This is a genomic window from Amycolatopsis rifamycinica, assembly GCF_000695625.1.
Taxonomy (GTDB): Bacteria; Actinomycetota; Actinomycetes; order Mycobacteriales; family Pseudonocardiaceae; genus Amycolatopsis; species Amycolatopsis rifamycinica.
Map to the genome: position 1 here is coordinate 170683 of NZ_JMQI01000047.1, position 111536 is coordinate 282218.

The window sequence follows — 111536 nt, forward strand, 5'->3', positions numbered from 1 at the left end:
GCGTGGTGGCTCCTGCGCTGGGCGGGCCACGACGAGGTGGCGGTCCTCGACGGCGGTTACGCGGCGTGGACGGCCGAGGGCCACCCGGTGAGCACGGAGGAGACGCACCCGGAGCCGGGCGACATCACGGTCCGCCCGGGAGGCATGCCGGTGCTCGACGCGGACGAGGCGGCCGCCCTGGCCCGCGACGGCCTGCTCCTCGACGCCCGCGCGACCCCGCGCTACGCGGGCGAGACGGAGCCGGTGGACCCCCGGGCAGGCCACATCCCGGGAGCGGTGAACGCCCCGTTCGCGGCCCACACCGGCGCCGACGGCCGCTGGCGAGCCCCGGCCGAGTTGGCGGAGAGGTTCGCGAGCCTGGGCCTGCGCCCGGGCGAGCCGGTGGGCGCGTACTGCGGCTCGGGCGTGACGGCGAGCTCGGTGGTCCTGGCCCTGGAGCTGGCGGGCCACCCGGGAGCGGGCCTGTACGCGGGCTCGTGGTCCCACTGGTCCCGAGACCCGAACCGCCCCGCGGCGACCGGCACCCTCCCGGGCTGAGCCGAGCCGGCCGGGGAGAGATGGCCGGGGAGAGATGGCCCGGCCGCGCCGAGCCACGGTCACGCCGACCAGCTGAGCCGCCTGGGCTTGGGCGAGCCCGGCGATGCCACCCAGCCGAGCCGGTCCGCGCCCGCTCCACCGGCTGCCTGCGCCTCGGCGCCACGCGCGCTGGGCCACGCCCGCCCCAGCTATGCCGGCCACACCCGACCGGGCGGGGGCACGGCTCGCGCGGCCGGGTCAGCCCGCGCCCCGGGTGGGGCGCCTCGCTCGGCTGAGCCAGTCCCGCGCCCCGGGTGTGGAGCGGCTCGCTCGGCCGGGCTACCCCGCGCCCCGGCGCGGGGCACCGCGCTCGGCCGGACCAGCCCGCACCCCCGGCGAGGCACCCGGCGCCCCGCCGGGCCGAGCCGTATCCCCGGCCCCGCACCCACCCGAGCCACTTTCGACTCCACGCGTCCGGCCGATCGGCACTAGAGTCGGACGGTATGTCGCCGGCCGTTGTTTGGGACCGTGCCCTGCTGGGCTATGACCTGGGTGCGGATCACCCCTTCAATCCCGTCCGGCTGGAACTCACCGTCCGGCTGGCCACCGAGCTCGGCGTGCTCCGGGACGTCGAACTGCTCGTCCCGACCGGGGCCGGGGACGAAGAACTCCTCCGGGTCCACGCCCCCGAATACCTCGCCGCCGTGCGGGATGCGCCGCTGGTCGGGTGGGATGTCGGGCACGGGCTCGGGACCGCCGACAACCCCGTCTTCTCCGACATGCACGACGCCTCCGCCCTCGTCGTCGGATCCACCTTGCTCGCCGCGCGGAAGGTCGCCGAGGGCGAGGCGAAACGGGCCGTCAACATCGCCGGGGGGCTGCACCACGCCATGCGCGACCAGGCCGCCGGCTTCTGCGTCTACAACGACTGCGCCGTCGCCATCTCGTGGCTGCTCGACCACGGCTTCGACCGCATCGCCTACATCGACACCGACGTCCACCACGGCGACGGCGTGCAGGCGGCCTTCTACGACGACCCGCGCGTCCTCACCATCTCGATGCACCAGCACCCCTTCACGCTCTGGCCCGGCACCGGCTACTCCGCCGAGACCGGCCGCGGGAAGGCCGACGGCACCTCCGTGAACGTCCCGCTGCCGCCGCGCACGCGGGATCCCGGGTGGCTGCGGGCCTTCCACGCCGTCGTCCCGTCCCTGCTCGCCGATTTCGAGCCGCAGCTGCTGTTCACCCAGTGCGGTGTCGACTCGCACGAAGAAGACCCGCTGGCCGACCTGTCGCTGTCGGTCGACGGGCACCGCACCATCTACGCCACCCTGCGCGACCTCGCCGAGACCTACGCCGGCGGGAAGTGGATCGCCGTCGGTGGTGGGGGCTACCAGCTGATCCGGGTCGTTCCCCGCTCCTGGACGCACCTGATCGCCACCGTCCTCGACCGGGACGTCGACCCGGCGACGCCGCTGCCGGCCGGCTGGATCTCGACCGTGAGCCGGGCCGCGCCGCACGCCGAGCTCCCGCAGACCATGACCGACGACCGCGACACGGAGTTCAAGCCGTGGGGCGACGGCGAGGACGACCCGGTGGACATCGCCGTCCGGGACACGCGCCGCGCCGTCTTCCCGCTGCACGGCCTCGACCCGGACGACCCCAGGGACTGACCATGGCCGGACGGGACCCCTTCGACTACCCCCGCGACTGGGAGGCCGACGTCGTGCTGTCCGACGGCGGCACCGTCCACCTGCGCCCGATCGTGCCCACCGACGCCGACGGCCTGGTGGCCTTCCACGCGAAGCTCTCCGAGCGCACCCGCTACTTCCGCTACTTCGGCGCCTACCCGCGGATCCCGGAACGGGACCTCAAGCGCTTCTCCACGGTCGACCACCACGACCGGGTCGCGTTCGCCGCCTTCCTGGGCGACGACATCGTGGCCGTCGGCCGGTACGAACGGCTCGACCACGGGCCGTCGGCCGAGGTCGCCTTCGTCGTCAGCGACGCCCACCAGGGCCGCGGGCTCGGCTCGATCCTGCTGGAGCACCTCGCCGCGGCCGCGTCCGAATGCGGGCTGCGCCGGTTCGTCGCCGAGGTGCTCGCCGAGAACTCCGCCATGGTGCGCGTCTTCCGCGACGCCGGCTACCAGGTCAGCCGCGAGATCGAGGAAGGCGTGCTGCACCTGGAGTTCGACATCGACCCGACCGAGGAGTCCCTCGCCGTCGCGCGCTCGCGGGAGCAGGCGGCCGAGGCGCGCAGCGTGCACAACCTGCTGCACCCGTCCTCGGTCGCGGTGATCGGCGCCTCCGCCGAGCCGGGCAAGGTCGGCCACGTCGCCTTCGTGAACCTCCTGGCCGCCGCGTTCACCGGCACCGTCTACCCGGTCAACCCGGAGCACCGGGCCATCCGGGGCGTCCGCGCGTACCCGTCGGTGCTGGACATCCCGGACCCGGTCGACCTGGCCGTCGTCGCGGTGCCCGCCGAGGCCGTCGAGTCCGTTTTGGACGCTTGCCTGGCCAAGGGCGTCAAAACCCTGCTGATCCTCTCCAGCGGGTTCGCCGAAGCCGGCCCGCACGGCCTGCACGCCGAGCTGCGGCTGGTCGGGGAGGCGCGGGCGCACGGCATGCGCGTGGTCGGCCCGAACGCCCTCGGCGTGCTGAACACCGCGCCCGGGATCCGCCTGAACGCCACCCTCGCGCCGCGGCTGCCCGGCCGCGGGCGCACCGGCTTCTTCTGCCAGTCCGGCGCGCTCGGCACCGCGATCCTCGCCGACGCCGAGGCACGCGGCCTCGGCCTGTCGACGTTCGTCTCGGCCGGCAACCGCGCGGACGTCTCGGGCAACGACCTGCTCCAGTACTGGGAAACCGACCCGGACACCGACCTGGTGCTGCTGTACCTTGAGTCCTTCGGCAACCCGCGCAAGTTCGCGCGGCTGGCCCGCCGCCTCGCCCGCACGAAGCCCGTGGTCGCGGTCAAGTCCGGGCGGCACGCGGTCCGCCCGCAGCTGGCGGCGACGTCGACGGAGATCGACGAGGCCAGCGTCCAGGCGCTGTTCGAGCACGCCGGGGTCGTCCGGGTGGAGTCGCTGGCGCAGCTGTTCGACACCGCGCTCGTGTTCGCCCACCAGCCGCTGCCCGCCGGGCCGCGGGTGGCCATCGTCGGCAACTCCAGCGCGATCGGGCTGCTGGCCGCCGACACCGCGCGGATGCAGGGCCTGCGGCTGGCCTCGGACCCGGTGGACGTCGGCCCGCAGGCCGGGCCGGAGGAGTTCGCCAAGGCGGTCCGCGAGGCCCTCACCTCGCCGGACACCGACGCGCTCGTCGTCGTGTTCGCGCCGCCGATCGCCATCCCCGGCACCGCGTACGCCCGCGCTCTGCGGGAGACCGTGGTCGAACTGGGGCAGCGCAAGCCGATCGTCTCGACGTTCCTCGCCGCCGAAGGGGTCCCGGACGAACTGGCCGTGCTGTCCGGCGACGGCGTGCCGACGCGGGGCTCGATCCCGTCGTACCCGAGCCCCGAACGCGCGGTGAACGCGCTGGCCCGGGTCGTCCGGTACGCGGCGTGGCGGCAACGCCCGCAGGGCACGCTGGTGCGGCCCGCGGGCATCCACACCGAGCAGGCGCAGGGCATCGTGCGCGAGTTCCTCGAAGCCGACAGCGGCAAGACGACCTTGCTCTCGGACGCCGAAGTCGTGCGGCTGCTGGACTGCTACGGCATCGACGTCGTCCCCTTCCGCATCGTGTCCACTGTGGACGCGGCTGTCGCGGCGGCGGCCGAGCTGGGCTACCCGGTGACGCTCAAGGCGGTCGACGAGCGGCTGCGCGGACGGCCCGACCTGGCCGGCGTCCGCCTCGACCTGGCCTCCGAGGACTCGGTGCGCCGGGCTTACGAGACGTTGCGCGAGGTCTCCGGCGACGACGAGGTGTACGTCCAGCGGATGGCGCCCAAGGGCCTGTCGTGCGTGATCGGGCTGCAGGACGACCCGTCGTTCGGCACGCTCGTCTCCTTCGGGCTGTCCGGGCTGGTCAGCACGCTGCTCGGCGACCGCGCCTACCGGGCGGTGCCGCTCACCGACGTCGACGCCGCGACCCTGCTGCGCGAGCCGCGGACGTCGCCGCTGCTCACCGGCTACCGCGGCGACGAGCCCGCCGACCTCGCCGCGCTGCAGGACATGGTGCTGCGCGTGGCCGCGCTGGCCGAGGACAACCCGGAGGTGCGGTCGCTGGTGCTGGACCCGATCCTGGCCTCGCCGGACGGCGCCTTCGTCGCCAACGCCCGCCTGGTGCTGGGCGCCCCGCCGTCCCGGCCCGACACCGGCCCGCGCCGGCTGCGGGCGATCAACCCCCAGGACTGAGCATGCCGTCGCTGACCGGGCTGCTGACCCGGCACACCGGTGACCTGCCGGGCGCGGTGGCCCTGGTCGCCCGCGGCGAGCAGGTCGAAGCCGCGGTCGCCGGCTCGGCCGACGCCGAGGGCAGGGTGCCGATGGCGCGGGACTCGCTGTTCCGCATCGGGTCGCTCACCAAGCCGATCACCGCCGCGGCCGTCCTGCTGCTCGTCGACGACGGCGCACTCGCCCTGGCCGACCCGGTCGCGCGGTGGCTCCCGGAACTGGCGTCGCCGGTGGTCGTCCGGACGCCTTCGGGGCCGGTCGACGACGTCGTGCCGGCCGTCCGCCCGATCACGGTCGCCGACCTGCTCACCTTCCGCTGCGGGTACGGCCTCGCCGCCGACATGACGCTGCCCGCGGCCGACCTGCTGCGGCAGGTGCTGGGCCGCCCGGCGGCGTCGCCGCGGGCGCCGGCGCCCGACGAGTGGCTGGCGGCGCTGGCGCAGGTGCCGCTGCTGCACCAGCCGGGAGAAGCGTGGCTCTACGACACCGCCTCGGACCTCCAGGGCGTGCTGATCGCGCGGGTCGCCGGCCGTCCGCTGCCGGAATTCCTGGCGGAGCGGCTGTTCGAGCCGCTCGGCATGGCCGACACCGGGTTCACCGTGCCGACCGCGGCGCTCGGCCGGTTCACCAGCGCCTACCGCCACGGCGAGGAGGGGCTGCGGCTGATCGACTCGCCGGAGGGCCGGTGGAGCGCCTCGCCGCCGTTCCCGTCCGGAGCCGGCGGGCTGGTCTCGACGGCCGACGACCTGCTGGCGTTCGCCCGGTTCCTGCGCGACGAGGGCACGGCGGGCGGCCACCGCCTGCTGACGCCGGAGTCGGTCCACCGGATGACGACCGATCACCTGACGCCGGCCCAGCGCGAGGCGGCCCGGCCGTTCCTGCACGGCCAGGGCTGGGGATACGGCGGATCGGTGGACGTCGACGCGAAGCAACCCTGGGAGGTCCCGGGCCGCTACGGCTGGACCGGCGGGGGAACGGTCCTGCACCTGGTCCCGGCGACGGGCACGATCTCCGTCCTGCTCACCCAGGTCGAGCCGACCAGCCCCGAGCCCACCCCGCTGATGAAGGAGTTCTGGACCTACGCGGCGGGCGGCGCCGGCGGACCTGGGTAATCCCGAGTGGCCGAGGTCGGGCCCGCGAGGAGGTCGCCGAGGGTGAGGAGCTGGGGAGTCGCGGAGCCGAGCTCGAACTCCAGGCGCTTCGCCGCCGTGAAGTAGCGGTGCACCACGTGGTCGACGTCGATGCCGACGCCGCCGTGGACGTGCACGGCCGTGTGGGCCACCCGGTGGCCCGCCTCCGCCGCCCAGAACTTCGCCGTCGCCACGGCTTCGGCAGCCGAGGCGGCCGGGACGGCGGGGTCGGCGGTCAGCTGCCAGGCCGCCTGGAGCGTCGTCAGGCGGACCGCTTCGACGTCGAGGTAAGCGTCCGCCAGGCGCTGGCGGACCGCCTGGAACCCGCCGATCACGTGGTCGAACTGCTTCCGCTCGGCCGCGTACGCCGCGGTCAGCTCCAGCGCCCGCTCGACCACGCCGAGCTGCTGCGCGCACACCCCGACCGTCCCGCGCAGGCGCAGCCACTCGCCGATGTCGCCCAGCGGTACCCCCGGCACTTCGGACAGCGAAAGCAGCGCGGCGTCCGCGTGGTCGGTCGCCTGCTGCGGCCGCACCGACACCCCCGCCGCGGCCGCGTCCACCAGGAACACCTCGCCGGACGCCGCCACCAGGAACCCGTGGGCGAACGCGCCGAACGGCACCGCGGTCCGAGCCCCGGAGACGCGGCCGTCCGAAGCGGTGAACCCGGACAGCGCCACCGCCAGCACGCGCTCGCCGCGCAGGACCGGCAGCACCCAGCGCTCGACGAGCTCCGGCGTGCCGAACTCCGCCAGCGCCGACGCCGCCATCGTGATCGACGACAGGTACGGGACCGCCGCCACCGCGCGGCCGATCTCGGTCAGCACCGCGCACTGCTCCAGCAGGCCGTACCCGCCGCCGCCGAGCGACGACGGCAGGGCCGCGTCCAGCACGCCCGCCTGGCCGAGCGCCGTCCACGAGACCGTGTCGAAGCCGCCGGTGCCGTGCGGGTCGTGGGTGGCCTTGTCGGCCAGCAGCCGCCGGGTCAGCGCGGCGAGGTCGGCCGACGCTTCGGAAGGGGTGAAGTCCATCTTTTCTCCTGACTGAGTGCTCCTAGCGCGTGACGGGCAGGCCGAGTGCGGTCGCGGCGATCATGTCCCGCTGGATCTCGTTGGTGCCGCCGCCGAAGGTGAGGATCAGCGCCGACCGGTGCAGGCGCTCGATCCGCCCGGCCAGCAGCGCGCCCGGCGAGCCTTCGCGGACGACGGCGGCCGCGCCGAGCACCTCCATCAGCAGCCGGTAGGCCTCGATCGCGAACTCCGTGCCGAACACCTTCGTCGCCGACGCCTCCGCCGGGCCGAGCTCGCTGGCCGCGGCCGCCCAGGCGATCCGCCAGTTCCGCAGCTTCAGGTACTCCGCGCCCGCGTGCACCCGCGCCAGGTTCAGCCGCACCCATTCGTGCTCGGTGGCGCCGGTCTCCTTCGCCCACGCCAGCACGTCGGCGAGGGCCTTGCGGATCGGCGCCGACGACGTCAGCGCGACGCGCTCGTGGTTGAGCTGGTTGGTGATCAGCGGCCAGCCCGCGTTCTCCTCCGCGACGCGCGCCGACACCGGCACGCGCACGCCGTCGTAATAAGTCGCGCTCGTCCCGGCGCCGGCGACCGTGTGCACCTTGGTCCAGGAAAAACCGGGAGACGACGTCGGCACGATGAGGATCGACAGCCCGCGGTGCTTCTTCGCGTCCGGGTCGGTCCGGACCGCGAGCCAGACGTAGTCGGCGTACTCGATCAGGCTGGTCCACATCTTCTGGCCGGTGACGACGTACTCGTCGCCGTCGCGTTCGGCGCGCGTCCGCAGTGACGCCAGGTCGGTGCCGGCCTCCGGCTCGGAGTAGCCGATCGAGAAGTGCAGCTCGCCGGCGGCGATCTTCGGCAGGTAGAACGCCTTCTGCTCTTCGGTGCCGTAGCGCATGATCGTCGGGCCGACGGTGTTCACCGTCAGGAACGGGACCGGCACCCCGGCGACCGCCGCTTCGTCGGTGAAGACGAGCTGGTCGAGCATCGACCGGTCCTGCCCGCCGTACTCCTTCGGCCAGCCCAGCGCGAGCCAGCCGTCCTTGCCCAGCTGCCGCACGATCTCCTTGTACGCCAGGCCATCGCCGTATTCGCCGCCGCCCGAGCGGAGGCCCGCGCGCCGCTCCGGCGTCATCAGCTCGGCGAAGTACTCCCGAAGCTCCGCGGCCAGCGCGCGCTGCTGGAGCGTGTAATCGATCCGCACCCGTCACCTCCACCCGGTCCGGCTCGTTGTGGTGCCGTACCGGCTCCCGGCGTTACAGTAGAACCTGTTCTAGTTGTACCAGGGCTCGAGTGGCGGAGGAAGCATGGAGATCGGCGTCGACCGGCTGCTGTGCGAGGCGAACGCGGTGTGCGTGGGGCTCGCCCCGGACGTCTTCGACCTCGACGACGAGGAAGAACTGGTGATCCAGCCGGGCCCGGTGCCGGACGATGAGGTAGAACGCGTTACCAGCGCGATCAAAGGATGCCCGAAGAATGCCCTGTTCATCACGGGTTAGCACCGTTTACTCAGGGGCTTGCCTTGAACGAGAACAAATTCTAATGTAGGCGCCACATCCAGGACTCGACGAGGAGGTCCGCGGTGAGCTTGACCGGCAGGACAGCGATCGTAACCGGCGCCGCCGCGGGGCTGGGCCGGGCCGAAGCGCTCGCGCTCGCCGCCCAGGGTGCCACCGTCGTCGTCAACGACATCGGCGAGCCGAAGGACGTCGTGGCCGAGATCGAAGCGGCCGGCGGCAAGGCCGTCGCGGTCGCCGGCGACGTCGGCGACCGCGCCACGGCCGACGCGCTCACCGAGGCCGCGCTCGACCTCGGCGGGCTCGACATCGTGGTCAACAACGCGGGCGTGCTGCGCGACAAGATGCTGTTCTCGATGTCCGACGACGACTGGGACACCGTGCTGCGCGTGCACCTGCGCGGCCACTTCCTGTTGTCCCGCAACGCCGCGAAGCACTGGCGCGACCAATCCAAAACGGACGGCGCGCCGGTGTACGGGCGGCTGGTCAACACCGCGTCCGAGGCGTTCCTCATCGGCTCGCCGGGCCAGCCCAACTACGCCGCGGCGAAGGCGGGCATCACCGCGCTCACCATGTCGGCCGCCCGGAGCCTGGCCAAGTACGGCGTCCGCGCCAACGCGATCTGCCCTCGCGCGCGGACGGCGATGACCGAGGGCGTGTTCGGCGCCGCCCCTGCCGAAGGCGCCGATCCGCTCTCGGTCGAGCACGTCGCCCCCTTCGTCGCCTACCTCGCCTCCCCGGCGGCCGAGCACGTCAACGGCCAGGTGTTCGTCGTGCACGGCGGCACGGTCGCGCTGGTCGAGCCGCCGAGGATCGAGCAGCGCTGGAAGCTCGACGAGCTCGAGACGTCCTTCACCACCTTCTTCGCCGACCGCGACCCCGGCCGGATGTTCGCCGCCACCGAGATCCTGGGAGAGTCATGAGGCTGGACGGGAAGATCGCCCTGATCACCGGCGCCGCGCGCGGGCAGGGCGAGGCCGCCGCGCGCGCGTTCGTCGCCGAAGGCGCGAAGGTGGTGATCGCCGACATCCTCGACGACGAGGGCAAGCAGCTGGCCGCCGACCTCGGCGAGCAAGCCGTCTACCAGCACCTCGACGTCGGCGACGAGGACGGCTGGGCGGCCGCGGTCGAGCGCGCGACCACCGAGTTCGGCCACCCGAACGTGCTGGTCAACAACGCGGGCATCCTGCACTTCTCGGAGCTCGGGCAGACGACGCTGGCCGATTACGAGCGCGTGATCCGGGTGAACCAGATCGGGGCGTTTCTCGGCATGCGCTCGGTCGTTGAACCGATGACCGCCGCCGGCGGTGGCTCCATCGTCAACGTGTCCTCTGTGGAGGGTCTGGCCGGGATGCCCTACCTCGTCGCCTACACCGCGAGCAAGTTCGCGATCCGCGGCATGACCAAGGTCGCGGCGATGGAACTGGGCCGCAAGCACATCCGCGTCAACTCGGTGCACCCCGGCGCGATCGACACCAAGATGGTCGAGACGGCGGCGGGCGGGCAGAAAGTCGACATGTCGTACGTCGGGAAGAAGGTCGCCCTGAAGCGGGTGGGGCAACCCGAGGACATCGCCAAGCTGGTGTTGTTCCTGGCCAGCGACGAGAGCGCGTACTGCACGGGTGCGGAGTTCGTGGCGGACGGCGGCGCCACGGCGACGCACGCCCTCAACTTCTGACGGAGAACTGCCGAAGGATTCAGTGAACACCGCTAACGAAAAGCGGTCACCGGGTGTGGAGAAGACTCGGAGGGCGACGGCGAGCTACGGGGAGGTGTGGTGAGCGGAGGCACGGGCACGCTCCCGGGAACCGCGGCCCTGACCCAGGTCGGGCGCCTGGCGACGCTGTCCTGGGAAGTCCTGCGCGCGATCTTCAAGCGCCCCTTCCAGGCCCGCGAGTGGATCCAGCAGTGCTGGTTCTTCGCCAGCGTGACCATCCTCCCGACCGCGCTGGTCGCCATCCCGTTCGGCGCGGTCATCGCCCTGCAGCTCGGCTCGCTCACCGCCCAGATCGGCGCCCAGTCGTTCACCGGCGCGGCCAGCGCCCTGGCCATCGTGCAGCAGGCCAGCCCGCTGATCACCGCGCTGCTGGTCGCGGGCGCCGGCGGCAGCGCGGTCTGCGCCGACATCGGCGCGCGCAAGATCCGCGAAGAGATCGACGCCATGGAGGTCCTCGGCGTCAACCCGATCCAGCGCCTGATCGTGCCCCGGGTACTCGCCGCGATGGTCGTTTCGGTGCTGTTGAACGGCTTGGTCAGCGTGGTCGGCGTGCTGGGCGGCTACTTCTTCAACGTCGTGCTCCAAGGCGGCACGCCCGGCGCCTACCTGGCCAGCTTCAACGCCCTCGCGCAGGTGCCGGACCTGTGGGTCAGCGAGATCAAGGCGCTGCTCTACGGCTTCGTCGCCGGGGTGGTCGCCGCCTTCCGCGGGCTGAACCCGGCTGGCGGGCCGAAGGGCGTCGGCGACGCCGTCAACCAGGCCGTCGTCATCACGTTCCTGCTGCTGTTCCTGATCAACGTCGTGCTCACCGCGATCTACCTGCGGATCGTCCCGCCGAAGGCGATGTGATGACCGCCGAACCCGTGGACGCCGACCGGACGCTCGAGTACCTCGCGCGCCCGGGGCAGAGCCTGGAGGGGCTCGGCAAGCAGCTGGCGTTCGCCGCGAAAGCGCTCGCCTGGTCGCCGCGCACGATCCGCCGCTACAGCCGGGAAACCCTGCGGCTGCTCACCGAGGTCTGCTTCGGCACCGGCGGGCTCGCCGTCATCGGCGGCACGCTCGGCGTGATGATCGGGATGACGCTGTTCACCGGCCTCATCGTCGGCCTGCAGGGCTATTCGGCGTTGAACCAGCTCGGCACGGCCGCGCTCACCGGGTTCATCTCCGCCTACTTCAACACCCGCGAGGTCGCGCCCCTGTCGGCCGGGCTCGCGCTGAGCGCGACCGTCGGCTGCGGCTTCACCGCCCAGCTCGGCGCGATGCGCATCTCCGAGGAGATCGACGCGCTCGAAGTCATGGGCGTGCCGAGCATGCCGTACCTGGTGACGACCCGGGTGCTCGCCGGCGTCGCCGCGGTGATCCCGCTGTACGCGGTCGGCCTGCTGTCGAGCTACCTCGCGTCCCGGCAGATCACCATCTGGCTCTACGGGCAGTCCGCGGGCACCTACGACCACTACTTCACGCTGTTCCTGCCCCCCGGCGACGTCCTCTGGTCGTTCGGGAAGGTGATCGTGTTCAGCGCGCTCGTGATCCTGTCCCACTGCTACTACGGCTTCCACGCCAGCGGCGGCCCGGCCGGCGTCGGCGTCGCCGTGGGCCGCGCGGTGCGGACGTCGATCGTGCTGATCTCGGTGCTGGACTTCTTCTTGTCCCTGGCGATCTGGGGCGCGAACACCACGGTGAGGATCTCGGGATGAGGCGCGAGCTCTGGCAGCGGCTCCGGTACCAGGTGCTGGGGCTCGTCTTCCTGCTCGTCGCCGCCCTGTTCATCGCGCTCACCCTCGCCGTCTACCACAAGGCGTTCACGCCGGTGACCCTCGTGAAGCTGGAGACCGACCGCGTCGGCAGCCAGCTGCGGACCGGCGGCGACGTCAAGGTCCGCGGCATGCTCGTCGGCGAAGTCCGGTCGGTGCTGGCCAAGGGCGACCACGCCGAGCTGGAGCTGGCCCTCGACCCGGACAAGACGCACGTCATCCCGAAGAACGTCGCCGCGCGGCTGCTGCCGAAAACCCTGTTCGGCGAGCGGTACGTCGCCCTGCAGCTGCCGGAGCGCAAGGATCGGCCGATCGAAGCGGGTGACGTCATCCCGCAGGACCGCAGCAGCGCGGCGATCGAACTGCAGAAAGTCCTCGACGACGTGATGCCGCTGCTGCAGGCCGTCCAGCCGGAGAAGCTGTCGAGCACCCTCACCGCGGTGGCGACCGCGCTCGACGGACGCGGCAAGCAGCTCGGGGAGACCCTGGCCGGGCTGTCGGACTACCTCGGCAAGCTCAACCCGTCGCTGCCGGACGTCAAGGCCGACATCACCGGCCTCTCGAACGTCGCGGACACCTACGACAAGGCGGCGCCGGACCTGCTGCAGGCGCTGTCGGACCTGACGACGACGAGCCGGACGATCGTCGACCAGCGCGCGCACCTGGCCGACCTCTACGCCACCGTCACCGCGGCTTCGGTGGACCTCACGAGTTTCCTGCGGGTCAACAAGGACAACCTGATCCGGCTCACCACGGCGATCCAGCCGACGCTGGACGTGCTCGCGAAGTACGCGCCCGAGTACCCGTGCCTGCTGCGGCAGCTCGCCGAGTCCGTGCCGCGGGCGGAGCTGGCGTTCGGCAAGGGCACCGCGCACCCCGAGGTCAGCCGGGTCACCATCGAGTTCGCCGCCAGCCGCGGCAAGTACCTCCCCGGCGTCGACGAGCCCCAGTACGAAGACAAGCGCGGGCCGCGCTGCTACCCGACGGTCCCGAAGCCCGGCGTGTGGCCGCAGTACCCGCCGGACGGCGCCATCCGGGACGGCTCCAGCAAGCCCCCGCCGCCGAAGTACCCGCCCGAAGAGCTGCCCGCCGGGGGTGGCGCCGTGGGCGGGGACGGCACGATCGTCGGCTCGGCCTACGAGAACGACCTGATCGGCCTGCTCGCGTCGCCCGCGCTCGGCACCTCGCCCGGGAACGTGCCCGGCTGGGCGGGCCTGCTCGTCGGGCCGCTCTACCGCGGGGCGGAGGTGGAGCTCAAATGAGGAGTATCGCCGGATCCCTGCTCAAGCTCGGGGTGTTCGCCGTCGTCACGGTGCTGCTCACCGGGATTCTCGCGGCCACCATCGCGAACACCAACTTCGGCGTGACATCCGGGTACCTGGCGAAGTTCACCGACGCGTCCGGGCTCAAGGAAGGTGACGACGTCCGCATCGCCGGCGTCAAGGTGGGCCAGGTCGACACGATCGACGTGGTCGAGGGGGAGCGGAACCTCGCCGAGGTCCGGTTCGACGTCGAGCACACCTACCGGCTGCCGGAGACGGTGACCGCGACGATCAAGTACCGCAACCTCGTCGGGCAGCGCTACCTCGCGCTCGGCACCGACGTCCCCGGTGACAAGGCACTGCCCGAGGGCGGCACCATCCCGCCGGAGCGCACGAAACCCGCGCTGAACCTCACCGTGCTGTTCAACGGCTTCAAGCCGCTGTTCAAGGCGCTGAGCCCGCAGGACGTCAACCAGCTCTCGGCCGAGATCATCAGCGTCTTCCAGGGCGAGGGCGGCACGATCACCAGCCTGCTGCGGCACACCGCCTCGCTGACGTCGGCGATCGCGAGCAAGGACCAGGTGATCGGCCAGGTCATCGCCAACCTCAACACCGTCCTCGGCACGGTCAACGCCCACGGCGCCCAGCTCGGCGACCTCGTCGAGCAGACCCAGAAGCTCGTCAGCGGCCTGGCCGAGCAGCGCAGGCCGATCGGCGACGCGGTCAGCGCGCTCGGCGACCTCGCGGTGTCGACCACCGGGCTCCTGGCCGACGCGCGCCCGGTGCTCAAGGACGACGTCGCCCGGCTCGGCGTGCTGTCGCAGAACCTCGGCGACTCCGGCGAGCTGCTCAACCACCTGCTCGAGGTGCTGCCGGGCAACCTGCAAAAGTTCACCCGGACCCTGAGCTACGGCAGCTGGTTCAACTACTACCTGTGCGGGATCACCGGCACCATCGGCATTTCCTCGCTCGACATCACCCTGCCGATCATCCCGATCCCCGGCACGCAGCGCGCGGAGAGGTGTGGTCCGTGAAGCCGCTGAAGGAACGCAACCAGGCCGCGGTGGGCGCGGTCGCGCTCGTGCTGATCGTGCTCGTCACGGCCACGACGTACTTCTCCGACCAGCTCCCGTTCTTCGGCAACGGCACGACATACTCGGCGTACTTCGGCGAGTCCGCCGGGCTGGCGCCGGACAACGAGGTCGAGGTCGCCGGCGTCAAGGTCGGCACGGTGTCGTCGGTGAAGCTGGCGGGCAAGCAGGTCCTGGTGAAGTTCCGGGTCAAGGGCGTCCGGGTCGGCGACGCGACGACGGCGTCCATCGAGATCAAGACGCTGCTGGGGGAGAAGTACCTCGCGCTCGACCCGAAGGGCGGCGGCGCGCAGGAACCGGATTCGACCATCCCGCAGGCCCGCACGCGCACGCCGTTCCAGCTGCAGGACGCCTTCGAGCAGCTGTCGACGACGGTCGGCGACATCGACACGAACCAGCTCGCGGCCAGCTTCAACGCGCTCTCGAACAGCCTCAAGGACAGCCCGCAGTACCTGAAGGACACTCTGAACGGCCTGTCGTCGCTGGCCCGCACGGTGTCGTCCCGTGACGCGGACCTGCACACGCTGCTGGCCAACACCAGCCAGGTCTCGAAGACGCTGTCCGATCGCAACGCCCAGCTGCAGCGCGTGATCAGCGACGGCAACCTGCTGCTCACCGAGCTGCAGAACCGGAAACAGGCGATCAACGCGCTGCTCACCGGCACCCAGCAGCTTTCGGCGCAGCTGACCGGGCTCGTCCAGGACAACCGCGACCAGCTGAAGCCGACACTGGAGAAGCTCGGGAAGGTGACCGACATCCTGCAGCGCAACCAGGGCAACCTCGACAAGAGCCTGCAGCTGATGGCGCCGTTCGCGCGGGTCGGCGCCAACGCCACCGGCAACGGCCGCTGGTTCGAGGGCTACCTGTGCGGGCTGCTGCCGCCGACGATCACCGTGGGCGGGCTGCACATCAACCCCGAAGGCTGCACCCCGCCGATCGCGGCGCCGAACCAGGGGGTGGGTGGCCGATGACGATCCACACCGCCCGCGGCCGCAGCCTGGTGACGTGGCTGGCGTTCGCGTGCATCCTCGCGCTGATCGTCACCGCGGGCCTGTACCTGGTGTTCCGGTCTTCGAACGGCACCAAGCTGTCCGCGTACTTCGGCAAGACCGTCGGGCTGTACGCCGGTTCGTCGGTGCGGGTGCTCGGCGTGCCGGTCGGCGAGGTCACCGACGTCACGCCCGAGGGTGACGCGGTCCGCGTGGACATGCGGGTCGACGACGTGCCGCTGCCGGCCGACGTCGGCGCGGTCGTCGTCGCGCCGAGCCTGGTCAGCGACCGGTACGTCCAGCTGACCCCGGCCTACGACAGCGGCCCGGTGCTCGCCTCGGGGACGGTTCTCGCGAAGAACCGCACGGCGACTCCGGTCGAGCTGGACGACCTGTACTCGAGCCTCGACAAGCTGTCGACGGCGCTGGGCCCGAACGGCGCCAACTCCGACGGCGCGCTGTCCGGCGTCCTCGACACCGCGGCGAACACGCTGAAGGGCAACGGCGCTTCGCTGAACTCGACCGTCGGACAGCTGGCCGAGCTCGCCAAAACCCTCGACGGCTCGAAGGACGACCTGTTCTCGACCGTGCAGAACTTGAACTCCTTCACCGGCGCCCTGGCCCAGAGCGACCAGCAGCTCAACGAGTTCTACGGGCGCGTCGCCGACGTCAGCCGGTTCCTCGCCGCGGACTCCGACGACGTCGGGACCGCGCTGCAGTCCCTGGGCGGAGCGCTCGGGGACGTCCAGCAGTTCGTCAACGACAACAAGGCGGTGCTGGAGTCCAACGTGGACAAGCTGGCGTCGTTGTCGAAGGTCCTCGTCGACCAGCGCGCCGCGCTCGCCGAGGTGCTCGACATCGCGCCGACCGGCGCCACGAACTTCATCAACTCCTACGACGCCGCGTCGGGCACCATCGCCGTCCGCGACAACCTCAACGAACTGACCAACCCGCCGATCCTCACCGTGTGCCGCCTGATCAGCTCGTTCACCCCGAAGGAAGTCCCGGACACCCTCGGCGGCATCTGCAAGCAGCTGGCCCCCATCCTGGACGGCGCGCTGAAGCTGCCGACCATCCCGCAGGTGCTCAACTCCCTGCAGAACGGCACGCTGCCGCCGTTGCCGCTCCCGCTCGTCGACGTGATGGAACAGCTGTCGGGCGGTGCGAAGTGAAGGGACGCAGGCGGATCGCCGGCGCGCTGGCCGGGGTGCTCGTGCTGGCCGGGTGCAGCGACGGCGGGTTCAACGGCCTCTACGGCACGCCGCTGCCGGGCGGCGCCGACGTCGGCGACCACCCGTACCACGTCACCGCGCTGTTCACCGACGTGCTCGACCTGGTGCCGCAGTCCAGCGTCAAGGTGAACGACGTCGCCGTCGGACGGGTCGACAAGATCACCCTGACCCCGGACACGCGGTCGGCGCTGGTCGTGATGACCGTCAACGGCGACATCGCGCTGCCCGCGAACGCCCGTGCCGAGCTGAAGCAGTCTTCGCTCCTGGGGGAGAAGTTCGTCGAGCTGGGCGTGCCCACCGCCGAACCCGCGTCGGGGAAGCTCGCCGACGGCGGGCAGATCCCGCTCGGGCGCACCAACCGCAACCCCGAGGTCGAGGAGGTGCTCGGCGCGCTGTCGCTGCTGCTCAACGGCGGCGGCGTCGAGCAGATCCAGAAGATCAGCCACGAGCTCAACGACGCGCTGTCGGGCAACGAACCCGAAATCCGCGCGCTGCTGTCCCGGGTGGACGAACTGGCCACCCAGCTCGACGGGCACAAGGCCGAAATCCTCCGCGCGATCGACGGGCTCGCGAAGCTGTCGCACACCTTGACGGGCCAAACGCAGAACCTGACCACCGCGCTCGGCGACCTCGCTCCGGGCCTGAAGGTCGTCACCGACCAGCGCGACCAGCTGGTGGGCATGCTGAACGCGCTCAACACCCTGTCCGGGGTCGCGGTGGAGACCGTGACGAAGAGCCGCGACCAGCTCGTCGCGAACCTCAAAGCCCTGCAGCCGACGCTGACGAAGCTCGGCGAGGCCGGCCAGAACCTGCCGAACGCGTTGCAGATCCTGCTGACCTACCCGTTCCCGGACTACGCGGGCAACGTGATCAAGGGCGACTACGCGAACGTCGAGGCGAACGTCAACCTCGACCTGGACGTGCTGATCTCGAACTTCACGAACTCGTCGCAGCCGCCGATCGCGCTGCCTTCCGGGCCGTCTGCCGCCGCCGCGCCGCCCCTGCCGCTGCCCGACCTGGGTTCGGTTCCGCCGGCGGCCGGTCCCGGCCTGCTGGGCGGGCTGCTCGGCCTGATCGGGAGCGGCCGGTGACCCGCAAGATCCGGATCCAGCTGTTCGCGTTCGTGGTCATCGCGGTGGTTTCGGTCGTCTACGCCGGCGGTCGGTACGCCGGGCTGGACCGGCTGTTCGGCAACCGCGGTTACGTCGTCACCGCGCAGCTGACCGACTCCGGCGGCATCTTCGTCAACTCCGAAGTCGCCTACCGCGGGGTGACGGTCGGGCGGGTGACGTCGATGACGCTGACCGAGCACGGCGTCGACGTCGCCCTCGACATCGACGCGGGCGCGCCCGACATCCCGGCCGACGCGCACGCGCAGGTGGCGAACCGGTCGGCGGTGGGGGAGCAGTTCGTGGATCTCCTCCCCCAGCACAACGGCGGCCCGTTCCTGAAGGACGGCTCGGTGATCACGGCGGACCGGACGTCGCTGCCGCCTTCGCCGGACACCGTGCTCTCGCACCTGGACGACCTCGTGGCGAGCGTGCACCCGGAGTCGCTGCGGACGGTCGTCGACGAGACGTACAACGCGTTCGCGGGGGCGGGACCGGAACTGCAGCAGCTGCTGGACAGCACGGGATCGCTGACGGCGGTGGCCGCGCAGTACGTGCCGCAGACGCAGGGGCTGCTGGCCAACTCGCGGATCGTCCTCGGCACCCAGGACCGGCAGGCGGCGAACATCACGGACTTCGCGGCCGGCCTTCGCACGATCGCCGGCCGGCTCAAGAAGTCCGACCCGGACCTGCGGCGGGTGATCGCGGAGGCGCCGCGGCTGAGCCGGCAGATCAGCGACGTGCTGGCCGCGTCCGGCACCGACCTGGGCGTGCTGTTCGCCAATCTGCTGACCACGGCGCAGATCACGACGTCCCGGAAGGACTCGATCGAGGAGCTGCTGGTCGCGTACCCGATCATTTCGGCGTTCTCCCCGTCGACGTCCCCGGACGGCACGGGACACCTGGGCGTGGTGTTCAACTTCTTCGACCCGGCTTCGTGCACGAAGGGCTACGAGGGGACGAAGCAGCGTCCGGCGAACGATGAGACCGAGGCCCCGGTGAACATGAACGCCTACTGCGCCGAGCCGCCGGGCAGCCCGACCGGGGTGCGCGGGGCGCAGAACGCGCCCTACGCGGGGAAGCCGCCCGCGATCCCGGCGGTACCTCAGCAGCAAGCCGCCTCTTCTTCGCCCGCGCAGCTGCCGGGGATGCTGAGCTTGCTCACGGGGCCGTCCGCGGGTGGTCTCGGCCGGCTGCTGGGTGCGCCGTGACGCAGCGGTTGCTGGTCGTGCTGGCCGTGCTCTCCGTGCTGGCGGCCGCGTTCTCGGGCTGGTCCTGGTGGCGCGCGGCATCGGATGATGCCTCGGCTCGCGGCCGTTCGCGTGATGCGGTGCTCGCCGCGGCGGGCCCTTCTCTGGTCACGCTGAACACGATCGACTACCGCACGGCGGCGGCGGACGTCGACCGCTGGATCGCGGCGACGACGGGCCAGTACGGAAAGGACCTGTCGGGCGACCGCCAGCTCCAGATCGACCGAGCGGTGACGGCACGCACGGTGTCCACGGCATCCCTGGTCCAGGCGGCGGTGACGGAGATTTCCCCGGACTCGGCGCGTTTGCTGGCGGTCTTGGATGTCCGGGTCTCGACGGGTGGTGCCCCCGCCGCTCCTCGGATGAGCCGGTTGACCGTGGACGTGTCCCGGTCCCCATCCGGCTGGAAGATCAGCGGCGTCCAGGCGGCGGGCTCATGACCCGGGTGCTGGTCCTGGTGGTGGCGCTCGCCCTGGGCTGCACGGCGTGGTTCGGCATCGAAGCAGCATCGCTGTCCCCGGGCGACAACCGGGCGCTCGTCGACCTCTCGGCGACGTCGGACGTTTCCTCTTCGGTGAGCGACGCGGTCAAGGCGGTGTTCTCGTACGACTACGCGAACTTGCCCCGCACCGAGCGGGCGGCCGCGGAGGTCCTGACCGGAGATGCGGTCCGGCAGTACCAGGCCCAGTTCGCCGCGGCCCGCACGCGGGCGTCGGCGGAGAAGCTGACCCGGACGACCACGGTCCGGGCGATCGGGGTCCGGTCGTTGCGGGGGGACTCCGCGGATCTGCTCCTGTTCCTGGACCAGCAGACGGTGGCTCAGGGCGGGGGAGTACCGGCGTCATCGGTGGCCCAGCTGGCCGTGACCGCCAAGCGGGTGGACGGGCGTTGGAAGCTGGCGTCGTTGACGGCGCTTTGATCATGCTAGCCGGTTGCGTCCGTTTCCAAGCGGAGCTCTTCACGGGCCAGGCTCAGAAACAGTTCGCGGTACTCGGCGATTTTCTTGAGAACTTCCTTCGGCGTCGAAGGGACAACTCGTTCTCTGGTGCTGGGGTCTTCGGTGTCGAGCCCGTACATCGCCGCAGGCAGCATCGGACACTCTGCTCTAACCGTCCCACACCGCCGCGCCCTGGCGGAGAACCTCCACATCGGACCGCCCGGCGACCGGCCACAGCTCCACCACGTACCGGTAGTGCTCCCCGTACTCGTGCTCGTTCCACGTCACCGACGGCGCCGCGGCCGGCACGTACGAAACCCGTGCCCGGTACAACCCCGGTAGTACCGAGAAAAACTTTTCCTGCGACGGGTAGTCCGCCGGTCCGGAAATCACCAGGCGCCCGCTCGGAACCGGAAGATCCGCCTCCACCACGTGTTCGGCGGAAGAATCCACGGGAGGCGGCGAAGGCAGCAGCTCCACCGAAGATTCGACCACGTCGGACCGCGCCGTCGCGATCGCGATGCCGCCAGGCTCGGCCCCGATCCGGTGAAACTCCACGGCCACCGGTGTCCAGCCGCTGCCGTCCAGCCGGGAGGCCGAATCCCGGATCGAGAACTGCCGCTGGTCGGCGTGGACTACGAGGTGCACACGAACCACCCTAGCCAGGACCCGCCCCGAAATGGTATCGACGGCGGGTTTAGCGTTGACGGCATGACCACAGCTTCCGTCGACGTCGACACGGCCCGCAGCGACTACGCGGCCCTGGTCGGCCGAGGCCTCTCCCTGGACATCACCCGCGGCAAGCCGTCCCCCGAGCAGCTCGATCTCTCCAACGGGCTGCTCTCGCTCCCCGGCGACGGCACCTTCAAGGCCGAGGACGGCACCGACGTCCGCAACTACGGCGGCCTCAACGGCCTGCCCGAGCTGCGCCGCATCTTCGCCCCCGCGCTGCAGGTGCCCGCCGGGCAGCTGCTCGCCGCCGGGAACTCGAGCCTCGAGCTGATGCACGACGCCGTCGTCCAGGCGCTGCTGAGCAAGCTGCCCGGCGCCGAGCGCCGGTGGGCCGACGAGCCGCAGGTGAAGTTCCTCGCCCCCGTGCCGGGCTACGACCGCCACTTCGCGCTCACCGAGCGCTTCGGCATCGAGCTCGTCGGAGTCGCGATGACCGACGAGGGCCCCGACATGGACGTCGTCGAGACGCTGGTCGCGGAGGACCCGAGCGTCAAGGGCATCTGGTGCGTGCCCAAGTACAGCAACCCCACCGGTGTCACGTTCAGTGACGACGTCGTCAAGCGGCTCGCCACCATGCGCACCGCGGCGGGCGACTTCCGGATCTTCTGGGACAACGCCTACGCCGTGCACCACCTCACCGACGACGAACCGGAGCTGGCCGACCTCCTCGCGCTGGCGACCGAGGCGGGCAACGCCGACCGCGTCTTCGTCTTCGGCTCGACCTCGAAGATCACCCTCGCCGGCGCCGGCGTCGGCTTCTTCGGCGCGTCCGAGGCCAACCTCGCCTGGTGGACCGGCAACACCGGCAAGCGCACCATCGGCCCGGACAAGGTCAACCAGCTGCGGCACGCCCACTTCCTCAAGGACGAGGCCGGCGTCCGCGCCCACATGCGCAAGCACGCCGCGATCATCGGCCCGAAGTTCGCCGCCGTCGACCGCATCCTCACCGAGGAGCTGGCCGACCTGGCGTCCTGGACCAAGCCCACCGGCGGGTACTTCATCACGCTGACCGTCCCGCAGGGCACCGCGAAGGAGGTCGTGCGGCTGGCGAAGGAAGCCGGTGTCGCGCTGACCCCCGCCGGGGCGACCCACCCGCACGGGAACGACCCGGCCGACGCCGTCATCCGGATCGCGCCGACCTTCCCGAAGCTCGAAGAGGTCGAGGAAGCCGTCCGCGCGCTCGCCGTGTGCGTCCGGCTCGCCGTCGCCCAGCGAGGCTGACCAGGGCAAACGCAAGTCGATCAAAATTTTTCCCGGTTTGACCGAGCCGGGGGGCGCCCCGGTACGTATGACCGGTGGGTGAGGTGGACGAACTCGTCACGAGAGGACGTCCCCCGGTGTTCGGAAAACGCTACACAGAGCAGCTGATCGAGCGCAGCGCGGAGAACGCGACCGACCGCCGCCGCTTCCTCAAGGCTGCGGGAGCGGCGGGGCTCGGCGTCGCGGGTGCCGGTGCGCTCGGCACGGCGCTGTCGCTGGGCCTCGGCTCGGCCGGTGCCACGTCGCAGTACGGGCAGCAGGGAGGTGACGCGGCGAAGGAGGCGGCGAGCGACGCCGCCGTGCTGAACTTCGCGCTCAACCTCGAGTACCTCGAGGCGAACCTGTACTCGTTCGCCGCCTACGGTTACGGGCTGAACGAGAAGTACGTCAACGGCGTCGGCAACCTGGGCAAGGTCTCCGGCGGGCACGGCGTCAAGTTCAAGAGCGAGCACACGAAGCAGATCGTCCAGGAGATCGCCGGCGACGAGGTCGCCCACGTCACCTTCCTGCGCAAGGCGCTGGACAAGGCGGCCGTGGCGCAGCCGGAGATCGACTTCCAGTACAGCTTCACCGCGGCCATGCAGGCCGCGGGGGTGATCAAGCAGGGCCAGACCTTCGACCCGTTCGGCAGCGAGAACAACTTCCTGCTCGCCGCCTACCTGTTCGAAGACGTCGGCGTGTCCGCCTACAAGGGCGCGGCGCCGCTGGTGAACAACAAGACGTTCCTCGACGCGGCGGCGGGCATCCTCGCGGTCGAGGCCTACCACGCGGGCATCATCCGCTCGGCGCTGTTCGAGCGCGGCCTGGGGGACATCACCAACAAGATGTCCGACGCCCGCGACAGCCTCGACGGCAAGGCCGACGACGACGAAGGCGTCATCAAGGACGGCAAGGCGAACCTCGTCCCGACCGACGCCAACGGCATCGCGTTCGGCCGCTCCGCCGAGCGCGTGCTCAACATCGCCTACCTGAACCCGGACAAGGTGTCTTCGGGTGGCTTCTACCCGCGCGGCCTCAACGGCGACATCGCCACCAGCGGTGCGAAGGAGAAGTAGGCACCGCGTGCCGCCGCCACGGTAACGTCACCGGCGGCGGCACGCGGAGTCGACGGGGGGCGCGAAGTGCGGGTACTGGTCGCGGGTGGCGGGATCTCGGGCACGGTCACGGCGATGGCGCTGAAGCTGGCCGGGCACGAACCCGTCGTGTACGAGGCGTATCCCGCCGGGGGCGACGACTCCGGCGCGTTCCTCACGATCATGCACAACGGCATGGACGCCCTGCGCGCGATCGGTGCGGACCGGCCGGTGATCGACAGTTCCTTCGCCGCCTACGGGGTCGAACTCGTCGCCCCGACGGGGGAAACCGCCGGGCGGCGCGAGTTCGACACCGAAGGCCTCGACAGCCCGCGCACGCTGACCCGCGCGACGCTCTACCGCGTCCTGCAGGACGAGGCCGCGCGCCGCGGTGTCCCGCTGGAGCGCGGCAAACGGCTGGTGGGCGCGAAGCCCGGTCCGGGCGGCGTCACGGCGGAGTTCGCCGACGGCACGACCGCGACCGGCGACGTCCTCGTCGGCGCGGACGGCCTCCGCTCGGTCGTCCGGCGGCTGATCGACCCGGCGGCCGACGAGCCGCGTTACACCGGGCTGACCGTCGTGTACGGCTACACGCGGGCGGGCGGCCTGCCCGCCGCGCCGGGGATCTACCGGATGATCCGCGGCAGCCGGGCGGCCTTCGGGTTCACCACGGATCCCGGCGGCGCCACCTTCTGGTTCGCCCGCGTGCCGGACGCCGAGCGGTCCCGCGAGGAGATCGCCGCGGTCACCCCGGCGGGCTGGCGCGAGTTCGCGTACGCGGCGTTCGACGGCGATCCGCTGCCCTGCGCGGACATCATCGCGGCCACCGGCGACGAGGTCTTCGGCGGCCACTCCTACGACGTCCCCGAGACGCGGGTGTGGTCGACGCCCGAGATGGTCCTCACCGGCGATGCCGCCCACGCCGCGTCCCCGGCCGCGGGCCAAGGCGCGTCGATGGCCCTGGAAGACAGCGTCGTGCTGGCGCAGTGCCTGCGCGACCTGCCGGACCCCGCGTCGGCTTTCGCGACGTACGAAGGACTTCGCCGCGAGCGCGTGGAGAAGCTGGTCGCGGCGAGCGCGGGCGGGGACGTGGGCGAGAAGCCGGGCTGGCTGTACGCGCACCACATCGACTGGAACGCGAAGATCCCATGGACTGGGTAGCGGAGTTCTACTCGACGACCGGCGGGTGGTGGGGCCGGGCCGAAGCCGAGATCACCGAGCGGGACCACCGCCGCCTGCGGCTGCTGCACGAGCACGCCGGGGAACGCCCGCTGCGCGTCCTGGAACTCGGATCGGGCTACGGAACGACGGCCGCGGTCATGGCGCGGGCCGGCCACGCGGTCACCGCCGTCGAAGTCAGCGACCGGGTGGAGTTCGCCGGCCGGTTCACCCGGGACGTCGAACCCGGAGCCCTCACCGTCGTGCGAGCGGACTTCTACGAAGTCGACCTGCCCCGGGACTTCGATGTCGTCTGCTATTGGAACGGCTTCGGCGTCGGCTGCGACGCCGACCAGCGCCGGCTCCTGACGCGGATCGCCGGCGAGTGGCTCCGGCCGGGCGGGACCGCGTTGATCGACGTCTTCAACCCCTTCGTCTGGGCGCGCTGGGACGGCGACGAGGAACACCGGCTCCCGGATCCGGCGGCCGGCTACGACCACGAACTGCGGGAGCGGATCCGCTTCGACCCGGTCACGTGCACCGCGATCGACACGTGGTGGCCGGTGGCGGACCCCGAGCGCGCGATCAGCCAGGTGCTCCGCTGCTACTCGCCGGCCGACCTGGCCCTGCTGCTCACCGGAACCGGGCTGGCGCTGGCGAAAATCCACGTCGGCGAGCACGCGTTCGCGCCGGCCGCCCGGCCCGGCCCGCGCGACCTGCTCCACGACCACCACGAGTACCTGGCGGTCTGCCGCTCGTCCTGAGGGCCGAGGCGGGTTCCGGCCCCGCCCCGGCCCTCACGACCGGGCGCCGCAGGAGTCGCGGACCACCAGCTTCGTCGGCAGCAGCACCGGTTCCGGGGCCGCCGCGTTCTCGAGCATCGCCAGCAGCGCGCCGGCCGCCGCCGTGCCGAAGCCCGGTTTGTCCTGGGCCACCGTCGTCAACGCCGGGTCCACCAGGGACGCCACCTCGATGTCGTCGAACCCGACCACGGCCAGGTCCGCTGGCACCTTCAGCCCGGCCGCGCGGGCCGCCAGCAGCGCGCCGACCGCCATCTCGTCGCTGGCCGCGAACACCGCCGTCGGCGGGTCCTTGCGGGCCAGGAGCCGCCGCATGCCGACGAACCCGCTCTCGCGGTAGAAGTCGCCGCCGATGACGAGATCCTCCGCCACCGGCAGCCCGGCTTCGGCCAGCCCGCGCCGGTACCCCTCGGTGCGGGCGGCCGCCGGCGCGTTGCCGCGGGGACCGGTGATCGTCGCGATCCGGCGGTGGCCGAGGGCGGCCAGGTGCCGGACGGCTTCCGCGGCGCCCCCGGCGTTGTCCGACGTCACGTGCGTCGCCCGCGGCCCGGACAGGGCGACGTCCAGCGCGACGCACGGCAAGCCGGACTGGGCGAACGCGGTGAACGCGTCGGCGTCCGTCCCGCTGTCGATGAGGACCAGTCCGGCCAGGTGGTGCCGGCGGGTCATGCTCACGTAGCCGATCGGGTCGGCCAGCGACACGCCAGGGTGACGATCGCGGGCGTCGTCGCTCGTGGCGAGCATCAGCAGGTGGTAGCCGTGCGAGCTCAACGCGGATTTGAGGCCCAGCAACAGGTCCTGCAGGAACGGGTGCCGCCAGCCGGGCCGCCGGTGGTCGGTGTCCCAGACCAGCCCGACCATCGCCGACTGCTGCCGCGACAGCGCGCGCGCCGACTCGTTCGGCGAGAAGTCGAGGTCCCGCGCCACGCGTTCGACGCGTTCGCGGGTCGTCGCGCTGACCGTGGCCGGGCGGTTGAACACGCGCGACACGGTGGCGACCGAAACTCCGCAGAGCTGCGCGACCTCGCGGGCCGTGACCATGGTGACCTCCGATGCTGCTTTTCGGGGGTTCCGGGTGGCGGAGCCCCCCGGCCCGAGGCGAAGCCTCGGAGGTTGTTGTAACCGGTTACATCTGTAGCACACCACCTCAGACTGCGTAAACGCCGAGGTGCGTTATTGTTTCGTTACTTGACGGGAGCCGGGTGGGAGCGCTCTCATGGGACCCGCGTTTTCCGACCGGCCCGTAGAACAACGGAGATCTCATGCGCCCGAAAACGAGGAACCGCCGCGTCCGCCTGCTCGCCGGGGTGGGCGCCACCCTGGTGGCGCTCACCGCGCTGAGCGCCTGCGGGGACAGCGGCGCCGCCGGCGGCAAGGTCAAGCTGAGCCTCGGCCTGTTCGGCAACTTCGGCTACGCCGACCTGATCAAGGAGTACCAGGCGGCGCACCCGGACATCGAGATCACCGAGCGGACCGCCAGCTACTCCGACCACCACAAGAACCTCGCCGCGCACCTGGCCACCGGCGCCGGCGCCGCGGACATCGAGGCCATCGACACCGGCTACGTCGCCCAGTTCAAGGCGTCGCCGGACAAGTTCGTCGACCTCAACACCGCCGGCGGCGACAAGCTCAAGGACCGCTGGCTGGGCTGGAAGTGGGCCGCGTCGCTGGGCAAGGGCGGGCAGCAGATCGGTTACGGCACCGACGTCGGCGGCCTGGCCATCTGCTACCGCCGCGACATGTTCAAGACCGCCGGGCTGCCCGAGGACCGCGACGCCGTCTCCGCGCTCTGGCCGACCTGGCAGGCGTTCTTCGAGACGGGCAAGCGCTTCCAGGAGAAGGCGCCGAACGGCGTCAAGTTCATGGACGGCGGCCCGACCGTGCTCAACGCGATCGTCGGCCAGGCGCCGCAGGGCTACTACGACCAGAACGACCAGATCATCGTGGGCAGCAACCCGGCGCTGCGCCAGGGCTGGGACCTCGTGGTCGACGCGGTCAAGGCGAACCTCAGCGCCGGCCTGCTCTACAGCACGCCGCAGTGGAACACCGGCTTCACCCAGGGGCAGTTCGCCACCGTCACCTGCCCGGCGTGGATGATGACCAAGATCAAGGACCAGGCGCCGGACACCGCGGGCAAGTGGGACGTCGCGAGCGTGCCCGGCGGGGGCGGCAACTGGGGCGGCTCGTACCTGACCGTGCCCAAGCAGGGCAAGCACACCAAGGAAGCCGCCGAGCTCGCCGCGTGGCTGACCGCGCCCGAGCAGCAGGCGAAGGTGTTCACCAGCAAGGGCCTGCTGCCGTCGGCGCCGTCGCTCTACGCCGACCCGAAGATCACCGGCTACACGAACCCGTTCTTCAACAACGCGCCCGTGGGCAAGGTGTTCACCGACGCGGCGAAGAAGCTGAACCCGCAGTACCAGGGCCCCAAGGCCGGCGACGTCCAGACCGAGTTCGGCAACGCGATGCAGCGCGTCGAGCAGGGCAAGCAGGACGGCGCGGCGGCGTGGGAGCAGCTGGTCGGTGACGTCTCGAAGATCAAGTGATGGCGGTCAAAACGCTGACCTTCGCCGAGCGGCGGCAGAAGTGGGACGTCAAGCTGTCGCCGTTCGGCTTCATCAGCCCCTACTTCCTCATCTTCGGCGTCTTCGGGCTGTTCCCGCTGCTGTACACGGCGTTCGTGTCGCTGCAGAAGCGGAACCTCATCGACGCCGAGGGTGCGCAGTTCATCGGGTTCGGCAACTACGAGCAGCTGCTGTTCCACGACCCGTACTTCTGGAACGCGATGGGGAACACGGTCAGCCTGTGGCTGCTGACCACGATCCCGCAGATCCTCTTCGCGCTCGGCATCGCGCACCTGCTCAACCGGCGGCTGCGCGGGCGGATGTTCTTCCGGATGGGGATGATCCTGCCGAACATCACCTCGGTGGCGGCGGTGACGATCATCTTCGCCCAGCTGTTCGGCCGGGACTTCGGCCTGGTCAACTGGGTGCTGAGCTGGTTCGGCGCCGGGCAGGTCGACTGGCAGGCCGGCACGGCCAGCTCGCACACCGCCATCGCGGCGATGGTGGTGTGGCGCTGGACCGGCTACCACGCCCTGATCTTCCTGGCGTCGATGCAGGCGATCCCGTCGAGCATGTACGAGGCCGCCACCCTCGACGGCGCCAAGGGGTGGCAGCAGTTCTGGCGGATCACCGTCCCGCTGCTGCGGCCGCAGATCATCTTCTCCACGGTGATCGCGACGACCGGGAACATGCGGCTGCTGGCCGAGCCGCTGCTGTTCAACCCGGGCACGGCGGCCGCGACCGGCGGTTCGGACCGGCAGTTCCAGACCGCCGCGCTGTACCTCTACGAACAGGGTTTCGCCAAGTACGACTTCGGCTACAGCTCGGCGATCGCGCTGATCCTGGCCGTGGCCACGATGCTCGTCGCGGGCCTGTCGTACCTGGTGACCCGGCGGATCTCGACGGACTGAGGAGCGGACATGACCACCGTGCTGACCCCGGCGGCGCCCGCGCCGCCGTCCGCTTCGCCGGGCCGGATCCGGCGCGCGGCGAAACGCGTCGCGAGCCCGTGGACCTACGCCGCGCTGATCGCGATCCTGGCCGGTTCGGCGTTCCCGGTGTACTGGTCGTTCGTCGTCTCCTCGCAGACGACGGAGGCGGTCGGGAGCGTGCCGCCGGTCCTGGTGCCGGGCGGGCACCTGTTCGAGAACATCGCCCGCGTCTTCGACGAGACGGACTTCGCGCTGGCGCTGGGCAACTCGCTCATCGTCGCGGGCACGATCACCGTCTCGGTGGTGCTGTTCTCGACGCTGGCCGGGTTCGCCTTCGCCAAGCTGCGGTTCCGCGGGCGGACGGCGCTGCTGCTGGTCGTGGTCGCCACCCAGGCGATCCCGACCGAGCTGGGCGTCGTCCCGCTGTACATGATGATGGCCGACTTCGGGTGGGCCGGGCAGCTGCAGGCGGTGATCGTGCCCGGCCTGGTCACCGCGTTCGGCGTGTTCTTCATGCGCCAGTACTTCGAGCGGGCGCTGCCGCTGGAGCTGCTGGAAGCCGGGCGGATGGACGGCTGCGGTTCGCTGCGGCTGTTCTGGCACGTGGCGCTGCCGGCGGCCCGCCCGGCCGCGGCGGTGCTCGGGCTGTTCACCTTCATGCAGGCCTGGAACGACTTCTTCTGGCCGCTGGTGGTGCTCGTGCCGGAGAACCCGACCGTCCAGACCGCACTGTCCACACTGGCCAGTGGCTACACCACCGACTACACGCTCGTGCTCACCGCCGCCACCATCGGCACCGTCCCCGTCCTGATCGTGTTCCTGCTGTTCGGCCGCCAGATCGTCGGCGGCATCATGCAGGGCGCGCTCAAGGGCTGACCCATCCGGAGTTCACCGTGACTTCCAGTTTCCCGCCCGCCTTCCGCTGGGGCGTGGCCACCTCGGCGTTCCAGATCGAGGGCGCCACCACGGCCGACGGCCGCGGACCGTCCATCTGGGACATTTTCGCGGCGGTCCCCGGCGCGGTGGCCGGCGGCCACACCGGCGAACCGGCGGCCGACCACTACCACCGCTGGGCCGCCGACCTCGACCTGCTCACCGAACTGGGGGTCGACTCCTACCGGTTTTCGGTGTCCTGGCCGCGGATCCAGCCGTCCGGGCGCGGCCCCGCCGAACGCCGGGGGCTCGGGTTCTACCGGCGGCTCGTGGACGGGCTGCGGGAGCGGGGGATCGAGCCGTTCCTGACGCTCTACCACTGGGACCTCCCCCAGGCCCTGGAAGACGAGGGCGGCTGGCGCTCCCGCGACACGGCGTACCGGTTCGCCGAGTACGCCGCGCTGGTGCACGAGGAACTCGGCGACGTCGTCGACTTCTGGACGACGCTCAACGAGCCGTACCCGTGCGCGGTCGCGGGCTACGGCGAAGGCCGCCACGCGCCGGGGGCCAGGGAGGGACACGGCGCGCTGGCGGCCGCCCACCACCTGCTGCTCGGCCACGGCCTCGCGGTCCGGGCGATGTGCGAGCGGGCCGCGCTGCCGCACCAGTTCGGCATCGTCCTCAACCAGTCACCGGCGGTCCCGGTGACGTCCTCGGCCGCGGACGCGGCGGCGGCCGCCCGCCAGGACACGCTGCTGCGCCGCCAGTTCACCGACCCGCTGTTCGGCGGCCGCTACGCCCCGGGCCTGCCGGCGATGTTCGACGGCGTCTCGGACTTCTCGTTCCGCCGGGACGACGACCTGGAGATCATCGGGGCACCGCTGGACTACCTGGGCGTGAACTACTACTACCGCCTGCACGTGGCGGACGCCCCGCACCGCGAGCCGGACCCGGCCCTGCGCACGGTGGCGGACATCGGCGTGGACACCACGCGCCTGCCGGACGTCCCGCGGACCGGGATGGGCTGGCCGGTCGAGCCGGAGGGCCTGACGGAAGCCCTGGTGGGCCTGCACAACAGGTACCCGGGACTGCCGCCGGTGTACGTCACGGAGAACGGGTGCGTGTACGCCGACCGCAGTGATTTCGCGGACTACGAGCGCATCAGCTTCTTGAACGAGCACATCGAGGCAGCCCGCGCGGCCGCCACGGCGGGGGTCGACCTGCGCGGCTACTTCTGCTGGTCGTTGCTGGACAACTTCGAGTGGGCGCACGGGTACAAGCACCGGTTCGGCCTGGTCCACGTCGACTACGAGACGCAGGAGCGCACGCCGAGGTCGAGTTACCGCTGGTACCGCGACTTCATCGCCGCCCAGCGCACCCCCTGAGAAAGTCGGTGGATCGCCGCGGCCGGGCCGCTCTACGGTGACGCCATGAGCGATCACCCGGACGCCCCGGTCGAGGCCTTCGAACCGCCCTACTACGTGGCCGTCTTCACCACGGTGCGCACCGGCGAGCAGGGCGGCTACCCCGAGACCGCCGCCCGGATGGAGGAGCTGGTCAAGCAGGTCCCCGGGTACCTGGGCATGGACCACGCCCAGACGCCCGGCGGGCTCGGCATCACCGTCGGGTACTTCCGCGACGCCGAAGCGCTCGCGCAGTGGCGAAGCAATGCCGAGCACCGCGGCGCCCAGCAGCGGGGCCGGGCCCAGTGGTACGAGAGCTACACGCTGCACGTGGCGAAGGTGGAGCGCAGCACCGGCTTCACCCGGCCCTGAACCCCTCGCTACTTCTTGTACAGGCCTTCGATGTCGTCGGCGTAGTTCTTCGAGACCACGTTGCGCTTGAGCTTCAAGCTCGGCGTGATCTCGCCGCCGGCCTCGGTGAAGTCGTTGGCCAGGACCGTGAACTTCTTGATCGCCTCGGCCTTGGACACCGACTTGTTCGCCTCGTCGACCGCGGCCTGGATCTCCGCGAGCAGGTCGGCGTCCGAAGCGAGGTCCGCCACCGTGGCCGAAGCGGGCTTGCCGTGCTGGGACTTCCAGGACGGGAAGTACTCCTCGTCCACCGTCACCAGCGCCGCGATGAACGGCCGCTGGTCGCCGACCACCATCGCCTGGCTGACCAGCGGGGACGCCTTGATCGTGTCCTCGAGGCCGGACGGGGCGACGTTCTTGCCGCCCGCCGTCACGATGATCTCCTTCTTGCGGCCGGTGATCTTCAGGAACCCGTCCGGATCGAGCTCGCCGAGGTCGCCGGTGTGGAACCAGCCGTCGGTGAGCGCTTCCTTCGTCGCCTGCGGGTTGTTGTAGTACGCCCGGAACACGACGTCGCCCTTGAGCAGCACTTCACCGTCGTCGGCGATGCGGACCGACGTGCCGTTGACCGGCTTGCCGACCGTGCCGACGCGGAACGCCGTCTGCGTGTTGACGTTCGCCGCCGCCGAGGTTTCGGTGAGGCCGTAGCCCTCGAACACCGGGACGCCGATGCCGCGGAAGAAGTGCGCCAGCCGCGCGCCCAGCGGGGCACCGCCGGAGACGGCCGCGACGCAGCGGCCGCCGAGGGCCGCGCGCAGCTTGCCGTAGACGAGCTTGTCGAACGCCAGGTGCTTCAGCTTCAGCCCGAGCCCGGCGCCGCCGTGGTCCTGCGCCTCGCTGTAGGCGACCGCGGTGGCCTCGGCGGCGTCGAAGATCTTGCCCTTGCCCTCGCTGTGGGCCTTCTGCTTCGCCGAGTTGTAGACCTTCTCGAACACGCGGGGCACGGCGACGACGAACGTCGGCCGGAACGTGCCCAGGTCGGCGACCAGGTTCTTGACGTCCGGGGTGTGCCCGAGGGTGACGCGGGCGGTCAGCGCGGTGACGGCGATCGCGCGGGCCAGCACGTGGGCCAGCGGCAGGAACACCAGCAGCGAGTTGCCCTGCTCCATCAGCTGCGGGAACGCCTCGATGTCGGCGCGGATCTCCGCCAGCAGGTTGCGGTGGGTCAGCTCGACGCCCTTGGGGCGGCCGGTGGTGCCCGAGGTGTAGACGATCGTGGCGAGCTCGTCCGCGGTCACCTCGCGGCGCCGGTCGTGAAGCTCGTCGTCGGACAGCGAGGCGCCCAGCGCGGACAGCTCTTCGACGGCGGGGGAGTCACCTTCGATCTGCCAGATGCTGTCCAGGTCGGTGAGCCGGTCCCGGACCTCTTCGACCGTCGCGGCGTGGGCGTTCGTCTCGACGAACACGCCCTTCGCGGCCGAGTCGGACAGGATCCAGTGCACCTGTTCGGGGGAGGACGTGTCGTAGATCGGGACGGTCACCGCGCCGGCCGCCCAGATCGCGAAGTCGATCAGCGTCCACTCGTAGCGGGTCTTCGACATGATCGCGACGCGGTCGCCGCGGCCGATCCCGGCCTGGGCCATCCCCTTCGCCACGGCCAGCACCTCGGCCGCGAACTCCTTGGCGGTGACGTCGAGCCAGCTGCCCTCGACCTGGCGGCGGAAGCTCACCACGTCGGAGAACCGCTCGGCGTTCGCCCAGACGACGTCGGACATGTTCTCGTCGTCGGCCACCGGCTTCCCGGCGGGAGCGCTGTATTCGCGCACGTGGACCTCCGTGTTCAACGCGTGCGGCGGGCGACACCGCTGTTACCCGCCAGTCAACTTAGCGTGGTGAGCACCTTAAGACCATGCTGATCGACGCCGCGAGGCGAGGCCGTGACATTCTTCGCACGTGAACGCGCCACCCTCACTCGACATCGTCGACGAGACGTTCCTCGCCGTTCCGCCCGCCACCGTGGCCGCGGTCTTCGCCGAGCCGGCCTCCTGGCGGCGCTACTGGCCCGACCTGGTCCTCGAGGTCTACACCGACCGGGGGGACAAGGGCCTGCGCTGGACCGTGACGGGTGCGCTCGTCGGTACGATGGAGGTCTGGCTCGAGCCGGTGCTCGACGGCACCCTGCTGCACTACTTCCTGCGGGCGACGCCCGCCGACGCGGCCGGGGCGCCCCGGGAACTGGCGCCGCGCGAGCTGCGCCGGGAGTTCGACCGGCGGGCCCGCGCGGCCAAGGCGATCGCGCTCGGGCTCAAGGAGATCCTGGAGGACGGGCGCGAGCCCGGAGTGCCTCCGCGCCGCGAGAACGAGAACTAGGGGAGCAGGGTGCGGGTACACGTCGTCTCGGACGTGCACGGCAACGCGGACGCGTTGAAGCGGGCGGGCGACGGGGCGGACGCCCTGGTCGTGCTCGGCGACCTGATCGACTTCGTCGACTACCACGACCACGAGAAGGGCATCATGGGTGCCCTGTTCGGCGCGGAGAAGGTGGCGGGGTTCGCCCGCCTGCGCCGCGAGGGCACCCGTGACGAAACCGTTGCCTACTCACGGGAGCTCTGGGCGAGCCTCGACGACCCGGCCGCCGCGGTCGACGAGGCCATCCGCGCCCAGTACGCGACGCTGTTCGCGGCGATGACCGCGCCCACCTACGCCACCCCCGGCAACGTCGACACCCCGGCGCTGTGGCCGGAGTTCACCGGCGAGGGCGTCCGGGTGCTCGACGGCGAGGTCGCCGAGATCGGCGGCCTGCGGTTCGGCTTCGTCGGCGGCGCGCTGCTGCCCGACGGCGTCGTCCCGCGGCCCCGCAAGGGCGCGGCCTGGCGGCCCTACCTGCGGGATCGCGAAGACTACGAGCGCGGCGTGGCCGAGCTCACCGAGGTGGACGTCCTCTGCACGCACGCCCCGCCCGCGCTGCCGGAGCTCACCTACGACGTCGTCGCCCGCCGCAGCGAGATCGGCTCGGCGGCGCTGCTGGAGCTCATCCGGGAGCAACGGCCGCGCTGGTCGGTGTTCGGGCACGTGCACCAGCCCCTGGCGGCGCGCGCCCGGGTCGGCCTGACCGAGTGCCGCAACGTGGGTCACTTCAAGGAGACCGGGCAGCCCTACGTGCTGCGCTGGTGACCAACCGCGGCGGCTACGCTTCGACCATGGCCGAGCAGTCCACACAGTCCATCGAGGTCGACGCCGAGCCCAGCCGGGTGATGGCCGTGATCGCCGACTTCCCCGCGTACCCGGAATGGGCCAAGGCCGTCCGGCAGACCGAGGTCCTCGACACCGACGCCGAAGGCCGGGCGAAGCAGGTCAAGCTGACCCTCGACGCGGGCCCGATCAAGGACGTCTACACCCTCGAGTACGACTGGGACTCAGACGGCCTCGGCGTGAGCTGGCACCTGGTCAAAGGCCAGATGCAGAAGGCGCAGAACGGCCGCTACGCGCTGGCCGACCTCGGCGGCCGGACGCGCGTCACCTACACGCTGTCGGTCGAGCTGGCGCTGCCGATGATCGGCCTGCTGCGCCGCAAGGCCGAGAAGATGGTCATGGACACCGCGCTGAAGGAGCTCAAGAAGCGGGCCGAGGGCTAGCGTGCGGATCCTGCTGTGCACCGGCAAGGGGGGTGTCGGGAAGACCACGCTGGCCGCGGCCACCGGCGCCGCCCTCGCCGCCCGCGGCAGGAAGACCCTCGTCGTGTCCACGGATCCGGCGCACTCGCTCGGTGACGCCTTCGCCCGTCCCCTCGGCACCGAACCGTCCGAAGTGGACGCCCTCCTGTCGGCCGTGCAGGTCGATTCGCGCACCCTGGTGGACGCCGGCTGGGAGCGGCTGCGCGGCGAACTGCGGGCCGTGCTGGCCGGCGCGGGGCTCGACACGCTGGACGCCGAAGAACTGACCGTGCTGCCCGGCGTCGACGAACTGCTCGCCCTCACCGAGGTCCGCCGGCTGGCCGAGGACGGGCCGTGGGAGACCGTCGTCGTCGACTGCGGGCCGACGGCCGAGACGCTGCGGCTGCTCGCCCTGCCCGAGGCCGTCTCCGGCTACCTGACCCGCGTGTTCGGGCCGCGCGGCCGCGTCACGGACTCGGTGCGCCGCCTCGGCGCCCACCTCGACGGCCTGCGCGCCCTGCTCACCGACCCGGCGGTGACGACGGTCCGGCTGGTCCTGACCCCGGAGCGGGTGGTCGTCGCCGAAGCGCGGCGCACGCTCAGCTCCCTGGCCCTGCGCGGCATCGCCGTCGACGGCCTGATCGCCAACCGGCTGATGCCCGCGCCCGGCCTCTGGCGCGGGGGCGCCGCCTCCTGGCTGCGCACCCGCCGGACGCAGCAGGACGCCGTGCTCGCCGAGCTCGCCGCGGCCGGCATCGCGCCGGTCGCCCGGGTGGAACACCGGGCCGTCGAGCCGGTCGGGCTGCCCGCGCTGCTGGAAATCGCCGCCGAGCTCTACCGCGGCGAAGACCCGTTGGCCGGCAACGGGACGCCCGTCACACCGCTGCTGCGCGTGCGGCTGGCCGACGGCGGGTACACCCTGCGCGTCGCGATCCCGCTCGCGCGGGACGCCGAAGTCGACCTCGCCCGTGTCGACGACGACCTGGCGATCACCGTGGACGGCTTCCGCAGGCTCATCGCCCTGCCGGAGCCGCTGCGGCCGTGCCGGATCACCGGGGCGGAATCCGACGCCGACGGCCTGGTCGTGCACCTGGCCGGGAACCGGGGACGCGGGTGAGCGAAGAGCAACACGGGCCGCGCCTGGCGGAGGAGATCCGCCTGCTCGCCGAGATGGTCGCGGACAAGGCGGCGCCCTGGCTCGAGGGGGTGCTCGCGGCCGGGCACGGCAGCGTCTTTTCGGGGGTTCCGGGTGCCGAGGCCCCCGGTGGTTACGGGACCCCTGACGAGGCGAAACCGGACGGCTCGGCGTGCGGCTGGTGTCCGCTGTGTGCGATCGTCGCGGTGGTGCGCGGGGAACGGCCCGAGCTGGTCGCGCGGCTGGCCGAGCAGCTGGCGCAGCTGGTCGCCCTGCTGCGCGCGGTGCTCGCCGACCGGTGGGAGCCCGAGGAGGGCGTGCACATGCCCGGGTTCCGGCCCGCGCCGCGACCCGCCGCGGACGCCACGGCGTCCACCAGGGTGCAGCACATCGCGGTCCGCCGGCGCGACGAGTGGGAGAGCTGAGTGCGGACGATAGGGGTGGACGTCGGCGGGACGAGCATCCGGGCCGGCGTGGTGGACGAACGCGGCTCGCTGCTCGACACGGCGCGCGTCGCGACGCCGACCGAGGAAGGCGCCCTCGAAGACGCCATCGCCGGTGTCGTCGAGGACCTGCGCAACCGCCACGACGTGGCGGGCGTCGGCCTGGCGGTGGCCGGCTTCGTGGCGCGCGACCGCCGGTCGGTGATGTTCGCCCCGCACCTGGCGTGGCGCGGCGCCCCGGTCGCGGACCGGATCGAGAAGCGCGTCGGCCTGCCGGTGCTGCTGGAGCACGACGTCAATTCGGCCATCGTGGGCGAGCACCGCTTCGGCGCGGCCCGCGGCGCCCAGGTGGCGGCCCTGGTGGCGCTGGGCACGGGCATCGGCGCGGGCCTCCTGCTCGACGGGAAGCTCTACCGGGGCGCGTACGGCGTGGCGCCGGAGCTGGGCCACCTGACGGTGGTCCGCGGCGGCCGCCCCTGCCCGTGCGGCAAGTACGGCTGCTGGGAGCGCTACTGCAGCGGAACGGCACTGGCGGCGACGGCGGTGGAGCTGCTCGCCCGGCACCCGGGCCGCTCGACGGTGCTGGCCCCGCAGGTCGCGGGCGACCCGGGCTCGGTGACGGGCCGCCGCGTGGCCGGAGCGGCCCGCGACGGCGACCCGATCGCCCAGCTGGCGATGGCGGAGCTGGCGAAGTGGCTCGGCGAGGGCCTGGCGCTGGTGGCGGACGTGTTCGACCCGGAGATCATCGTGATCGGCGGCGGAGTTTCGGAGTCGGCGCCGCTGTTCCTGGACGAAGCCCGAGAGCACTACGCGGGCGCGATCACGGGCGCCCGGCACCGGCCCCTGGCCCGGATCAGGACGGCCCACCTGGGCGACGACACGGCGATCGTCGGTGCGGCGGCCCTGGCCCTGGAAGCGGCCAAGACCCCGGTCTGACCCCGGCGGAGGTCTTGAGTGACTCGTTCAGGACCTCCGGAGACCGGAAGGAGTCACTCAAGACCTTTCGGCGTGTCGGCTGGCGGGCTCTGGCCGGGAGCCGGACTTTCCGGCGTGCCGGCTGGCGGGCTCTGGCTGGGAGCCGGACTTTCCGGCGTGCCGACTCGCAGGCTCCGGTTGGAAGCCGATCTGACCGCCTGTGGATGGCATCGGACGGTGGACGTCCGCTCGCCCGGAACTGTCGGTGCCTCCCGGTAGCGTGGAAACCGGGGGCGGGCCCGCGAGGGTGTTCGGCCATCCACCCGCGGGTACCTCACCCCCATGGGGATCGCGATCGGGCTCGCCGGCGTGCTGCTGGTGGCCGCGGCGGCGGTGCTGCGCCGGAAGGCGCGCCACCGGTGGGTGGCCGTGGCTGCTTCTTTCGCCGTGATGGCGGGCTGGGCACTGGCGGCCCAGTTCCTGCTCAAGCCCCTCGTCCCCGGTCCGGTCCTCGCCGTGATCATCCTCGGCGGCCTCACCCTGGGCATCCTCTTGGCCGCGTTCCTCGGTGGCCGCCGGGGTGCTACGCCGCCTCCCGGGGCCAGTACTTCCGCAAGCTCGCCGCGGCGACCCGGTCGAGCGCCCGGTCCGGGATGACGCGGGCCAGCCGGGTCAGCAGGCCCGCGTCCCGGCCGATCGGGTAGCGCGTGCGCGGGCGGCGCGCGGTGGCCGCCTCGGCGATGACGGCCGCGGCCTTGTCCGCGGCCAGACCGGCCCGGGTGAACGCCAGCGAGTGGGCGACGACGGCTTCGACGAGCCCGCCGTAGCGGCGCCGGTGTTCGGAGCTCATCTTCCCGGCGAGGTCGTGGGCGGTGGCGGCGCCGCGTTCGCCCATCTCGGTCCGCACCGCGCCGGGCTCGACCACGACGACCTGCACCCCGTGCGGGGCGAGTTCGCGGCGGAGCGCGTCGCTGACCGCTTCGAGCGCGAACTTCGTCCCCGCGTAAGGACCGTAGGTGGCCATCGCGACCTTCCCGCCGACCGAGCTGATGTTCACGATCCGGCCGCGGCTGCGGTGCAGCGACGGCAGCAGCGCCTGCGTGACGGCGACGTGCCCGAAGAGGTTGACCTCGAACAGGTTCCGCCATTCGGCCAGCGGCAGCGCCTCGACCGGGGCGTTGACCGAGACGCCGGCGTTGTTGACGAGGGCGCGCAACGGGCGTTCGTCCGCGCCGACCCGGTCGGCGAGGGCGCGGACGTGCTCGGGCCGCGTGATGTCGAGGAGCACCGGTTCGACGCCGCCGGCGCGGATCGCGTCCGCGTCGCGCTCCCGGCGGACGCCGGCGAGGACGTGGTGGCCGCGGGCGGCGAGCGCCCGCGCGGTCGCGGCGCCCATGCCGGTCGAGGCACCCGTGACGACCATGAGCGAGGTTTGATGTGACGCTGTCATATGAACCACTATGGGCAACTCGTGTGACACTGTCAACTATGCTCGGCGGCATGGTGACGCGAGCGGAAGCGGCGGCGGCGACCCGGGACGCGCTCGTGCGCGCGGCGTCCGAGCTGCTCGACGAAGGCGGTCCCGACGCGGTGACGCTGCGCGCCGTGGGCGCCCGGGCCGGGGTCTCGCGCGGCGCGCCCTACGGGCACTTCGAAGACAAAGCCCACCTGCTGACCCGGCTGGCGATCGACGCGTGGAACGCGGTCACGGACGAGGTCGAACAGCTGCGGGGGGAGCCGGCCGAACGGCTCGAACGGGCCCTGCTCACCCTCATCGAGGTCGGCCGGCGCTCCCCGCACCGGTACGCGCTGATGTTCGCCACCCCGGCCGACGACCCGGCCGCCGCCGTGGCCGCGAGCCGCTTGGAGAACCAGTTCCTCGCCATGGTCGCCGACGTGGTCGGAGAGCCCGACGCCCGCCGCTACGGCGCCCTGCTGATGGCGAGCGCGCACGGCATCGCCGGGCTGGAGCTCAGCGGCCACCTGGCGCGGGAGAAGTGGGGCGTCGACGGCGACCAGCTCGTGCGCACGCTGGTCGACGGCATCGTTCCCGGAACCAGCGGTCCCCGGCCGGCGTGTGACACGCTGGACGGGTGAGTCCCCCGTCCGCGAGCGTCTTCGTCCGCTGTTCCGGCGGGCACCTGCACTGGGGCCGCTACGGCGCCGCCGGGTTGCTGCTCGTCGACCCCGCCCGCGGCGTCCTGCTGCAGCGCCGGGCCTGGTGGGTGCACCACGGCCGCACCTGGGCCTTGCCCGGCGGCGCGATCGAGGCCGGCGAAACCGCCGTCACCGCGGCCGCCCGTGAAGCGTTCGAAGAGACCTCCGTGCCCGCCGAAGCCTTCCGGACCGTCTCCGCCTCCGTGGTCGACCACGGGGAATGGAGCTACACCACCGTGCTCGCCCTCGCCGAAGGCGCCGAGGCGCGGGTCGCCAACACCGAAAGTGCGGAGGTGCGCTGGGTGGATCCCGACGACGTCCCCGGTTACCCCCTCCACCGCGACTTCGCCGCCGCGTGGCCGGACCTGCGCGACCGCGTCGGCCGCGAACTCGTCCTGGTCGTCGACGCGGCCAACGTCGTCGGCTCGCGGCCCGACGGCTGGTGGCGCGACCGGCACGGCGCCGCCGAGCGCCTCCGCGACCAGCTCGGCAAGCTCGCCGAGGCCGGCCTGCCGGACCCGGACGACGCCGCCGTGTCCTGGTGGCCGCGGATCGTCCTGGTCGTCGAAGGCCAGGCCAAGCACGTCACCGGCGCACCCGGCGTGGAAGTCGTCGCCGCCGAGACCGACGGCGACTCGAAGATCGTCGAGGTCGTCGCACAGCAGCAGCGGGCCAAGGTCCTCGTCGCGACGGCCGACCGCGAGCTGAAACGGCGGGTCGAAGCGCTCGGCGCGTCGATCCTCGGCCCCGGCACGCTCCGCCGGCAGCTCGACAAGCTCTAGTCCTTCCGGATCCCGTCGCGCATTTCCGCCACGAGCGACGCCATCACGGCCTTCAGGCTGCCCTTGTGCTGCTCGGCGACCGCGCGCTGCCGCCGGTAGCTGGGCCCGTACCGCAGGATCGTCTCGACGTCGCGCAGCTCGGCCACGCAGTCCAGCCGCCGCGCCACCGGCTCCAGGCGGTCCAGCAGGTCGGCCACGTCGTCGGTGACCAGCCGCTCGCGCCCGGCCGCGTCCAGGATGACGATCGCGTCCGTGCCGTAGCGGGCCGCGCGCCACTTGTTCTCCTGGACGTGCCACGGCGGCAGGGTGGGGAGGATCTCGCCGTCTTCGAGGCGCTCGGCGAAGTCGTCCACCAGGCACTGCGTCAGGGCCGCGATCGCGCCGACCTCCTCCAGCGTCGGCAGGCCGTCGCAGACGCGCATCTCGATCGTGCCGAGCTTCGGCGACGGCCGGATGTCCCAGCGGATCTCCGAGAAGCTGTCGATCACGCCGGTGGTGAACATGTCTTCGACGTAGTTCTCCAGCTCCGCCCACTTCCGGAACTGGAACGGCAGCCCGGCCGTCGGCAGCTGCTGGAACATCAGCGCCCGGTTCGACGCGTACCCGGTGTCCTCGGCGCCCCAGTACGGCGAAGACGCCGACAGCGCCTGCAGGTGCGGCGCGTAGTTGAGCAGCGCGTCCAGGATCGGCAGCACCTTTTCGCGGTGGTCGACCCCGACGTGGATGTGGACGCCGTAGATCAGCATCTGCCGTCCCCACCACTGGGTCCGGTCGATCAGCTTGGCGTAGCGCTCCTTGTCGGTGACCTTCTGCTGGTACCAGTTGGAGAACGGGTGCGTCCCCGCCGAGAACATCTCGACGCCGAGCGGGTCGGCGACGCCGTGCACGACGTCGAGCGAGTCGTTCAGGTCCGCCTTGACCTCGGCGATCGTGTCGCAGACGCCGGTGATGATCTCGATCGTGTTGAGCAGCAGCTCCTGCTTGATCTTCGGGTGCTCGGCCTGCCCGTCGGGCCGGACGGCCTCGAGGATCTGCTCGGCCACCGAGGACAGCTCGCCGCTGCGCCGGTCCACCAGGCCGAGCTCCCATTCCGCGCCGACGGTCGATCGCCGCGAAGGACTGAACTCGATGTGCATCGCGTCCGCGTCAGACCTGGGCGCCGTTGCTGGGGTCCGCGCCGGGCGGCGGGCCCTGGCGCACGCGGAGCAGCAGCAGCGCGATCGCCGTCGCGAGCGCGAGGATGCCCAGCGGCGTCGCCACGGTCGGGCCGACGCCGATCACGCCGGGCAGGATCAGCAGGAACAGCCCGGCCAGGAACAGCAGCAGGATGAGGAACGCCCCCATCTTCGGCCGGGGCAGCGGCGGCGGCTCCGGCGGGACGTAGTGCTCGTCGTCGCCGGCCGGGTCGTCGGAGAAGATCGTGGTGTCCCACGACGTGCCCCCCGACCGCCAGCCGGGCTCCGGCGGGGCCTCCACGGCCGGCGGCTCGGCGGGCCGCTCCGGCGTCTTGCGCTCGGTACCCGGGGCCCCGGGCGGGTCGGTCGTGTCCGCGGTGTCCGGCTCGGGGAGCCCGAACCCGCCGGCCCGCAGGTCGGCGACGATCTCGGCGAACGTCGCGTCGACGTCCTCCGGCCCGTCCTTCCCCCGGCTCATGCGGTCTCCTCGGGCTGGGCGGCGTGCGCCTTCGCGAACTCGACGCTGCGGGTGAAGATCACTTCGGCGTCGTTGTCCTGCGTCGCCACGTGGTAGCTGTTCTCCAGCACGACCTCCGTGACGTCGGTGCTCGAGACGCCCTTCAGCACCAGCTGCGAGTTCACCGGCTCGACGACGTGGTCGACCGACGAGTGCAGCAGCAGCACCGGCTGGGTCACCTTCGCCAGGTCGGCGCGCACGACCGCCCACAGCTTCGCCAGGCTCGCGGCGGCGCGCACGGGCGTGCGCGGGTAGGCCAGCTCCGTCTCGCCCGCCTTCTTGATGTCGTTCGCGATCGCCGGCACCGACGGCACGATCCGGCCCAGCACCGGCAGCAGCCGCGTGTCCCACTTCAGCCGCGTCACCGACGGGTTGACCAGGACGATCCCGGCGATCCGGTCGCCGAACTCCTCGGCCAGGCGCAGGGTGAGGGTGCCGCCCATCGACAGGCCGCCGACGAAGACGTTCTTGCACGTCGCGAGCAGGGCGAGCAGCGCCTCGCGGACGGCGCCGTACCAGTCCTCCCACGTCGTGCGGTTGAGGTCCGGCCAGCGGGTGCCGTGGCCCGGCAGCAGCGGGCAGCGCACGGTGAACCCGGCCGCGGCCAGGTGGTCACCCCAGGCCCGCATGCTCGCCGGGGTGCCGGTGAACCCGTGGCAGAGCAGGAACCCGGTCTCGGCCGAACCGGTGTGGCCGAACGGTTCCGCGCCGGCGAGCACGCCCATGCGATCGCCTTCCGTGAGAGCGGGGCAGTCCTTCCATGCTCTCACGCCCGGCGGACGTTGTGGGGGTCCGCCCGGGCCCCGAATTCGCTGTGAGATCGATCGCTGCCGGAGCGGTAACCGGGTGGTCGGCGTTGTGCGGCGGCCGTCGGGGTTCGTAGGCTGTTCGTCTCGGGTGGACAGGGGCTGCGGCTGCGATGGAGGACTGAGGCACCGGTGCTGTACTGGCTCATGAAGTGGGTGTTCCTCGGACCGCTGCTCAAGGCGCTCTGGCCGACCAAGGTCGTCGGCGCGGAGAACATCCCCGAGACGGGTGGCGCGATCCTGGCCGGCAACCACCTGGCCGTCGCGGACTCGTTCTTCATGCCGCTGCGGGTCAAGCGCAAGGTGACCTTCCCGGCCAAGTCCGAGTACTTCACCGAGCCCGGCTTCAAGGGCACGCTCAAGAAGTGGTTCTTCACCGGCGTCGGCCAGTTCCCGATCGACCGTTCCGGCGGCAACGCCGCCCAGGCCGCCCTCGACACGGCGACCCGCCTGGTCCGCGAGGGGCACCTGCTGGGTATCTACCCGGAGGGCACCCGCTCCCCGGACGGGCGCCTGTACAAGGGCAAGACGGGCGTGGCTCGCATCGCCCTGGAGTCGGGCGGCGTGGTGATCCCGGTCGCGATGGTCGGCACGGACAAGGTCAACCCGATCGGCTCGAAGATGTGGTGGCCGCGCCGCCTCGAGGTCCGCTTCGGCAAGCCCCTGGACTTCTCGCGCTACGAGGGTCTGTCGGGTGACCGCTTCATCGAGCGGTCGATCACCGACGAGATCATGTACGCCTTGATGGAGCTGTCGGGCCAGGAGTACGTCGACATCTACGCGGCGAAGGCGAAGGAGCTGCTGGCGGCGGAGGCGGCCGGGGTCAAGCCCACGGTGCCCGCCCAGCCGTCCGCCCGCGACGCGGCCCGGGTGCCCGACTCCAAGGTCGGCTGACCCACTACTGTTCACCAGTGCGTTTTTTCTACGACACCGAGTTCATCGAAGACGGCGTGACGATCGATTTGGTGTCGATCGGGGTGGTGGACGAGCAGGGCCGCGAGTTCTACGCGGTCTCGACGGAGTTCGACCCCGCGAAGGCGGGACCGTGGGTCCGCGACAACGTCCTGGACAAGCTGCCCTCCCCGGCCGACCGGGCGTGGCGCAGCCGGGAAAAGATCCGCAACGACCTGCTGGAGTTCTTCGGCAAGCCCCCGGGCGGCATCGAGCTGTGGGCCTGGTTCGCGGCGTACGACCACGTGGCGCTGGCCCAGCTGTGGGGCCCGATGCCGGCACTGCCCCGGCAGCTGCCCCGCTTCACGCGTGACCTGCGCCAGCGGTGGGAGGACGCGGGAAAGCCAAAGCTCCCGGCGGCGCCGACCGACCAGCACGACGCTCTCGCCGACGCGAAGCACAATCTGGCTCGGTGGGAAGTGATCGAGAACTACTTCCCGCGCCGCTGACCCGCCGACCCGCCGGGCCGCCGGCCGCGGGGCACCCCCCGGTTTCCCCGTTACCGGCAGCGCCGAGGGCCTCCGGGACTTCGCCGAGGTGATCCGGGCATTCCTCCGGCGCGGCCGGTCGCGGGCGTGCGGGCCCCCGACCGGCCGCCGTGCAAGCCGCGGGTCAGCGGCGCGCCCGCACCGCCGAGGCGAGCTCGTCCAGCAGCGGTGCCGTGTCGTCCCAGGCCAGGCACGCGTCCGTGATCGACTGCCCGTAGGTCAGCTCCGCGGCGTGTCCCAGCGAAAGGTCCTGCCGCCCACCGGCCAGGAAGCTCTCCATCATCAGCCCCGAGATGCCGCGCTCGCCCGATGCGAGGCGCGCCGCCAGCTCGGACACCACCGCGCCCTGGCGCACGTGGTCCTTGCCGCTGTTGCCGTGCGAGGCGTCGATGATCACCCGCTCCGGCAACCCCGCCTTCGCCAGCCGCGCCAGTGTGTCGGCGACCGTGCCGGCGTCGTAGTTCGGGCCGCCGTTGTGGCCGCGCAGGATCACGTGGCAGTCCGGGTTGCCCGACGTCGTCAGCAGGGCCGCGAGGCCGTCCGTGTTGATGCCCGGGAACACGTGGCTCGCCGCCGCCGCGCGGGTGGCGTCGATCGCCACCTGGACGTCGCCCTCGGTCGAGTTCTTGATGCCCACCGGCATCGACAGCGCGCTGCACAGCTGGCGGTGGACCTGGCTCGCCGCCGTGCGCGCGCCGATCGAGCCCCACGTGACGATGTCGGAGATGAACTGCGGCGTGATCGGGTCGAGGAACTCGCACCCGACCGGCAGGCCCAGCCCGGAGACGTCGAGCAGCAGCTTGCGCGCCATCCGCAGGCCCTTGTTGACGGCGAACGTGCCGTCGAGGTCCGGGTCGTTGATCAGGCCCTTCCAGCCCAGCGTGGTGCGCGGCTTCTCGAAGTACACGCGCATCACGACGTGCAGGTCTTCGCGCAGCTCCTCGGCCTTCGCGGCCAGGCGGCGGGCGTAGTCGAGGGCCGCTTCCGGGTCGTGCACCGAGCACGGGCCGACGACGACGAGCAGCCGGTCGTCGCGGCCTTCGAGGATGTCGACCGTTTCGGCGCGGCCGTGGCGGACCACCTTCGCGACGGCGGCGTCGACCGGATGGTCTTCGCGCAGCAGTGCGGGCGAAATGAGCGGACTGATCGACGTGGTGCGCGCGGCGTCGAGGTCACCGATGGTGGCCGGCCCGGCGGAGAGCGTCATGGCGGGGGTGTTCCTTCCTGGTGGACACCGACCCGCGGGGGACTCGCCGAGCCGGTTGTGAGATCCGGCTCGGGGTGGGAGTCAGCGCAGGTTCACGCCGCCGTGCCCACCCGGGGCCGGCTTCGTAAACCAGAAATAGCGCTGCATGGGCGTCAACGTAGCACAGCGTCACCCGGACCGATCCGGCAGGTGGTAGGGGCTGCACCGATCAAGACGTGAGCCGCTACGCTGACGACTGACGAAATGTGACTGTCATCTCCCGAGAACAGACGGAGGCTTCTCATGCGTGTCGGTGTGCTGACCGGCGGCGGCGACTGCCCGGGGCTCAACGCGGTGATCCGCGCGGTGGTGCGCAAGGGCATCGAGGTGCACGGCTGGGACTTCGTGGGCTTCCGCAACGGCTGGAACGGCCCGCTGACCGGCGACAGCCGCCCGCTGGGCCTGAACGACGTCGAGGACATCCTCACCCGCGGCGGCACCATCCTGCGGTCCTCGCGCACCAACCCGTACAAGGTCGAGGGCGGCGTCGACAAGATCAAGCAGGTCCTCGCCGACCAGGGCGTCGACGCGCTGATCGCGATCGGCGGCGAGGACACCCTCGGCGTCGCGAAGCGGCTGACCGACGACGGCGTCGGCGTCGTGGGTGTACCCAAGACGATCGACAACGACCTCGGCGCGACCGACTACACCTTCGGCTTCGACACCGCGGTCTCCATCGCGACCGAGGCGATCGACCGGCTGCACACCACGGCCGAGTCGCACCACCGGGCGCTGGTCGTGGAGGTCATGGGCCGCCACGCCGGCTGGATCGCGCTGCACTCCGGCCTGGCCGGCGGCGCGAGCGTCATCCTGGTGCCGGAGAAGCACTTCAACGTCGACCAGGTCGTCTCCTGGGTCGAGCGCCGCTTCGAGAAGGAGTACGCGCCGATCATCGTCGTCGCCGAGGGCGCGCTGCCCGAGGGCGGCGAGGAGAAGCTGCTCACCGGCGAGAAGGACGCCTTCGGGCACGTCCGCCTCGGCGGCATCGGCACCTGGCTGGCCGACGAGATCGCCCACCGCACCGGCAAGGAGTCCCGCGCGGTCGTGCTGGGCCACGTCCAGCGCGGCGGCACCCCGACGGCCTACGACCGCGTCCTCGCGACCCGCTTCGGCCTCAACGCGGTCGACGCGGTCGCGGACGGCGACTTCGGCGTGATGGTCGCCCTCAAGGGCACGGACATCGTCCGCGTGAAGCTGTCCGAGGCGACGGCCGAGCTGAAGACCGTCCCGGTCGAGCGCTACCAGGAAGCCGAAGTCTTCTTCGGCTGAGCCTGCCGTCGAAGGGCCGCTCCGGGATTCCCCGGGGCGGCCCTTCGCGCGTTCAGGGGACGCTGCCGCACGGGCACCCTAGATGCGGGCCAGCCGGTCCAGGACCCCGACGGCGGCGGCGATGTCCCCGGTGAGCGGCCGGTCGTCGAGGCCGGGGTCCAGCACGGCCGAGGCGGCGTCGAACGCCTCCCGCACCGGCAGCTCCACCAGATCCGCCTCCCGCATCCGCAGCGCCCGGACCGCCGCCACCAGCTCGCACGCCAGCACCTGCTGGTACGCCGAACACGCCGCCGTGGCCGCGCGGGCCGCCTGGGTCGAGAAGCTCGCGTGGTCCTCGATGCCGCGCGAGACCACCGCCGTGCCGAGGGTCGCCGGAAGGGCCGCCTGACGCAGCTCCGTCAGCGCGTCGTGCGCCACGTACTCCAGGATCATCACGCCGGAGCTGCCCGGCGGCCCCGCCGCCAGGAACGGCCGCAGCCCGGTGAACTCCGGCTCCACCAGGTCGCCGAGGCGCGCCACCGACAGCTCGGCCACCTGGTGCACGGTCGCCCGCGCCTGGTCCAGCGCCGTCGACACGTACGCCGTGTGGAAGTGCGCGTGGTGGTAGGCGTCGTTGTGCACCGTGGAGATCATCGGGTTCTCCGTGCTCGCGTTGATCTCGACGGCGAGCACGTCCCGCAGGTAGTGGACCGCGTCCAGCGCCGGGCCCTGGACCTGCGGGAACGCCCGCAGCCCGAACGGGTCCTGGATCCGGCGTCCCGGCTTCGGGGTCTGGTGCATGCCCAGCAGCCGCCGCATCTCGGCCGCGCAGGCGACCTGGCCCGCGTGCGGACGCGCTTCGTGCACCGGCGTCGCGTACGCCTCGGGGTTGCCGTCGAGCGCGACATACGTCAGTGCCGCGACGGCGTGGCTCGCGCGGGTCAGCGTGTTCAGCCGCATCGCGGCAAGGGTCGCTTCGGCGAGCGTCGCCGCGTTGCTGCTCATGAACGCCAGCGCGTCGCCGGCCCGCACCGGCACCGGCGGGACGTGCCCGGTGACCCACGGCCGTTCGCCGGTGAGCGCCAGCGCCGCCTCGGCCAGTGGGGCCAGGTCGCCGGTGCCGATCGCGCCGAGCCGGTGCACCCGCGGCCGCGCGCCGGTGCGCACGGCTTCGGCCAGCGCGCCGATCAGCTCGGGGCTGAGCCCGGACCGGCCGGTGAGGAGCTGGTTGAGCCGGATCAGCAGCATGGCGCGGACCTGGCCGGGCGGCATCTCGTCGCCGCTGCCGCCCGCGTGGCTGCGCAGCAGCCGCAGGCCGTGCTCCACGGAGCTCTCGACCGGGTCGTCCTTGTTGGCGCCGACGCCGGTGGTCCGGCCGTAGACCACCCGGCGCGTGCTCAGTTCCCCGGCCAGCTTCCACGCGTGCTCGGCCGCCCGCAGCGCGGCGATCGAGACGTCGATCTCCAGCGGTCCCTCGGTGCGTGCCGCGGCGACGACGTCCGCGCACCTGAGGGTCCGGCCGTCCACCCGGATCAACGGCAGCCTCCTTCCGGCCGCCCTCACTATGCGGCTAAGGCGACGACGGCTGCCAGGGCGGTACCGGCCAATCCCACCGCGGGACCGGTTCGTGGAGGTTCGGCTCGGCGCCGGGCGCGGAGAAGATCACGGCCAGGCGGCTGCCCCACTCGAGGTAGCCGGCGAACGCCGCCCGGAACTCCGGGTCGGCGGGCAGGCCGGCCTCGTCGGCCGCGTCGAGCAGCAGGGACACCCACCGGCGGCGCTGCCGCTCGGTGATCCCGCGGCCGAGGTGGCGGCCGATCATGTGCGCGTGCCCGCCGTGGCTCGCGGAGTACCCGGCCGGCCCGCCGAACACCTCGCCCAGCCAGACGGCGACGTGCTCGGCGTGGTGCGGGTCCATGTCGCGGAAGACAGGTTCGAGCAGCGGGTCTTCGAGGACGTGGCCGTAGAAGATCGTCAGCAGCTCGACGAGGGCCTCGTGGCCACCGGCCCAGTCGTAGAGCGTGGGGGCGGGCGGGGGTTCTGGCACGATCACCGGATCAGGCAACCAGTGGTGCCCCGGCCGGGCAACCACGTACTTTCCGGTGCGTAGGGGGAGCGGGATGAAGCGGTACCACTGCGCGACGGAGCTGGCGGTCGACCTCATCGGCGGCAAGTGGAAACCGGTGATCCTGGCCCACCTCAAGGAGGGCGCCCACCGCTACGGCGAGCTGCGGCGCCGGATGCCGGGGGTGAGCGAGAAGATGCTGACCCAGCAGCTGCGCGAGCTGGCCGCGGACGGCATCGTCCGCCGCGAGGAGTTCGACGGCCGGGTCCCGCACGTCGAGTACCACCTGACGGCGGTGGGGGAGGAGCTGCGCCCGGCGCTGACGGCGCTGTACGAGTGGGGTGAGCGCCGGGCGGCGGAGCGGGGGATCGCGTTCGGCTGAGGGCTCAGGTTTCGTCCAGGCGGCGCTCCAGCGCGTCGAGCCGGTCCGACCAGAAGCGGCGGTAGGGCGCCAGCCAGGCGTCGACCTCGGCCAGGGGCTCCGGGCGCAGCGCGTAGCACCGCCGCTGCGCCGCGACGCGCACCGTCACCAGCCCGGCTTCGCGCAGCACCCGCAGGTGCTTGGACACCGCGGGCTGGCTCAGCTCCAGCTGCTCGACCAGCTCGCCGACCGAGCGCTCACCGTCGCGCAGCAGGTCGAGGATGGTCCGGCGCCGCGGCTCGGCGAGGACGTCGAAAGTCTGCATCACCCGTGAAATGTGCTCCGCCGGGCATATTCCTGTCAAGGAATGTGGACCTCCCATGGTCTGAACCATTGACCTAGTGGTCTAGTCCACTTACGGTGAGTGTGGTCCCCACCACTCCGGCACCGTGTCCGTGAGAAATTCCCGGAAGGGAGAACGCATGTCCCGTCTGCGCAGGAAGAGCTTCTCGGCCCTGCTGGCCGTGGCGGCCGCCGCGGGTCTCGTCGCGGGCGGCGCCACCGCCCCGGTGGCGGCCGCCGCGACCGACGCCTCCGTCGGCAAGGTGGTCGGCTACTTCACCGAATGGGGGGTCTACGACCGCAACTACCACGTCAAGAACATCGAGACGTCGGGCTCGGCGGCCAAGCTCACCCACATCAACTACGCCTTCGGCAACGTGACGAACGGCGGCTGCGCGATCGGCGACGCCTACGCCGACTACCAGAAGACCTACGACGCCGCGGGCAGCGTCGACGGCGTCGCCGACACGTGGGACCAACCCCTCGCCGGCAGCTTCAACCAGCTCAAGAAGCTCAAGGCCAAGCACCCCGGCCTGAAGGTCCTCTGGTCCTTCGGCGGCTGGACCTGGTCGGGCGGCTTCGCGCAGGCCGCGCAGAACCCGGCCGCGTTCGCGAACTCCTGCTACAACCTGGTCAACGACCCGCGCTGGGCGGGTGTCTTCGACGGCATCGACATCGACTGGGAGTACCCCAACGCCTGCGGCCTGTCGTGCGACACCAGCGGCGCGACGGCGTTCAAGAACATCCTCCAGGCCTTGCGTGCCAAGTTCGGCTCGAAGCTGGTCACCGCGGCGATCACCGCCGACGGCACGAGCGGCGGCAAGATCGACGCGGCCGACTACGGCGGCGCCGCGCAGTACGTCGACTGGTACAACGTGATGACCTACGACTACTTCGGCGCCTGGGCGGCGCAGGGTCCGACGGCTCCGCACTCGCCGTTGACGTCCTACTCGGGCATCCCGACCGCGGGCTTCTACTCCGACGCGGCCGTCCAGAAGCTCAAGAGCAAGGGCGTCCCGGCGGCGAAGCTGTTGCTGGGCATCGGCTTCTACGGCCGCGGCTGGACCGGCGTCACGCAGAGCGCCCCGGGCGGCACCGCGACCGGCCCGGCGCCCGGCAAGTACGAGCAGGGCATCGAGGACTACAAGGTCCTCAAGAGCACCTGCCCGGCCACCGGCACGGTCGCCGGCACCGCGTACGCCAAGTGCGGCGGCAACTGGTGGAGCTACGACACCCCGGCGACCATCGCCGGCAAGATCTCCTACGCCAGGACCCAGGGCCTGGGCGGCGCGATGTTCTGGGAGCTCTCGGGGGACACCGCGAACGGCGAGCTGATCACCGCCGTCGCGAAGTAGCGCGCACGGGGGCACCGGCGGAAGTCGTCGGTGCCCCCGTTTACTGTCGCGGGCGTGAAGTTCACCGGATTCGGCGAGTACGCCGTCGACTTCTTCGACGGCCTGGTGGAGGACAACTCCAAGCCCTACTGGGACGACCACGTCGAGACGTACAAGTCCGACGTCCGGGCCCCGATGGAAGCGCTGCTGGCCGAGCTGGCGCCCGAGTTCTCGGACGGCTTCGGCGAGCCCAAGGTGTTCCGCCCGTACCGGGACGTCCGGTTCGCCAAGGACAAGACGCCGTACAAGACCCACTGCGGCGGGGTGATCGAGCAGGGCCGCGGCGGCGGCGCCTACTACGTCGAGGTCGGGCCGGCCGGCCTGCGCGTCGGCGGCGGGTGCTTCCACCTGGCGTCCGACCAGATCGCGCGGTTCCGCCAGGCCGTCGACACCGAGCTGCACGGCGAAGCGCTGCGGAAGATCCTCGCGAAGCTGGAGCGGGCGGGCTGGGAGGTCCGGGGCGACCGGCTGAAGTCGAAGCCGCGCGGGTTCGACGCCGATCACCCCCGGCTGGAGCTGCTGCGCTACCGGTCGGTGTACGCGGTCCGGGGGTGGGAGCCGGATGACGTCCTGCACGAGCGGGGGGCGCTCGATCGGGTGAAAAAGGCCTGGCGGCAGGTACGCGAGTTCAACGAGTGGGCCCGCGACCGGGTCGGCCCCAGCGCACAACCACGCCGCTGACCAGGGCGGGTTCTGAACACTTTCTTGAACATTCGGGATCGGTACAGACGTACGAGCGAAGAGGGTCTACGCTATGTGGACGTGAGCCGACGCGCGAAGATCGTTTGTACCCTGGGCCCCGCCACCGCGACCCCGGAAAAGATGCGGGCCCTGGTGGATGCCGGCATGGACGTGGCCAGAATGAACTTCAGCCACGGCAGCCACAGCGACCACAAGCAGGTCTACGACCTGATCCGGGGCGCCGCCGCCGACAGCGGCCGCGCGGTGGGCATCCTCGCCGACCTGCAGGGCCCGAAGATCCGCCTGGGCACGTTCGCCGGCGGCCCGGTCGAGTGGCACACCGGCGATGTCGTCCGGATCACCGTCGAGGACGTCGCCGGCACCCACGACCGGGTCTCGACCACCTACAAGGGCCTGGCGAGGGACGCCAAGCCCGGCGACCGCCTGCTCGTCGACGACGGTAAGGTCGGCCTGGTGGTCAAGGGCGTCGAAGGCCAGGACGTGGTCTGCGAGGTCACCGAAGGCGGCCCGGTCAGCAACAACAAGGGCGTCTCGCTGCCCGGCATGGACGTCTCCGTGCCGGCGCTGTCCGAGAAGGACATCGAGGACCTCGAGTTCGCGCTCGAGCTGGGCGTCGACTTCATCGCCCTGTCCTTCGTCCGCTCGCCGGCCGACATCGACCTGGTCCACCAGGTGATGGACCGCGTCGGCAAGGGCCGGCTGCCGGTGGTCGCCAAGATCGAGAAGCCCGAAGCCGTCTACAACCTCGAAGCCATCGTGCTGGCCTTCGACGCGGTGATGGTCGCCCGCGGTGACCTCGGCGTCGAGCTGCCGCTGGAGCAGGTCCCGCTGGTGCAGAAGCGCGCCATCCAGATCTGCCGCGAGAACGCGAAGCCGGTCATCGTCGCCACGCAGATGCTTGAGTCGATGATCAACAACTCCCGGCCCACCCGCGCCGAGGCCTCCGACGTCGCCAACGCGGTGCTCGACGGCGCCGACGCGCTGATGCTGTCCGGCGAGACCTCGGTCGGCCGATACGCGATCGAGGTCGTGGAAACGATGGGCCGCATCATCGAGGCGGTCGAGACCGACTCGCCGATCGTGCCGCCGCTGTCGCACGTCCCGCGCACGAAGCGCGGCGTCATCAGCTACGCCGCCCGCGACATCGGCGAGCGGCTGAACGCGAAGGCCCTGGTCGCTTTCACGCAGTCCGGTGACACCGTGCGCCGCCTCGCGCGGCTGCACACCCGGCTGCCGCTGCTGGCGTTCACGCCCGAGGAGTGCGTGCGCAGCCAGCTGTCGATGACCTGGGGCACCAACACCCACATCGTCCCGCAGGTCAACTCCACCGACCAGATGATCCAGCAGGTCGACCACGCGATGCTGGAGATGGGCAAGTACCAGAAGGGCGACCTGGTCGTCATCGTGGCCGGTTCCCCGCCGGGCACCGTCGGGTCGACCAACCTGATCCGCGTGCACCGCCTCGGTGAAGACGACCACGCATAAGGGACGCGTCACCCGTTCAGCACATAAGGTCTGGCCATGACTGAATTGGCCAGGACGGCCGCCACCGAACTGGAGATCCCGGGTGGCGGCCAGCCGGTGCTCGACCGCTTGGTCGCGCTGCTCGACCTCGAGAAGATCGAAGAGAACATCTTCCGCGGCGTCTCGCCCGCCCACTCGCCGGTGCGCGTGTTCGGCGGTCAGGTCGCCGGCCAGGCGCTGGTCGCGGCCGGCCGCACGGTGCCCGAGGAACGCCGGGTCCACTCGCTGCACGCGTACTTCATCCGCGGCGGCGACCCCAGCGTGCCGATCGTCTACGAGGTCGACCGGATCCGCGACGGCCGGTCGTTCACCACCCGCCGGGTCGTGGCGATCCAGCACGGCAAGGCGATCTTCTCGCTCTCGGCGTCCTTCCAGACGGACGAACCGGGCATCGAACACGCCGAAGCCATGCCCGAGGGCGTCCCGGCGCCGGAGACGCTGCCGACGCTGATGGAGCGCGCCGAGGGCTACGCGATCGGCGCGCACGCCCGGCCGCGGCCGATCGACCTGCGGTACGTCAACGAGCCGCCGTGGGTGACCCGGCAGACCGGCGAGCGGCCCGCGCGCAACCAGGTGTGGATGCGCGCCGACGGGAAACTGCCCGACCAGCAGCTGCTGCACGTCTGCGTGCTGACCTACGCCTCGGACATGACCCTGCTGGACTCGGTGCTCGCGCGCCACGGCGTCTACTGGGACACCGACAAGGTGCTCGGGGCCAGCCTCGACCACGCGCTGTGGTTCCACCGGCCGTTCCGCGCGGACGAGTGGTTCCTCTACGACAGCGCCTCGCCGACGGCGTCCGGCGCCCGCGGCCTGGCCACCGGCCGGTTCTTCGCCCAGGACGGCACGCTGATCGCGACGGTCGTCCAAGAAGGACTCCTGCGCGTCCTGTGAAGTTCGCCGGGAAATCACCCTCACGGGCGACTAATAGCTCGAATATCCGACGCCGCAAAAGGGCATTCGGGCCGGGTGAGGGGGCCGGGACCGATCGGGGGACGGCCCCGGACCCCTCCGTCGGATGACCGCGCGGCATTTCGCCCGATCATCGTCTACCCTGCTCAGAGGCCGGTCGTAGCCACGGCTGGCCGACGGTCAGGCGCCCGACGCAGTGCAGGGTGCGAGGATACAAGAGCATTCTGCAAATTGCAGATCCGGCGCCGGAATCGACTCGTGTTATTGCGTCACCGACTCCGCGCCCGGATGGTTGGATACAGGAGCACTCGACATCCGGAGGTGCCGCGATGGCAAGGGGACAGAGCCCCACGGTTCGCCGCCGGAGGCTGGCGGGCGAGCTGCGCCGGCTTCGCGAGGCCGCCGACCTCACCATCGACGAGGTGGGCGAGAAGCTCGAGTGCTCGGCCTCGAAGATCAGCCGCATCGAGACCGGCCACGTCGGCGTCACCCCGCGTGACGCCCGGGACATGCTGGCCCTCTACGGCATCACCGGCGACGAGCAGGAGGCGCTCGTCCAGCTGGCCAGGGAGGCCCGCAAGCGCGGCTGGTGGCACGCGTACAACGAGGTGTTCACCGGCACCTTCGTCGGGCTCGAAGCCGACGCCAGCTCGCTGTGCGCGTTCCAGGCGCTGCTGGTGCCCGGGCTGCTGCAGACCGAGCGGTACGCCCGCGCGGTGATCCGCGCGCTGCGGCCGGACGCCGAGGACGCCGAGATCCGCCGCCGCGTCGCCGCCCGGATGGCCCGCCAGGAACTGCTGTCCGAGACCCCGCCACCGGAGTACTGGGCGGTGATGGACGAAGCCGTGCTGCGCCGCGTGGTCGACGGCCCCGAGGTGATGGCCGAGCAGCTCTACCGGATGGTCACCGTCGCCGAGAAGCCGAACGTGACCATCCAGGTCGTGCCGTTCGGCGCCGGCGCCCACCCCGGCATGGAAGGCCCCTTCCTGATCATGGGCTTCCCCGAGCAGGCCGACCCGGACGTCGTCTACGTCGACGACAGCACGTCCAGCGGCCTCTACCTGGAAGAACCCACAGACGTGCGGCGCTACGGGCTGATGTTCGACCATCTGCGCGCGGCCGCACTGAAACCGGACGACTCGGTGGACCTGATCGCCGAGGCGGCCGGTCGGTTCGCCGAACAGGCGGCCGTACCGGGTCCGGTGCACCATCCGGAACCGAGGAAACAGTAAGGAGTGGGACCCATGGAAGCAGAACTCTCCGGGGCGCGGTGGCGCAAGAGCAGCCACAGCGGCGGCGGCAACGACTGCGTCGAGGTCGCGTTCGTCGGCGGTGGGGCCGCGGTGCGCGACTCGAAGGACCCCGAGGGGGGTGCGTTCCGCCTGCCCGCGTCGGGTTGGCAGGGGCTGCTGGCCGCGGTGCGGACCGGCGGCCCGGCGCGCGGCTGAGTCGCTTGGAGAAGACCCCTTACCCCCGCTGAGCTGGGCTCGGTCGGGAGTAAGGGGTCTTTTCGCGCCCAGCCCTACGTGATCACCCGATGCCCGTGGCGTGCCCTCAGGACGAACCTGGGTGTCACCAACCGCCAAGGACAGGGGAACACGATGCACAGCGATCTGATGCTCGACGCGGTCCGCGCCGAAGCGGCCTACCGGGCCGAGGAACTGCGGAAGGCCGGGCGCAGCGCCTGGGCCGCCCGCGCCCGCCGCGCCGTCCGCCACGTGCGGGCCGCGCGCACCGACGTCGACGTACCGAAGCAGGAGCGCCGGGAGGCCACGCGGGAGACCGCGGGCGCCGGCAAGACCGCCCGGTAAGGGGCGGGTGATGGTGTCGATGGCGATAAGCGGTCGGAAACCGTCGGTGACATCTGGGGCTTCGCCCCAGGTCGGGGGCTTCGCCACCCGAACCCCTGAAAAAATGTCGGTGACATCTGGGGCTTCGCCCCAGGTCGGGGGCTTCGCCACCCGAACCCCTGAAAAAATGTCGGTGGGGTGAGCCACAATGCTCCTCGTGCCCCGACTCGGCTCCGGAATCCCGCTCGTCGCCCGTACCCACGAGATGCGGCGGCTCCGCGCCGCCTTCGCCAGGGCCGAACGTGGCGAAGCCGGCGCGGTGCTGCTCTCGGGGGACGCCGGGGTGGGGAAGACCCGGCTGCTGACCGCGCTCGGCGAGCACGTCGCGGCGTGCGGTGGGCTGGTGCTCACCGGCCGCTGCATCGACGTCCGCGAGGGCGGTCTTCCTTATCTTCCGTTCGCCGAGGCGCTCGCCCCGCTGGGCAGCGCGACGGACCCGGAGGTCGCCGCCGCGGTGCGGGCCCGGCCCGCGCTCGGGCGGCTGCTGCCGCAGGGCCCGGGCTTCGAGGAGCCCCGGGCGGCCGAACACCCGCCGATGACCTCCAACGACCGGGAAACCATGGTGCGTCCCCGGCCGGAGCAGGACCTCGGTCAGCTGCAGTTGTTCGACGCGGTACTGGGGGTGCTGACCGAGATCGCGCAGGCGCGCCCGGTGGTGATCCTCCTGGAGGATCTCCACTGGGCCGACGCCTCGACCCGCAACCTGCTGTCCTTCCTGCTCACCCGGCTGCGGGCGCAGCGGCTGCTGGTCGTGGGCAGCTACCGCGAGGAGGACGTGCACCGGCGGCACCCGCTGCGCGGCGTCCTGGCGGAGCTGGTCCGGCTCGCCACCGTCGAGCGCGTCGACCTGCACCCCTTCGGCGCGGTCGACGCCCGCAAGTTCGTCGAGGCGCTGGCCGACGAGCCGCTGCCGGCCGACGTCGTGGCCGACATCGTCAGCCGTTCCGAGGGCAACCCGTTCTTCGCCGAGGAGCTGCTCGCCACCAAGACCGAGTGCAACGACCTGCCCGCCGGGCTGGCCGAGGTGCTGCTGTCCCGGCTCGAGCGGCTCTCGCCGGACGCCCGCCGGGTCGCGCGGGTGATTTCGGTGGCCAACGAGCCGGTCATGCACGCCGCCCTCGCCGAAGTCTCCGGGCTGGGGGAGCTGGAACTCGACGAGGCGCTGCGCGAAGCCGTCCAGCACCACGTGCTGGTGGTGCTTTCGGACGGCTCGTACACGTTCCGGCACGCGTTGCTGCAGGAAGCGGTGTACGGCGACCTGCTGCCGGGGGAGCGGTCACGCACGCACGCGGCGTACGCGGCGCGGATCAGGGCGCGGCCCCAGGGCCGCGGGCACGACGCGAAGCTGGCCTACCACTCGATGCAGAGCAGCGACCTCGTCACCGCGCTGCCGGCGTTGCTGCGCGCGATGGACGAGGCCGAGAAGCTCGGCGCGCCCGGGTCGGCGCTGCAGCACGTCGAGCAGGCGCTGTCCATCTGGGACGCCGTCCCGGCGGCGGACCGGCCCGACGGGTTCGACGAGCTGAAGCTGCTGTACGAAGCGTCGTACTTCGCCGGGACGTCCGGCGAGCCCGAGCGGGCCGCGGCCTTCGCCCGCTCCGCCACCCAGGCGCTGACCCCGGACATCCCGAACGACCGGGCCGCGAAGGTGTGGCGGCGGCTGGCGGACGCCCTGCTCGCGCTGGAAGGCACCTTGGACGAGGCGGTCGCCGCCATCGACCGGGCGTGGGACCTGGTGAAGGACACCGAGCCCAGCTCGGCGCGGGCGTGGGTGCTGGCCAGCCGGGCCGGCTTCCTGCGGGTCCTCGACCAGCCCGAGGCGGCGCTCGACAGCGCGCTCACCGCGGTCGCCGACGCGCAGGCGGTCGGCGCGGCGGGGGCGGAGGCCTCGGCGCTGGTCACCCTGGGCACGCTGGCCGACTCACGCGGCGACGCCGCCGAGGCCCGGGAGCGGCTGCGGCAGGCCCAGCGCAAGGCGCGGGACGTGGGCGCGTACAACACCGAGATCCGCGCGACCTACTTCCTGGCCCTGAGCCACGACGACCAGGGCGAGTTCGCCGAAGCGCTGGAGCACGCCACGCACGGCGTCGCCCGCGCCGAGGAAGCCGGGCTGAGCTGGAGCGTCTACGGGCTCGAGCTGCGGGCGCGGCAGCTGATGCTGCGCTACCTGATGGGCGACTGGCCCGACGAGAGCGCCGGACGCGCGGGGCGCGGGGTGTCCAACGCCGTCGCCGCGCGGATCCTGGCCATCTGGTCGCTGTTCGTCGTCGCCCGCGGCCGGTTCGACGAGGCCGCGAAGCTCCTGTCCGGGCTGCGGCAGCACTGGACGGCGGACATGCAGATCCCGCTGTCGGCCGGCGGCGCGGGCATCGAGCTGGCGTACTGGCGGGGCGCCCACGCCGAAGCCGTGCGCCAGGCCGATGACCTGATCGGCTGGCTGGAGCGGATCGAACCCGGCCTGCTGGCCGGGATCCGGGTGGCCGCGCTCGGCGTGTCCGCGGCGGCGAAGCTGGCCGCCGACGCCCGCGTCCACGGCGACCCGGCCGCGGCCGAAGCCGCGGTGGCGGCCGGCGAGCGGTTCCTGGCGCACGGCCGGATGTGCGCGGTCGTCGGCCAGCCGCGCTCGGGGGCGCTCGGGCCGGAGGGCCGCGCCTGGCTGGCCCGCCTGGAGGCGGCGGCGTCCTGCCTGTCCGGTCGCGGCGACGCGGAGAAGTGGGCGGCCGCGGCGGAGGCGTTCGGCTACGGCGCGGTGTACGAGCAGGCCATCTGCCGCTGGTACGAAGCCGAAGCCCGTCTGGCCGCGGACGCCGACGCGGGTGAGGCCCTGGAAGCGGCCCACGCGGTGGCGGTCCGGCTCGGCGCGCTCCCGCTGCGCGACGCCGTCCGCGACCTCGCGCACCGCGCCCGCGTCGAGCTGGCCGGCGTCGAACCCGCGGCCCCGGCCCGCACGGTCACCGACCCGCTGACCGACCGCGAGCGCGACGTCCTCGAGCGCGTCGCCCTGGGCCGCACGAACCGCCAGGTCGGCGAAGAGCTCTACATCAGCGAAAAAACGGTGAGCGTGCACCTTTCCCGCGTCATGGCCAAACTGGGCGCCAGCCGCCGCGCGGAAGCAGTCGCGATCGCCTACGACCGAGGCCTCCTCACCGCCCCCACCGCGTGATCAGCAGGTCAACTCACGTGATCCAGAGGTCGACACGCGTGATTGAAGGGTCGACACGGCTGAGCCTGTGGGGTTCGCCGTGTCGACCCTCGAATCACGAGTGCTGACCCTTCAATCACGCGTGCTGACCCTTTGATCACGTCAGCGGGGGAGGCGGCGGAGGGCTTTGAGGCCGAACGTCATGCCTCGGGACCACAGCGAGCCGGGGACCGCGCGCGGGGGACGCAGGGCCAGGCCGCGCTGGAGCGCGATCGACTGGGACTCCGTGTACTTCAGCAGGCCTTCGGCGCCGTTGCGGCGGCCGACGCCCGAGTCCTTCATCCCGCCCATCGGGACGCCGACGCTGCCGAACGTCGCCGCGTAACCCTCGTTGACGTTGACCGTCCCGGCCTTCAGCCGGGCCGCGACCTCCCAGCCCGCTCGGCCGTTGCGGGACCAGACGCTGGCGTTGAGCCCGAACGGCGTGTCGTTGGCCCGCTCGATCGCGTCGGTGACGTCGGTGTAGCCGTAGATCGACACGACCGGCCCGAACGTCTCCTCCGCGAACGGCCGCATCTCCGGGGTGACGCCGGACAGCACCGTCGGCTCGTAGAACAGCGGGCCGAGGTCGGGCCGCGCGCGGCCGCCGGTGAGCACCGACGCGCCCTTCGCGCGGGCGTCCTCGACGTGCGCCGACACCGTGGCGAGCTGCTCCTCCGACGTCAGGGAGCCCATCTGGGCGTGGTAGTCGAGCGCGCCGCCGAGCCGCAACGCCGCCGTCCGCGCCACGAACGCGCGGGTGAACTCGTCGCGGATGTCCTCGTGGACGTAGATCCGCTCGACCGACACGCACAGCTGCCCGGCCGAGGAAAAGCACGCCGTCACCGCGCCCGTCGCCGCCTTCGCGACGTCGGCGTCGGGCAGCACGATCATCGGGTTCTTGCCGCCGAGCTCCAGCGAGTACGACGTCAGCCGCTTCGCCACCTGGCCGGCCAGCTCCTTGCCGGTCGGCGTCGAGCCGGTGAAGCAGAGGTAGTCCGACTCCTCGACCAGCGCGGTGCCGATCTTCGAGCCGCGGCCGAGCACGATCTGCCAGGTGCCGGCGGGCAGCCCGGCCTCCTCGGCGAGCTCGTGCAGCCACAGCGCCGAAAGCGCGGTCTGGTTGTCCGGCTTCTGCACGACGGCGTTCCCCGCGGCCAGCGCCGGCAGGACGTCCATCGCCGTCAGGGCCAGCGGGTAGTTCCACGGCGAGATGATCCCGACGACGCCCTTGGGGTGGCGGATCTCGCCCGCGCGGGTCAGGCCGGGGATGACACCGGCGACGCGGCGCGGGGCGAGGAACTTCGCCGCGTGCCTGCCGTAGTAGGCGGCGACCAGCGCGGTCGCGCTGACCTCGTCGAACGCGTCGAGCCGCGCCTTGCCCGCCTCGACCTGGACCAGGTCGAGCACCTCGTCCTGGCGGGCGAGCACCAGGTCGTGCAGGCGGGTGAGGACGCGGGCGCGCTCGGCGGGGGAGCGGTCCGCCCACGCGCGCTGGGCCGTCCGGGCGCCGGCGAACACCGCGCGGACGTCGGCGTCGGTGGCCTGGGGCAGCGTCGCGATCGGCAGCCCGGTGAAGGGCGCCCGCATCCGGACCGGGGCCGAGTCGGCGCCGCCGGTCACGCGGGCGACGAGCTGGGCCGCCCGCGCCGAGCCCGGCGCCCCGGCGACGCCGCCGACGGTCGGCGGCAGCGAGGTGTCTTCGACGGCGTTCACGGGGGTCGTGCTGGTCATGACGTCTCCGTTCCGGCGGAGTCCGCGCGACGTCGCGCGGGGGTTACCGACGAGTACACCATACCGTCGGTACGTCAGATGTCCAGCCTGATATGAATAAGATTCACGTATTGGGCGGGTGCAGCGGCGGGAGCTGGTAGTTCGGCTCGGTCGGGTCCTGCTGCGCGGGATGCCGCTGGGCCTGCGTCACGCCGCCGTAGGGATCGTCGGGTTGCTGTGCGGGGAACGGCTGCGACGCCGGAGCGCCGTACGCGGGCGGCGGCTGCGGGCCGGTCTGCGGCGCCTGCGCCGGGAACGGTTGCGACGCCGGATATCCCGGGTGAGGCTGCGCGTACTGCTGGGGCGGCCCCGGGTACGGCCGTGACGGCTGCTGGTACGGCCCCGGTGGCGGCCCGGCCGGGGCCGCGGCGGGTTCCCGCCGCCCGGCGAGCGCCGCGGACACCAGTGCAAGCAGGGCGACGACCCCGCCGCCGACCAGCAGCCAGAACCCGATCCCGGTCGTGTAGTGGGACTTGATCGTCCCTTCGTCGGTCTCGTAGCTCAAGGTGGCCGAGACGTCCATGCCGAGCATCCAGACCGCCGCGGTCACCCCGGCGGCGCCGGCCACCAGGGCCGTCCGGGCACCCGAGCGCACGCCGGGTCCGGCCGAGCGGCGCGCGCCGGCGAACGCCAGCCCGGCACCGGCCAGCAGGACGACCGAGGCGGCCGTGAGCGGGATGCCGTACCGGGCGACGTGGGTCTGGTCGTAGAACTTCTTCGCCTCCTCGCCGGGTTCGACGGCGAACGAGCGCGACCAGGCGCTGATCGTCTGGCTGCTTTCCGTCTTGCCGTTCACCACCTGCTCGAACGACGTCTGCGGCAGGAAGGACCCGGCGATCACCAGCGCCGCGGCGAGCACGCCGAGGATCCCGGCGAACAGCCGGAACAGGGCCCCCGGGTCGGCCGGCGGCGGAGTGGGCGGCGGGCCGTAGGAGTACGGATACGGGGCGGCGGTCATCGGAACTCCCCTCGTCGGAGGGATTGGACCACGAAATCCGCCTGCGGGATAAGGGGCAAAGCACCCTGGCGGCGCCGCGCTGGTCAGCTCGGCGCAGTGGCGGCGTCCTGGTAGAGCAGAACGGCGATGCGCTTCCACTCCTCGAGCAGCTGCCGCCGCCGGTTCGGGTCGCCGCCGAGCTCGGCGTCCAAGGCCAGCCCGCGGGTGAGGTTCACGGTGAGCCAGAACAGCATCTCCGCGCGTTCCGGCGGGAGTTCGCCGGCGACCTGGGTGACGTGCTCGAGCGTGGCGCGGCCGAGCGCCCGGTCGACCGGGCGGATGGCCGCGCGCAGTTCGGCGTCGGTGCGGGCGGCGACCCACAGCTCGGTGACGGCCGTGGAGAGCGTGCCGGAGTACCCGGCCCACAGCAGGTCGATCGCCGCGGCGACGCCGGTGCCGCCGCTGGGCAGGTCGTCGAGCGAGGCCGCGAGCTGACGGCGCAGCTTCGTCGTCAGGTGCTCGACCGCGGCCGCCATCAACTCGGCCTTCGCGGTGAAGTGGTGCTGGACCGCGCCTTTCGACACCCTCGCGCGGGCGCAGATCTCCTGCACTGACGTGCGCGCGTAGCCGACCTCGACCAGGCAGTCGATGGTGGCGTCGAGCAGTGCCGTGCGGGTCTGTTCCCGGCGCTGCGCCTGGGTCCGGTGCGCCGTCTCGGTCACCGCGGCCTCCCTGCTTTACCTACCGGACGGAATGGATGTACATTCCGATTAGAACTTACATGCCGATCGTCATGTTTGCCAGTACCGTCAGCAGGAGGGGTCCCGTGCCACTGCAACTGCCGAAGAGCTCGTGGAGCACGACCGAGCTCGATGACCTCCGCGAGCTCGCGCGGTCCTTCCTGCAGAAGGAAGCCGTCCCGCACCAGGAACGCTGGGCGGCGGAGAAAAAGGTCGACCGCGAGCTGTGGACGAAGGCGGGTGACGTCGGCCTGCTCTGCCTGTCCATCCCCGAGGAGTACGGCGGGGGCGGCGGCACCTTCGCCCACGAAGCCGTCCTCTACGAGGAGCAGGCCCGGGCCGGCGACAGCGCGTGGGGTGTCACCGTCCACAACGGAATCGTCGCGCACTACCTGCTCGCCTACGCCTCGGAAGAGAAGAAGCGCGAGTGGCTGCCGAAGCTGGCCAGCGGCGAGCTGGTCGGCGCGATCGCGATGACCGAACCCGGCACCGGCTCCGACCTGCAGGGCATCAAGACGCGCGCGGTCCGCGACGGCGACCACTACGTGATCAACGGCGCCAAGACCTTCATCACCAACGGGTTCCACGCCGGCCTCGTCGTCGTCGCGGTGAAGACCGACCCGGACGCGGGCGCGCAGGGCGTCTCGCTGATCGTGGTCGAGACCGACACGCCGGGCTTCCGCCGCGGCCGCGTCCTCGACAAGGTCGGGCTCAAGGGCCAGGACACCGCCGAGCTGTTCTTCGACGACGTCCGGGTGCCGGTCGGCAACCTGCTCGGCGACGCCGAGGGCCAGGGCTTCTTCCAGCTCATGCTGCAGCTGCCCCAGGAACGGCTGATCATCGCCGTCACCGCGGTGGCCGGGCTCGAGGCGGCCGTCGACCTCACGCTGGAGTACACCAAGGAGCGCACGGCGTTCGGCCGGCCGATCTTCTCCTTCCAGAACACCAAGTTCACCCTCGCCGAGGCGGCCACCGAAGCCGCCGTCGCCCGGGCGTTCCTCGACCAGTGCATCGAACGCCACCTCAAGGGGGAGCTCGACGTGCAGGGCGCGGCGATGGCAAAGCTGTGGACCACCGAGCGCGTCAACAAGGTGATCGACGACTGCGTGCAGCTCTTCGGCGGCTACGGCTACATGACCGAGTACCCGATCGCGCGGGCATGGGCCGACGTCCGGATTTCGCGGATCTTCGGTGGCACCAGCGAAATCATGAAGGAAATCATCTCCCGCTCGCTCTGAAAGGACCCGTTATGAAGGCAGGTCCGCTCAGCGGCCTGAAGGTGGTGGAGCTCGCCGGTCTCGCGCCCGGGCCGTTCGCCACGATGATCCTCGCCGACCTCGGCGCCGACGTCGTCCGCGTCGACCGCGCGCAGCCGGGGGAAGACATCCTCGGCATCCAGACCGACCCCCTCGCCCGCGGCCGGCGGTCCGTCGGCATCAACACCAAGACCCCCGAAGGCGTCGAGCTGGTGCTGAAGCTGTGCGACACCGCCGACGTCCTCATCGAGGGCTTCCGGCCGGGTGTCGCCGAACGGATCGGGCTCGGCCCGGACGTCGTGCACGCCCGGAACCCGCGGCTGGTCTACGGCCGGATGACCGGCTGGGGCCAGGACGGCCCCCTGGCCACGGCCGCCGGGCACGACATCAACTACATCGGCATCGCCGGCGCCCTCGAGCCGATCGGGCGCGCGGGCGAGCGGCCGGTGCCCCCGCTGAACCTCGTCGGCGACTTCGGCGGCGGCGGGCTGCTGCTGGCGATGGGCGTCCTGGCCGCGCTGTACGAACGGAACACCTCCGGCCGCGGCCAGGTCGTCGACGCGTCCATGGTCGACGGCGCCGCGCTGCTGACCACCAGCCTGCACGGCATCAAGGCGGCCGGCCTCTGGTCGGAGGAGCGCGGCGAGAACATGCTCGACGGTGGCGCGCCGTTCTACGACACGTACGAGACCGCGGACGGCAAGTACGTCGCCGTCGGGGCGATCGAGATGCGGTTCTGGGGCGAGCTGGTGAAGGTCCTCGAGCTGGATCCGGCGGAGCTGCCGCTGCACATCGACCGGACGCAGTGGCCGCGGCTGCGCGAGATCGTGGCGGGGGCGATCGCCAAGCACACGCGCGACGAGCTCGTCGCGCGCGCCGAAGGCACCGACGCGTGCCTGACTCCGGTGCTGTCGCCCGAAGAAGCCGCGTCGCACCCGCACAACACGGCGCGCGGCACGTTCGTCGAGATCGGCGGCATGGTCCAGCCGGCGCCGGCACCGCGGTTCGACCGGACGCCGCCGTCGACGCCGGAAGCGCCGCGCGCGAAGGGATCCGACACGGAGGCCGTGCTGGCCGAACTGGGCGTCACGGACCTCGACGCCCTGCGCGCGGCGGGGGCGATCGCCTAGCGCTTCGCTCAGCTCTTCGCCAGGTCGGAGCGCACGACCGAGTAGATGACGTGGTCGCGCCACTCGCCGTCTCGGAAGCCGTAGCCGCGAAGCACGCCTTCGCGGGTGAAGCCGGCTTTCTCGAGCGAGCGCTGTTCGGCGCGGTTGCCGGCTTCGGTCGTCGCTTCGACCCGGTTGAGCTGGGTGTGGGCGAAGAGGTAGCCGACGAGCAGGCGCTGGGCTTCGGTGCCGTAGCCGTGGCCGCGCGCTTCCGGCGCCAGGACGAGGCCCATGTTCCAGCAGTACGAGGCCGACCCGGTGCGGGTCCGGTGCCAGGAGACGAGCCCGAGGACGCGGCCGCCGAGCGTCGGCACGAGCATGCCGGTCTCGGCGGTGAGCATCCCGGTCTCCAGCCACCGGCGGCGCAGGTAGCCGGGATCGTGCCAGCCGAACCACTGGTGCTCCCCGGCGGCGACGGGATCGTTGGTCAGCCGTTCCAGCAGCTCGAGATCGCTTTCGGCCACCGGCCGCAGCTCCACTCTGACACCGTCGTCATCCATCCGGAGACCTTATCGGCCGCTTGACCGGAACTGCCGCGGCTTCCCGCAAGACAACTCGCTAGAGGCATCCCTCGTGACCCAGAGGTCGACACGCGTGATCCAAGGGTCGACACGCGTGATCCAAGGGTCGACACGTGTGATTGAAGGGTCGACACGCGTGATTCGGGGGTCGACACGGCGTGGGCCGCCGAGTTGCGGCGTGTCGACTCTCCGATCACGCGTGTCGGCTGCGCAATCACGCGTGTCGACCCTTCGATCACGTCACGTGAAGGTGCCGTGGCGGCCTTCGCCGGCGGTGAAGCGGGCGGCGCCGTCGACCGCTTCCGCCGCCAAGACGCCGGTGCCCATTGCCGCGGCGAACTCCGCTGTCAGGGCTTCCTCTTCGGACGCGCCCCACTGGGCCAGCGCCGAGCGGCGGTCGCCGCGCAGGCAGGCCTGGGGGAACGCCGCCAGCTGCCGGGCCAGCTCCTGGGCCGCCGTCACCGCTTCGCCCGCCGGCACCAGGCGGTTGGCCAAGCCGATGTCGAAGGCCTCCGCGGCGTCGACCGGCCGTCCGGTGAGGATGAGGTCCATCGCCCGGGACTGGCCGATCAGGCGCGGCAGCCGCACCGTCCCGCCGTCGATCAGCGGGACGCCCCAGCGGCGGCAGAAGACGCCGAACACCGCCGTGGCGTCCGCGACCCGCAGATCGCACCACAGCGCCAGCTCCAGCCCGCCCGCGACGGCCGGCCCGTGGACGGCCGCGATCACCGGTTTGCCGAGGGTCATCCGGGTGGGACCCATCGGGCCGTCCCCGTCCGGGTGAGTTCGGTTCACCCGGTCGGTGCCGATCGCCTTGAGATCGGCCCCCGCGCAGAACACGCCGCCGGCGCCGGTCAGCACCGCGACGGCCGCGTCCGGGTCGGCGTCGAAGGCGCGGAAGGCGCCGGCCAGTTCCGCCGCCGTGGGCCCGTCGACGGCGTTGCGGGCCGACGGCCGGTCGAGGGTGATCGTCGTCACCGGGCCGTCCCGCCGCACCAGCACGTTCCCGGACATCGCCGCTCCTGGGGTCGATCGAGGTGTCTTCCGTACCCGCCTTCCCTACAGTATTGGGGTGGCCACTCCCAGGACGGGGACGGCGAGCCGGGGAGGAAGCGCATGTCGGGTGGCGTGAAGAAAATTCTCATCGTGGGTGTGGTCGCGCTCGTGCTCTTCCTCCTGATCACCCAGCCCACCCAGTCCGCCGACTTCGTCCACCGCGTGCTCGGGTGGCTCAAGGACGGCGCCGAAGCGATCGTCACGTTCTTCCGCGCCCTCTTCTCCTGACCTGGTGCTTCTCCGTACCGGCGCCGCCACGGGCGGTGCCGGTGGCCACCCGCGTCTTAACGGACGGTAAATCACCCAGTGTCACCAATCCCGGATTTCGGACTCCGGCACTCGACCATCCGGGTGGATTGCGGCCGAAAACACGCAGGTCGTCGAATTCGTGGCACCCGGGGTCTGGCGAAGACGACCACCCCGGCCCTACGGTGCTCACATTGCGTGATCGGGTGGTTCGCCCTCCCCCCGGAGACCCCCGGTACGCAGGCAGTTTCCACTCAGCAAGGTGCAGGTTGGTGCGTGCGGCACCACCGCGTGGGACAGGCGTCAGGGCCTGTCCGTCGGGGACCTACATAGGAGGCAGGGATGACCGGAGATCCCGGAGTGGACGCGTTGATCCGGCAGTGGGCCGCCGAGCGCGAGAGGACTCCCGAGGAGCAGGAGGTCGACCGCATCGCGTCCGCGTGGCTGGCCGACGCCCCCGCGCAGGCCCCGGGGATTCCCGGCCAGCGCGCCCGGACCGGGCAGTCCCGGTTCGTCCCGGTCGAGTCGGCCGATCCCGGCTACCTCGCCGCCATGCGCAGCCGGCTGCCGGAGGTGCCCGAAGAGCTCCTCACCGCCGCCGCGGGCTGGTGGCAGATGGTCGGCGGCGTCGCCGAGGCCGAGGAGTGGTGGGACGCCGGCATCAGCCCGCTCGACCAGCGGGCCCTCGACTACCGGGCGGCCGGCCTCGCGCCGTCCGACCTGAGCCGCCGGCTCGGGCCGATGACCGTCCTGCAGCACCTGCGCCGCGGCAGTGCCCCGGCGTGGTGCGTGGCGCGGCTCGCGCGGCAGCAGAAGTCCGCCTGACGAGACGTTTTCCACTCGGCCGGGTGACCCGGGGTGGTGTCACGATCGAAACGGCCCGCGTAACGCTAACCTGCGCGGGCTCGTTGACCGTTCGTCGACACCACGCTGGAGGACCGGAGTTTCGTGCGCACCAGGACCGGAGAGACCGAGGACGACCCGATCGACGCGAGCGTCGAGGAGGCCGCCCCCGCCACACCGGCACCGCGCTCTCCGGGCGTCGCCGTGCTCACCCGGCTGCTCGTGGTCCTCGCCGTGCTGGCCGTGGCCGGCGGCGGGATCTGGCTCGTCACCCGCGCCGCGACGCCGTCGGCGAGCCCGACGACCACCGAAATCCCCGCGTTGCAGGTCAAGGCGGCCGACGTCCGCCCGGGCTCGGTCGCCCCGGCCGGCGGTGCGGTGGCGGGCGGGGCCGAGCAGCAGACGAGCCCGCAGCAAGCGCGTCCGCAGACCTCGGGGCCGGCGACGCTGTCCCAGTGGGCGGCCCAGGTCGCGGCGGCCACTGGCGTCCCGGCGCGGGCTCTGCAGGCGTACGGCAACGCGGAACTGGCCCTGCGCGCGGACCAGCCGCGCTGCAAGATCTCGTGGGCCACCCTGGCGGGCATCGGCCGCATCGAGTCCAACCACGGCCAGTACGCCGGGGCCGTCCTCGGCGCCGACGGCCGCCCGTCCAAGCCGATCATCGGGGTGCCGCTGGACGGCTCGGCGGGAGTCCAGGCGATCGGCGACACCGACGGCGGCCGCTACGACGGCGACACCGGGGTCGACCGGGCGGTGGGCCCGATGCAGTTCATCCCGGGAACGTGGCGCAAGTGGGCCTCGGACGGCAACGGCGACGGCCTCGGCGACCCCCAGCAGATCGACGACGCGGCCTTGGCGGCGGCGCGGTACCTCTGCGTGGGCGGGCGGGACATGGCCAGTCCCGGCGGGTGGTGGGCGGGGATCCTGTCCTACAACAACTCGACGGAGTACGCGCAGAAGGTGTTCGGCCTGGCGGACGGGTACGCGAAGGCGGCCCAGTCGGTGCGCAAGCAGGGCTGAGAGCCCGGCCACCCCGGCCGCGACCGCGCGTCGTCTCTCAGCCGGCCAGTGCTAGCGTCGAAGCGTGCCAGCTTCGGAGACCGCGTCCCCGTGGGGACGGCGGATCGCGATCGTCGCGACCTGCCTGGTGAGCCTGCTCGTCTGCTGCGGGCTCGCCTGGTGGCAGTGGGACCGGTTCACGTCGGCGAACGGCACCTTCCAGAACCTCGGCTACGTCCTGCAGTGGCCGCTGTTCGGGCTCTTCCCGGCCTTCATGTTCTGGCGGATCCGCAAGCTGCGCCGCCAGGCGGAGGCCGAAGGAACCGCGGGACGGCCCCCGGCCCCGGCGCCCGTCGCCGAGGTGCCCGCTCCCCGTCCCCGGCCCGACGTGCCGCCGTCGGACGAGGACGAGGAGCTGGCCGCCTACAACCGTTACCTGCGCGAGCTGAACGCCCGCGACCAGCAGGCCGCAGAGTGAGGACGACGACCCGATGACCACCAGCACCGAAGGCGCCCGGACCGCCGTGCCGCTCGCCGGCCCCCTGGCCCGGTTCCGCACCGCCGCCTACGTCACCGGCGTCGGCCTGCTGGGCCTCTGCTTCGTGATGGTGCTGCGGTACGGGTTCGACAACCCCACGCCGTCCGCGGTCTACTCGCCGATCCACGGCGTCCTCTACATGATCTACCTGGTGCTCACCATCGACCTGGCCATCAAGGCCCGCTGGTCGATCAAGGGCACCGTGCTGGTCCTGCTGGCCGGCTGCGTCCCGTTCGTCTCGTTCCTCGTCGAACGCCGGGTGACGCACAAGGTCAAGGCCGGGCAGAAGCTGTAACGCGCCGGAAGGTCAGCGCCACCAGCACCGTGCAGGCCGCGAACACCGCGGCCGTCGCGAACGCCGCCGTCATGCCGTCGACCGTCAGCTGAGCGCCGGTCGCGGCCGACGAGCGGGTCACCGAGCCGAACACCGTGACCAGAACGGCCAGCCCGAGCGTGCTGCCGACCTGCTGCATCGTCTGCAGCACGCCGCCCGCGGCGCCCGCGTCCTCGCTCGGCACGGTGGCCATCACGATCACGTTGAGCGGCGCGAACGCCAGCCCGCCGCCGAGTCCCATCAGCAGCAGCGGCCCGAGCAGCGCCGGGAAGTACGTGCTCCCCGTGGTGAGCAGCGCGAGCCAACCGACGCCGGTGACCATCAGGATCGAGCCGCTGACCGCCAGGGGCTTCGGCCCGTAGCGGGGGAGCAGGCGCGGCACGAGCCGGCTCATGGTGAAGATCAGCGCCGCCATCGGGAGGAACGCGAACCCGGTGGCCAGCGCGGCGTAGTGCCGGATGTCCTGCATGAACTGGGTGAGGAAGAAGAACATCGACATCATCGCCATCGGCCCGAGGAAGAAGTTGACGTAGGCCGCGCTGCGGTTGCGGTCGGCGAACAGCCGCAGCGGGACCAGCGGCAGCGCGGTGCGAGCTTCGATGGCGACGAAGCCGGCGAGCAGCACCAAGCCGGCGGCGAGCGAGCCGAGCGTCACCGCGTTGCCCCAGCCGTCGGACGCGGCGTGGGTGAAGGCGAACACGAGCGCGCCGACGCCGAGGGTGCCGGTGACCGCGCCGGGCAGGTCCAGGTGCGCGCGACGGCGCTCGGGTTCGGCCACGAACCGCGGGGCGAGCAGGGCGATCGCCAGGCCGAACGGGACGTTGATGAACAGCGCCGCCCGCCACGAGATCCACTCGGTGAGCAGGCCGCCCACGATCAGGCCGATGGCGAAGCCGCCGCTGGACATCGCGGAGAACAGCGCCAGCGCGCGGACGCGGGCCTTGGCCTCGGTGAACGTCGTCGTGACCAGCGCCAGGGTGCTCGGGCCCGCCATGGCGGCCCCGACTCCCTGCAGGACGCGGGCGGCGATGAGCAGCGTGGCCGAGTCGGCGAGCCCGCCGGCCAGCGACGCGAGCGTGAACACGACGGTGCCGGCGACGAACATGCGCCGCCGTCCGAACAGGTCGCCCGCCCGGCCGCCGAGCAGCAGCAGGCCGCCGAAGACCAGGCTGTATGCGGTCATCACCCAGGACAGGCCGGTGGCGGAAAACCCCAGGTCGGACTGGATGCGCGGGAGAGCGACGTTCATGACCGTCGCGTCGAGGACGAGCATGAGCTGGCAGGTGAGGATGATCGCGAGGACCAGCCCGCTGCGGTGGGGGCGCGCCGCCGTGGGCGCGCGGTCGATCGTCTGCTGCGACAAGGAATACTCCCCCGAGGAGTAAGAGAAGAAGCGGAGATGTTCTCCGGTTGACTGTGATCCGATAATATGGAGAGCGTCTCCGGATGCGCAAGCGAATTCGGAGAATCTCTCCGGTTAAGTGGCGAGGAGGCCGGGATGCCGGACACCGAGCGGCCGATGCGCGCGGACGCGCGGCGCAACTACGAACGCATCGTCGCGACGGCGAAGGACCTCTTCACCACCCACGGCGCCGACGTGCCGCTGGACGACGTCGCCAAGAAGGCCGGCGTCGGCGCGGGCACCCTCTACCGGCACTTCCCGACGCGCGAGAAGCTCTTCGAAGCGGTCTACCGCGACGAGATCACTGTGCTCGCCGACCGCGCGCTCGTCCTGCACGACGAACTGCCGCCGTGGGAGGCGCTGGAAGCGTGGCTGCTCGCCCAGGTCACCTGGGTCGTCGAGCGGCACAAGCTGGCGATGATCCTCAAGGAGTCGATCGACTCGGGCTCGGAAACCTTCCAGTACTGCCAGAAACGGCTACGGGAAGCGACGGGCGTGCTCGTCGCAACGGCGCAGGAGGCCGGCCTCGTCCGGCCGGACGTCGTCGGTGCGGACGTCCTGCGGCTCGGCCACGGCGCCGGGATGGCGGTGCGCAACTGCAGCCCGGAAGACGGCCGCCGCGTGCTGACCGTGATCTTGGACGGCCTGCGCGCCTGAGGAGCTCAGCCGCCGATCCCGGTCATCGAACGGACTTCCATCTCCGCCTGCTTTTCCGCGTCCGCCTTCGGCCGTCCCACCAGCGTCCCGACGAACCCGCAGAGGAACGAGAACGGGATCGACACCAGGCCCGGGTTCTTCAGCGGGAACCAGGCGAAGTCGAGGCTCTTGAAGATCGCGTCCGGGGCGCCGGAGACGACCGGCGAGAACAGCACCAGCAGCAGGCACGCGATCAGGCCGCCGTACATGCCCCACAGCGTGCCGGTGGTGTTGAACCGCTTCCAGAACAACGAGTACAGCAGCGTCGAGAGGTTGGCCGACGCCGCCACCGCGAACGCCAGCGCCACCAGGAACGCGACGTTCTGCCCGTTGGCCAGCACCCCGCCGGCGATCGCCAGCACGCCCACCACGATCGCGGTCAGCCGCGCCACCCGGACCTCGTCCGCCGGCTCGGCCTTCCCGCGCTTGAAGATGTTCGCGTACACGTCGTGGGCGAACGAGGCCGACGCGGTGATCGTCAGCCCGGCCACCACCGCGAGGATGGTCGCGAAGGCCACCGCGGCGATCACGCCCAGCAGCAGCGTCCCGCCGATGTGCAGGGCCAGCAGCGGCGCCGCCGAGTTCTCCCCGCCCGGGGCGTTCTTGATCTCGTCGGCCCCGACCAGCGCGGCCGCGCCGAAGCCGATCACCAGCGTGCACCCGTAGAAGATGAGCATGCACACGGTGGCCCACACGACCGAGCGGCGCGCCTCCAGGGAGTTCGGCACCGTGTAGAAGCGCATCAGCAGGTGCGGCAGCGAAGACAGGCCGAGGACCAGCGCGAGGGCGAGCGACACGAAGTCGAGCTTGGTCGTGCCGTCCTTGCCGTAGGAGCCGCCCGGTTCCAGGAGGCGCTCGCCCAGCGGGCTCTTCTCGGTCGCGGCCGACAGCAGGTTCGAGAAGCTGAAGCCGTACTTGCCGAACAGGAACACCGCGATCAGCACGACGGCGAGCATCAGCACGCCGGCCTTGATGATCTGCACCCAGGTGGTGCCCTTCATCCCGCCGACGAGCACGTACAGGACCATGACCAGGCCCACCACGCCGATGATCAGCGCCTGCCCGAGCCGGGTGTGGATGTCGAGCAGCAGGGCGACCAGGCCGCCGGCGCCCGCCATCTGCGCCAGCATGTAGAAGAAGGAGATCACCAGGGTCGACGTCGCCGCCGCGGCCCGGACCGGACGCGGGTTCATCCGGAAGCTGATGACGTCGCCCATCGTGAACCGGCCGGTGTTGCGCGTCAGCTCGGCGATCAGCAGCAGGTCGACCAGCCAGGCGACCAGGAAGCCGATGGAGTAGAGGAAGCCGTCGTAACCGTGGACGGCGATCGCGCCCGCGATGCCGAGGAACGACGCCGCCGAGAGGAAGTCCCCGGAGAGCGCGATGCCGTTCTGGCGCCCGGTGAAGGCGCTGCTCGCGGCGTAGTAGTCCGACGTCGAGGAGCTCCGGCTGCCGGCCCGGTAGACGACGTACAGGGTGATCGCCACGAACAGGGCGAAGACGGTGGTGTTGACGATCGGGTCGCTGGCGGCCAGCCCACCCGCGGCCAGCGCGGTCATCGGCCCTTCTCTTCCGCCAGGCCCGCGCGCGCCCGCAGTTCGGCCACCCGCGGGTCGAGCCGGCGGCGCGCGTAGCGCAGGTAGAGCCAGGTGATCAGCGCGGTGCTGACGAACTGGCCGAGGCCGAGCAGGATGGCCACGTTGACCTCGCCGAACACCTTGCGGCTCATGAAGTCGTGCGCGTACGCGGCCAGCAGCACGTACGTCATGTACCAGGCGAAGAACGCGAAGCTGAGCGGGAAGACGAACCCGCGGAACCGGCGGCGCAGCGAAACGAACTCGGGGCTGGCCTGGATCGCGGTGTAGTCGGGGCCCGCGGGGGCGGACCGGTGGGGCGGGCCGCCTGCCGGGCCGGGCCCGGCGGGCAGGACCGGGATCCGGCTCGTCTCCTCGAGGGCGTTGCCCGGCGTGGGCCGCGCTACGTCGTACATGGTGCCTCCGGCAGGGGTGCCTCCGTGGCGGCGGGCCCCGGGGCGTCTGCGGACAGGGCGCCGGGCCGCCCTTGCGGACTGCGAGGGCACATCGTAACTACGCCATCCGGTGGCCGGCGAAGGTGGCCGACCGTCCGGTCGGTCCGGATGCGGGTATTCGTTTTCCTTCCGGCGGCGTCGAATGGGTGACCGGCGACGACGCCGTGCGGAGAACGCCCCGGAATGCCGAAAAGAATTGTGACGGCACGTTGTCAAGGCGGCACTTCGCTGCAGCGAACGGAGTAACGGCGTTGATTCTCCTGTCAGGATGGTCACTCAAAGTAGTGGAAAGCGGGGTGGCGAAGGGGTGGCGGGTGTCCCCGCGTCCCGGGAAGATGGGGAAGATCCACTGGTCAGCATGGGGTTCCGAAAGAAATCACCGGGTCGGGTCGGGGGACTGCGCAACGCCACAACATCGGGCACATCTTGAGACTTGACCCACCCGTTGGTGGTACGCAGTGTAGATCGACCGAGGGATGCTGCTACCCTGCCTGGGCTAATCGGGTGACCGCCGGATGCGACCGGTCCGCAGTCCGGTAACCGGAATTGCCTCTTCGGCGGCGGTGACACGGAATGTCCGGTGCCGTGTCCGGCCGGGAAAGCACTTTTCGCAGGTCAGCGCCCGAACGGGGAAGACAATTGACCGGCATGGCATCGGGGGTACGATTCTTTGGCCCAGCTGACCGCAGCGATCGATTGGCACCGATAAAGTTGATCTCGATCACCGTGCACAACGCAAGTTGCGACGTGCACGTGCAGAGTCCCGGGCACCGTCCCGGGCACGGGACGGCGAGGCGGTGCCTGCCCGGCGACGGGCGCGCGGACGGCGGGGCGGCCCGGGACGAGCGAGGGCGCCGGGGAAGCGGCAAGGTGGGGACGGCACGGCCGTCCGACGGCCCGTCGCGACCCGGGACGCCGCGCCGCCGACGCGGATCCATGACGCCGGACAGGGAGTCACTCACGTGACCGTTGCAGGAGAAGGTCAGGTGCCCGTCGGGGAACTGCTCGGCCGAGCGCCCCGGCGGTCGAAGGGGCAGGCTTTGTGGCGCGCGCTCGTGCAGTGGCGCGACTGGAGCCTGCCCGTCAAGCTTTCGGCCGTCACGGTCGTGCCCATCGTCCTCGCCCTCGTGCTGGGCGTCGCCACCATCGCCGCGCAGGTCGGCCGCTCGGACGAGTACCAGCGGCTCGACCGGCTCGTCGCGCTCGGCGCCGGGGTCCGCACGCTCACCGCCGCCCTCCAGCAGGAGCGCACGGTGACCTCGGCGATGCTGACCGAGGGCACCGTCGGCGGCACCCCCGAGCTGGCCGCGGCGCGCAAGGCCACCGACGCCGCGACCGGCCCGTTCACCGCGGAGCAGGCTCGCGCCGCCGAAGCCGAGCCCGGCGTGGCCGGGGCCGCGGGCGCCGCGTCGGCCCAGATCGGCAACCTCGCCTTCCTGCGCCGCCAGGTCGACGCCGGCCAGCTCGACCCCGGCCAGGCCATCACGGCGTACTCCGGCCTCACCGGGTCGCTCATCAGCCTCGACACCGCGGCCACCGCGGGCGCCGGCGACGGCACCCTCGGCGGCCTGCCCGCCGGACTGCACGAACTGCTGGTCGCCGGCGAGCAGGTGTCGCTCAGCCAGGCCCTCGTCTCCTACGGCATCGGCCGCGGCGGGCTGACGCCGAGCGAGCTGGCCACCCTGCGCGCCGCCGAGCTGCGGCTCGCCGACCGGCTCGTCGACTTCCGCTCCGCGGCGGGCGACACCCTGCAGCGCGACTTCGCCGCGATCGCCGAGGGCACGCAGGCGCAGAGCCGCGCCCGGATGGTCGAGATGGTGCTGAACGCGCAGAGCAGCGCGGTGGACGACGCGTTCCGCGCGCTGCCCGCCGCGGACTGGGCCGCCGCCTCCGCGGCGATGCGCGCGCAGATCGCCGGCGTCGCCGACCGGCTCGGCGCGTCGGCGTCGCGGACCGCGGCCGACCTGGTCGACTCCTCCAGCAGCGGGGCCGGCCTGCTCGCGGTGGTGCTGTTCGCGGCGATGGTGCTGGCCGTCGCGGTCGTCTTCCTCATCACCCGCCAGCTGCTGCGCTCGCTGAAGGTGCTGCGCCGCAGCGCCCTCGACGTCGCCGAGACCGCGCTGCCGGAAGCGGTCCGCAACATCCAGGAGGGCCGCGCGCAGGGCACCGACGTCCGGCCGGTCGGAGTGCACACCGACGACGAGGTCGGCGAGGTCGCCCGGGCCTTCGACAAGGTGCACCACCAGGCGCTGCGGCTGGCGACCGAGCAGGCCGCGATGCGGACCGGCTACGGCAGCGTCTTCGTCAACCTGTCGCGGCGCAGCCAGAGCCTGGTGCAGCGGCAGCTGCAGCTGATCGAGCAGCTCGAGCGGGACGAGGAGGACGCCGACCAGCTGGCGACGCTGTTCCAGCTCGACCACCTCGCCACCCGGATGCGGCGCAACAACGAGAACCTGATGGTGCTCTCGGGCGCCGAGCCGGGCCGCCGGTCCGGGAAACCGGTCGGCACCACGGACATGCTCCGCGCCGCGGTGTCGGAGATCGAGCAGTACCAGCGCGTGCAGGTGCAGCCGCCGCCCCCGGCGCGGATCGTCGGCTACGCCGCGAGCGACCTGATGCGCCTGGTCGCCGAGCTGCTGGACAACGCCGCGGCGTTCTCCGCGCCGGAGACCACGGTGACCGTGGCGTCGCGGCTGGGCGAAGACGGCTCGCTCCACATCGACATCCTGGACAAGGGCATCGGGATGAACGAGTGCGAGGTCATCGAGGCCAACACCCGGCTGACCGAGGCCGGGTCGGTCGACCTGGTGACGTCGAGGCGGATGGGCCTGTTCGTCGTCGGCCGGCTGGCCAGCAGGCACCGGATCGGGGTGTCGCTGCACGGCGGCAAGGACATCGTCGGCGTGCGCGCCACGGTCGTGGTCCCGGCGGAGCTGGTGATGCCGGTGACCGACGGCCCGGCGACCGGCCCGATCGGCGCCCTGCAGCGGCACCCGGCGAGCCCGTCGGCGGGCAACCAGCTGCCGCGCCGCCCGGTCAACGGCGCGGCCCGCCCGCGGCCGGTGGTGCCGCAGCAGCCGGCGATGGGCGAGGAGCGGTGGCCGTCGGCGAGCGACCTCGCCGGGCTGTCCGGCGGCCGCCCGCCGTCGGACCTGGAGATTTCCGGCACGGCGCTGTTCGCCCCGATCGAGAAGGACGACGACGTCCCGCCGCCGCGCCCGGCGGTGCCGCAGCTGCCCGCGGTGCTGCCGCTGCCGCCGGGCCGGCCGCCGCGCGAGGACGTCCTCCCGGCGGGCAAGGACCTGTTCACGGCCAACGAGACGACGCTCAGCGACTGGTGGCAGGAGGCGACCGCGGGCCAGGAGCCGCCCCCGCCGGCCCCGGCCGCGGACCGGTCGGAGACGACGCCGATCTTCGACGAGATGCTGTCGGCGTGGTTCCGCGAGGACAAGCCGGCCGCGGACGAGGAACCGGCGGCCTCCCCGGAGGCGCCGCCGGAGGAGCGCCGCAGCTGGGACTTCGCGAGCGACGAGAACTTCCGCACGGTCCAGGAGGTGACGAAGGCCGAGCCGACGGCGTTCACGGAGGCGGGCCTCCCGCGCCGCCGCCGCGGCGAGCAGCTCCTCCCGGGCAGCGCGATCCCGCCCTCCCCGGCGGCCACCCCCAAGCCGGCCCCGGCCCGCCCGGACCTCCCGGTCCGCGACCCGGCGGACGTGCGAGGGCGCCTCAGCAGCTTCCAGCAGGGCGTGAACCGCGGCCGCCGCCAGGCCGCGGCCAAGCGAACCCGCCCGACCCAGCCGACGCCGGGCTCGGCGGGGACGCCGGTCCAGGGCCTGGGCACGGCCCAGTCCGCGGCCCAGGCGGCCGAGCTGGCCCAGCCGGCGGCCGAGCAGAGCGCGGGTTCGGCTCAGCCGACGGCCGCGCAGGGCGCTCCGGCGGGTTCGGCGCAGGCTGGGCCGGCGGTGTTCGGCCAGCTGGGGCAGCCCGTGGGTTCGGCGCAGCAGGCAGCTGGTCCGGCGGCTGCGGAGGGCTCGGCGCAGGGCGCTCCGGCGGGTTCGGCGCAGGCCGGGCCGGCGGCGTTCGGTCAGCCGGGGCAGCCCGTGGGTTCGGCGCAGCAGGCAGCTGGTGCAGCGGCTGCGGAGGGCTCGGCGCAGGGCGCTCCGGCAGGTTCGGCGCAGCAGGCTGGTCCGGCGGTGCTCGGTGAGCCGGGGCAGCCGGTGAGTTCCGACCAGCAGGCCGTGGACTCGGCGCACACCGGGGCGCAGGCACAGCCGACAGCCGAGCAGGGCGCGGGCCCGGCCCAGCAGGCAGCTGGTTCGGCTGCCCAGAGCTCGGCGCAGGCCGGTTCGGCGCACCGGCCGGTCGCCGCCGGGCAAGGCGTCCCGCAGGAGCCGGGCTTGGGCGAGCAGGAGCCGGGTTCGGAGCAAGCCGCGCCGCAGGCCGCTCAGCAGGCACCTGCAGCCGCCCCGGCGGCGCCCGCGGCCGCTCAGCAGGCACCCGCGGCCGCTCCGGTGGCACCCGCGGCCCCGCAGGCGCCCGCAGCCACCCCGCAGCAGCCCGACGAGACCCCCCGGCCCCCGGCAGGCGGCGCCCTCCCCGTCCGCCGTCCGGCCGGAACCGCCATCCCGGCCGCGAACGCCGCGAACGCCGCGAACGCCGCGAACGCCGCGAGCACCGCGAGCGGCTCCACCTCGGGCACCCTCCCGCAGCCCGGCGGCCGCCACCCGGACGTCTTCCAGGAGTCCGGCCTGCTGCCGGTCGGGAACGGCCGTCCCGCTGTCCCGCCGTCCTTCCTGCCCAGCCGGAAGGGGCCCGAGACGCCCGCTCCGCGCGGCGAAGAGACCGCCGTCGAGGCCACCGCCGAGTGGAACTTCGGCCCGGATGACAGCTGGCGCGCGGTGCAAGCGGTGTCCCAGTCGACACCCTCCACCTTCACTTCGGCAGGATTGCCCCGGCGCCGTCGCGGGGAGCAGCTGCTCCCGGGCAGCGCCGGACCGTCCACCGGGGCCACGGCCCCCCGACCACAACGGGACGCACACGACGTGCGCGGCCGCCTGCGGAGCTTCCAGCAGGGCATCGAGCGCGGGCGCCACCGCACCGCACAGGCGGCCGAGACCAACCACGAGACCTTGGAGGGTGAATGACCTCGCCGAGTAGCGCTCAGCCGACGCAGAACCAGTTCGGCTGGCTGGTGAACGACTTCGCGGAGCGGGTGCCCGGCGTGGCCCACGCCGTGGTCGTCTCGGCGGACGGCTTGCTGCTGACCGCGTCGAACCGGCTCCCGCTCGACCGGGCCGACCAGCTCGCCGCGGTCGCTTCCGGGCTGGTCAGCCTCACCCAGGGCGCGGCCCGCTGCTTCGAAGCCGGCGCGGTCAACGAGACCGTCGTCGAGATGGAGCTGGGCATCATGGTGCTCATGTCGATCAGCGACGGCTCCTGCCTGGCCGTGCTCGCCGCCCCCAACTGCGACATCGGCCAGGTCGCCTACGAGATGACGATGCTCGTCGACCGGGTCGGCCAGATCCTCACCCCGGAGCTGCGCGCTCAGCTCCAGGGCTCCGGGGGGTCGCTGATCGGCGAACCGGTGGGATGATGGCGCGATGAGCACGGGGTCCGGATTCGACGGCGAACCACCCGCGGGGCACAGCTCCGCCGGGCGAGGGGACGACGGCACGTTCGCCGACGTCCTCAACGGGTTCACGCTGGATTCCGGCCGTGCCCGCCGGAAGCGCAAGAAGAGCAAGGAGTCCCCGCAACCCCCGGCCGCCGGTGCGTACGCGGCCGCGGATCCGCCGGCGCCCGCGCCGTCGGCCGACCAAGGAGATCGTGTGACCTCGTTAGTCTCGCCACCCGGCAGTACCGACGGGGACAGCCCCAGACCGGGCGGGCTGTTCGACCCGGGGCCACCCAGCGGCGAGTTCGTCATGCCCGCGGTGTTCGAGCAGCCGCCCGCGCCCGAGGAGCTGACGGCGATCGTCCGCCCCTACGCGCTGACCGGCGGCCGCACGCGCGCGAATTACGCCCTGGAGCTGGAGACACTGATCTCCGCGAAGGACTACGCTGCCACCGGTGGCTTCCCCGAAGTGGCCGCGGAGCAGATCGAGTGCATCTCGATCATGGAAGAGTGCCGGACCCCCCGTTCGGTCGCCGAGATCGTGTCGGCGCTGCGGGTGCCGCTGGGGGTGGCCCGGGTACTGATCAGCGACGCGGCGGACGCGGGGCTGGTCACGGTGCACAAGACGATTACGGGCAATGACGGCGCCGAGGCACATCTGGTGTTGATGGAAAGGGTTTTGAGTGGACTCCGTCGGCTTTAAGGCACCGCGGGACACCGCGCCCCCGACCATGACATCCGCCAAGATCGTGGTGGCCGGCGGCTTCGGTGCGGGGAAGACGACCTTCGTCGGGTCGGTGTCGGAGATCGTGCCGCTGACCACCGAGGCGATGATGACCGACGCCAGCGTCGGGGTCGACAACCTCGACCACACGCCGGGCAAGTCGACGACGACGGTGGCGATGGACTTCGGCCGGGTGTCGCTGGACGCGGACCTGATCCTGTACCTGTTCGGCACGCCCGGGCAGCAGCGGTTCTGGTTCATGTGGGACGACCTGGTCCGCGGCGCCATCGGCGCGGTGGTGCTGGCCGACACGCGCCGGCTGGCCGACTCGTTCGCGCCGATCGACTTCTTCGAGGACCGCGGGCTGCCGTACATCGTCGGCATCAACACGTTCGACGGCGTGCTGGAGCACGACATCAACGACGTCCGCGAGGCCCTGTCGATCGACCCGAACATCCCGATCGTCCGCTGCGACGCCCGGGACCGCGAGTCGACCAAGCAGACGCTGATCACGCTGGTCGAGTACGCCATGCGGCAGTGGATCGCGCTGCGGGCGGCCAACGCGCGCTGAGGCCGCCGGGGCCCGGGACACGCCCGGGCCCGCGGAGGCGCCGCTCACGCGCGGCGGAAGCGCAGCAGCACGACCTGGCCGTCGAAGGTGCGCGATTCCACCAGCTCCAGGCCGAGCCGCGCGGTGCCCTCGGCGAACGGGCGCTTCCCGCCGCCGAGGACGACCGGGTGCACGAACACCTGGTATTCGTCGACGAGGCCGCGCGCGGTGAGTTCGGCGGCCAGGTCGGCGCCGCCCATGAGCAGTACGTTCTCGCCCGCTTCGGCCTTCAGGGACGCCACCGCTTCCGCCAGGTCGCCGCCGAGGACGCGGGTGTTCCAGTCCGCCTTCTCCAGCGTCCGCGAGAACACCACCTTCGGCTTCGCCCGCCAGACGGGCGCGAACGCGATGTCGTGCGGGTGGTCCGAGATCGACTCCGCGGCCGGCCAGTACGCGGACATCATGTCCCAGACCTTCCGCCCGTAGGCGAACTCGCCGGAGCGCGCGCTCAGCTCCTGCGAGTAGGCCGACAGCTCCGGGCCCATGACCGGCCAGTCGAACTCGCCGTTCGGTCCCTCGACGCAGCCGTCGAGCGAAGTGTGGACCGCGTAGACGATCTCGCGCATTTTCCGTCTCCTCCTGTTCGGGGCCTGACACGGGGAGGTCGGAGCCGCGACCGGCGACCGGACACGGCCGGCGGGGAAAACTTTCAGTACTCGTCGTGGCGGCGCCACCACGAGCTGGGCGCGTCGTCGCCGCGGCTCTCCTCTTCCCACGCCTCCTGCCGGCCCAGCGGCGTGACGTCGAGGTACCGGTGCGACGACAGGAACATCTCCCCGCCGCGGCCCGAGGTGAAGTAGGTCCGGTAGACGTCGTCGCCGTCGCGGAGGAAGACGCTGACGCCGAAGCCCATGCCGACGCCGCAGTCGTCGGGGAAGTCGTTGCCGTGCGCGGACACCCACGGCACGTCCCAGCCCATGCGCGTCTTGTACCGCTCGATCTCGGCGAGCGTCGCGGGCGCGACGACCGTCAGCGTGACGTCGCGGGCGTGCAGGTGGGCCAGGTGCGGCAGGTTGTCGACGACCAGCGAGCAGCCGGGGCAGCCGTCCTGGTCGCCCGGGTGCAGCATGAAGTGGTAGACGATCAGCTGCGAGCGCCCGTCGAACAGGTCGAGCAGGCTCTTCCTGCCCTCGGCCGACTCGAATGCGTACGGCTTGGTGAAGGGGACCATCGGCAGGCGGCGGCGCTCGGCGGCGAGGTGGTCGCCCGCCTTCATGTGCGCCTTCTCCTTGGCCAGCAGCGCGTCGCGCGCAGCCTGCCACTCTTCGGGCGAAACGATCGGGGGCAGGGCTCGCTGGGTCGCCGTCATCGGTCTTCCTCTCTTCGGTGGTGGATGAAGCCGGTCAGGTCGGCGAAGCTGGAGGTCCAGCCGTCGTGGTGGCCGTCGCGGTCGGCGGGGGTGGGGAAGCCGGTCTGGACGAAGGTCATCTCGGTCTTGCCGTCGAAGTCGGCGAAGTCGATCGTCACGAGGGTCTCGGTGCGCAGGTCGCCCTCGGTGTCCCAGACGAAGGTGAACACCAGCCGTGCGGGGGCGGTGATCTCGCGGTAGACGCCGTGCATCCAGTGCTCGTCGCCGTCGGGGGAGCGGATGCAGGCCCGCCAGGCGCCGCCGGGCCGGGTGGCGAGGGTGACGGCGGAGCCGGTGTAGCCGTGCGGTCCGAGCCAGCTCGCCAGCTGGTCGGGGTCGATCCAGGCGGCGAAGACGAGCTCGCGCGGGGCGTCGAAGACGCGCGTGATGGTGAGGTCAGGCATCGCCGGTCAGGCTCCTCAGGTGGTCCTCGAGGCGGTCGAACCCGCCCTCCCAGAACCGGCGGTAGGTCGCGACCCAGTCGGCGACGTCTTCGAGGGGCTTGGCCGCCAGCCGGCAGGGCCGCCACTGGCGGGTGCGGCCGCGGGTGATCAGCCCGGCCTCTTCCAGCACCTTCAGGTGCCGGGACACCGCGGGCAGGCTCATCGGGAACGGCTCGGCGAGCTCGTTCACCGTCGCTTCGCCGGCCGAGAGGCGCGCGAGGATGGCGCGCCGGGTCGGGTCGGCGAGGGCCGAGAACGTCCGGCTCAGCGTGTCGGTCATTTCACCATCCTGTTAATTAACGAACTCCTTAAATATAGGTCCGAGCTGGCGGAAGTCAAGGTTCTCGCGGGCTGCCGTGAGAGCCGCGTCACTGGTCCTCGGGTTTCCAACAGTAGGAAGCCAAAGTATTTTGGAGGGATGAGCAGCGACCTGTACCGTCCCGTGCACCCCGTCCGGTTCGTGACGGCGTCGAGTCTGTTCGACGGCCACGACGCGTCGATCAACATCATGCGGCGGATCCTGCAGTCGCAGGGCGCGGAGGTCGTTCATCTCGGCCACAACCGATCGGTCGACGAGGTGGCGACCGCGGCCATCGCCGAGGACGTCCAGGGTGTCGCCATCTCTGCTTACCAGGGCGGGCACGTCGAATACTTCTCCTACCTGGTCGAGCTGCTGCGCGAGCGCGGCGCCGGCCACATCAAGGTCTTCGGCGGCGGGGGCGGGGTGATCGTGCGCGAGGAGATCGAGCTGCTGCACTCGCGCGGCGTCGCCCGCATCTTCTCGCCCGAGGACGGCTACGAGATGGGCCTGCCGGGCATGATCAACTTCATGATCAAGGCCTGCGACGTCGATCTCGCGGCCGAAGCGCCCTCGCTGGACAAGGTGCTCTCCGGGGACGTCGCCGCGCTCTCGCGGGTCATCACCCAGTTGCAGGCCGAGCGGCTGTCCGGCGACCTGCTGAGTGGCCTCACCGAGGCCGCGGGCCGGCGCGAGGTGCCGGTGCTCGGCATCACCGGCACCGGCGGCTCGGGCAAGTCGTCGCTCACCGACGAGCTGATCCGCCGCTTCCGCCTCGACCAGGAGGACAAGCTGCGGATCGCGGTGCTCGCCGTCGACCCGTCGCGGCGCAAGGGCGGCGGGGCGCTGCTCGGCGACCGCATCCGGATGAACTGCCTGGACGGCTCGCCGGTGTACTTCCGCTCGCTGGCCACGCGCACGACGTCGGGGGAGATCCCGGCCGGGCTGCGCGAGTCGATCCTGGCCTGCAAGGCCGCCGGGTACGACCTGGTGATCGTCGAGACGCCGGGTATCGGCCAGGGCGACGCCGGGATCGTCGACTTCGTCGACGAGTCGCTGTACGTGATGACGCCGGAGTTCGGCGCCGCGTCGCAGCTGGAGAAGATCGACATGCTCGACTTCGCCGACGTCGTCGCGATCAACAAGTTCGAGCGCCGCGGCGCCGAGGACGCCCGCCGCGACGTCGCGCGCCAGCTGGTGCGCAACCGCGAGGCCTTCTCTTCGGCGCCGGAAGACATGCCGGTGTACGGCACGAGCGCGGCGAAGTTCAACGACGACGGCGTCACCGCGCTGTACCAGCACCTGCGCGGGATGCTCGCCGAGCGGGGTCTCGGCGTGTCCGCGGGGACGCTGCCGGAGGTCGAAGGCAAGGTCTCGACCGATGCCTCGACGATCATCCCGGGCCACCGGTCCCGGTACCTGGCCGAGATCTCGGAGACCGTACGCGGCTACCACGCGAAGACCGCGCAGCAGGTTGCCGCCGTCCGCAAGCGCGACGCGTTGGCTGTCGCACGCGAAGAACTGGCCAAGGTGGACGCCTCGACCGACGCCCTCGACGGGCTGCTCGCCGCCGCCGAGTCCGATGTGGACGCCGAATCGACGAACCTCCTCGAGCGCTTCAAGGCTTTGTCGCAGGAGTACCGCCAGGACGAGCTGGTCGTGAAGGTCCGCGACAAGGAACTGCGCACGCAGCTGTGGCGCGAAACGCTGTCCGGCAACCGGATCCCGCGCGTCGCCCTGCCGCGCTACGCCGAGTCCGGCGAGCTGCTGTCGTTCCTCCGCCGCGAGAACCTGCCGGGTTACTTCCCTTACACGGCGGGTGTTTTCCCGTTCAAGCGCGACGGGGAGGACCCGGCGCGGATGTTCGCCGGCGAGGGTGACGCGTTCCGCACCAACCGGCGGTTCAAGCTGCTGTCGGCCGACTCGGAGGCCAAGCGGCTGTCCACCGCGTTCGACTCGGTGACGCTCTACGGCCACGATCCCGACACCCGCCCCGACATCTACGGCAAGGTCGGCACGTCGGGCGTGTCCATCGCGACGCTCGACGACATGAAGGCCCTCTACGACGGTTTCGACCTGACCGCGCCGAACACGTCGGTGTCGATGACCATCAACGGTCCGGCGCCGACGATCCTCGCCTTCTTCCTCAACACGGCGATCGACCAGAAGCTGACGGCGTTCCGCGACGAGCACGGCCGCGAACCGTCCGACGCCGAAGCCGCCGAGCTGCGCGAATGGGTGCTGCGCACCGTCCGCGGCACGGTCCAGGCCGACATCCTCAAGGAGGACCAGGGCCAGAACACCTGCATCTTCTCCACCGAGTTCAGCCTCCGGATGATGGCCGACATCCAGGAGTGGTTCATCGAGCACGGGGTCCGCAACTTCTACTCGGTGTCGATCTCCGGCTACCACATCGCCGAGGCCGGGGCGAACCCGATCTCGCAGCTGGCGTTCACGCTGTCCAACGGCTTCACCTACGTCGAGTCGTACCTCGCGCGCGGCATGGACATCGACGACTTCGCGCCGAACCTGTCGTTCTTCTTCTCCAACGGCATGGACGCGGAGTACTCGGTGCTGGGCCGGGTGGCGCGGCGGATCTGGGCGGTGGCGATGCGCGAGCGCTACGGCGCCAACGAGCGGTCGCAGAAGCTCAAGTACCACGTGCAGACGTCCGGGCGGTCGCTGCACGCGCAGGAGATGAGCTTCAACGACATCCGCACCACGCTGCAGGCGCTCTGCGCGCTCTACGACAACGCGAACTCACTGCACACCAACGCCTTCGACGAGGCGATCACCACGCCGTCGGAGTCGTCGGTGCGCCGCGCGATGGCCATCCAGATGATCATCAACAAGGAGTGGGGCCTGTCGAAGAACGAAAACCCGCTGCAGGGTTCGTTCATCATTGACGAGCTGACCGACCTGGTCGAGGAGGCCGTGCTGGCCGAGTTCGACCGCATCTCCGAGCGCGGCGGCGTGCTCGGCGCGATGGAGACGGGCTACCAGCGCGGCCGGATCCAGGACGAATCGATCCTGTACGAGCGCAAGAAGCACGACGGCTCGCTGCCGATCATCGGCGTCAACACGTTCCGCAACCCGCACGAGGGCGAATCCGACGCCGAGGTCGAACTCGCGCGGGCCACGGAGGCCGAGAAGCAGTCCCAGCTGGACCGCCTCGCGGACTTCCAGCGCCGCCACCACGAGGAGGCCCAGCAGGCGCTCAAGGCGCTGCGCGAGGCGGCCACCCGCGGCGGCAACCTGTTCGGGGTGCTGATGGACGCCGCGCGGGTGTGCTCGCTGGGGCAGATCACGGAGGCGTTCTTCGAGGTGGGTGGCCAGTACCGGCGCAACGTCTAGCTTCGGCGACGCCAGAAGGTCGGCCGCCACCAATAGAGCGCGGTCGGGTCGGCCGGCCATGGTGCGTGACCGGTGCCCATGGGCTCGAAGTCGTCGACGGTGAGGTCGATGGGACGCCAGCCGTCGTCGAGCGGTTCGTCGGGGGCGGCCATGCGGACGATGCCGGTGAAGCGGTACTCCATCGCCCCCATCTCGGCGTAGGCGCGCTGGGCGTCGATCAGCGAAAGGGAATTCGCCCCACCGGGCCGGTCGGGCCACCGCAGCTGGATGTCGTCGTCTTCCCAAAAGCACACCGAGCAGATCTCGTAGCTGCCGGGGCGCTCGGTGTACGTGCGGTGCCCGCAACACGGGCACGGGTACTTGGCCGGGGTGTCCACAACTGATCACTCTGGACACCCCGGCCGTGGCCGGTCAACTTGGTTGGCGCACGGCCTTCAGCTGCCAGACCGGCACCAGGACCCGGCCGTCCGCGTCGGTGTCCATCCCGGTCAGGTCGGCGGCGTCCGCGCCCAGCACCACCCGGACGCTCTGCCGCAGCTCTTCCGCCGTCATCGACGTCGTGTAGAGCGTCCGCTCGAGGCGCTCGATCGTCCACTCCCGGCCGACCGTCTCTCGCAGGTTGGCCTCGCTGATCAGGTACGGCGCCGGGAACCCTGCCGGCACCTCGTCCGAGAAGCAGAACAGGTGCAGCGTCGCGCCCGGCCGGGTCGCGCGGGTCAGCGCCGCCAGGTACGCGCGGCGCTGGTCCTCGTCGAGACAGTGGTAGAGCGCGCTGTCGAGGACCGTGTCGAAGCTGCCTTCGTACCCTTCGAGCTTCGTCGCGTCGGCGACGGCGAAGGTGACGCCCGGCGCGCGGGTGCGGGCCTGTTCGATCGCCGACGGCGCGCCGTCCAGGCCGGTCACCTGCAGGCCGCGTGAGGCGAGGAACGCCGAGTTGTCCCCGAGGCCGCAGCCGATGTCGAGGACGTCGCCGGTGAATTCGCCGGCGTCGGCGAGCGCGACGACCGCGGGTTGCGGAGCGCCGAGGTCCCACGGCATCTTGCGGCCCATCGGCGTGGTGCCCTGGTAGAGCTGCTCGAAGTCGACGTCCTGGACGTCCATGACGACCCCCTATTCAACATATGATGAGATAACTCCATCGTGCGGCTGTTCGTGGCCGGCTGTCAACCCGCGTGATAGACGTGGGGCATGAAATTCGGGATTTCGACGTTCGTGACCGACGAGGGCATCCGCCCCGATGTGCTGGGTGCCGCGCTGGAAGAACGCGGCTTCGATTCGCTGTGGCTGGCCGAGCATTCGCACATCCCGGTGAGCCGGGAAACCCCGTACCCGGGCGGCGGCGAGCTGCCGCGCGTCTACTACCGCACGCTCGACCCGTTCGTGGCGCTCACCGCCGCGGCCACCGCCACGTCGGAGCTGCTGCTCGGCACCGGCATCGCCCTGCTGATCCAGCGCGACCTGATCCACACGGCCAAGGAGGTCGCCTCGCTCGACCTGATCTCCGACGGCCGCGCGCTGTTCGGCGTCGGCGTCGGGTGGAACCGGGAGGAGATGCGCAACCACGGCACCGACCCGAAGACGCGCGGCGCGCTGATGGACGAGCAGCTGGCCGCGCTGAAGGAGATCTGGACCGAGGACGAGGCCGAGTTCCACGGCGAGCACATCGACCTCGACCCCATCTTCAGCTGGCCGAAGCCGGTGCAGAAGCCGCACGTCCCGATCTACATCGGCGGCGAGAGCGAAGCGGCCCTGAACCGCCTGGCCAAGTACGGCGACGGCTGGCTGCTGCGGGGCTACACGAAGTACCAGGAGGCGCAGCGGGTCCGCGGCTGGCTGGCCGAGCAGGGCCGGGAGGACGTCCCGTTCGCGGTCTTCGGCGGCCCGACGACGCCGAAGGTGATCGACGGCTTCCGCGAGGCCGGCGTCGAGCGGTACACGTTCCTGCTCGACACGTTGCCGGAAGCCGAGACGCTCAAGGCGCTCGACGAGCTGGCGGAGGTGGCCGCCGCGCACCGCTAGGCCACGGGCCCAGCTCCGGGAGATCGCCGGTGAGGCCGTCGCCGGAACTCCGGCCGGACAGCCAGGCGGCCAGGTCCCGCACGGGCCCGGTGACCTGGGCCTCGCCGGAACCCCAGCGGCGATCGCCGGCCCGGACCGCGACGCCGCCGGGCAGCCGGTCGGCGAGGAAGTCCACGGCGTGGACGGCGAAGTCCTCGGGCCAGTCGGCCACGCCGAGGCCGACGTCGAGGTCGACGGCGTGGATCCAGACCTCGCGCCAGCGCGCGAAGACCGTGCTGGAGAGCTTGCCGTCGCGGTAGTCGACGTGCTGGTCCCAGTCGCGGACCCGGGCCCAGGCGTCCTCCAGGCGGACGGAGTGCCGGAGCAGGGCCCGCCGGTGCTCGTCGGCGGTGCGGCCCGCGGTCGCCTCGATGATGCCGTCGCGGTCGTGCGTGCGCGGGTCGTAGAGCGGGACGAGCACGCCGAGCAGGGCCTTCTCGACCAGGTCGGCGAGCGCGCGGCCGGCGTCGGTGACGTGGGCCAGCACGTGGCCGCGCGTCCAGCCGGGCAGCGGCGACGGCTCGCGGACCTGCTCGTCGGTGAGCCCGTCGAGCGCGCGGTGCAGCCGGCGGTGGGCTTCGGCGACCGCCGTCGTCGGGATCATTTGTCGAGCAGCAGGTGCACCGACAGTTCGAGGCGGTTGGCGACGTCGGCGGCCGAGGCGCGGCGGGTCACCCAGGCCACCAGGTTCGCCATCCAGACGTCCGCGACCACGTGGAAGATGTCCCGGTCGGCCTCGGTGGGCTCGGCGATGCCCATCGCCTTGGCGAACATGTTCTCCATCAGCCGCCCGACCTGCTCGACCTCGGCGGCGGCGGAGGTGTCGGCGAACATGAAGGCGCGCACCATCGCCTCGGTCAGGTGCGGGTCGCGCTGCATCAGGCGCGTGTTGCGGCCGAGCACGAACATCAGCCGCTCGGCGGGCGTGTCGCCCGGGATGGCCTGGCGCTCGAGCTTCTCCTGCGCGCGTTCGAACTCGCGGGCCAGCCCGGAGACGAGCAGGTGGATCTTCGAGGGGAAGTATCGGTAGAGCGTGCCGAGCGCGACGTCGGCCTTCTCGGCGACGGCCCGCATCTGGACGGCGTCGTAGCCGCCCTTCGAGGCGAGCGCGAGGGTGGCGTCGATGATCCGGCGGCGGCGGTCGCGCTGGGCGGCCGAGCCGAGCTCGTCCGCGCCGATCGCGCCCAGGCCGTTGCCGCGGGCCTTGGTCTTGCCTGGCATCGGCATTCCCCCGTCCTTCGGAACTTGTTCCAGTTCACGACGTAGATTACCGGTCCTGGCGAACCGCGCGACAACGGACCCACTGGCCGGAAAACTGTAACACGTTCTACACTCGCGAGTAGTGTCGCCGATTCGCGAGGAGACCCCATGCCGGTCGCGCTCACCGAGGAACAGGCCGCGCTGGCCGAGGCGATCCACGCCTGGTCCGCGGCACACCACCCGCGGCAGGCGGTGCGCGCGACGGAAACCGGGCCGGCGGCGGGGATTCCGGCCGGCTTCGCCGCGCTCGGCCTGTTCGGTGTCGCGCTGCCCGCGGCGGCAGGCGGGGCCGAGGGCGGTGTCGCCGACCTCGCCGCCGGGCTCGCCGCGGCGGCGGAAGAACTCGTTCCCGGACCGGTGCTGGGCACCGCGCTCGCCGGGCTCCTGCTCGCCGAAGTCCCCGAAGCGAAGGAGCTGCTCCCGGCCCTGGCCGAGGGGGAGGCCACGGTCGCGGTCCTGCTCGACGCGCCGTCCCTTGACGACGGCGTCACCGGGCCGGTGCCCGGCGCGGACGCCGGGACCTGGCTGCTGGTGCCGGCCGAGGGCGGCCACGTCCTGCTCGCGCCCGGTACGCCCGGGGTGAGCGTCGAGCCACTGGCCGCGTTCGACTTCTCGCGCCCGCTGGCGCGCATCCGGTTCTCGGGGGTCCGGGCCGACGTCCTCACCTTGCCGCCGGTCACCGACCTGGCGGCGACGCTGGCGGCCGCCGAGGCGGCGGGCGTGGCGCGGCGGTGCCTGACCGTCGCCGTCGAGTACGCCGGCGTCCGCGAGCAGTTCGGCAAGCCGATCGGGGCGTTCCAGGCGGTCAAGCACCTGTGCGCCGAGATGCTCTGCCGCGCCGAAGCCGCCGAAGCGCTGGCCTGGGACGCGGCGTCGGGGCAGCACCCGCTTTCGGTGGCGGCCGCGGCCGTCGTCGCCCTCGACGCGGCCGTCGCCAACGCCAAGGACTGCGTCCAGATCCTCGGCGGGATCGGGTTCACCTGGGAGCACGACGCGCACCTGTACCTGCGCCGGGCCGTGGCGTTGCGGCAGTGGCTCGGCGGCGCGTGGCGGCGGCGGGCGGCGACCCTGGCGCTCTCCGGGACCGAGCGCACGCTGGGCGTCGACGTCGGCGAGGATCCTGCGCTGCGGGAGGAGGTCGCGCGGATCGCCGCGCTGCCGCCGGGGGAACAGCGGGTGGCCTTGGCCGACGCCGGCTTGCTGACGCCGCACTGGCCGTCGCCCTACGGCCGGGGTGCCGGTGCCGCGGAGCAGCTGCGGATCGACGCCGAGCTCGCCGCCGCCGGGGTGCGCCGTCCGGACCTGGTGATCGGGGCGTGGGCGGTCCCGACGATCCTCGAGCACGGCAGCGACGAGCAGCGTGCCCGGTTCGCCCGGCCCACCCTGCGCGGCGAGCTCACCTGGTGCCAGCTGTTCAGCGAACCCGGCGCCGGGTCCGACCTGGCGGCGCTGCGGACGGCGGCCCGGCGCGTCGACGGCGGCTGGCGGCTGTCCGGGCAGAAGGTGTGGACGTCGCTGGCCCGCGAAGCCGACTGGGGCATCTGCCTGGCCCGCACCGACCCGGACGTGCCCAAGCACAAGGGCATCACCTACTTCCTGGTCGACATGCGCGCGCCGGGGATCACGACGCGGCCGCTGCGCGAAATCACCGGCGAGGCGGTGTTCAACGAGGTGTTCCTGGACGACGTGTTCGTCCCGGACGCCGACGTCGTCGGCCCGCCGGGCGGCGGCTGGCGGCTGGCGCGCACGACACTGGCCAACGAGCGGGTGGCCATCGGCAGCGGTTCGGCGGTCGGCGAGAGCGTGCGGACCCTCCTGTCCACAGTGGACGCTTCCGTCCTGGACGACGTCGCGCTGGACCGGCTCGGTGCGCTGGTGGCGGCCGGCGTCGCGGGCTCGGTGCTGGACCTGCGGGCGGCGCTTCGCCGCCTGGACGGGCAGGACCCGGGCGCGGAGTCGAGTGTCCGGAAGCTGCTCGGCGTGCAGCACCGCCAGGACGTGGCCGAATTCGCGCTGGAGCTGGCCGGCTCGGCCGCGCTGCGCGCCGACGGCCCGGCCCAGCACGAATTCCTGCTGACCCGCTGCCTGTCGATCGCGGGCGGCACGACGCAGGTCCTGCGTTCCCTCACCGCCGAACGCCTGCTGGGCCTGCCCCGCGGCTGATGCCCCGCCAATCACGCGTGATGCCCCTCCAATCACGGGTGATGCCTCTCGGCGCACGGGTGATGCCTCTCGGCGCACGGGTGAGTTGCGTCGAGCAACGGTGCGAAAGGACCGTTCGCGCCGCCGAGGGCAAAACTGTCGGGGTCGTGTTCTAGCGTTGCGGTCGTGGAGTTCAGCGCAGGCACCCAGGCCACCTACCTCCCCGCGGATCCCCCGCGGGACGGGGTGCTGGCTCTGTGGGGCGAAGACGTGGCCGGCGGGACCACGATCGAGCTCGTGCTGCCCCGGGGAGCCAAGTTCGCGCGGACGAAGGTCGACGCCGAGCTGGTGCCCCTGGAGCGGGCGCTGCCCCGGCTGCTGTCGGTGGGGGAGGAGGCCAGCCCGGCGGTCGCGGCGTGGTCGGCGGCGGTCAACGCCGGGGTCAACCTCGTCGCCCGCGGGCGGCTGCGGCCGGCCGCCTCGCCGGGCGGGGCGGCGGCCTGGCGGATCGGCCCGCTGGACGCCGCGGACGAGGAGTTGCTCCGGGGCCTGGCCGGCGCCCTGCCCCCGGAGGCGTACGCGCTGCCGCTGACGGGGTTGAAACGGATCCGCCTGCACTCGCCGGATTCCCTGGTCCGCGCGCTCTGGGACGCGACGGCCGACCTGCTGGTCCGCAGCCCGGCCGCCCCGGTCGGCGCGGGCGACCCGGCGTTCGCGGCCCGCGAGCCGGCCCTGCTCGGCCCGGACGGCGCGGCGTGGCTGGCGGAATTGGAGGCCCGCGAGCCCCGCGGCGTCCAGGTGCTGCTGCGGGTCGAGGGCCTGGACGACGATTCGTTCGCCGGGGTGCTGGCGGTGCGCAGCATCGCCGAGCCGAGCCTGGTGGTGGAGGCGGCGACGCTGTGGGACGCCCCGGACGCGGTCTTGCACCGCCTCGGCGACCAGGTCGAGACCCAGCTGCTCCTCGGCCTGCGCCGCGGCGCGCGGGCCTGGGCACCCCTGGGCCGGGTGCTGACCCAGGCGACGCCCGATTCCCTGGCGCTGTCCGACGAAGAGGTGGTCGACCTGCTCACCGACGGCGCCCGCGAGCTCGGGGGCGCCGGCATCGAGGTGCTCTGGTCGAAGGGGCTGTTCGCGGGCGAGGTGAAAGCGAAGGCGAGCGCGACGCAGGCGCCGGCGAGCGTCACGGAGGCGGAGTTCCGCCTGCGGAGCCTCCTGGAGTTCCGCTGGCAGCTCAGCCTGGGCGGCGAGCAGCTGACGGAGGCCGAGGTCGCGGCCCTCGCCGAAGCCAAGCGGCCGCTGGTCCGCCTGCGCGGCCAGTGGGTCCGCGTCGACCCGCAGCTGCTGGCCCGCGTCCGCGGCCGAACCCGCAAGCTGGAAGCGGGCGAAGCCCTGGCGGCGGCCCTGACGGGCGAGCTGGAACTGGACGGCGAGCGCGTGGAGTTCGCCCCACCGCCGGCCCTCGGCGGGCTGGCTTCGCGCCTGCGCGACCGGGCGGAGGGTTCGGTCGCCCCGCCCCCGGGTTTGCGGGCGACGTTGCGGCCGTACCAGCAGGCGGGCTTGTCGTGGCTGGCGACGATGACGGGGCTCGGCCTGGGCGCCTGCCTGGCCGACGACATGGGCCTGGGCAAGACGATCCAGCTGATCGCCCTCCACCTGCACCGGCGCGAGCTGGCTCGGGCCGGGAAGTTGCCGGCGGGCCCGGCGCAGGGCGAGGAGGCCGAGGTGCCGGCGGCCGGTGCCGAGGCGGTGTCCCCGGCCGGCGAGCCTCTCTCAGCGGCGGGAAACCCGCCGATGGCCGGAAACTCGCCGGTGGCCGAGCCCGCGAAAGCCGGCGGCGGGCCGGCCCTCGTCCTCTGCCCCACCTCCCTGCTCGGCAACTGGGAGCGCGAGTTCGCCCGCTTCGCGCCCGAAATCCCCGTCCGGCGGTTCCACGGCGGCAGCCGCCACCTCGACGACCTCGCCCCCGACGAGGTCGTCCTCGCCACCTACGGTGTCCTCCGCCGCGACCGCGAAACGCTGTCCGCAGTGGACTGGGGGCTCGTCGCCGCCGATGAAGCGCAGCACGTCAAGAACCCGCTCTCCGCCACCGCGAAGGAACTGCGCAAGATTCCCGCGCAGGCCAAGGTCGCCCTCACCGGCACGCCCGTCGAGAACCGGCTCACCGAGCTGTGGTCCATTGTGGATTGGACCACCCCCGGCCTGCTCGGCCCGCTCGACCGGTTCCGCCGCACGGTGGCGCGCCCGATCGAACGCGACCGCGACAAGGCGGTCACCGAGCGGCTGGCCGCCACCGTGCGGCCGTTCCTGCTGCGGCGGCGCAAGACCGATCCGGACATCGCCCCGGAACTGCCGCGCAAGACCGAGACCGACCGGTTCGTCCCGCTCACTGCCGAGCAGACCACGCTCTACGAAGCCGTTGTGCGCGAAAACCTCGCCGAAATCCGGGAAACGCAGGGCATCAAGCGGCACGGACAGGTCCTGCGGCTGCTCACCGAGCTCAAGCAGATCTGCAACCACCCCGCGCAATTCCTCAAGGAACCGCACGGCGCGCTCACCGGCCGCTCCGGCAAGCTCGCGGCGTTCGAAGAACTGCTGGACGTGATCCTCGACGAAGGCGAAAGCGTCCTGGTGTTCAGCCAGTACGTCCAGCTCTGCCGCCTGCTCGAACGGCGTCTCCGGGACCGCGGCCTGCCCACCGAACTGCTCTCCGGTGACAGCTCGCCGGCGAAACGGCAGGACATGGTCGACCGGTTCCAGGCAGGCGAAATCCCGGTTTTCCTGCTCTCGCTGAAGGCCGGCGGCGTCGGCCTCAACCTCACCCGGGCCACCCACGTCATCCACTACGACCGCTGGTGGAACCCGGCGGTCGAGGACCAGGCCACCGACCGCGCCTACCGGATCGGGCAGGACAAACCGGTCCAGGTGCACCGGCTGATCGCCGAGGGCACCCTCGAGGAGCGGATCGCGCAGGTCCTCGAAAAGAAGCGGGGGCTCGCCGAGTCGATCGTCGGCGCGGGGGAGGACTGGATCACCGAACTCTCCGACGACGAGCTCGCCGACCTGGTCCGGCTCGGGAGCGGGTGATGCCCCCGAGGCGGAACTTCGGCACGACGTGGTGGGGCCGGGCCTGGGTCGAGGCGCTGGAGCAGCGCGCGAAGCTCGACCCGAACCGCCTGCCCCGCGGGCGGACGTACGCGCGGAAAGGCACCGTCAGCGAGCTCCACTTCGGCGCCGGCGGGATGACTGCCCGGGTGCGCGGGAGCCGGCCGGAGCCGTACAAGGTGACGATCACCATGCGCACCTTCACCGACGGCGAATGGGACACGCTGCTCGGCGTGGTCGGCACCCAGCTCGGCCACGCGGCCGCGCTGCTCGACGGCGAACTGCCGGGCGCGCTCACCGAGCAGGCGCGCGAGGCGGGCGTCGACCTCCTGCCGGGCCCGGGCGACCTGCGGCCCCGGTGCTCGTGCCCGGACTCGGCGAACCCGTGCAAGCACGTCGCCGCGGTGTACTACCTGGTCGCCGACGAGGTGGACCGCGACCCGTTCACGCTCTTCCTGCTCCGCGGCCGCCCGCGGGCGGACGTGCTGGCGGAGCTCCGGGCTCGCCGGTCGCCGGCGCGCGGCGAGAAACCGAAGCTCCCGAAGCCCGCCGACGAGGGCCTGACCCCGCGAGCGGCTTACGCACGCCGTCCGGGCGCGATCCCCGCCCTGCCGCCGCCTCCGCGGGTCCCCGGGCCGCCGGCGGTCCTGGACCTCGACCCACCCCCGGCCACCGGCTGGACGGCGGCGGCGCTGTCCGCCCTGGCCGCGGACGCCGCCTCGCTGGCCCGCGACCTGCTGACCGCCGGACCGGCAGCGGTGGAGCTGACGTTCGAGGAAGACCTCGCCCGCCGCGCGGCCGGCCGCCCGGCCGCGGAAATCACTGCCCTGGCCACGGCGGCCCGGGTGCCACCCCGTGACCTGGCCCGCTGGGCCGAAGCTTGGCGCGAAGCCGGCCGTGGCGGCTTGGCGGCCCTGCGGGAGACCTGGCAACCCGGCCCCGGCCCGTTGGCGGAGGCCGAATCGGTGCTGGCCGAAGCGGGCCTGCCGGGCAAACCGAAGATCTGGCGCAACCGCTTGACCCACGGAGAGCTGCAACTGCGCTACGGCCGTGACGCCCGCTGGTACCGCTTCGTGCACGAAGGGACGGAGTGGCGCCTCGACGGTCCGCCTTCGGCGAGCCCGGTGGACCTCGCCTACTGACCGCGCCGCCTTGTGGCGGTCAGCGGGGAGCCGCGGTCGACACCGGTCAGCCGGCTCTCCTCGTCCAGAGCGCGGCGGCGGCCCGGGGCCGGTCAGGGGCGCGTGCGGCCTCTTCGACCCGCGGCGCAGGTCGAACTGCCGTGGGCCCAGAGCTCGCCGCCGCCGATGCCGGGGTCGAGGACGGCGCACCGCCGGCAGCCCGCCGGGCTCGGTGGTGGCGTAGGACGGCTACCGGTGCTCCGCCTTCCAGGCGTTGTACGTGTGGTCCAGGAACCGTGCCACCCCGCGCACCACGTGCGCCGACCGCACCGACGTGAACACGTCGAACGCGTGCTGCGCCCCCGCCAGCTCCGCGTACGCCACCGGCTGCCGCGACTTCTCCCGCAGCCGCGAGACGAACTCGCGCGCCTCGCGCACCGGCACCAGGGAGTCGTCGCGGCCGTGGATCACGAAGAACGGCGGTGCGTCCGATGTGATGCGGTCCAGCGGGGACGCCGCGATGTAGTCGTCCAGGTGGGACACCGGGTCCCGGTCCGGGGCGAACACCCGGCGCGCGATCAGGCTCTCCAGGCGGTACTTGCTCGCCGGTGCCCCGGACGTCGCCGCGAAGTCGTACACCCCGTAGTGCGGGACGCAGGCCTGGATGCTCGTGTCCGCGTCCTCGAAGCCCGGCTGCAACGCCGGGTCGTTCTGCGACAGTGCCAGCAGCGCCGACAGGTGCCCGCCCGCCGAACCACCCGTCACCGCCACGAACCGCGGGTCGCCGCCGTACGAGGCGATCGACGAGCGGATCCACGCCAGCGCCTGCTTCGCCGCGACGATGTGCGCCGGCCACCGGTGGGCCGGCGACAGCGGGTAGTTGATCGCGACGCACACCCAGCCGCGGCGGGCCAGGTAGCGCATCAGCGGACGGCCCTGCTCCTCCTTGTTGCCGATCACCCACGCGCCGCCGTGGACCTGCAGCAGCACCGGCGCCCCGGACACCTCCTCGAGGGGCCGGTACACGTCCAGCAGGAACCGCTTGCCGCCCGGGGCGTACGCGATGTCGCGGTCGACGCGCACGTCCGGCGCGCCCATCCGGAACGGCAGCGCCAGCTCGCCCCACGGCAGGCCCAGGTCGGACCGGCCCAGTTCCGCCGCGTAGTCCTCGCCCAGCGCCGACGTCAGCGCCTTCTCGATCTCCTCGCGGGCCCCGTGCCCGGTGCGGATCAGCGTGGCCAGCCCGGCGGCGGACGCGGCCGCCATCGCCAGGCCCGCCTTCGTCGACCGGTCGCCCACGCCGTGGCGGGCCACGTGCCACGCCGCGTCCGCCGCCGTCAGGGCCAGAAACTGGGGCGCCAGCTCGCCGGTCAGCCACCCGGCGAAGAACGCCGGGATCGTCGTGGACCGCGCCCGCAGCGGGCGGAGGGCGTTGGCGGTGAGACCGAGCTGGACCGCGCGACGGATCAGGAAATTCGGCTGCACCACCGCGATGATACCGGCGAGTAGGGTGACGCGCCGCTCACCGGAAGTGGCTTACCCTGACGCCATGCAGAGACTGAGCGGCCTCGACGCGAGCTTTCTCTACCTCGAGACGTCGTCGCAGGTCCTGCACGTCTGCGGGCTGCTCGTCCTCGACGGCTCGACCGTCCCCGGCGGCTACAGCTTCGCGAAGCTGCACGCCAAGCTCGGCGAACGTGTCCGGCAGATCCCGGCGTTCCGCCGCAAACTGCACAACCCCCTCTGGAACCTCAGTCACCCCGTCTGGGTGGAAGACGAGGACTTCGACCTCGACCACCACGTGCACCGCATCGGCGTGCCCGCCCCCGGCGACCGCGCCGAGCTGGCCGAGCTGTGCGCGCACATCGCGGGGCAGCAGCTCGACCGCGCGCACCCGCTGTGGCAGCTGTACGTCATCGAAGGGCTGGCCGACGGCCGGCTCGCCGTGCTGCTCAAGATGCACCACGCGAGCGTCGACGGCGTGAGCGGCGCCAGCCTGATCTCCTACCTGGCCGGGCTCGAGCCGGACGGGCCGATGCCGGAAGTCGAGGAACACCGGAACGCCGGGATGCCGTCGCCGCTGGACCTGATCCGGGCCGGCGTCGAGAGCGCCGTGCGGCGGCCCGCCGAGGTCGCGCGGCTGCTGCCCGACCTGCTGGGGCTGATGCCGCGGTGGGTCGGCCGGGCGTTGCGGGGCAAGGGGATGCCGATCCCGTTCACCGCTCCGCGGACGTCGCTGAACGGCACGATCACCGGGCACCGCAGCGTCGCCTTCGCCCAGCTCGACCTCGACGACGTCAAGGACGTCAAGAACGCCTTCGGGGTCACGGTGAACGACGTCGTGCTCGCACTCGTCGCCGGTGCGCTGCGGGAGTTCCTCGCCGCGCGCGGCGAGCTGCCGGAGGACCCGCTGGTGGCGACCGTCCCGGTGTCGGTGCACGAGCGGACCGAACGCGAGCACGGCAGCAACAAGGTTTCGGCGTTCTTCGCCTCCCTGCCCACGCACCTGCCCGACCCGGCCGCGCGGGTGTTCTTCCTCGCCGAGGCCAACCGGCGCGCGAAGGACCACCACCACGACATCGACGCCGACATGCTGCAGGACTGGGCGCAGTTCTCGGTCGCGTCGGCGTTCGGGCTCGCCGTCCGCGCGTACTCCGCGCTGCGCCTGGCCGAGAAGCACCCGGTGGTGCACAACCTGGTCGTGTCGAACGTGCCCGGCCCGCCGATGCCGCTGTACTTCCTCGGCGCGCGGATCACCGGGTTCTACCCCCTCGGGCCGGTCTTCCACGGCGCCGGGCTGAACGTCACGGTCCTGTCGAACGCGGGGAAGGTGCACGTCGGCCTGCTCGGCGCGCGAGAGCTCGTGAAGGACCTGTGGCCGCTCGCCGACGCGCTCCCGGACGCCCTCGCCGAGCTGCTGAAGGCCTCGCCTACCGGGGGCTGAGCACCACGACCGGGATCTCCCGCTCGGTCCACGCCTGGTACTTCGCGAAGTCCGCGTACAGCTCGACCAGCCGCGGCCAGAGCCCGGCGCGCTCGTCCGGCCCGGCCACCCGGGCGCGGACCGGCACACCGCGCCGTCCCTTGAGGTGGATGCGGGTTCCGGGTGCGCCAGCAGGTTGCGGTACCACTGCGGGTGCCGGGGCAGGCCGCCCTGCGAGCCGACGACCACGACGTCCTCGCCGGACCGCAGGTACAGCAGCGGGGTGGTGAACAGCCGCCCGGACCTGCGGCCGCGGTGTTCCAGCAGCAGCGTCGGGACCGGCTTGCGGAACCCCGCGCCGATCCGCCACGTGCTGCCGACGCGGCCGCCGGTCAGCCGGAAGACCGCCACCTGCGCCCGGGCCGCGTACTTCATGACCTTGGCGGTCACCGGCGAATCGAGGCCGCCGGGTTTCCGGTCGGGCAGGCTGAAGCGTCCCATCAGGGATTCCTTCCTCGGAGGGAGTGGACCGCGGCGAGCAGGGCGGGCACCCAGCGGTCGGCGGCCAGCACGCAGGCGGCGTGCCCGGCCTCGACCTCGTAGGTGGCCGCACCGGGGATCCGGCGGGCCAGAGCCCGCTGGTGGGCGGGGGCGATGAACCGGTCCCGGGCGGTCACGACGACCGCGGCCGGCAGCCGCAGCGTGTGCAGCCACGGCGTCGAGTCGAACCGGCCGATCTCGTCCACGGCCACCGCGATGGCCCACGGGGTGGTCGACCGGAACTCCCGCAGCCCCCACCGCCGGTCGGCCAGGCGTTCGCGGGGGAGCACGGCGGGCACGGCCGGCGGCCGCAGGTGCTCGCGCAGCTGCCGCAGCGTCCGGCCGAAGACCGCGAGGGCGGCGCGCTGCCGGAGCCCGCGGCCGAACCGGTCCGCGGTCGAGCACAGCACCAGCCCGGTAACACGTTCTGGTTCCGCGCGCGCCACGAGCTGGGCGACCAGCCCGCCCATCGAGTACCCGGCGACGGCGAACCGGCCGACGCCGAGCGCGTCCGCGACGGCGGTGACGTCTTCCGCGCAGTCGGCGAGCCGGAACTCCGGCGACCGGATGCCCCGGCCGTGCCACCGCTGGTCGAACACGATGACGCGGTGGTGCCGCGCCAGCCGCGTGAGCGCCGGGTACCAGGTCAGCAGCCCTGTGCAGGCCACGGAGTGCAGCAGGACGATGGCCGGCGCGTCCCGCGGGCCGACGTCGGCGACCACGGTCCGGCCGCGGCCGGGCAGCTCCACCGGGACCGGCTCGGGCACGCCCGCGGTCGGCGGCACGGTGATCAGCCGCCGCGTCCCCGCCATCGCGCCACCCCCGGGGGTTGCCGTGCCCACCCTTTCCGGTTAAGACTAGAACAGGTTTCACTATTGCGCCCGATCCGGAGGACAGGCGTGGACTTCGCTCTTGACGAAACGCAGACCGAGATCGCCGCCCTCACCGCGAAAGTGCTCAGCGGCTTCGGGGGTGCGGCCGGCTCCGCTCCCGCGGCCCCCTCGAAGCGGGTGGCGCCCGACGACCCTTGGCGCGCGCTCGCCTCGGCGGGCCTGCTCGCCCTGGCCCTGCCCACGGAACTGGAAGGCGACGGCCTGGGCGTCGCCGAGGTCGCCCAGGTTCTGACCGAGACCGGCCGGGCCGCCGCGCCGGTGCCCGCGTACGCCGCCCTCGCCCTCGGCGTCCTGCCGATCGAGTCGCTCGGCACGCCCGCCCAGCGCGCGGAGTTCCTGCCACCGGTCGCCGCCGGGGAAGCGCTGCTCACCGCGGCCCTGCACGAGCCCTCCGCGCCGCTCGCCGCGGAGCCCGCCGCGATCGCGCGGCCGGGCGACGGGAAGTGGCTGATCAGCGGCGTGAAGACGGCGGTCCCGTACGCCGCCGAAGCCGGCCGGATCCTCACGCCGGTGACGACCGCGCACGGCAGCGCCGTCTACCTCGTCGACCCGCACGCCGAAGGCGTCACGCTCGTCCCGACACCCACCTCCTCCGGGGCACCGGAGTACACGGTCCGGCTCGACGACGTCGCCGTCGAGGAAACGGACCTCCTGTTCGACCGCGGCGCGGTCGCGGCGCTGCACCGGTTCGCGCTGGCCGGTGCCCTGGCCCTCGGCGACGGCCTGCTGGCCGGTGCGCTCGCGCTCACCGTGAAGCACGTCGGCGAGCGGACCCAGTTCGGCAGGCCGCTCTCCGCCTTCCAGGCCGTGGCGGGCCAGATCGCCGACGTCTACGTGGCCGCGCGGACCGTGCACCTCGCCGTGACGTCCGCGGTGTGGCGGCTGGCTTCGGGCCTCGACGCGGACGCCGAACTCGACATCGCCGCCTACTGGTTCGCCTCGCGGGCGCCGGAAGCGCTGGCGACCTGCCACCACCTGCACGGTGGGGTGGGTGTCGACGAAACCTATCCGCTGCACCGGTATTCGTCGGCGGTCAAGGATCTCGGCCGGACGCTCGGCGGGGCCGCGCACCGGCTCGGCCGGCTCGGCGAACGAGTGGCGGGGGTGAGCGGATGCACGTCGAACTGACCAGCGCGCAGCGGCAGCTGCGCGCGGAACTGCGTGCGTACTTCGCCGGCCTGATCAGCCCCGAGGAACGCCGGGCGATGCGGCGCGAGCGGCACGGTCCGGTCTTCCGCGAGATCGTCCGCCGGATGGGCCGCGACGGCCGGCTCGGCGTCGGCTGGCCGGTCGAGTACGGCGGCCAGGGCTTCGGCGGCGTCGAACAGCACCTGTTCGTCGACGAGGCCGCGCGCGCCGACGTCCAGCTGCCTTCGGTCACGCTGCAGACGGTCGGGCCGACCCTGCAGGAATTCGGCACGGACGAACAGAAGTCCTTCTTCCTGCCGAAGATCCTGGCGGGAGAGATCCACTTCGCGATCGGGTACAGCGAACCGGAAGCGGGCACCGACCTCGCGTCGCTGCGGACGACCGCGGTGCGCGACGGCGACGGATACGTGGTCAACGGCCAGAAGATCTTCACCACCGGCGGGCACGACGCCGACTACGTCTGGCTCGCCGTGCGGACCGCGCCGGACGCGCCGAAGCACAAGGGCATCTCGATCCTCATCGTCGACACGAGCGACCCCGGCTACTCCTGGACGCCGATCATCACCTGCGACGGCGCCCACCACGTCAACGCGACGTACTACTCGGACGTCCGCGTGCCGGCGAACCGGCTGGTGGGGGCGGAAAACGCGGGCTGGCGGCTGATCACGACGCAGCTCAACCACGAGCGGGTCATGCTCGGGCCGGCCGGGCGGATCGGCGGCCTGTACGACCGCGTCCGCGCCTGGGCGAGCGCGCACGGCCTGCTGGACCTCGCCGACGTGCGAGCCGTGCTCGCCGAGGCGCTGGCCGTGACCCGCGTCAACGAGCTGCTGAACTGGCAGGTCGCGGTGTCCTCGGCGAGCGCGCCGGTGGGCGTCGCGGACGCGTCGGCGACCAAGGTGTTCAGCTCGGAGGCCATCCAGCGGATCGGCCGGAACCTGGAAGAGGTCGTCGGGCGCCACGGCGACCTGGCCGATCCGGACACCGCCGAGCTGGCCGAATGGCTGGACCTCACCGCGAAGCGCAACATCGTGCTGACGTTCGGCGGGGGCGTCAGCGAAATCCAACGGGAGCTGATCGCTTCGATCGGCCTGGGCCTGCCGAGGGTGCCGCGATGAACATCGAAGAGGCCGCCGCGCGGATCGCCGCGCGCGGGGAATGCGCGCCGCGCCCGGCCCGCGACCCCGTCAACCAGGCCATGGTCAACAACTGGGTGGAGGCGATCGGGGACCGCAACCCGGTCTACACCGACCCGGAGTTCGCGGCGGTGAGCGTCCACAAGGGACTGGTGGCGCCGCCCGCGATGGCGCAGGTGTGGACGATGGGCGGCCTGAACGTCCCACGGGGCACCGACGATCCCCTCGGCCTGATGATGGAGCTGCTCGACGAGGCGGGGTTCACGTCGGTCGTGGCGACGAACTCGGAGCAGACCTACCACCGCTACCTGCGGCCCGGCGAACAGGTCGAGGCGCGGACGCGGCTGGAGGAGGTGACCGGCCCCAAGAAGACCGCCCTCGGCGAGGGCTGGTTCGTCACCACCCGGATGACCTGGTACGTCGGCGACGAGGCCGTCGCCGAGATGATGTTCCGGGTGCTCAAGTTCCGCCCGCCCGCGCCGAAGCCGCCGCCGTCGCCGGTGCTCGGGCCGGTGATCAGCCGGGACACGGAGTTCTTCTGGGACGGCCTCCGCGAGGGTGAACTGCGGATCCAGCGGTGGGGCGAGACGCTGCGGCACCCGCCCGGGCCGATGCCGCCCGACGGCTCGCTGGACACCAAGCCCGACTACGTCGTCGCCAGTGGCCGGGGGACCGTGTACTCCTACGTCGTGCACCACCACCCGCCGGTGCCGGGCAAGGAACTCCCGTTCGTCGTGGCCTTGGTCGAACTGGAAGAAGGGGTCCGCGTGCTGGCCGAGCTGCTGGGCGCGGCGCCGGAGGAAGTCCACATCGGACTGCCGGTCGTCGCGGCGTTCGTCCGCGTCGACGACGACCTGACCCTGCCCGCGTGGAAGGTGGCCCGATGACCGTCGCCGAAGGGACCGAGCTGCCGCCGCTGACGATCGAGGCGACGCCGACGTTCGTCGTCAGCACGGCCCTGGCCACCCGCGACTTCCAGGACGTCCACCACGACCGCGACTCGGCCGTGGCCCGCGGCTCGAAGGACATCTTCCTCAACATCCTCACCGACACGGGCCTGGTCCAGCGGTTCGTCTCGGAGTGGGCCGGCCCGGAGGCGCTGATCCGGTCGATCAAGATCCGGCTCGGCGTGCCCTGCTACGCCTACGACACGCTGACGTTCACCGGCCGGGTGATCGCCCGCGATGGCAACGACGTCGTCGTCTCCGTGTCCGGTGTGGACAGTCTCGGCGAGCACGTGGCCGGGACGGTGGAGGTGACCCTGCCGTGACGCTCCCGGGCAAGGCGGCGATCGCCGGGATCGGCGCGACGGAGTTCTCCAAGGACTCCGGGCGCAGCGAACTGCGGCTGGCGGCCGAATGCATCTCGCACGCACTGGCCGACGCGGGTCTCACGCCGTCCGATGTGGACGGTCTGGTGTCCTTCACCATGGACGGCAACGCGGAGATCGCGGTGGCGCGTGAGCTGGGGATACCCGAGCTGAAGTTCTTCAGCCGCGTCCACTACGGCGGCGGGGCCGCGGCGGCGACCGTGCAGCAGGCCGCAATGGCCGTGGCGACCGGCGTCGCGGACGTCGTCGTCGCCTACCGGGCGTTCAACGAGCGGTCCGGGCACCGGTTCGGCCAGGTGTCGTCCGCGGCGGCCGGCCAGGTCAACTCCTCGGGCGTGGACAACGCGTTCCACTACCCGATGGGCATCGCGACCCCGGCGGCGACGGTGGCCATGGTGGCGCGGCGCTACCTGCACGACTACGGCGCGACGAGCGAGGACTTCGGGCGCGTCGCGGTGGTCGACCGCAAGCACGCGGCGACCAACCCGAACGCGTGGTTCCACGGGCGCCCCATCACCCTCGAGGAGCACCAGGCGTCGCGCTGGGTGGCCGAGCCGCTGCACCTGCTCGACTGCTGCCAGGAAAGCGACGGCGGGGTCGCGCTGGTCGTCACCGGTGTCGCGCGGGCGCGTGACCTGGCGCGGCCGACGGCGGTGATCGCGGCGGCGGCACAGGGGAGCGGGCCGGACCAGTACGTGATGACCAGCTACTACCGCGACGACCTGGCCGCGCTGCCGGAGATGGGGGTCGTCGGGCGGCAGCTGTGGGGCCAGTCGGGTCTCGGTCCGTCCGATGTGGACGTCGCCGTGCTGTACGACCACTTCACGCCGTACGTGCTGATGCAACTGGAGGAACTGGGGTTCTGCGGCCGCGGCGAGGCGAAGGACTTCATCGCCGACGGGGCGCTGGAGCTCGACGGCGCGTTGCCGCTCAACCCGCACGGCGGCCAGCTCGGCGAGGCGTACATCCACGGCATGAACGGCATCGCCGAGGGGGTCCGGCAGATCCGCGGCACGGCGGCCAACCAGGTCGCGGGCGCGTCCCGGGTGCTGGTCACGGCGGGGACGGGCGTGCCGACCAGCGGCCTCATCCTGACGGGTGACCCAGCGTCACCTCAATGACGGCTGGTGCCCGGACGGCGTGGGTGTCACGGTGGAGACACCACCCACGACGGAGAGTGAGGCCATGGCGGTCGACTGGGCGCTCACGGCGGTCTTCGCGGCGCTGGTGCTCCCGTGCGTGCTGCGCCTGGTCCGCCTGGACTACGCGCGGCTGGGCCACGGCGTCCGCCACGGCGACCTGGCGGAACTGCTCCTGGTGCTGGCGATGGTGGCGATGTCCTCGCCGGTCGGCGGCCCCATCCCGGCGGCGGGCTGGCAGGCGGTGCTGGCCCTGACAACGGGCTGGTTCGCCGTGTCCTGGTGGCGGAACCGCACGTGCGCCCACCACGCCCTCTCGGCGGCGGCGATGCTGTACATGGTGACGGCGATGCCCCACGGCGGAGCCGGCCACGGCCCGTGGCTGACGATGTCGGCCATGGACGCCCGGCTGGCGTTGCCCCTGATCGCGGTGGTGGCGGCGGGGTACTTCGTGGCCGACGCGGCGTGGTCGGGAGTGCTGGCGCTCCGGGGCTCGACGGTCTCGACAGTCTCGACGGCGGACCCGGGCCAGGAGCCGGCGCCCGCGGCGTCCGGCCACGCGTCCCGCGCGGTGTGCCGGGCGGCGATGGGCGCCGGGATGGGCTACATGCTGCTGGCCGCGGCTTTGTGAGCGCGGCTCCGAGAGGTCCCCGGCCTGGGGGTCCCCCGCCGGTGCCGGGGCGAGCCGGCGCCGACCGCGCGAACCGTCGGGTTCGGGGCCGCGGCGGGCAGGCGACCTCAAACCGTGAGCCGGCGGACCTCACCGAGCGGGCTCTCGCCGGGCTCCGGGAGCGAAGCCGCCGGGTGGTCGGCCGTCCACTGGGTGGCCGCCGCGATGTCCTTCTTCAGTGCCGTGATCAGGTCCTCCGCCGAGGCGTACTTCTGCTGCTCGCGCAGGTGGGCGCCCAGCCACACGACCAGCGTCTCGCCGTAGAGGTCGCCGGTGAAGTCCAGGACGTGGGCCTCCAGCAGGCGGTACCCGTCCGCGCCGTAGTACGTCGGGCGGCGGCCGACCGAGATCGCCGCCGGGAGCCTCGTTCCGTCCGGGCGGCCGATCCAGCCCGCCCACACCCCGTCGCCCAGGCTGCCGTCCTGGTCGCGCAGGGCGATGTTCGCCGTCGGAAAGCCCAGCTCGCGGCCGCGCTGGTCACCCGGTTCGACCGTGCCCCGCACCACGAAGTATTCCGGCATTCGTCCTCCCGAAGTCTCCCACCCACGTTAGCGGGCCGGCGAGCGGAGTTCAGGAAGTGGACACCAGCACCGTGTCCGCCAGCACCGGCGCGTCGTCCCGCTCGATCGCCGACGTCGTCACCAGGAGCCGGCCGTCCCCCGCGCGCCACACCCGGATCCGCAGGGTCTCGCCCGGGAACACCACGCCGGCGAACTTCGCCGCGAACGACGCCACCCGCGCCGGGTCGCCGTCCAGGAACTCGTTCACCAGTACCCGCGCGACGATCCCGTACGTGCACAGCCCGTGCAGGATCGGCCGCTCGAACCCGGCCGCCCGGGCGAACGCCGGGTCCGCGTGCAACGGGTTCCGGTCGCCGCACAGCCGGTACAGCAGCGCCTGCTGCGGCAGTGTCGGGACCTCCAAGACGGCGTCCGGCGCCCCCGAAGGCCACGAGAGGGTTTCCGAAGGCCCGCGCGAGCCGCCGAAGCCGCCCTCGCCGCGGGCGAAGATGCTCGACCGGGCCGTCCACAGTGGATCGCCGGCCGACGACGTGACGGCCACCTCCTGGACCACCACCGCCGCCTTGCCCTTGTCGTACACGTCGGCGATCCGCGACCGGGCCACCGCCTTGCCCTCGACCGGGATCGGCTTGTGCAGCCTGATCTCCTGCTTGCCGTGCAGCACCTTCGCCAGGTCGATCTCCACCCCCGGGAACGACAACGCCGGCGGGTCGAACACGCGCAGGTTGGCCGCGACCGTCGCGAACGTCGGCAGCACCACCAGGTCCTGCTCGTAGGTGTAGCGCAGCTCGTCCGGTCCGGCGCCCAAAGCCAGGTGGTACAGCAGCACGTCCGACGACGTCCAGGCGAAGCTCACCTCGCCGATCTCGGCACCGATGGCGACCTCGGGATCGATGGGCACGCGGGAACTCCTATTCGTAGCTGATCGAGACCGCGTCGGTGACCGGCAGCGACTGGCAGGCCAGCACGATGCCGTCCGCCATGTCCTCGGCGTCGAGGACCTCGTTGTGCAGCATCTTCACCTCACCCGAGACGACCCGGCACGCGCAAGCGCTGCACTGCCCCTCGCGGCACGAATAGGGCGCGTCCAGGTCCGCGTCCAGCAGCCGGTCGAGGAGCTTGCGCTGCCGCGGCCAGGTCAGCGTCCGCGTGTCGCCGTCGAGGGTCACCGTCAGGGCGGCGGGGGACGAGTCCGAAGCGGGCTCCTCCTCGGCGACGACGTCCTCGAACGGGTTCCCGGTCAGCGACGTGAACTTCTCGACGTGCACCCGCTCGCGCGGCACCCCGAGCTGTCCCAGCGCCTCGCGCACGGCCGCCATGAACGGCGCCGGCCCGCACAGGAACGCCTCGTGCGCGGTGTACGCCGAAGCCAGCCCGCGCAGCTGCGAGACGTCCGGCAGGCCCTGGACGCTCTCCAGCCAGTGGATGACGACCAGCCGGTCGCCGTACCGCTTGGCCAGCGACGCCAGCTCGCCCGCGAAGATCACCGACCGCTCGTCGCGGTTGGCGTAGACCAGCACGACCCGCCCCGAGCCCTGCTCCAAGGCCGTCTTCAGGATCGCCATCACCGGCGTGATGCCGCTGCCGCCGGCGAACAGCAGGAAGTCCTCGTCCAGCGACGCCGGGCTGAACACCCCGGCCGGCGCGAGCACGTCGACCTGCATCCCCGGCTTCAAGGACGAGCAGATCCAGCCCGACCCGTACCCGCCGTCGGTCCGCTTGACCGTCACCTGCACGCGGTGTTCGTGCGGCGCGCTCGAGAGCGAATAGCACCGGGCCACCGAACCGGTCCGGTCGCTGGGGATCTTCAAGGTCAGGAACTGCCCGGCCGCGTAGGAAAACGCCGCGGCGTGCTCGGGCGGGATCTCGAAGACCACCGACCGCGCGTCCGGCGTCTCGACGACGACGTCGGCGACGGTCAGCGTGTAGACCCGCTCAGCCATCGGCCACCGCCAGCGTGCCTTCGCGGACCGCGGCGGAAATGCTGTCGGCCAGTTCCGGGCACGTGTCGAGCAGCGCCGACGGGCCGTCGGAGCCCGCGAACACCGGGCAGGTGTCGGCGGGCCGGGACGTCCACTGGATGCTCGTGTGCTGGATGCTGTTCTTCTTCACCAGCACACACGTCCCGCAGCTGCGGCACTCGTGCGGCCGCAGCCCGCCCGACAGGAACTCGGTCTGCTCGGCGGTGGTCACACTTCCGCCTCGGTCTTCTGCCGCGCCAGGTTCTCGGCGACCTCCGCCGCCCACGCCTCGTTCGCCTTCGTGGTGTCCACTTCGAACTCGAACCGCTGCGTCATGTCCTCGGTGACGTCGGCGACGTCGACGTAGAACTGCTGGTACCACCGGCGAAGCTGGTAGACCGGACCGTCCTCTTCGCACAGCAGCGGGTTGTCGATCTGCGTCTTGTGCTTCCAGATCTCGACGTCCTGCAGGAAGCCGGCGCCGATCCCGCGGGCGAGCTTCGCGGCGATCTTGTCCGCGTGCTCGTCGGAGATCCCCGGCAGCTTCTTCACCTTCATCCCGTACTGCAGCACGAACGACGTCGGCGTCACGGGGTAGTGGCAGTTGATGAGCACGCTTTCGATTTCGTAGCCCTGGAACGAGTTCACCAGCTTGTTGATCATGTACGACGGCCCGAAGTACGACGCCTCCGACCGCAGCAGGTTGTCCTCGCCGCCGTAGTTCGAGGCCATGCCCATGTCCGGGCGGCCCTTGGTGTTGAGGTACTGCGTGGCGATGTGGCCTTCGAACACGTTCTTGAAGTACGTCGGGTAGGCATAGTGAATGTAGAAGAAGTGCGCCATGTCCACGACGTTGTCGATGATCTCCCGGCAGTTGGAGCCGTCGATGAAGATCCGGTCCCAGGTCCAGTTGCTCCACTCGGCGCTGCCGTCGGCCTCGATCCGCGGGATCGCCAGCTCCTCGGGCGGCGGGTTGCCCTCCGGGTCGTGCCACACGAGCAGCTGCCCGTTGCGCTCCTCCGTCGTCCACGCCCGCGTCCGCGCGCGCAGCGGGACCCGTTTGGCGTAGGGGATCGAGACGCACTTGCCCTTGCCGTTCCAGCGCCAGTCGTGGAACGGGCAGGCCACCTCGTCGCCCTTGACGCTGCCCTGGGTGAGGTCGCCGCCCATGTGCCGGCAGTAGCCGTCGAGCACGTGCAGCCGCCCGGCCGAGTCCGCCCACACCACCAGCTTCGTGCCGAACGCGGTGATCGCGTGCGGTTTCCCGTCGCGGAAGTGTTCCGCCAGGCCCAGGCAGTGCCAGCCGCGGGCGAACCGGGCCGGCGGCTCACCGGCGTAGATGGTGCGTACCGAATCCTGCGTCATCGCTGCCCTCCCGTGCTCGGTCGATCTTCGTGCGCCAGCCGCGTCGCCGCAAGGTAGCCGAACACCATGGCGGGACCGATGGTCGCGCCGGGCCCGGCGTACGTCCGGCCCATCACGGCGGCGCCGGCGTTGCCCGCGGCGAACAGCCCCGGCACCACCGAGCCGTCCTCGCGCAGCACCCGCGCGTGCTCGTCGGTGCGCAGCCCGCCCTTGGTGCCCAGGTCGCCCGGCACGACCTTCACCGCGTAGAACGGCGCTTTGTCGAGCGGGCCGAGGCTGGGGTTCGGTTTGTTGCGCGGGTCGCCGTAGTAGTGGTCGTACTTGCTGACGCCACGGTGGAAGTCCTCGTCGACACCCCGGCGGGCGAAGCCGTTGAAGCGCTCGACGGTCGCTTCCAGTGACTGAGCCGGGACCTCGATCTTCGCGGCCAGCCCGGCCAGCGTCGACGACTTCGCCGCGATCCCGGCCTTGAACCAGCGGCCGGGCAGCGGCTGGCGCGGCCCGATGCCGGTGAACATGTACCGGTCCTTGTAGCGCTGGTCGAACACCAGCCAGGTCGGGATGTGCTCGCCCGGCCCGTCCCCGGGCCCGTACATCGCGTGCACGGCTTCGACGTACGGCGCCGACTCGTTGACGAACCGTTCGCCCCGGGCGTCGACCATGATGCTGCGCGGCCGCGACCGCTCGGCGAGGGCGAACCACGGGCCGCCGGTGAGCGGCAGCGTCGGCCCCCACCAGGCGTCGTCCATCAGGTCGAGGGCCGCGCCCAGCTGGAGGCCCGCGGTGATGCCGTCGCCGGTGTTGGCCGCCGCCCCGACGGTCCAGTCGACGCCGATCGGCGCGCGCTGGTACTTCTCGCGCATCTCGAGGTTCCGTTCGAAGCCGCCGCTGGCGAGGATCACGCCGCGCCGGGCTTCGGCCACACCGTGCGAGGTGACGACGCCGGTGACGCGGTCGCCGTCGACCTGCAGGTCGACCAGGGGCGTGGTCAGCCGGACCTCGACGCCGGCCTCGGCCAGGCCCACCCGCAGGCCCGCCGCAAGCGCTTGCCCCATGCTCAGCAGCCGCTGCCCGCGGAGCTTGCCGACGAGCCACTGCCGGCCCAGCGACAGCAGCCGGACGGCCCCGCGCGGGTGCCTCGCGAGGAGGCTGAGCCAGCGGTAGTCGGCCTGGGTGATCGGCACGCCGAGCGGGGGAGCGCTGTAGGGCGGTTCGAGGTGGGCCAGCTCCTCGCCCAGCAGCTTGCCGTCGAGGGCGACCGGCTCGACCGACCGCCCGCCGGGGCGACCGCCGGGGGCTTCGGGGTGGTAGTCGCTGTAGTCGCGGACCCAGCGGAACTCCAGCGGCGTGTGGTCGCAGACGAACCGCAGCACTTCGGGGCCGTGCGCGAGGAAGGTGTCCCGCCGGACGGCCGGGACGGCGTCCCCGACGATCGAGGCCAGGTACTCGCGTGCCCGTTCGGGTGGTTCGTCGATCCCGGCGGCCCGCAGGGCGTGGTTGCCGGGGAGCCAGACCCCGCCGCCGGAGCGCGCGGTCGAGCCGCCGAAGCAGGCGGCCTTCTCCAGGACGACGACGCTCAGGCCGTGGTGGGCCGCGGCCAGCGCGGCGGTCATCCCGGCGGCGCCACTGCCGACCACGACGACGTCGAACTGCTCCGTCATGCCACCTCTCCTGCAACGTGTTCCAGGTAACGAGTATCCAGTTGGGAGCCGTGCTGGTCACCATAGACGAGAACGTGTTTCAGTTCTAGGGTAGCGACCATGGACGCACTCGTCGCGGACGTGGTCATCGTGGGGTTCGGGGCGGCCGGCGCCTGTGCCGCCCTCGAAGCGGCCGACGCGGGCGCCGACGTCATCATCGTCGAGCGCTTCGCCGGGGGAGGGGCCAGCGCGGTCAGCGGTGGCGTCGTCTACGCCGGCGGCGGCACCGGCCAGCAGCTGGACGCGGGCGTCGATGATTCCGTCGACGCGATGTACGCCTACCTCCGGCTGGAAACCGGGGACGTCGTCTCCGAGCGGACGCTGCGGCGGTTCTGCGAAGGCAGCCGCGAGATGCTCACCTGGCTGGAGGGCAACGGCGTGCCGTTCGAAGGCAGCCTCTGCCCGTACAAGACGTCGTACCCGAGCGACCGGCACTACCTCTACTACTCCGGCAGCGAGGCCGCCGGCGGGTTCCGCGACGCGGCGAAGCCCGCTCCGCGCGGTCACCGCGTCAAGGGCCCCGGGACCTCGGGGAAGATGCTGATGGCGCGGCTGCAGGCGGCCGTGCGCACCCGCGGCATCCGCGTGCTGACCCAGACCACCGCCCGCACCCTGATCCGCGACGACGCCGGCCGCGTCACCGGGCTCGTCGCCGACACCCTGAGCGACGCCTCCGCGTCGGTGCGGGCGCGG

Annotated in this window: 110 protein-coding genes and 1 pseudogene (2 of these 111 only partly in view); 72 read left to right on the top strand and 39 right to left on the bottom strand. The window is 72.1% G+C overall.

Translation table 11 applies throughout. The annotated features are described in order from the left end of the window. The 4 genes from DV20_RS22420 to DV20_RS22435 all read left to right on the top strand — a co-directional run. On the top strand, positions 1 to 537 hold the 3' portion of the coding sequence (locus tag DV20_RS22420) for a sulfurtransferase (protein WP_043783365.1). Its footprint begins 309 nt before the window's first position; 537 of the gene's 846 nt are visible here — the last part of the coding sequence; its start codon lies beyond the left edge, outside the window; its stop codon occupies positions 535 to 537. A gap of 482 nt (positions 538 to 1019) precedes the next feature. Further along, positions 1020 to 2189 carry an acetoin utilization protein AcuC gene (locus DV20_RS22425; protein WP_043783366.1) on the top strand — a complete coding sequence of 390 codons (1170 nt, stop codon included), beginning with the start codon at positions 1020 to 1022 and terminating at the stop codon, positions 2187 to 2189. A 2-nt stretch (positions 2190 to 2191) separates the two neighbouring features. Next, positions 2192 to 4873, top strand: coding sequence for a bifunctional acetate--CoA ligase family protein/GNAT family N-acetyltransferase (locus DV20_RS22430; RefSeq protein ID WP_043783367.1), 2682 nt, complete (start codon positions 2192 to 2194; stop codon positions 4871 to 4873). A 2-nt stretch (positions 4874 to 4875) separates the two neighbouring features. After that, positions 4876 to 6024 carry a serine hydrolase domain-containing protein gene (locus DV20_RS22435; protein WP_043783368.1) on the top strand — a complete coding sequence of 383 codons (1149 nt, stop codon included), beginning with the start codon at positions 4876 to 4878 and terminating at the stop codon, positions 6022 to 6024. On the opposite strand, the gene DV20_RS22440 is transcribed toward DV20_RS22435, so the two are convergent. Both DV20_RS22440 and DV20_RS22445 read right to left on the bottom strand, forming a co-directional pair. Next, complete coding sequence (locus DV20_RS22440; protein ID WP_051736090.1) at positions 5991 to 7073, bottom strand: acyl-CoA dehydrogenase family protein; 1083 nt, start codon at positions 7071 to 7073, stop codon at positions 5991 to 5993. The genes DV20_RS22435 and DV20_RS22440 overlap by 34 nt on opposite strands. Positions 7074 to 7095: 22 nt before the next feature. Continuing rightward, positions 7096 to 8259 (bottom strand): acyl-CoA dehydrogenase family protein, encoded by a 1164-nt coding sequence (locus DV20_RS22445; RefSeq protein WP_043783369.1) that lies wholly within the window; start codon positions 8257 to 8259, stop codon positions 7096 to 7098. A 103-nt stretch (positions 8260 to 8362) separates the two neighbouring features. Between DV20_RS22445 and DV20_RS22450 the strand changes: the two genes are divergently transcribed. The 13 genes from DV20_RS22450 to DV20_RS22510 all read left to right on the top strand — a co-directional run bounded on the left by DV20_RS22450 (position 8363) and on the right by DV20_RS22510 (position 19895). Then, positions 8363 to 8554, top strand: a complete 192-nt coding sequence (locus DV20_RS22450) for a ferredoxin (protein ID WP_043783370.1) — start codon at positions 8363 to 8365, stop codon at positions 8552 to 8554. 83 nt (positions 8555 to 8637) lie between these two features. Further along, positions 8638 to 9495 (top strand): 3-oxoacyl-ACP reductase, encoded by an 858-nt coding sequence (locus DV20_RS22455; RefSeq protein ID WP_043783371.1) that lies wholly within the window; start codon positions 8638 to 8640, stop codon positions 9493 to 9495. Then, entirely contained in the window at positions 9492 to 10250 is a 759-nt protein-coding gene (locus DV20_RS22460; protein WP_043783372.1) for a glucose 1-dehydrogenase, read from the top strand. Before DV20_RS22455 ends, DV20_RS22460 begins: the two co-directional genes overlap by 4 nt. Before the next feature lie 99 nt (positions 10251 to 10349). Next, entirely contained in the window at positions 10350 to 11138 is a 789-nt protein-coding gene (locus DV20_RS22465; protein ID WP_013224299.1) for an MlaE family ABC transporter permease, read from the top strand. Further along, the gene (locus tag DV20_RS22470; RefSeq protein ID WP_043783373.1) at positions 11138 to 11986 is read left to right on the top strand and encodes an MlaE family ABC transporter permease; all 849 of its coding nucleotides are present in this window, start codon (positions 11138 to 11140) and stop codon (positions 11984 to 11986) included. Before DV20_RS22465 ends, DV20_RS22470 begins: the two co-directional genes overlap by 1 nt. Then, the gene (locus DV20_RS22475) at positions 11983 to 13305 is read left to right on the top strand and encodes an MCE family protein (RefSeq protein WP_043783374.1); all 1323 of its coding nucleotides are present in this window, start codon (positions 11983 to 11985) and stop codon (positions 13303 to 13305) included. Before DV20_RS22470 ends, DV20_RS22475 begins: the two co-directional genes overlap by 4 nt. Next, positions 13302 to 14339 (top strand): MCE family protein, encoded by a 1038-nt coding sequence (locus DV20_RS22480; RefSeq protein ID WP_043783376.1) that lies wholly within the window; start codon positions 13302 to 13304, stop codon positions 14337 to 14339. Before DV20_RS22475 ends, DV20_RS22480 begins: the two co-directional genes overlap by 4 nt. Next, a complete protein-coding gene (locus tag DV20_RS22485) occupies positions 14336 to 15367 on the top strand; it encodes an MCE family protein (RefSeq protein ID WP_043783378.1) in 1032 nt (343 codons plus the stop codon). Before DV20_RS22480 ends, DV20_RS22485 begins: the two co-directional genes overlap by 4 nt. Further along, the gene (locus tag DV20_RS22490) at positions 15364 to 16557 is read left to right on the top strand and encodes an MCE family protein (RefSeq protein ID WP_043783379.1); all 1194 of its coding nucleotides are present in this window, start codon (positions 15364 to 15366) and stop codon (positions 16555 to 16557) included. Before DV20_RS22485 ends, DV20_RS22490 begins: the two co-directional genes overlap by 4 nt. Beyond that, positions 16554 to 17708: an MCE family protein gene (locus tag DV20_RS22495; RefSeq protein ID WP_043783381.1), complete on the top strand. Its 1155-nt coding sequence runs from the start codon at positions 16554 to 16556 to the stop codon at positions 17706 to 17708. Before DV20_RS22490 ends, DV20_RS22495 begins: the two co-directional genes overlap by 4 nt. Continuing rightward, complete coding sequence (locus tag DV20_RS22500) at positions 17705 to 18937, top strand: MCE family protein (protein WP_043783383.1); 1233 nt, start codon at positions 17705 to 17707, stop codon at positions 18935 to 18937. The genes DV20_RS22495 and DV20_RS22500 overlap by 4 nt, the downstream gene beginning before the upstream one ends. Beyond that, positions 18934 to 19416, top strand: coding sequence for a hypothetical protein (locus tag DV20_RS22505; protein WP_043783385.1), 483 nt, complete (start codon positions 18934 to 18936; stop codon positions 19414 to 19416). The genes DV20_RS22500 and DV20_RS22505 overlap by 4 nt, the downstream gene beginning before the upstream one ends. Next, a complete protein-coding gene (locus DV20_RS22510; protein WP_043783388.1) occupies positions 19413 to 19895 on the top strand; it encodes a hypothetical protein in 483 nt (160 codons plus the stop codon). Before DV20_RS22505 ends, DV20_RS22510 begins: the two co-directional genes overlap by 4 nt. Before the next feature lie 5 nt (positions 19896 to 19900). Here DV20_RS22510 and DV20_RS45595 read toward each other — a convergent pair whose 3' ends face one another. Both DV20_RS45595 and DV20_RS22515 read right to left on the bottom strand, forming a co-directional pair. Beyond that, positions 19901 to 20068 carry a hypothetical protein gene (locus tag DV20_RS45595; protein ID WP_160169750.1) on the bottom strand — a complete coding sequence of 56 codons (168 nt, stop codon included), beginning with the start codon at positions 20066 to 20068 and terminating at the stop codon, positions 19901 to 19903. Between the two features lie 13 nt (positions 20069 to 20081). Continuing rightward, a complete protein-coding gene (locus DV20_RS22515) occupies positions 20082 to 20561 on the bottom strand; it encodes a hypothetical protein (protein WP_043783390.1) in 480 nt (159 codons plus the stop codon). A gap of 63 nt (positions 20562 to 20624) precedes the next feature. On the opposite strand from DV20_RS22515, the gene DV20_RS22520 reads away from it, so the two are divergent. The 4 genes from DV20_RS22520 to DV20_RS22535 all read left to right on the top strand — a co-directional run bounded on the left by DV20_RS22520 (position 20625) and on the right by DV20_RS22535 (position 24900). After that, positions 20625 to 21866: an aminotransferase class I/II-fold pyridoxal phosphate-dependent enzyme gene (locus DV20_RS22520; protein ID WP_043783392.1), complete on the top strand. Its 1242-nt coding sequence runs from the start codon at positions 20625 to 20627 to the stop codon at positions 21864 to 21866. Between the two features lie 116 nt (positions 21867 to 21982). Next, entirely contained in the window at positions 21983 to 22960 is a 978-nt protein-coding gene (locus tag DV20_RS22525; protein ID WP_043783395.1) for a ferritin-like domain-containing protein, read from the top strand. A 66-nt stretch (positions 22961 to 23026) separates the two neighbouring features. Further along, the gene (locus tag DV20_RS22530) at positions 23027 to 24139 is read left to right on the top strand and encodes an FAD-dependent oxidoreductase (RefSeq protein WP_043783397.1); all 1113 of its coding nucleotides are present in this window, start codon (positions 23027 to 23029) and stop codon (positions 24137 to 24139) included. Further along, positions 24127 to 24900: a class I SAM-dependent methyltransferase gene (locus DV20_RS22535; protein WP_043783399.1), complete on the top strand. Its 774-nt coding sequence runs from the start codon at positions 24127 to 24129 to the stop codon at positions 24898 to 24900. The genes DV20_RS22530 and DV20_RS22535 overlap by 13 nt, the downstream gene beginning before the upstream one ends. 33 nt (positions 24901 to 24933) lie before the next feature. Here DV20_RS22535 and DV20_RS22540 read toward each other — a convergent pair whose 3' ends face one another. After that, complete coding sequence (locus DV20_RS22540) at positions 24934 to 25977, bottom strand: LacI family DNA-binding transcriptional regulator (protein ID WP_043783401.1); 1044 nt, start codon at positions 25975 to 25977, stop codon at positions 24934 to 24936. Between the two features lie 221 nt (positions 25978 to 26198). Here DV20_RS22540 and DV20_RS22545 point away from each other — a divergent pair, with 221 nt between their 5' ends. The 5 genes from DV20_RS22545 to DV20_RS22565 are packed head-to-tail and all read left to right on the top strand — an operon-like array spanning position 26199 to position 31077. Next, entirely contained in the window at positions 26199 to 27479 is a 1281-nt protein-coding gene (locus tag DV20_RS22545; RefSeq protein WP_043783403.1) for an ABC transporter substrate-binding protein, read from the top strand. Then, positions 27479 to 28408, top strand: coding sequence for a carbohydrate ABC transporter permease (locus tag DV20_RS22550; RefSeq protein ID WP_043783405.1), 930 nt, complete (start codon positions 27479 to 27481; stop codon positions 28406 to 28408). The genes DV20_RS22545 and DV20_RS22550 overlap by 1 nt, the downstream gene beginning before the upstream one ends. Positions 28409 to 28417: 9 nt before the next feature. After that, positions 28418 to 29305, top strand: a complete 888-nt coding sequence (locus DV20_RS22555) for a carbohydrate ABC transporter permease (protein WP_084093605.1) — start codon at positions 28418 to 28420, stop codon at positions 29303 to 29305. 17 nt (positions 29306 to 29322) lie between these two features. Next, positions 29323 to 30687, top strand: a complete 1365-nt coding sequence (locus DV20_RS22560) for a GH1 family beta-glucosidase (protein WP_043783407.1) — start codon at positions 29323 to 29325, stop codon at positions 30685 to 30687. Positions 30688 to 30732: 45 nt separating this feature from the next. After that, positions 30733 to 31077 (top strand): antibiotic biosynthesis monooxygenase family protein, encoded by a 345-nt coding sequence (locus tag DV20_RS22565; RefSeq protein ID WP_043783410.1) that lies wholly within the window; start codon positions 30733 to 30735, stop codon positions 31075 to 31077. A gap of 8 nt (positions 31078 to 31085) precedes the next feature. Here the strand turns inward: DV20_RS22565 and DV20_RS22570 are convergent, their stop codons facing one another. Next, positions 31086 to 32882 (bottom strand): AMP-dependent synthetase/ligase, encoded by a 1797-nt coding sequence (locus DV20_RS22570; protein WP_043783411.1) that lies wholly within the window; start codon positions 32880 to 32882, stop codon positions 31086 to 31088. 127 nt (positions 32883 to 33009) lie between these two features. Between DV20_RS22570 and DV20_RS22575 the strand changes: the two genes are divergently transcribed. The 7 genes from DV20_RS22575 to DV20_RS22605 all read left to right on the top strand — a co-directional run bounded on the left by DV20_RS22575 (position 33010) and on the right by DV20_RS22605 (position 37859). Continuing rightward, the gene (locus DV20_RS22575; protein WP_043783413.1) at positions 33010 to 33426 is read left to right on the top strand and encodes a hypothetical protein; all 417 of its coding nucleotides are present in this window, start codon (positions 33010 to 33012) and stop codon (positions 33424 to 33426) included. Positions 33427 to 33435: 9 nt separating this feature from the next. Further along, positions 33436 to 34230 (top strand): metallophosphoesterase family protein, encoded by a 795-nt coding sequence (locus DV20_RS22580; RefSeq protein WP_043783415.1) that lies wholly within the window; start codon positions 33436 to 33438, stop codon positions 34228 to 34230. A gap of 26 nt (positions 34231 to 34256) precedes the next feature. Continuing rightward, positions 34257 to 34691, top strand: a complete 435-nt coding sequence (locus DV20_RS22585) for an SRPBCC family protein (protein ID WP_043783695.1) — start codon at positions 34257 to 34259, stop codon at positions 34689 to 34691. A 1-nt stretch (position 34692) separates the two neighbouring features. Beyond that, positions 34693 to 35826: an ArsA family ATPase gene (locus DV20_RS22590; RefSeq protein WP_043783417.1), complete on the top strand. Its 1134-nt coding sequence runs from the start codon at positions 34693 to 34695 to the stop codon at positions 35824 to 35826. Continuing rightward, on the top strand, positions 35823 to 36269 hold the full coding sequence (locus DV20_RS22595) for a hypothetical protein (RefSeq protein ID WP_043783419.1): 447 nt from the start codon (positions 35823 to 35825) through the stop codon (positions 36267 to 36269). Before DV20_RS22590 ends, DV20_RS22595 begins: the two co-directional genes overlap by 4 nt. 15 nt (positions 36270 to 36284) lie before the next feature. After that, on the top strand, positions 36285 to 37223 hold the full coding sequence (locus tag DV20_RS22600) for an ROK family protein (protein WP_043783421.1): 939 nt from the start codon (positions 36285 to 36287) through the stop codon (positions 37221 to 37223). Positions 37224 to 37544: 321 nt separating this feature from the next. Next, positions 37545 to 37859, top strand: coding sequence for a hypothetical protein (locus tag DV20_RS22605; protein WP_051736091.1), 315 nt, complete (start codon positions 37545 to 37547; stop codon positions 37857 to 37859). Here the strand turns inward: DV20_RS22605 and DV20_RS22610 are convergent. Next, the gene (locus DV20_RS22610; protein WP_051736092.1) at positions 37786 to 38652 is read right to left on the bottom strand and encodes an SDR family NAD(P)-dependent oxidoreductase; all 867 of its coding nucleotides are present in this window, start codon (positions 38650 to 38652) and stop codon (positions 37786 to 37788) included. The genes DV20_RS22605 and DV20_RS22610 overlap by 74 nt on opposite strands. Positions 38653 to 38702: 50 nt before the next feature. On the opposite strand from DV20_RS22610, the gene DV20_RS22615 reads away from it, so the two are divergent. Together DV20_RS22615 and DV20_RS22620 are read left to right on the top strand one after the other, a co-directional pair. Then, positions 38703 to 39299 carry a TetR/AcrR family transcriptional regulator gene (locus DV20_RS22615; RefSeq protein WP_235190919.1) on the top strand — a complete coding sequence of 199 codons (597 nt, stop codon included), beginning with the start codon at positions 38703 to 38705 and terminating at the stop codon, positions 39297 to 39299. Continuing rightward, the gene (locus tag DV20_RS22620) at positions 39296 to 40141 is read left to right on the top strand and encodes an NUDIX hydrolase (protein WP_043783424.1); all 846 of its coding nucleotides are present in this window, start codon (positions 39296 to 39298) and stop codon (positions 40139 to 40141) included. Before DV20_RS22615 ends, DV20_RS22620 begins: the two co-directional genes overlap by 4 nt. On the opposite strand, the gene DV20_RS22625 is transcribed toward DV20_RS22620, so the two are convergent. The 3 genes from DV20_RS22625 to DV20_RS22635 are packed head-to-tail and all read right to left on the bottom strand — an operon-like array spanning position 40138 to position 42558. After that, complete coding sequence (locus DV20_RS22625) at positions 40138 to 41277, bottom strand: glutamate--cysteine ligase (protein ID WP_043783426.1); 1140 nt, start codon at positions 41275 to 41277, stop codon at positions 40138 to 40140. The two genes, DV20_RS22620 and DV20_RS22625, sit on opposite strands and share 4 nt — an antisense overlap. A 10-nt stretch (positions 41278 to 41287) precedes the next feature. Next, positions 41288 to 41794 carry a hypothetical protein gene (locus tag DV20_RS22630; RefSeq protein WP_043783428.1) on the bottom strand — a complete coding sequence of 169 codons (507 nt, stop codon included), beginning with the start codon at positions 41792 to 41794 and terminating at the stop codon, positions 41288 to 41290. Next, positions 41791 to 42558: an alpha/beta hydrolase gene (locus DV20_RS22635; RefSeq protein WP_043783430.1), complete on the bottom strand. Its 768-nt coding sequence runs from the start codon at positions 42556 to 42558 to the stop codon at positions 41791 to 41793. The genes DV20_RS22630 and DV20_RS22635 overlap by 4 nt, the downstream gene beginning before the upstream one ends. Before the next feature lie 213 nt (positions 42559 to 42771). Here DV20_RS22635 and DV20_RS22640 point away from each other — a divergent pair, with 213 nt between their 5' ends. Together DV20_RS22640 and DV20_RS22645 are read left to right on the top strand one after the other, a co-directional pair. Then, positions 42772 to 43533 carry a lysophospholipid acyltransferase family protein gene (locus tag DV20_RS22640; protein ID WP_043783432.1) on the top strand — a complete coding sequence of 254 codons (762 nt, stop codon included), beginning with the start codon at positions 42772 to 42774 and terminating at the stop codon, positions 43531 to 43533. Positions 43534 to 43550: 17 nt separating this feature from the next. Next, positions 43551 to 44039, top strand: coding sequence for a polyadenylate-specific 3'-exoribonuclease AS (locus DV20_RS22645; protein WP_043783434.1), 489 nt, complete (start codon positions 43551 to 43553; stop codon positions 44037 to 44039). Positions 44040 to 44202: 163 nt separating this feature from the next. Here the strand turns inward: DV20_RS22645 and DV20_RS22650 are convergent, their stop codons facing one another. Beyond that, a complete protein-coding gene (locus DV20_RS22650; protein WP_043783436.1) occupies positions 44203 to 45285 on the bottom strand; it encodes a 3-deoxy-7-phosphoheptulonate synthase in 1083 nt (360 codons plus the stop codon). Positions 45286 to 45567: 282 nt separating this feature from the next. Here DV20_RS22650 and DV20_RS22655 point away from each other — a divergent pair, with 282 nt between their 5' ends. Continuing rightward, on the top strand, positions 45568 to 46593 hold the full coding sequence (locus tag DV20_RS22655) for a 6-phosphofructokinase (protein WP_043783438.1): 1026 nt from the start codon (positions 45568 to 45570) through the stop codon (positions 46591 to 46593). A gap of 78 nt (positions 46594 to 46671) precedes the next feature. On the opposite strand, the gene DV20_RS22660 is transcribed toward DV20_RS22655, so the two are convergent. Both DV20_RS22660 and DV20_RS22665 read right to left on the bottom strand, forming a co-directional pair. Further along, the gene (locus DV20_RS22660) at positions 46672 to 48108 is read right to left on the bottom strand and encodes an aromatic amino acid ammonia-lyase (RefSeq protein ID WP_043783440.1); all 1437 of its coding nucleotides are present in this window, start codon (positions 48106 to 48108) and stop codon (positions 46672 to 46674) included. A 34-nt stretch (positions 48109 to 48142) separates the two neighbouring features. Next, a complete protein-coding gene (locus tag DV20_RS22665; protein ID WP_043783442.1) occupies positions 48143 to 48625 on the bottom strand; it encodes a group II truncated hemoglobin in 483 nt (160 codons plus the stop codon). A 67-nt stretch (positions 48626 to 48692) separates the two neighbouring features. Here DV20_RS22665 and DV20_RS22670 point away from each other — a divergent pair, with 67 nt between their 5' ends. Further along, positions 48693 to 49019: a winged helix-turn-helix transcriptional regulator gene (locus DV20_RS22670; RefSeq protein WP_043783443.1), complete on the top strand. Its 327-nt coding sequence runs from the start codon at positions 48693 to 48695 to the stop codon at positions 49017 to 49019. Between the two features lie 4 nt (positions 49020 to 49023). Here DV20_RS22670 and DV20_RS22675 read toward each other — a convergent pair whose 3' ends face one another. Beyond that, positions 49024 to 49323: an ArsR/SmtB family transcription factor gene (locus DV20_RS22675; RefSeq protein ID WP_200876484.1), complete on the bottom strand. Its 300-nt coding sequence runs from the start codon at positions 49321 to 49323 to the stop codon at positions 49024 to 49026. Between the two features lie 157 nt (positions 49324 to 49480). On the opposite strand from DV20_RS22675, the gene DV20_RS22680 reads away from it, so the two are divergent. From DV20_RS22680 to DV20_RS22715, 8 genes are all read left to right on the top strand, one after another. Beyond that, entirely contained in the window at positions 49481 to 50695 is a 1215-nt protein-coding gene (locus DV20_RS22680) for a glycoside hydrolase family 18 protein (protein ID WP_043783448.1), read from the top strand. Positions 50696 to 50749: 54 nt separating this feature from the next. Then, entirely contained in the window at positions 50750 to 51415 is a 666-nt protein-coding gene (locus DV20_RS22685) for a DUF2461 domain-containing protein (RefSeq protein ID WP_043783450.1), read from the top strand. 81 nt (positions 51416 to 51496) lie between these two features. After that, complete coding sequence (gene pyk, locus DV20_RS22690) at positions 51497 to 52921, top strand: pyruvate kinase (RefSeq protein WP_043783700.1); 1425 nt, start codon at positions 51497 to 51499, stop codon at positions 52919 to 52921. A 36-nt stretch (positions 52922 to 52957) separates the two neighbouring features. After that, positions 52958 to 53854 carry an acyl-CoA thioesterase II gene (gene tesB / locus DV20_RS22695; protein ID WP_043783452.1) on the top strand — a complete coding sequence of 299 codons (897 nt, stop codon included), beginning with the start codon at positions 52958 to 52960 and terminating at the stop codon, positions 53852 to 53854. 347 nt (positions 53855 to 54201) lie between these two features. Next, the gene (locus tag DV20_RS22700; protein ID WP_043783454.1) at positions 54202 to 55104 is read left to right on the top strand and encodes a helix-turn-helix domain-containing protein; all 903 of its coding nucleotides are present in this window, start codon (positions 54202 to 54204) and stop codon (positions 55102 to 55104) included. A 12-nt stretch (positions 55105 to 55116) separates the two neighbouring features. Beyond that, the gene (locus DV20_RS22705) at positions 55117 to 55320 is read left to right on the top strand and encodes a DUF397 domain-containing protein (protein ID WP_043783456.1); all 204 of its coding nucleotides are present in this window, start codon (positions 55117 to 55119) and stop codon (positions 55318 to 55320) included. Positions 55321 to 55473: 153 nt separating this feature from the next. Next, positions 55474 to 55683, top strand: a complete 210-nt coding sequence (locus DV20_RS22710) for a hypothetical protein (protein WP_043783458.1) — start codon at positions 55474 to 55476, stop codon at positions 55681 to 55683. A 187-nt stretch (positions 55684 to 55870) separates the two neighbouring features. After that, positions 55871 to 58885, top strand: coding sequence for a helix-turn-helix transcriptional regulator (locus DV20_RS22715; RefSeq protein ID WP_043783461.1), 3015 nt, complete (start codon positions 55871 to 55873; stop codon positions 58883 to 58885). A gap of 141 nt (positions 58886 to 59026) precedes the next feature. Here the strand turns inward: DV20_RS22715 and DV20_RS22720 are convergent, their stop codons facing one another. The 3 genes from DV20_RS22720 to DV20_RS22730 all read right to left on the bottom strand — a co-directional run bounded on the left by DV20_RS22720 (position 59027) and on the right by DV20_RS22730 (position 62335). Next, positions 59027 to 60637 carry a succinic semialdehyde dehydrogenase gene (locus DV20_RS22720; protein ID WP_043783464.1) on the bottom strand — a complete coding sequence of 537 codons (1611 nt, stop codon included), beginning with the start codon at positions 60635 to 60637 and terminating at the stop codon, positions 59027 to 59029. A 103-nt stretch (positions 60638 to 60740) separates the two neighbouring features. Continuing rightward, positions 60741 to 61634: a hypothetical protein gene (locus tag DV20_RS22725; protein ID WP_043783466.1), complete on the bottom strand. Its 894-nt coding sequence runs from the start codon at positions 61632 to 61634 to the stop codon at positions 60741 to 60743. An 83-nt stretch (positions 61635 to 61717) separates the two neighbouring features. After that, positions 61718 to 62335, bottom strand: a complete 618-nt coding sequence (locus DV20_RS22730; RefSeq protein WP_043783468.1) for a TetR/AcrR family transcriptional regulator — start codon at positions 62333 to 62335, stop codon at positions 61718 to 61720. Positions 62336 to 62439: 104 nt separating this feature from the next. Between DV20_RS22730 and DV20_RS22735 the strand changes: the two genes are divergently transcribed. Both DV20_RS22735 and DV20_RS22740 read left to right on the top strand, forming a co-directional pair. After that, positions 62440 to 63591 carry an acyl-CoA dehydrogenase family protein gene (locus tag DV20_RS22735; RefSeq protein ID WP_043783470.1) on the top strand — a complete coding sequence of 384 codons (1152 nt, stop codon included), beginning with the start codon at positions 62440 to 62442 and terminating at the stop codon, positions 63589 to 63591. An 11-nt stretch (positions 63592 to 63602) separates the two neighbouring features. Continuing rightward, positions 63603 to 64739, top strand: coding sequence for a CaiB/BaiF CoA transferase family protein (locus DV20_RS22740; protein WP_043783472.1), 1137 nt, complete (start codon positions 63603 to 63605; stop codon positions 64737 to 64739). Positions 64740 to 64747: 8 nt separating this feature from the next. On the opposite strand, the gene DV20_RS22745 is transcribed toward DV20_RS22740, so the two are convergent. Both DV20_RS22745 and DV20_RS22750 read right to left on the bottom strand, forming a co-directional pair. Further along, positions 64748 to 65278: a GNAT family N-acetyltransferase gene (locus tag DV20_RS22745; RefSeq protein ID WP_043783473.1), complete on the bottom strand. Its 531-nt coding sequence runs from the start codon at positions 65276 to 65278 to the stop codon at positions 64748 to 64750. A 261-nt stretch (positions 65279 to 65539) separates the two neighbouring features. After that, complete coding sequence (locus tag DV20_RS22750) at positions 65540 to 66313, bottom strand: crotonase/enoyl-CoA hydratase family protein (protein WP_043783475.1); 774 nt, start codon at positions 66311 to 66313, stop codon at positions 65540 to 65542. 132 nt (positions 66314 to 66445) lie between these two features. Here DV20_RS22750 and DV20_RS45920 point away from each other — a divergent pair, with 132 nt between their 5' ends. From DV20_RS45920 to DV20_RS22770, 5 genes are all read left to right on the top strand, one after another. After that, complete coding sequence (locus tag DV20_RS45920; protein WP_167344390.1) at positions 66446 to 66583, top strand: hypothetical protein; 138 nt, start codon at positions 66446 to 66448, stop codon at positions 66581 to 66583. A 360-nt stretch (positions 66584 to 66943) separates the two neighbouring features. After that, on the top strand, positions 66944 to 67426 hold the full coding sequence (locus DV20_RS22755) for a hypothetical protein (RefSeq protein ID WP_013224355.1): 483 nt from the start codon (positions 66944 to 66946) through the stop codon (positions 67424 to 67426). Positions 67427 to 67549: 123 nt separating this feature from the next. After that, positions 67550 to 68464, top strand: a complete 915-nt coding sequence (locus DV20_RS22760; protein WP_043783477.1) for a lytic transglycosylase domain-containing protein — start codon at positions 67550 to 67552, stop codon at positions 68462 to 68464. A gap of 64 nt (positions 68465 to 68528) precedes the next feature. Next, positions 68529 to 68921, top strand: coding sequence for a hypothetical protein (locus tag DV20_RS22765; protein ID WP_200876479.1), 393 nt, complete (start codon positions 68529 to 68531; stop codon positions 68919 to 68921). A 13-nt stretch (positions 68922 to 68934) separates the two neighbouring features. Then, positions 68935 to 69276, top strand: coding sequence for a DUF3817 domain-containing protein (locus DV20_RS22770; RefSeq protein ID WP_043783479.1), 342 nt, complete (start codon positions 68935 to 68937; stop codon positions 69274 to 69276). Here DV20_RS22770 and DV20_RS22775 read toward each other — a convergent pair. Continuing rightward, positions 69254 to 70678: an MFS transporter gene (locus DV20_RS22775; protein WP_043783481.1), complete on the bottom strand. Its 1425-nt coding sequence runs from the start codon at positions 70676 to 70678 to the stop codon at positions 69254 to 69256. The genes DV20_RS22770 and DV20_RS22775 overlap by 23 nt on opposite strands. Positions 70679 to 70813: 135 nt before the next feature. On the opposite strand from DV20_RS22775, the gene DV20_RS22780 reads away from it, so the two are divergent. Beyond that, positions 70814 to 71374 (top strand): TetR/AcrR family transcriptional regulator, encoded by a 561-nt coding sequence (locus DV20_RS22780; protein WP_043783483.1) that lies wholly within the window; start codon positions 70814 to 70816, stop codon positions 71372 to 71374. Between the two features lie 5 nt (positions 71375 to 71379). Here the strand turns inward: DV20_RS22780 and DV20_RS22785 are convergent, their stop codons facing one another. Beyond that, on the bottom strand, positions 71380 to 72972 hold the full coding sequence (locus DV20_RS22785) for a solute symporter family protein (protein WP_043783486.1): 1593 nt from the start codon (positions 72970 to 72972) through the stop codon (positions 71380 to 71382). After that, positions 72969 to 73403: a DUF485 domain-containing protein gene (locus DV20_RS22790; RefSeq protein ID WP_043783488.1), complete on the bottom strand. Its 435-nt coding sequence runs from the start codon at positions 73401 to 73403 to the stop codon at positions 72969 to 72971. Before DV20_RS22790 ends, DV20_RS22785 begins: the two co-directional genes overlap by 4 nt. 1025 nt (positions 73404 to 74428) lie before the next feature. Here DV20_RS22790 and DV20_RS22795 point away from each other — a divergent pair. Genes DV20_RS22795 through DV20_RS22810 form a run of 4 tightly spaced genes read left to right on the top strand, consistent with a single transcriptional unit; the run spans position 74429 to position 80351 of the window. Beyond that, a complete protein-coding gene (locus tag DV20_RS22795; RefSeq protein WP_043783490.1) occupies positions 74429 to 78586 on the top strand; it encodes a nitrate- and nitrite sensing domain-containing protein in 4158 nt (1385 codons plus the stop codon). Then, positions 78583 to 79035 carry a roadblock/LC7 domain-containing protein gene (locus DV20_RS22800; protein ID WP_004561253.1) on the top strand — a complete coding sequence of 151 codons (453 nt, stop codon included), beginning with the start codon at positions 78583 to 78585 and terminating at the stop codon, positions 79033 to 79035. The genes DV20_RS22795 and DV20_RS22800 overlap by 4 nt, the downstream gene beginning before the upstream one ends. A 7-nt stretch (positions 79036 to 79042) precedes the next feature. Then, complete coding sequence (locus DV20_RS46695; protein WP_235190920.1) at positions 79043 to 79759, top strand: DUF742 domain-containing protein; 717 nt, start codon at positions 79043 to 79045, stop codon at positions 79757 to 79759. Positions 79760 to 79787: 28 nt separating this feature from the next. Continuing rightward, complete coding sequence (locus DV20_RS22810; RefSeq protein WP_004561255.1) at positions 79788 to 80351, top strand: GTP-binding protein; 564 nt, start codon at positions 79788 to 79790, stop codon at positions 80349 to 80351. Positions 80352 to 80395: 44 nt separating this feature from the next. Here the strand turns inward: DV20_RS22810 and DV20_RS22815 are convergent, their stop codons facing one another. The 4 genes from DV20_RS22815 to DV20_RS22830 form a co-directional block, all read right to left on the bottom strand. Then, entirely contained in the window at positions 80396 to 80956 is a 561-nt protein-coding gene (locus DV20_RS22815; protein ID WP_043783497.1) for a dihydrofolate reductase family protein, read from the bottom strand. Between the two features lie 83 nt (positions 80957 to 81039). After that, positions 81040 to 81699, bottom strand: coding sequence for a DUF899 domain-containing protein (locus DV20_RS22820; protein ID WP_043783499.1), 660 nt, complete (start codon positions 81697 to 81699; stop codon positions 81040 to 81042). Continuing rightward, positions 81696 to 82142 carry an SRPBCC domain-containing protein gene (locus DV20_RS22825; protein ID WP_043783500.1) on the bottom strand — a complete coding sequence of 149 codons (447 nt, stop codon included), beginning with the start codon at positions 82140 to 82142 and terminating at the stop codon, positions 81696 to 81698. Before DV20_RS22825 ends, DV20_RS22820 begins: the two co-directional genes overlap by 4 nt. Continuing rightward, positions 82135 to 82461 carry an ArsR/SmtB family transcription factor gene (locus DV20_RS22830; protein ID WP_043783502.1) on the bottom strand — a complete coding sequence of 109 codons (327 nt, stop codon included), beginning with the start codon at positions 82459 to 82461 and terminating at the stop codon, positions 82135 to 82137. Before DV20_RS22830 ends, DV20_RS22825 begins: the two co-directional genes overlap by 8 nt. Before the next feature lie 138 nt (positions 82462 to 82599). On the opposite strand from DV20_RS22830, the gene icmF reads away from it, so the two are divergent. Then, positions 82600 to 85833 carry a fused isobutyryl-CoA mutase/GTPase IcmF gene (gene icmF / locus DV20_RS22835; protein WP_043783503.1) on the top strand — a complete coding sequence of 1078 codons (3234 nt, stop codon included), beginning with the start codon at positions 82600 to 82602 and terminating at the stop codon, positions 85831 to 85833. Here the strand turns inward: icmF and DV20_RS22840 are convergent. Together DV20_RS22840 and DV20_RS22845 are read right to left on the bottom strand one after the other, a co-directional pair. Further along, positions 85830 to 86210, bottom strand: a complete 381-nt coding sequence (locus tag DV20_RS22840; RefSeq protein ID WP_043783505.1) for a CPCC family cysteine-rich protein — start codon at positions 86208 to 86210, stop codon at positions 85830 to 85832. The two genes, icmF and DV20_RS22840, sit on opposite strands and share 4 nt — an antisense overlap. A gap of 34 nt (positions 86211 to 86244) precedes the next feature. Then, positions 86245 to 86934, bottom strand: coding sequence for a class I SAM-dependent methyltransferase (locus DV20_RS22845; protein WP_043783507.1), 690 nt, complete (start codon positions 86932 to 86934; stop codon positions 86245 to 86247). Between the two features lie 87 nt (positions 86935 to 87021). Between DV20_RS22845 and DV20_RS22850 the strand changes: the two genes are divergently transcribed. Next, positions 87022 to 87852: an LLM class F420-dependent oxidoreductase gene (locus DV20_RS22850; protein WP_043783509.1), complete on the top strand. Its 831-nt coding sequence runs from the start codon at positions 87022 to 87024 to the stop codon at positions 87850 to 87852. Here DV20_RS22850 and DV20_RS22855 read toward each other — a convergent pair. Next, the gene (locus tag DV20_RS22855; RefSeq protein ID WP_051736093.1) at positions 87806 to 88495 is read right to left on the bottom strand and encodes a maleylpyruvate isomerase family mycothiol-dependent enzyme; all 690 of its coding nucleotides are present in this window, start codon (positions 88493 to 88495) and stop codon (positions 87806 to 87808) included. The two genes, DV20_RS22850 and DV20_RS22855, sit on opposite strands and share 47 nt — an antisense overlap. Beyond that, positions 88492 to 89118, bottom strand: a complete 627-nt coding sequence (gene kstR / locus DV20_RS22860) for a cholesterol catabolism transcriptional regulator KstR (RefSeq protein WP_084093608.1) — start codon at positions 89116 to 89118, stop codon at positions 88492 to 88494. The genes DV20_RS22855 and kstR overlap by 4 nt, the downstream gene beginning before the upstream one ends. A gap of 141 nt (positions 89119 to 89259) precedes the next feature. Here kstR and DV20_RS22865 point away from each other — a divergent pair, with 141 nt between their 5' ends. The 3 genes from DV20_RS22865 (at position 89260) to DV20_RS22875 (ending at position 95537) form a co-directional block, all read left to right on the top strand. After that, positions 89260 to 91314: an acyl-CoA dehydrogenase family protein gene (locus DV20_RS22865; protein WP_043783512.1), complete on the top strand. Its 2055-nt coding sequence runs from the start codon at positions 89260 to 89262 to the stop codon at positions 91312 to 91314. A 165-nt stretch (positions 91315 to 91479) separates the two neighbouring features. Continuing rightward, on the top strand, positions 91480 to 94377 hold the full coding sequence (locus DV20_RS22870; RefSeq protein ID WP_043783513.1) for a DEAD/DEAH box helicase: 2898 nt from the start codon (positions 91480 to 91482) through the stop codon (positions 94375 to 94377). Further along, positions 94377 to 95537 carry an SWIM zinc finger family protein gene (locus DV20_RS22875; protein ID WP_043783515.1) on the top strand — a complete coding sequence of 387 codons (1161 nt, stop codon included), beginning with the start codon at positions 94377 to 94379 and terminating at the stop codon, positions 95535 to 95537. Before DV20_RS22870 ends, DV20_RS22875 begins: the two co-directional genes overlap by 1 nt. A gap of 228 nt (positions 95538 to 95765) precedes the next feature. Here the strand turns inward: DV20_RS22875 and DV20_RS22880 are convergent, their stop codons facing one another. Further along, entirely contained in the window at positions 95766 to 97001 is a 1236-nt protein-coding gene (locus DV20_RS22880; protein WP_043783711.1) for an alpha/beta hydrolase, read from the bottom strand. 64 nt (positions 97002 to 97065) lie between these two features. Between DV20_RS22880 and DV20_RS22885 the strand changes: the two genes are divergently transcribed. Continuing rightward, complete coding sequence (locus tag DV20_RS22885; RefSeq protein WP_043783517.1) at positions 97066 to 98460, top strand: WS/DGAT/MGAT family O-acyltransferase; 1395 nt, start codon at positions 97066 to 97068, stop codon at positions 98458 to 98460. Here the strand turns inward: DV20_RS22885 and DV20_RS22890 are convergent. After that, positions 98447 to 98940, bottom strand: a pseudogene (locus tag DV20_RS22890) (nitroreductase family deazaflavin-dependent oxidoreductase). The gene DV20_RS22885 and the pseudogene DV20_RS22890 overlap by 14 nt on opposite strands. After that, positions 98940 to 99791: an alpha/beta fold hydrolase gene (locus tag DV20_RS22895; protein ID WP_043783519.1), complete on the bottom strand. Its 852-nt coding sequence runs from the start codon at positions 99789 to 99791 to the stop codon at positions 98940 to 98942. Before DV20_RS22895 ends, DV20_RS22890 begins: the two are co-directional and overlap by 1 nt. Positions 99792 to 99878: 87 nt before the next feature. Between DV20_RS22895 and DV20_RS22900 the strand changes: the two genes are divergently transcribed. The 6 genes from DV20_RS22900 to DV20_RS22925 all read left to right on the top strand — a co-directional run bounded on the left by DV20_RS22900 (position 99879) and on the right by DV20_RS22925 (position 105257). Next, the gene (locus DV20_RS22900; RefSeq protein WP_043783521.1) at positions 99879 to 101000 is read left to right on the top strand and encodes an acyl-CoA dehydrogenase family protein; all 1122 of its coding nucleotides are present in this window, start codon (positions 99879 to 99881) and stop codon (positions 100998 to 101000) included. After that, positions 100985 to 102139, top strand: coding sequence for an acyl-CoA dehydrogenase family protein (locus DV20_RS22905; RefSeq protein ID WP_043783523.1), 1155 nt, complete (start codon positions 100985 to 100987; stop codon positions 102137 to 102139). The genes DV20_RS22900 and DV20_RS22905 overlap by 16 nt, the downstream gene beginning before the upstream one ends. Beyond that, positions 102136 to 103044 carry a bifunctional MaoC family dehydratase N-terminal/OB-fold nucleic acid binding domain-containing protein gene (locus DV20_RS22910; protein WP_043783524.1) on the top strand — a complete coding sequence of 303 codons (909 nt, stop codon included), beginning with the start codon at positions 102136 to 102138 and terminating at the stop codon, positions 103042 to 103044. Before DV20_RS22905 ends, DV20_RS22910 begins: the two co-directional genes overlap by 4 nt. After that, positions 103041 to 103427 carry a MaoC family dehydratase gene (locus tag DV20_RS22915; protein WP_043783526.1) on the top strand — a complete coding sequence of 129 codons (387 nt, stop codon included), beginning with the start codon at positions 103041 to 103043 and terminating at the stop codon, positions 103425 to 103427. Before DV20_RS22910 ends, DV20_RS22915 begins: the two co-directional genes overlap by 4 nt. After that, the gene (locus tag DV20_RS22920) at positions 103424 to 104608 is read left to right on the top strand and encodes a lipid-transfer protein (protein ID WP_043783528.1); all 1185 of its coding nucleotides are present in this window, start codon (positions 103424 to 103426) and stop codon (positions 104606 to 104608) included. The genes DV20_RS22915 and DV20_RS22920 overlap by 4 nt, the downstream gene beginning before the upstream one ends. Positions 104609 to 104672: 64 nt before the next feature. Next, the gene (locus DV20_RS22925) at positions 104673 to 105257 is read left to right on the top strand and encodes a DUF5134 domain-containing protein (RefSeq protein ID WP_043783530.1); all 585 of its coding nucleotides are present in this window, start codon (positions 104673 to 104675) and stop codon (positions 105255 to 105257) included. A 107-nt stretch (positions 105258 to 105364) separates the two neighbouring features. On the opposite strand, the gene DV20_RS22930 is transcribed toward DV20_RS22925, so the two are convergent. From DV20_RS22930 to kstD, 6 genes are read right to left on the bottom strand one after another with little or no spacing between them, the layout of a single operon-like run. Then, entirely contained in the window at positions 105365 to 105817 is a 453-nt protein-coding gene (locus DV20_RS22930; RefSeq protein ID WP_043783532.1) for a riboflavin kinase, read from the bottom strand. A 49-nt stretch (positions 105818 to 105866) separates the two neighbouring features. Beyond that, positions 105867 to 106718, bottom strand: a complete 852-nt coding sequence (locus DV20_RS22935; protein ID WP_043783534.1) for a MaoC/PaaZ C-terminal domain-containing protein — start codon at positions 106716 to 106718, stop codon at positions 105867 to 105869. Positions 106719 to 106728: 10 nt separating this feature from the next. Next, complete coding sequence (locus tag DV20_RS22940) at positions 106729 to 107760, bottom strand: ferredoxin--NADP reductase (RefSeq protein WP_043783536.1); 1032 nt, start codon at positions 107758 to 107760, stop codon at positions 106729 to 106731. Further along, entirely contained in the window at positions 107753 to 108010 is a 258-nt protein-coding gene (locus DV20_RS22945) for a hypothetical protein (RefSeq protein ID WP_043783538.1), read from the bottom strand. The genes DV20_RS22940 and DV20_RS22945 overlap by 8 nt, the downstream gene beginning before the upstream one ends. Continuing rightward, positions 108007 to 109143 carry a Rieske 2Fe-2S domain-containing protein gene (locus tag DV20_RS22950; protein WP_043783539.1) on the bottom strand — a complete coding sequence of 379 codons (1137 nt, stop codon included), beginning with the start codon at positions 109141 to 109143 and terminating at the stop codon, positions 108007 to 108009. Before DV20_RS22950 ends, DV20_RS22945 begins: the two co-directional genes overlap by 4 nt. Next, a complete protein-coding gene (gene kstD, locus DV20_RS22955; protein WP_043783541.1) occupies positions 109140 to 110804 on the bottom strand; it encodes a 3-oxosteroid 1-dehydrogenase in 1665 nt (554 codons plus the stop codon). Before kstD ends, DV20_RS22950 begins: the two co-directional genes overlap by 4 nt. Positions 110805 to 110903: 99 nt before the next feature. Here kstD and DV20_RS22960 point away from each other — a divergent pair, with 99 nt between their 5' ends. After that, positions 110904 to 111536, top strand: partial view of an FAD-binding protein gene (locus DV20_RS22960; protein WP_043783542.1) — the 5' portion only. It continues 969 nt past the right edge of the window; the window shows 633 of its 1602 coding nt (coding positions 1-633); its start codon is at positions 110904 to 110906; the stop codon falls past the right edge of the window.

Excerpts from the sequence above, each read along its gene's own strand:
- DV20_RS22905 (WP_043783523.1), top strand. The coding sequence starts at position 100,985 with ATGCACGTCGAACTGACCAGCGCGCAGCGGCAGCTGCGCGCGGAACTG.
- DV20_RS22790 (WP_043783488.1), bottom strand. The coding sequence starts at position 73,403 with ATGTACGACGTAGCGCGGCCCACGCCGGGCAACGCCCTCGAGGAGACG.
- DV20_RS22565 (WP_043783410.1), top strand. The coding sequence starts at position 30,733 with ATGAGCGATCACCCGGACGCCCCGGTCGAGGCCTTCGAACCGCCCTAC.
- DV20_RS22680 (WP_043783448.1), top strand. The coding sequence starts at position 49,481 with ATGTCCCGTCTGCGCAGGAAGAGCTTCTCGGCCCTGCTGGCCGTGGCG.
- DV20_RS22755 (WP_013224355.1), top strand. The coding sequence starts at position 66,944 with ATGACCGGAGATCCCGGAGTGGACGCGTTGATCCGGCAGTGGGCCGCC.
- DV20_RS22940 (WP_043783536.1), bottom strand. The coding sequence starts at position 107,760 with ATGGCTGAGCGGGTCTACACGCTGACCGTCGCCGACGTCGTCGTCGAG.
- DV20_RS22875 (WP_043783515.1), top strand. The coding sequence starts at position 94,377 with ATGCCCCCGAGGCGGAACTTCGGCACGACGTGGTGGGGCCGGGCCTGG.
- DV20_RS22925 (WP_043783530.1), top strand. The coding sequence starts at position 104,673 with ATGGCGGTCGACTGGGCGCTCACGGCGGTCTTCGCGGCGCTGGTGCTC.
- DV20_RS22825 (WP_043783500.1), bottom strand. The coding sequence starts at position 82,142 with ATGCCTGACCTCACCATCACGCGCGTCTTCGACGCCCCGCGCGAGCTC.
- DV20_RS22700 (WP_043783454.1), top strand. The coding sequence starts at position 54,202 with ATGGCAAGGGGACAGAGCCCCACGGTTCGCCGCCGGAGGCTGGCGGGC.
- kstD (WP_043783541.1), bottom strand. The coding sequence starts at position 110,804 with ATGACGGAGCAGTTCGACGTCGTCGTGGTCGGCAGTGGCGCCGCCGGG.
- DV20_RS22720 (WP_043783464.1), bottom strand. The coding sequence starts at position 60,637 with ATGACCAGCACGACCCCCGTGAACGCCGTCGAAGACACCTCGCTGCCG.
- DV20_RS22655 (WP_043783438.1), top strand. The coding sequence starts at position 45,568 with ATGCGTGTCGGTGTGCTGACCGGCGGCGGCGACTGCCCGGGGCTCAAC.
- DV20_RS22605 (WP_051736091.1), top strand. The coding sequence starts at position 37,545 with ATGGGGATCGCGATCGGGCTCGCCGGCGTGCTGCTGGTGGCCGCGGCG.
- DV20_RS22670 (WP_043783443.1), top strand. The coding sequence starts at position 48,693 with ATGAAGCGGTACCACTGCGCGACGGAGCTGGCGGTCGACCTCATCGGC.
- DV20_RS22750 (WP_043783475.1), bottom strand. The coding sequence starts at position 66,313 with ATGTCCGGGAACGTGCTGGTGCGGCGGGACGGCCCGGTGACGACGATC.
- DV20_RS22650 (WP_043783436.1), bottom strand. The coding sequence starts at position 45,285 with ATGACGCTCTCCGCCGGGCCGGCCACCATCGGTGACCTCGACGCCGCG.
- DV20_RS22950 (WP_043783539.1), bottom strand. The coding sequence starts at position 109,143 with ATGACGCAGGATTCGGTACGCACCATCTACGCCGGTGAGCCGCCGGCC.
- DV20_RS22705 (WP_043783456.1), top strand. The coding sequence starts at position 55,117 with ATGGAAGCAGAACTCTCCGGGGCGCGGTGGCGCAAGAGCAGCCACAGC.
- DV20_RS22460 (WP_043783372.1), top strand. The coding sequence starts at position 9,492 with ATGAGGCTGGACGGGAAGATCGCCCTGATCACCGGCGCCGCGCGCGGG.
- DV20_RS22855 (WP_051736093.1), bottom strand. The coding sequence starts at position 88,495 with ATGATCCCGACGACGGCGGTCGCCGAAGCCCACCGCCGGCTGCACCGC.
- DV20_RS22635 (WP_043783430.1), bottom strand. The coding sequence starts at position 42,558 with ATGGGCGTGCTCGCCGGCGCGGAACCGTTCGGCCACACCGGTTCGGCC.
- DV20_RS22470 (WP_043783373.1), top strand. The coding sequence starts at position 11,138 with ATGACCGCCGAACCCGTGGACGCCGACCGGACGCTCGAGTACCTCGCG.
- DV20_RS22535 (WP_043783399.1), top strand. The coding sequence starts at position 24,127 with ATGGACTGGGTAGCGGAGTTCTACTCGACGACCGGCGGGTGGTGGGGC.
- DV20_RS46695 (WP_235190920.1), top strand. The coding sequence starts at position 79,043 with ATGAGCACGGGGTCCGGATTCGACGGCGAACCACCCGCGGGGCACAGC.
- DV20_RS22815 (WP_043783497.1), bottom strand. The coding sequence starts at position 80,956 with ATGCGCGAGATCGTCTACGCGGTCCACACTTCGCTCGACGGCTGCGTC.
- DV20_RS22915 (WP_043783526.1), top strand. The coding sequence starts at position 103,041 with ATGACCGTCGCCGAAGGGACCGAGCTGCCGCCGCTGACGATCGAGGCG.
- DV20_RS22585 (WP_043783695.1), top strand. The coding sequence starts at position 34,257 with ATGGCCGAGCAGTCCACACAGTCCATCGAGGTCGACGCCGAGCCCAGC.
- DV20_RS22820 (WP_043783499.1), bottom strand. The coding sequence starts at position 81,699 with ATGACGGCGACCCAGCGAGCCCTGCCCCCGATCGTTTCGCCCGAAGAG.
- DV20_RS22545 (WP_043783403.1), top strand. The coding sequence starts at position 26,199 with ATGCGCCCGAAAACGAGGAACCGCCGCGTCCGCCTGCTCGCCGGGGTG.
- DV20_RS45595 (WP_160169750.1), bottom strand. The coding sequence starts at position 20,068 with ATGCTGCCTGCGGCGATGTACGGGCTCGACACCGAAGACCCCAGCACC.
- DV20_RS22510 (WP_043783388.1), top strand. The coding sequence starts at position 19,413 with ATGACCCGGGTGCTGGTCCTGGTGGTGGCGCTCGCCCTGGGCTGCACG.
- DV20_RS22725 (WP_043783466.1), bottom strand. The coding sequence starts at position 61,634 with ATGACCGCCGCCCCGTATCCGTACTCCTACGGCCCGCCGCCCACTCCG.
- DV20_RS22625 (WP_043783426.1), bottom strand. The coding sequence starts at position 41,277 with ATGCACATCGAGTTCAGTCCTTCGCGGCGATCGACCGTCGGCGCGGAA.
- DV20_RS22555 (WP_084093605.1), top strand. The coding sequence starts at position 28,418 with ATGACCACCGTGCTGACCCCGGCGGCGCCCGCGCCGCCGTCCGCTTCG.
- DV20_RS22770 (WP_043783479.1), top strand. The coding sequence starts at position 68,935 with ATGACCACCAGCACCGAAGGCGCCCGGACCGCCGTGCCGCTCGCCGGC.
- DV20_RS22490 (WP_043783379.1), top strand. The coding sequence starts at position 15,364 with ATGACGATCCACACCGCCCGCGGCCGCAGCCTGGTGACGTGGCTGGCG.
- DV20_RS22800 (WP_004561253.1), top strand. The coding sequence starts at position 78,583 with ATGACCTCGCCGAGTAGCGCTCAGCCGACGCAGAACCAGTTCGGCTGG.
- DV20_RS22810 (WP_004561255.1), top strand. The coding sequence starts at position 79,788 with ATGACATCCGCCAAGATCGTGGTGGCCGGCGGCTTCGGTGCGGGGAAG.
- DV20_RS22865 (WP_043783512.1), top strand. The coding sequence starts at position 89,260 with ATGCCGGTCGCGCTCACCGAGGAACAGGCCGCGCTGGCCGAGGCGATC.
- DV20_RS22425 (WP_043783366.1), top strand. The coding sequence starts at position 1,020 with ATGTCGCCGGCCGTTGTTTGGGACCGTGCCCTGCTGGGCTATGACCTG.
- DV20_RS22675 (WP_200876484.1), bottom strand. The coding sequence starts at position 49,323 with ATGCAGACTTTCGACGTCCTCGCCGAGCCGCGGCGCCGGACCATCCTC.
- DV20_RS22895 (WP_043783519.1), bottom strand. The coding sequence starts at position 99,791 with ATGGCGGGGACGCGGCGGCTGATCACCGTGCCGCCGACCGCGGGCGTG.
- icmF (WP_043783503.1), top strand. The coding sequence starts at position 82,600 with ATGAGCAGCGACCTGTACCGTCCCGTGCACCCCGTCCGGTTCGTGACG.
- DV20_RS22830 (WP_043783502.1), bottom strand. The coding sequence starts at position 82,461 with ATGACCGACACGCTGAGCCGGACGTTCTCGGCCCTCGCCGACCCGACC.
- DV20_RS22475 (WP_043783374.1), top strand. The coding sequence starts at position 11,983 with ATGAGGCGCGAGCTCTGGCAGCGGCTCCGGTACCAGGTGCTGGGGCTC.
- DV20_RS22715 (WP_043783461.1), top strand. The coding sequence starts at position 55,871 with ATGCTCCTCGTGCCCCGACTCGGCTCCGGAATCCCGCTCGTCGCCCGT.
- kstR (WP_084093608.1), bottom strand. The coding sequence starts at position 89,118 with ATGCCGATGCCAGGCAAGACCAAGGCCCGCGGCAACGGCCTGGGCGCG.
- DV20_RS22930 (WP_043783532.1), bottom strand. The coding sequence starts at position 105,817 with ATGCCGGAATACTTCGTGGTGCGGGGCACGGTCGAACCGGGTGACCAG.
- DV20_RS22440 (WP_051736090.1), bottom strand. The coding sequence starts at position 7,073 with ATGGACTTCACCCCTTCCGAAGCGTCGGCCGACCTCGCCGCGCTGACC.
- DV20_RS22540 (WP_043783401.1), bottom strand. The coding sequence starts at position 25,977 with ATGGTCACGGCCCGCGAGGTCGCGCAGCTCTGCGGAGTTTCGGTCGCC.
- DV20_RS22885 (WP_043783517.1), top strand. The coding sequence starts at position 97,066 with ATGCAGAGACTGAGCGGCCTCGACGCGAGCTTTCTCTACCTCGAGACG.
- DV20_RS22710 (WP_043783458.1), top strand. The coding sequence starts at position 55,474 with ATGCACAGCGATCTGATGCTCGACGCGGTCCGCGCCGAAGCGGCCTAC.
- DV20_RS22430 (WP_043783367.1), top strand. The coding sequence starts at position 2,192 with ATGGCCGGACGGGACCCCTTCGACTACCCCCGCGACTGGGAGGCCGAC.
- DV20_RS22630 (WP_043783428.1), bottom strand. The coding sequence starts at position 41,794 with ATGAGCCGGGGGAAGGACGGGCCGGAGGACGTCGACGCGACGTTCGCC.
- DV20_RS22435 (WP_043783368.1), top strand. The coding sequence starts at position 4,876 with ATGCCGTCGCTGACCGGGCTGCTGACCCGGCACACCGGTGACCTGCCG.
- DV20_RS22780 (WP_043783483.1), top strand. The coding sequence starts at position 70,814 with ATGCCGGACACCGAGCGGCCGATGCGCGCGGACGCGCGGCGCAACTAC.
- DV20_RS22845 (WP_043783507.1), bottom strand. The coding sequence starts at position 86,934 with ATGGACGTCCAGGACGTCGACTTCGAGCAGCTCTACCAGGGCACCACG.
- DV20_RS22450 (WP_043783370.1), top strand. The coding sequence starts at position 8,363 with ATGGAGATCGGCGTCGACCGGCTGCTGTGCGAGGCGAACGCGGTGTGC.
- DV20_RS22550 (WP_043783405.1), top strand. The coding sequence starts at position 27,479 with ATGGCGGTCAAAACGCTGACCTTCGCCGAGCGGCGGCAGAAGTGGGAC.
- DV20_RS22615 (WP_235190919.1), top strand. The coding sequence starts at position 38,703 with ATGGTGACGCGAGCGGAAGCGGCGGCGGCGACCCGGGACGCGCTCGTG.
- DV20_RS22850 (WP_043783509.1), top strand. The coding sequence starts at position 87,022 with ATGAAATTCGGGATTTCGACGTTCGTGACCGACGAGGGCATCCGCCCC.
- DV20_RS22745 (WP_043783473.1), bottom strand. The coding sequence starts at position 65,278 with ATGGATGACGACGGTGTCAGAGTGGAGCTGCGGCCGGTGGCCGAAAGC.
- DV20_RS22520 (WP_043783392.1), top strand. The coding sequence starts at position 20,625 with ATGACCACAGCTTCCGTCGACGTCGACACGGCCCGCAGCGACTACGCG.
- DV20_RS22740 (WP_043783472.1), top strand. The coding sequence starts at position 63,603 with ATGAAGGCAGGTCCGCTCAGCGGCCTGAAGGTGGTGGAGCTCGCCGGT.
- DV20_RS22480 (WP_043783376.1), top strand. The coding sequence starts at position 13,302 with ATGAGGAGTATCGCCGGATCCCTGCTCAAGCTCGGGGTGTTCGCCGTC.
- DV20_RS22610 (WP_051736092.1), bottom strand. The coding sequence starts at position 38,652 with ATGACAGCGTCACATCAAACCTCGCTCATGGTCGTCACGGGTGCCTCG.
- DV20_RS22785 (WP_043783486.1), bottom strand. The coding sequence starts at position 72,972 with ATGACCGCGCTGGCCGCGGGTGGGCTGGCCGCCAGCGACCCGATCGTC.
- tesB (WP_043783452.1), top strand. The coding sequence starts at position 52,958 with ATGACTGAATTGGCCAGGACGGCCGCCACCGAACTGGAGATCCCGGGT.
- DV20_RS22910 (WP_043783524.1), top strand. The coding sequence starts at position 102,136 with ATGAACATCGAAGAGGCCGCCGCGCGGATCGCCGCGCGCGGGGAATGC.